115 protein-coding genes and 1 pseudogene (2 of these 116 only partly in view) are annotated in these 112,784 nt (G+C 70.1%); 28 read left to right on the top strand and 88 right to left on the bottom strand.

Features of this window, described 5'->3' with window-relative positions:
* Positions 1-3,338, top strand: partial view of a phage tail protein gene (locus BLT23_RS18205; RefSeq protein WP_090050966.1) — the 3' portion only. It extends 463 nt beyond the left edge of the window; the window shows 3,338 of its 3,801 coding nt (coding positions 464-3,801); its start codon lies beyond the left edge, outside the window; its stop codon occupies positions 3,336-3,338.
* A gap of 36 nt (positions 3,339-3,374) precedes the next feature.
* On the opposite strand, the gene BLT23_RS18210 is transcribed toward BLT23_RS18205, so the two are convergent.
* Entirely contained in the window at positions 3,375-4,271 is an 897-nt protein-coding gene (locus BLT23_RS18210) for a LysR family transcriptional regulator (RefSeq protein WP_090050967.1), read from the bottom strand.
* 72 nt (positions 4,272-4,343) lie between these two features.
* Between BLT23_RS18210 and BLT23_RS18215 the strand changes: the two genes are divergently transcribed.
* Positions 4,344-5,237, top strand: a complete 894-nt coding sequence (locus tag BLT23_RS18215; RefSeq protein ID WP_090050968.1) for an EamA family transporter — start codon at positions 4,344-4,346, stop codon at positions 5,235-5,237.
* On the opposite strand, the gene BLT23_RS18220 is transcribed toward BLT23_RS18215, so the two are convergent.
* Positions 5,173-6,678, bottom strand: a complete 1,506-nt coding sequence (locus BLT23_RS18220) for a cobyric acid synthase (RefSeq protein WP_090051205.1) — start codon at positions 6,676-6,678, stop codon at positions 5,173-5,175. The genes BLT23_RS18215 and BLT23_RS18220 overlap by 65 nt on opposite strands.
* Before the next feature lie 10 nt (positions 6,679-6,688).
* Here BLT23_RS18220 and BLT23_RS18225 point away from each other — a divergent pair, with 10 nt between their 5' ends.
* Positions 6,689-7,363 (top strand): hypothetical protein, encoded by a 675-nt coding sequence (locus BLT23_RS18225; protein WP_090050969.1) that lies wholly within the window; start codon positions 6,689-6,691, stop codon positions 7,361-7,363.
* Between the two features lie 4 nt (positions 7,364-7,367).
* On the opposite strand, the gene map is transcribed toward BLT23_RS18225, so the two are convergent.
* The 7 genes from map to dxr all read right to left on the bottom strand — a co-directional run bounded on the left by map (position 7,368) and on the right by dxr (position 14,746).
* Positions 7,368-8,225: a type I methionyl aminopeptidase gene (gene map / locus BLT23_RS18230; protein ID WP_090050970.1), complete on the bottom strand. Its 858-nt coding sequence runs from the start codon at positions 8,223-8,225 to the stop codon at positions 7,368-7,370.
* Positions 8,226-8,251: 26 nt separating this feature from the next.
* The gene (locus BLT23_RS42055) at positions 8,252-8,377 is read right to left on the bottom strand and encodes a hypothetical protein (protein ID WP_281248858.1); all 126 of its coding nucleotides are present in this window, start codon (positions 8,375-8,377) and stop codon (positions 8,252-8,254) included.
* Entirely contained in the window at positions 8,377-10,167 is a 1,791-nt protein-coding gene (locus BLT23_RS18235) for a penicillin-binding transpeptidase domain-containing protein (protein ID WP_342713672.1), read from the bottom strand. Before BLT23_RS18235 ends, BLT23_RS42055 begins: the two co-directional genes overlap by 1 nt.
* Before the next feature lie 18 nt (positions 10,168-10,185).
* Positions 10,186-11,037: a GNAT family N-acetyltransferase gene (locus tag BLT23_RS18240; protein ID WP_176946802.1), complete on the bottom strand. Its 852-nt coding sequence runs from the start codon at positions 11,035-11,037 to the stop codon at positions 10,186-10,188.
* 179 nt (positions 11,038-11,216) lie between these two features.
* Positions 11,217-12,347: a flavodoxin-dependent (E)-4-hydroxy-3-methylbut-2-enyl-diphosphate synthase gene (ispG, locus tag BLT23_RS18245; RefSeq protein WP_176946822.1), complete on the bottom strand. Its 1,131-nt coding sequence runs from the start codon at positions 12,345-12,347 to the stop codon at positions 11,217-11,219.
* A 49-nt stretch (positions 12,348-12,396) separates the two neighbouring features.
* Positions 12,397-13,608, bottom strand: a complete 1,212-nt coding sequence (locus tag BLT23_RS18250; RefSeq protein WP_090050973.1) for a M50 family metallopeptidase — start codon at positions 13,606-13,608, stop codon at positions 12,397-12,399.
* A gap of 7 nt (positions 13,609-13,615) precedes the next feature.
* Complete coding sequence (dxr, locus tag BLT23_RS18255; protein WP_090050974.1) at positions 13,616-14,746, bottom strand: 1-deoxy-D-xylulose-5-phosphate reductoisomerase; 1,131 nt, start codon at positions 14,744-14,746, stop codon at positions 13,616-13,618.
* A 136-nt stretch (positions 14,747-14,882) separates the two neighbouring features.
* Between dxr and BLT23_RS18260 the strand changes: the two genes are divergently transcribed.
* Positions 14,883-15,149: a GlsB/YeaQ/YmgE family stress response membrane protein gene (locus tag BLT23_RS18260; protein WP_090050975.1), complete on the top strand. Its 267-nt coding sequence runs from the start codon at positions 14,883-14,885 to the stop codon at positions 15,147-15,149.
* Between the two features lie 199 nt (positions 15,150-15,348).
* Here BLT23_RS18260 and BLT23_RS18265 read toward each other — a convergent pair whose 3' ends face one another.
* The 6 genes from BLT23_RS18265 to BLT23_RS18290 all read right to left on the bottom strand — a co-directional run bounded on the left by BLT23_RS18265 (position 15,349) and on the right by BLT23_RS18290 (position 21,591).
* Positions 15,349-15,999 carry a response regulator gene (locus BLT23_RS18265; RefSeq protein WP_090050976.1) on the bottom strand — a complete coding sequence of 217 codons (651 nt, stop codon included), beginning with the start codon at positions 15,997-15,999 and terminating at the stop codon, positions 15,349-15,351.
* The gene (locus BLT23_RS18270; protein ID WP_143035969.1) at positions 15,996-17,600 is read right to left on the bottom strand and encodes a sensor histidine kinase; all 1,605 of its coding nucleotides are present in this window, start codon (positions 17,598-17,600) and stop codon (positions 15,996-15,998) included. Before BLT23_RS18270 ends, BLT23_RS18265 begins: the two co-directional genes overlap by 4 nt.
* Before the next feature lie 80 nt (positions 17,601-17,680).
* The gene (locus BLT23_RS18275; protein ID WP_090050978.1) at positions 17,681-18,487 is read right to left on the bottom strand and encodes an ABC transporter permease; all 807 of its coding nucleotides are present in this window, start codon (positions 18,485-18,487) and stop codon (positions 17,681-17,683) included.
* A complete protein-coding gene (locus tag BLT23_RS18280; protein ID WP_090051207.1) occupies positions 18,484-19,323 on the bottom strand; it encodes an ABC transporter permease in 840 nt (279 codons plus the stop codon). The genes BLT23_RS18275 and BLT23_RS18280 overlap by 4 nt, the downstream gene beginning before the upstream one ends.
* Positions 19,323-20,459 (bottom strand): ABC transporter substrate-binding protein, encoded by a 1,137-nt coding sequence (locus BLT23_RS18285; RefSeq protein WP_090050979.1) that lies wholly within the window; start codon positions 20,457-20,459, stop codon positions 19,323-19,325. The genes BLT23_RS18280 and BLT23_RS18285 overlap by 1 nt, the downstream gene beginning before the upstream one ends.
* Positions 20,452-21,591: an ABC transporter ATP-binding protein gene (locus BLT23_RS18290; RefSeq protein WP_090050980.1), complete on the bottom strand. Its 1,140-nt coding sequence runs from the start codon at positions 21,589-21,591 to the stop codon at positions 20,452-20,454. The genes BLT23_RS18285 and BLT23_RS18290 overlap by 8 nt, the downstream gene beginning before the upstream one ends.
* A 157-nt stretch (positions 21,592-21,748) precedes the next feature.
* On the opposite strand from BLT23_RS18290, the gene BLT23_RS18295 reads away from it, so the two are divergent.
* Positions 21,749-22,006, top strand: a complete 258-nt coding sequence (locus tag BLT23_RS18295; protein ID WP_090051208.1) for a DUF2631 domain-containing protein — start codon at positions 21,749-21,751, stop codon at positions 22,004-22,006.
* Positions 22,007-22,191: 185 nt separating this feature from the next.
* Positions 22,192-22,683 carry a beta-class carbonic anhydrase gene (locus tag BLT23_RS18300; RefSeq protein WP_090050981.1) on the top strand — a complete coding sequence of 164 codons (492 nt, stop codon included), beginning with the start codon at positions 22,192-22,194 and terminating at the stop codon, positions 22,681-22,683.
* Here the strand turns inward: BLT23_RS18300 and BLT23_RS40785 are convergent.
* Together BLT23_RS40785 and rlmN are read right to left on the bottom strand one after the other, a co-directional pair.
* Positions 22,673-22,819 carry a hypothetical protein gene (locus BLT23_RS40785; protein ID WP_176946803.1) on the bottom strand — a complete coding sequence of 49 codons (147 nt, stop codon included), beginning with the start codon at positions 22,817-22,819 and terminating at the stop codon, positions 22,673-22,675. The genes BLT23_RS18300 and BLT23_RS40785 overlap by 11 nt on opposite strands.
* A 320-nt stretch (positions 22,820-23,139) precedes the next feature.
* Positions 23,140-24,246 (bottom strand): dual-specificity RNA methyltransferase RlmN, encoded by a 1,107-nt coding sequence (gene rlmN / locus BLT23_RS18305; protein WP_090050982.1) that lies wholly within the window; start codon positions 24,244-24,246, stop codon positions 23,140-23,142.
* A gap of 182 nt (positions 24,247-24,428) precedes the next feature.
* Between rlmN and BLT23_RS18310 the strand changes: the two genes are divergently transcribed.
* Positions 24,429-24,824, top strand: a complete 396-nt coding sequence (locus tag BLT23_RS18310; protein ID WP_245744021.1) for a PadR family transcriptional regulator — start codon at positions 24,429-24,431, stop codon at positions 24,822-24,824.
* Between the two features lies 1 nt (position 24,825).
* Here BLT23_RS18310 and BLT23_RS18315 read toward each other — a convergent pair whose 3' ends face one another.
* Together BLT23_RS18315 and BLT23_RS18320 are read right to left on the bottom strand one after the other, a co-directional pair.
* On the bottom strand, positions 24,826-25,803 hold the full coding sequence (locus BLT23_RS18315; RefSeq protein WP_090050984.1) for an aldo/keto reductase: 978 nt from the start codon (positions 25,801-25,803) through the stop codon (positions 24,826-24,828).
* Positions 25,804-25,881: 78 nt separating this feature from the next.
* Positions 25,882-26,625, bottom strand: coding sequence for a class I SAM-dependent methyltransferase (locus BLT23_RS18320; RefSeq protein WP_245744022.1), 744 nt, complete (start codon positions 26,623-26,625; stop codon positions 25,882-25,884).
* A gap of 96 nt (positions 26,626-26,721) precedes the next feature.
* Between BLT23_RS18320 and BLT23_RS18325 the strand changes: the two genes are divergently transcribed.
* A complete protein-coding gene (locus BLT23_RS18325; RefSeq protein WP_090050986.1) occupies positions 26,722-27,540 on the top strand; it encodes a VOC family protein in 819 nt (272 codons plus the stop codon).
* A 10-nt stretch (positions 27,541-27,550) separates the two neighbouring features.
* On the opposite strand, the gene BLT23_RS18330 is transcribed toward BLT23_RS18325, so the two are convergent.
* The 5 genes from BLT23_RS18330 to rpsB all read right to left on the bottom strand — a co-directional run bounded on the left by BLT23_RS18330 (position 27,551) and on the right by rpsB (position 31,660).
* Positions 27,551-28,414 carry a phosphatidate cytidylyltransferase gene (locus tag BLT23_RS18330; RefSeq protein WP_090050987.1) on the bottom strand — a complete coding sequence of 288 codons (864 nt, stop codon included), beginning with the start codon at positions 28,412-28,414 and terminating at the stop codon, positions 27,551-27,553.
* Positions 28,415-28,484: 70 nt separating this feature from the next.
* Positions 28,485-29,042 carry a ribosome recycling factor gene (gene frr / locus BLT23_RS18335; RefSeq protein ID WP_090050988.1) on the bottom strand — a complete coding sequence of 186 codons (558 nt, stop codon included), beginning with the start codon at positions 29,040-29,042 and terminating at the stop codon, positions 28,485-28,487.
* A gap of 61 nt (positions 29,043-29,103) precedes the next feature.
* Positions 29,104-29,814 (bottom strand): UMP kinase, encoded by a 711-nt coding sequence (pyrH, locus tag BLT23_RS18340; RefSeq protein WP_090096004.1) that lies wholly within the window; start codon positions 29,812-29,814, stop codon positions 29,104-29,106.
* A gap of 126 nt (positions 29,815-29,940) precedes the next feature.
* Positions 29,941-30,756 (bottom strand): translation elongation factor Ts, encoded by an 816-nt coding sequence (gene tsf, locus BLT23_RS18345; protein ID WP_090050990.1) that lies wholly within the window; start codon positions 30,754-30,756, stop codon positions 29,941-29,943.
* A 70-nt stretch (positions 30,757-30,826) separates the two neighbouring features.
* Positions 30,827-31,660 (bottom strand): 30S ribosomal protein S2, encoded by an 834-nt coding sequence (gene rpsB / locus BLT23_RS18350; RefSeq protein WP_090050991.1) that lies wholly within the window; start codon positions 31,658-31,660, stop codon positions 30,827-30,829.
* Between the two features lie 369 nt (positions 31,661-32,029).
* Here rpsB and BLT23_RS18355 point away from each other — a divergent pair, with 369 nt between their 5' ends.
* Positions 32,030-32,515 (top strand): M23 family metallopeptidase, encoded by a 486-nt coding sequence (locus BLT23_RS18355; protein ID WP_090050992.1) that lies wholly within the window; start codon positions 32,030-32,032, stop codon positions 32,513-32,515.
* A 1,063-nt stretch (positions 32,516-33,578) separates the two neighbouring features.
* On the opposite strand, the pseudogene BLT23_RS18360 reads toward BLT23_RS18355, so the two are convergent.
* The 18 genes and pseudogenes from BLT23_RS18360 to BLT23_RS18445 all read right to left on the bottom strand — a co-directional run.
* A pseudogene (locus BLT23_RS18360) lies at positions 33,579-34,361 on the bottom strand (FliA/WhiG family RNA polymerase sigma factor); the annotation flags it as partial.
* Between the two features lie 187 nt (positions 34,362-34,548).
* Positions 34,549-35,526, bottom strand: coding sequence for a tyrosine recombinase XerC (locus tag BLT23_RS18365; RefSeq protein WP_090050993.1), 978 nt, complete (start codon positions 35,524-35,526; stop codon positions 34,549-34,551).
* Positions 35,527-36,177: 651 nt separating this feature from the next.
* The gene (gene dprA / locus BLT23_RS18370) at positions 36,178-37,344 is read right to left on the bottom strand and encodes a DNA-processing protein DprA (RefSeq protein ID WP_090050994.1); all 1,167 of its coding nucleotides are present in this window, start codon (positions 37,342-37,344) and stop codon (positions 36,178-36,180) included.
* Between the two features lie 479 nt (positions 37,345-37,823).
* The gene (locus BLT23_RS40790) at positions 37,824-37,973 is read right to left on the bottom strand and encodes a hypothetical protein (protein ID WP_176946804.1); all 150 of its coding nucleotides are present in this window, start codon (positions 37,971-37,973) and stop codon (positions 37,824-37,826) included.
* A gap of 428 nt (positions 37,974-38,401) precedes the next feature.
* A complete protein-coding gene (locus BLT23_RS18380) occupies positions 38,402-39,925 on the bottom strand; it encodes a YifB family Mg chelatase-like AAA ATPase (RefSeq protein WP_090050996.1) in 1,524 nt (507 codons plus the stop codon).
* Between the two features lies 1 nt (position 39,926).
* Positions 39,927-40,388, bottom strand: coding sequence for a YraN family protein (locus BLT23_RS18385; protein ID WP_090051209.1), 462 nt, complete (start codon positions 40,386-40,388; stop codon positions 39,927-39,929).
* 162 nt (positions 40,389-40,550) lie between these two features.
* Positions 40,551-40,874 carry a DUF2469 domain-containing protein gene (locus tag BLT23_RS18390; protein WP_090050997.1) on the bottom strand — a complete coding sequence of 108 codons (324 nt, stop codon included), beginning with the start codon at positions 40,872-40,874 and terminating at the stop codon, positions 40,551-40,553.
* Positions 40,874-41,668 (bottom strand): ribonuclease HII, encoded by a 795-nt coding sequence (locus BLT23_RS18395; RefSeq protein WP_090050998.1) that lies wholly within the window; start codon positions 41,666-41,668, stop codon positions 40,874-40,876. The genes BLT23_RS18390 and BLT23_RS18395 overlap by 1 nt, the downstream gene beginning before the upstream one ends.
* A complete protein-coding gene (gene lepB, locus BLT23_RS18400) occupies positions 41,665-42,528 on the bottom strand; it encodes a signal peptidase I (protein WP_090050999.1) in 864 nt (287 codons plus the stop codon). The genes BLT23_RS18395 and lepB (BLT23_RS18400) overlap by 4 nt, the downstream gene beginning before the upstream one ends.
* 4 nt (positions 42,529-42,532) lie before the next feature.
* The gene (gene lepB, locus BLT23_RS18405) at positions 42,533-43,273 is read right to left on the bottom strand and encodes a signal peptidase I (protein WP_090051000.1); all 741 of its coding nucleotides are present in this window, start codon (positions 43,271-43,273) and stop codon (positions 42,533-42,535) included.
* A 3-nt stretch (positions 43,274-43,276) separates the two neighbouring features.
* On the bottom strand, positions 43,277-43,636 hold the full coding sequence (gene rplS, locus BLT23_RS18410; protein WP_090051001.1) for a 50S ribosomal protein L19: 360 nt from the start codon (positions 43,634-43,636) through the stop codon (positions 43,277-43,279).
* 153 nt (positions 43,637-43,789) lie between these two features.
* Complete coding sequence (trmD, locus tag BLT23_RS18415; protein WP_090051002.1) at positions 43,790-44,536, bottom strand: tRNA (guanosine(37)-N1)-methyltransferase TrmD; 747 nt, start codon at positions 44,534-44,536, stop codon at positions 43,790-43,792.
* Entirely contained in the window at positions 44,526-45,041 is a 516-nt protein-coding gene (rimM, locus tag BLT23_RS18420; protein ID WP_090051003.1) for a ribosome maturation factor RimM, read from the bottom strand. Before rimM ends, trmD begins: the two co-directional genes overlap by 11 nt.
* Before the next feature lie 19 nt (positions 45,042-45,060).
* Positions 45,061-45,300 (bottom strand): RNA-binding protein, encoded by a 240-nt coding sequence (locus tag BLT23_RS18425; protein WP_030468017.1) that lies wholly within the window; start codon positions 45,298-45,300, stop codon positions 45,061-45,063.
* On the bottom strand, positions 45,297-45,734 hold the full coding sequence (gene rpsP / locus BLT23_RS18430; RefSeq protein WP_090051004.1) for a 30S ribosomal protein S16: 438 nt from the start codon (positions 45,732-45,734) through the stop codon (positions 45,297-45,299). The genes BLT23_RS18425 and rpsP overlap by 4 nt, the downstream gene beginning before the upstream one ends.
* A 123-nt stretch (positions 45,735-45,857) precedes the next feature.
* Positions 45,858-46,589, bottom strand: coding sequence for a LamB/YcsF family protein (locus BLT23_RS18435; protein WP_090051005.1), 732 nt, complete (start codon positions 46,587-46,589; stop codon positions 45,858-45,860).
* A complete protein-coding gene (locus BLT23_RS18440) occupies positions 46,589-47,365 on the bottom strand; it encodes a CPBP family intramembrane glutamic endopeptidase (protein ID WP_090051006.1) in 777 nt (258 codons plus the stop codon). The genes BLT23_RS18435 and BLT23_RS18440 overlap by 1 nt, the downstream gene beginning before the upstream one ends.
* A gap of 431 nt (positions 47,366-47,796) precedes the next feature.
* Positions 47,797-48,741, bottom strand: a complete 945-nt coding sequence (locus BLT23_RS18445; protein WP_176946805.1) for an RNA polymerase sigma-70 factor — start codon at positions 48,739-48,741, stop codon at positions 47,797-47,799.
* An 80-nt stretch (positions 48,742-48,821) separates the two neighbouring features.
* Between BLT23_RS18445 and BLT23_RS18450 the strand changes: the two genes are divergently transcribed.
* Entirely contained in the window at positions 48,822-49,298 is a 477-nt protein-coding gene (locus BLT23_RS18450; RefSeq protein ID WP_090051008.1) for a carboxymuconolactone decarboxylase family protein, read from the top strand.
* A gap of 6 nt (positions 49,299-49,304) precedes the next feature.
* On the opposite strand, the gene BLT23_RS18455 is transcribed toward BLT23_RS18450, so the two are convergent.
* From BLT23_RS18455 to BLT23_RS18525, 15 genes are all read right to left on the bottom strand, one after another.
* Complete coding sequence (locus BLT23_RS18455) at positions 49,305-50,360, bottom strand: amidohydrolase family protein (protein ID WP_090051009.1); 1,056 nt, start codon at positions 50,358-50,360, stop codon at positions 49,305-49,307.
* Between the two features lie 2 nt (positions 50,361-50,362).
* Positions 50,363-51,922: a signal recognition particle protein gene (ffh, locus tag BLT23_RS18460; RefSeq protein WP_090051010.1), complete on the bottom strand. Its 1,560-nt coding sequence runs from the start codon at positions 51,920-51,922 to the stop codon at positions 50,363-50,365.
* 26 nt (positions 51,923-51,948) lie between these two features.
* Positions 51,949-52,563, bottom strand: coding sequence for an HAD family hydrolase (locus BLT23_RS18465; protein WP_090051011.1), 615 nt, complete (start codon positions 52,561-52,563; stop codon positions 51,949-51,951).
* On the bottom strand, positions 52,560-53,120 hold the full coding sequence (locus BLT23_RS18470; RefSeq protein ID WP_090051012.1) for an AAA family ATPase: 561 nt from the start codon (positions 53,118-53,120) through the stop codon (positions 52,560-52,562). The genes BLT23_RS18465 and BLT23_RS18470 overlap by 4 nt, the downstream gene beginning before the upstream one ends.
* Before the next feature lie 62 nt (positions 53,121-53,182).
* A complete protein-coding gene (locus BLT23_RS18475; RefSeq protein WP_090051013.1) occupies positions 53,183-54,199 on the bottom strand; it encodes a hypothetical protein in 1,017 nt (338 codons plus the stop codon).
* A gap of 296 nt (positions 54,200-54,495) precedes the next feature.
* Entirely contained in the window at positions 54,496-56,820 is a 2,325-nt protein-coding gene (locus tag BLT23_RS18480; protein ID WP_090051014.1) for a [protein-PII] uridylyltransferase, read from the bottom strand.
* 17 nt (positions 56,821-56,837) lie between these two features.
* Positions 56,838-57,176 (bottom strand): P-II family nitrogen regulator, encoded by a 339-nt coding sequence (locus BLT23_RS18485; RefSeq protein WP_090051015.1) that lies wholly within the window; start codon positions 57,174-57,176, stop codon positions 56,838-56,840.
* Positions 57,173-58,516 carry an ammonium transporter gene (locus BLT23_RS18490; protein WP_090051210.1) on the bottom strand — a complete coding sequence of 448 codons (1,344 nt, stop codon included), beginning with the start codon at positions 58,514-58,516 and terminating at the stop codon, positions 57,173-57,175. Before BLT23_RS18490 ends, BLT23_RS18485 begins: the two co-directional genes overlap by 4 nt.
* Positions 58,517-58,759: 243 nt before the next feature.
* The gene (locus tag BLT23_RS18495; RefSeq protein WP_090051016.1) at positions 58,760-60,301 is read right to left on the bottom strand and encodes an alpha/beta hydrolase; all 1,542 of its coding nucleotides are present in this window, start codon (positions 60,299-60,301) and stop codon (positions 58,760-58,762) included.
* A 114-nt stretch (positions 60,302-60,415) separates the two neighbouring features.
* Complete coding sequence (gene alc, locus BLT23_RS18500) at positions 60,416-61,408, bottom strand: allantoicase (protein ID WP_090051017.1); 993 nt, start codon at positions 61,406-61,408, stop codon at positions 60,416-60,418.
* Positions 61,405-62,694 carry an allantoinase AllB gene (gene allB, locus BLT23_RS18505; protein WP_090051211.1) on the bottom strand — a complete coding sequence of 430 codons (1,290 nt, stop codon included), beginning with the start codon at positions 62,692-62,694 and terminating at the stop codon, positions 61,405-61,407. Before allB ends, alc begins: the two co-directional genes overlap by 4 nt.
* A gap of 5 nt (positions 62,695-62,699) precedes the next feature.
* Positions 62,700-63,710 (bottom strand): glycerate kinase family protein, encoded by a 1,011-nt coding sequence (locus BLT23_RS18510; protein WP_218133790.1) that lies wholly within the window; start codon positions 63,708-63,710, stop codon positions 62,700-62,702.
* Between the two features lie 89 nt (positions 63,711-63,799).
* On the bottom strand, positions 63,800-65,512 hold the full coding sequence (gene gcl / locus BLT23_RS18515; protein WP_090051019.1) for a glyoxylate carboligase: 1,713 nt from the start codon (positions 65,510-65,512) through the stop codon (positions 63,800-63,802).
* A gap of 2 nt (positions 65,513-65,514) precedes the next feature.
* Positions 65,515-66,372: an NAD(P)-dependent oxidoreductase gene (locus BLT23_RS18520; RefSeq protein ID WP_090051020.1), complete on the bottom strand. Its 858-nt coding sequence runs from the start codon at positions 66,370-66,372 to the stop codon at positions 65,515-65,517.
* Positions 66,369-67,115, bottom strand: coding sequence for a hydroxypyruvate isomerase family protein (locus BLT23_RS18525; RefSeq protein ID WP_090051021.1), 747 nt, complete (start codon positions 67,113-67,115; stop codon positions 66,369-66,371). Before BLT23_RS18525 ends, BLT23_RS18520 begins: the two co-directional genes overlap by 4 nt.
* Positions 67,116-67,209: 94 nt before the next feature.
* Between BLT23_RS18525 and uraD the strand changes: the two genes are divergently transcribed.
* Both uraD and pucL read left to right on the top strand, forming a co-directional pair.
* Complete coding sequence (gene uraD, locus BLT23_RS18530) at positions 67,210-67,731, top strand: 2-oxo-4-hydroxy-4-carboxy-5-ureidoimidazoline decarboxylase (protein WP_281248859.1); 522 nt, start codon at positions 67,210-67,212, stop codon at positions 67,729-67,731.
* A gap of 5 nt (positions 67,732-67,736) precedes the next feature.
* Positions 67,737-68,615: a factor-independent urate hydroxylase gene (gene pucL / locus BLT23_RS18535; protein ID WP_090051023.1), complete on the top strand. Its 879-nt coding sequence runs from the start codon at positions 67,737-67,739 to the stop codon at positions 68,613-68,615.
* A gap of 36 nt (positions 68,616-68,651) precedes the next feature.
* Here the strand turns inward: pucL and BLT23_RS18540 are convergent, their stop codons facing one another.
* The 3 genes from BLT23_RS18540 to aceB form a co-directional block, all read right to left on the bottom strand.
* Positions 68,652-69,119, bottom strand: coding sequence for an Imm1 family immunity protein (locus BLT23_RS18540; RefSeq protein WP_090051024.1), 468 nt, complete (start codon positions 69,117-69,119; stop codon positions 68,652-68,654).
* A gap of 74 nt (positions 69,120-69,193) precedes the next feature.
* Positions 69,194-70,363 carry a DUF6986 family protein gene (locus tag BLT23_RS18545; RefSeq protein WP_090051025.1) on the bottom strand — a complete coding sequence of 390 codons (1,170 nt, stop codon included), beginning with the start codon at positions 70,361-70,363 and terminating at the stop codon, positions 69,194-69,196.
* Entirely contained in the window at positions 70,363-71,847 is a 1,485-nt protein-coding gene (gene aceB, locus BLT23_RS18550) for a malate synthase A (RefSeq protein ID WP_245744023.1), read from the bottom strand. Before aceB ends, BLT23_RS18545 begins: the two co-directional genes overlap by 1 nt.
* Positions 71,848-71,924: 77 nt before the next feature.
* Here aceB and BLT23_RS18555 point away from each other — a divergent pair, with 77 nt between their 5' ends.
* The gene (locus BLT23_RS18555; RefSeq protein ID WP_090051027.1) at positions 71,925-72,668 is read left to right on the top strand and encodes an IclR family transcriptional regulator; all 744 of its coding nucleotides are present in this window, start codon (positions 71,925-71,927) and stop codon (positions 72,666-72,668) included.
* A gap of 127 nt (positions 72,669-72,795) precedes the next feature.
* On the opposite strand, the gene ftsY is transcribed toward BLT23_RS18555, so the two are convergent.
* Complete coding sequence (gene ftsY / locus BLT23_RS18560) at positions 72,796-74,124, bottom strand: signal recognition particle-docking protein FtsY (RefSeq protein WP_090051028.1); 1,329 nt, start codon at positions 74,122-74,124, stop codon at positions 72,796-72,798.
* Between the two features lie 112 nt (positions 74,125-74,236).
* Here ftsY and BLT23_RS18565 point away from each other — a divergent pair, with 112 nt between their 5' ends.
* The gene (locus tag BLT23_RS18565; RefSeq protein WP_176946823.1) at positions 74,237-75,358 is read left to right on the top strand and encodes an anhydro-N-acetylmuramic acid kinase; all 1,122 of its coding nucleotides are present in this window, start codon (positions 74,237-74,239) and stop codon (positions 75,356-75,358) included.
* Positions 75,346-76,905, top strand: a complete 1,560-nt coding sequence (locus BLT23_RS18570; RefSeq protein WP_090051030.1) for a sodium:solute symporter — start codon at positions 75,346-75,348, stop codon at positions 76,903-76,905. Before BLT23_RS18565 ends, BLT23_RS18570 begins: the two co-directional genes overlap by 13 nt.
* Here BLT23_RS18570 and BLT23_RS18575 read toward each other — a convergent pair.
* A complete protein-coding gene (locus BLT23_RS18575) occupies positions 76,855-77,778 on the bottom strand; it encodes a GNAT family N-acetyltransferase (RefSeq protein ID WP_176946807.1) in 924 nt (307 codons plus the stop codon). The genes BLT23_RS18570 and BLT23_RS18575 overlap by 51 nt on opposite strands.
* Positions 77,779-77,878: 100 nt before the next feature.
* On the opposite strand from BLT23_RS18575, the gene BLT23_RS40795 reads away from it, so the two are divergent.
* The 3 genes from BLT23_RS40795 to BLT23_RS18590 all read left to right on the top strand — a co-directional run bounded on the left by BLT23_RS40795 (position 77,879) and on the right by BLT23_RS18590 (position 79,516).
* Positions 77,879-78,319: a tetratricopeptide repeat protein gene (locus tag BLT23_RS40795; protein ID WP_176946808.1), complete on the top strand. Its 441-nt coding sequence runs from the start codon at positions 77,879-77,881 to the stop codon at positions 78,317-78,319.
* A gap of 119 nt (positions 78,320-78,438) precedes the next feature.
* Positions 78,439-78,777 (top strand): hypothetical protein, encoded by a 339-nt coding sequence (locus BLT23_RS18585; RefSeq protein ID WP_090051033.1) that lies wholly within the window; start codon positions 78,439-78,441, stop codon positions 78,775-78,777.
* Between the two features lie 25 nt (positions 78,778-78,802).
* A complete protein-coding gene (locus tag BLT23_RS18590; protein WP_090051034.1) occupies positions 78,803-79,516 on the top strand; it encodes a lysophospholipid acyltransferase family protein in 714 nt (237 codons plus the stop codon).
* On the opposite strand, the gene smc is transcribed toward BLT23_RS18590, so the two are convergent.
* The 4 genes from smc to BLT23_RS18610 form a co-directional block, all read right to left on the bottom strand.
* Entirely contained in the window at positions 79,513-83,175 is a 3,663-nt protein-coding gene (gene smc / locus BLT23_RS18595; RefSeq protein ID WP_090051035.1) for a chromosome segregation protein SMC, read from the bottom strand. The genes BLT23_RS18590 and smc overlap by 4 nt on opposite strands.
* A gap of 85 nt (positions 83,176-83,260) precedes the next feature.
* A complete protein-coding gene (locus BLT23_RS18600; RefSeq protein WP_090051036.1) occupies positions 83,261-83,851 on the bottom strand; it encodes an anti-sigma factor family protein in 591 nt (196 codons plus the stop codon).
* A complete protein-coding gene (locus BLT23_RS18605; protein ID WP_090051037.1) occupies positions 83,848-84,354 on the bottom strand; it encodes a sigma-70 family RNA polymerase sigma factor in 507 nt (168 codons plus the stop codon). The genes BLT23_RS18600 and BLT23_RS18605 overlap by 4 nt, the downstream gene beginning before the upstream one ends.
* Positions 84,355-84,385: 31 nt before the next feature.
* Positions 84,386-84,658, bottom strand: coding sequence for an acylphosphatase (locus BLT23_RS18610; RefSeq protein WP_090051038.1), 273 nt, complete (start codon positions 84,656-84,658; stop codon positions 84,386-84,388).
* 81 nt (positions 84,659-84,739) lie between these two features.
* Between BLT23_RS18610 and BLT23_RS18615 the strand changes: the two genes are divergently transcribed.
* From BLT23_RS18615 to BLT23_RS18630, 4 genes are all read left to right on the top strand, one after another.
* Positions 84,740-85,462: a CAP domain-containing protein gene (locus tag BLT23_RS18615; protein ID WP_245744024.1), complete on the top strand. Its 723-nt coding sequence runs from the start codon at positions 84,740-84,742 to the stop codon at positions 85,460-85,462.
* A gap of 22 nt (positions 85,463-85,484) precedes the next feature.
* The gene (locus BLT23_RS18620) at positions 85,485-85,967 is read left to right on the top strand and encodes a hypothetical protein (RefSeq protein ID WP_090051040.1); all 483 of its coding nucleotides are present in this window, start codon (positions 85,485-85,487) and stop codon (positions 85,965-85,967) included.
* A 128-nt stretch (positions 85,968-86,095) separates the two neighbouring features.
* Positions 86,096-86,602, top strand: a complete 507-nt coding sequence (locus tag BLT23_RS18625; protein ID WP_143035970.1) for a hypothetical protein — start codon at positions 86,096-86,098, stop codon at positions 86,600-86,602.
* Between the two features lie 506 nt (positions 86,603-87,108).
* Entirely contained in the window at positions 87,109-87,549 is a 441-nt protein-coding gene (locus BLT23_RS18630; protein WP_090051042.1) for a MarR family winged helix-turn-helix transcriptional regulator, read from the top strand.
* A 35-nt stretch (positions 87,550-87,584) separates the two neighbouring features.
* Here the strand turns inward: BLT23_RS18630 and BLT23_RS18635 are convergent, their stop codons facing one another.
* The 8 genes from BLT23_RS18635 to BLT23_RS18670 all read right to left on the bottom strand — a co-directional run bounded on the left by BLT23_RS18635 (position 87,585) and on the right by BLT23_RS18670 (position 92,799).
* Entirely contained in the window at positions 87,585-88,700 is a 1,116-nt protein-coding gene (locus tag BLT23_RS18635) for a DUF1700 domain-containing protein (RefSeq protein ID WP_090051043.1), read from the bottom strand.
* Positions 88,697-89,023, bottom strand: coding sequence for a PadR family transcriptional regulator (locus BLT23_RS18640; protein WP_090051044.1), 327 nt, complete (start codon positions 89,021-89,023; stop codon positions 88,697-88,699). The genes BLT23_RS18635 and BLT23_RS18640 overlap by 4 nt, the downstream gene beginning before the upstream one ends.
* 174 nt (positions 89,024-89,197) lie before the next feature.
* Positions 89,198-90,055 carry a bifunctional DNA-formamidopyrimidine glycosylase/DNA-(apurinic or apyrimidinic site) lyase gene (gene mutM / locus BLT23_RS18645; protein ID WP_090051045.1) on the bottom strand — a complete coding sequence of 286 codons (858 nt, stop codon included), beginning with the start codon at positions 90,053-90,055 and terminating at the stop codon, positions 89,198-89,200.
* A 1-nt stretch (position 90,056) separates the two neighbouring features.
* On the bottom strand, positions 90,057-90,257 hold the full coding sequence (locus BLT23_RS18650) for a hypothetical protein (RefSeq protein WP_030467960.1): 201 nt from the start codon (positions 90,255-90,257) through the stop codon (positions 90,057-90,059).
* A 9-nt stretch (positions 90,258-90,266) separates the two neighbouring features.
* The gene (rnc, locus tag BLT23_RS18655; protein WP_090051046.1) at positions 90,267-91,070 is read right to left on the bottom strand and encodes a ribonuclease III; all 804 of its coding nucleotides are present in this window, start codon (positions 91,068-91,070) and stop codon (positions 90,267-90,269) included.
* 18 nt (positions 91,071-91,088) lie between these two features.
* Positions 91,089-91,271 carry a 50S ribosomal protein L32 gene (rpmF, locus tag BLT23_RS18660; protein ID WP_065916643.1) on the bottom strand — a complete coding sequence of 61 codons (183 nt, stop codon included), beginning with the start codon at positions 91,269-91,271 and terminating at the stop codon, positions 91,089-91,091.
* Positions 91,272-91,273: 2 nt separating this feature from the next.
* Positions 91,274-91,855 carry a YceD family protein gene (locus BLT23_RS18665; protein WP_090051212.1) on the bottom strand — a complete coding sequence of 194 codons (582 nt, stop codon included), beginning with the start codon at positions 91,853-91,855 and terminating at the stop codon, positions 91,274-91,276.
* A gap of 227 nt (positions 91,856-92,082) precedes the next feature.
* The gene (locus BLT23_RS18670; RefSeq protein WP_090051047.1) at positions 92,083-92,799 is read right to left on the bottom strand and encodes a DivIVA domain-containing protein; all 717 of its coding nucleotides are present in this window, start codon (positions 92,797-92,799) and stop codon (positions 92,083-92,085) included.
* Between the two features lie 115 nt (positions 92,800-92,914).
* Between BLT23_RS18670 and BLT23_RS18675 the strand changes: the two genes are divergently transcribed.
* The gene (locus BLT23_RS18675) at positions 92,915-93,358 is read left to right on the top strand and encodes a GNAT family N-acetyltransferase (RefSeq protein ID WP_090051048.1); all 444 of its coding nucleotides are present in this window, start codon (positions 92,915-92,917) and stop codon (positions 93,356-93,358) included.
* Here the strand turns inward: BLT23_RS18675 and coaD are convergent.
* From coaD to BLT23_RS18695, 4 genes are all read right to left on the bottom strand, one after another.
* The gene (coaD, locus tag BLT23_RS18680; RefSeq protein WP_090051049.1) at positions 93,355-93,837 is read right to left on the bottom strand and encodes a pantetheine-phosphate adenylyltransferase; all 483 of its coding nucleotides are present in this window, start codon (positions 93,835-93,837) and stop codon (positions 93,355-93,357) included. The two genes, BLT23_RS18675 and coaD, sit on opposite strands and share 4 nt — an antisense overlap.
* 52 nt (positions 93,838-93,889) lie before the next feature.
* Entirely contained in the window at positions 93,890-94,444 is a 555-nt protein-coding gene (gene rsmD / locus BLT23_RS18685; protein WP_090051050.1) for a 16S rRNA (guanine(966)-N(2))-methyltransferase RsmD, read from the bottom strand.
* Positions 94,445-94,552: 108 nt separating this feature from the next.
* Positions 94,553-95,626: an MBL fold metallo-hydrolase gene (locus BLT23_RS18690; protein ID WP_090051051.1), complete on the bottom strand. Its 1,074-nt coding sequence runs from the start codon at positions 95,624-95,626 to the stop codon at positions 94,553-94,555.
* A gap of 122 nt (positions 95,627-95,748) precedes the next feature.
* Positions 95,749-99,126: a pyruvate carboxylase gene (locus BLT23_RS18695; protein ID WP_090051052.1), complete on the bottom strand. Its 3,378-nt coding sequence runs from the start codon at positions 99,124-99,126 to the stop codon at positions 95,749-95,751.
* A 317-nt stretch (positions 99,127-99,443) separates the two neighbouring features.
* Here BLT23_RS18695 and BLT23_RS40800 point away from each other — a divergent pair, with 317 nt between their 5' ends.
* A complete protein-coding gene (locus tag BLT23_RS40800; RefSeq protein WP_176946809.1) occupies positions 99,444-100,727 on the top strand; it encodes an SPFH domain-containing protein in 1,284 nt (427 codons plus the stop codon).
* 117 nt (positions 100,728-100,844) lie between these two features.
* Here the strand turns inward: BLT23_RS40800 and recG are convergent, their stop codons facing one another.
* Together recG and BLT23_RS18710 are read right to left on the bottom strand one after the other, a co-directional pair.
* Complete coding sequence (recG, locus tag BLT23_RS18705) at positions 100,845-103,001, bottom strand: ATP-dependent DNA helicase RecG (RefSeq protein WP_090051054.1); 2,157 nt, start codon at positions 102,999-103,001, stop codon at positions 100,845-100,847.
* A gap of 14 nt (positions 103,002-103,015) precedes the next feature.
* A complete protein-coding gene (locus tag BLT23_RS18710) occupies positions 103,016-104,629 on the bottom strand; it encodes a DAK2 domain-containing protein (protein ID WP_090051055.1) in 1,614 nt (537 codons plus the stop codon).
* Positions 104,630-104,777: 148 nt separating this feature from the next.
* Here BLT23_RS18710 and rpmB point away from each other — a divergent pair, with 148 nt between their 5' ends.
* On the top strand, positions 104,778-104,969 hold the full coding sequence (gene rpmB / locus BLT23_RS18715; protein ID WP_090051213.1) for a 50S ribosomal protein L28: 192 nt from the start codon (positions 104,778-104,780) through the stop codon (positions 104,967-104,969).
* A 208-nt stretch (positions 104,970-105,177) separates the two neighbouring features.
* On the opposite strand, the gene BLT23_RS18720 is transcribed toward rpmB, so the two are convergent.
* Genes BLT23_RS18720 through BLT23_RS18735 form a run of 4 tightly spaced genes read right to left on the bottom strand, consistent with a single transcriptional unit; the run spans position 105,178 to position 107,839 of the window.
* Entirely contained in the window at positions 105,178-105,852 is a 675-nt protein-coding gene (locus BLT23_RS18720; protein WP_090051056.1) for a uracil-DNA glycosylase, read from the bottom strand.
* A gap of 20 nt (positions 105,853-105,872) precedes the next feature.
* Entirely contained in the window at positions 105,873-106,394 is a 522-nt protein-coding gene (locus tag BLT23_RS18725; RefSeq protein WP_090051057.1) for a gamma carbonic anhydrase family protein, read from the bottom strand.
* Between the two features lie 10 nt (positions 106,395-106,404).
* A complete protein-coding gene (locus tag BLT23_RS18730) occupies positions 106,405-106,815 on the bottom strand; it encodes a GNAT family N-acetyltransferase (protein WP_176946810.1) in 411 nt (136 codons plus the stop codon).
* A gap of 55 nt (positions 106,816-106,870) precedes the next feature.
* A complete protein-coding gene (locus tag BLT23_RS18735; protein WP_090051059.1) occupies positions 106,871-107,839 on the bottom strand; it encodes a thiamine-phosphate kinase in 969 nt (322 codons plus the stop codon).
* Positions 107,840-107,936: 97 nt separating this feature from the next.
* Between BLT23_RS18735 and BLT23_RS18740 the strand changes: the two genes are divergently transcribed.
* Both BLT23_RS18740 and BLT23_RS18745 read left to right on the top strand, forming a co-directional pair.
* Complete coding sequence (locus tag BLT23_RS18740; RefSeq protein ID WP_053736927.1) at positions 107,937-108,170, top strand: Lrp/AsnC ligand binding domain-containing protein; 234 nt, start codon at positions 107,937-107,939, stop codon at positions 108,168-108,170.
* Positions 108,171-108,193: 23 nt separating this feature from the next.
* The gene (locus BLT23_RS18745) at positions 108,194-108,757 is read left to right on the top strand and encodes a DUF3515 domain-containing protein (protein ID WP_245744025.1); all 564 of its coding nucleotides are present in this window, start codon (positions 108,194-108,196) and stop codon (positions 108,755-108,757) included.
* A gap of 107 nt (positions 108,758-108,864) precedes the next feature.
* Here the strand turns inward: BLT23_RS18745 and BLT23_RS18750 are convergent, their stop codons facing one another.
* Both BLT23_RS18750 and pdxR read right to left on the bottom strand, forming a co-directional pair.
* Positions 108,865-109,914 (bottom strand): D-alanine--D-alanine ligase family protein, encoded by a 1,050-nt coding sequence (locus BLT23_RS18750; protein WP_090051060.1) that lies wholly within the window; start codon positions 109,912-109,914, stop codon positions 108,865-108,867.
* A 10-nt stretch (positions 109,915-109,924) separates the two neighbouring features.
* Positions 109,925-111,316, bottom strand: coding sequence for a MocR-like pyridoxine biosynthesis transcription factor PdxR (pdxR, locus tag BLT23_RS18755; RefSeq protein ID WP_090051061.1), 1,392 nt, complete (start codon positions 111,314-111,316; stop codon positions 109,925-109,927).
* 68 nt (positions 111,317-111,384) lie between these two features.
* Here pdxR and BLT23_RS18760 point away from each other — a divergent pair, with 68 nt between their 5' ends.
* Complete coding sequence (locus BLT23_RS18760; RefSeq protein ID WP_090051062.1) at positions 111,385-112,029, top strand: pyridoxamine 5'-phosphate oxidase family protein; 645 nt, start codon at positions 111,385-111,387, stop codon at positions 112,027-112,029.
* Here BLT23_RS18760 and BLT23_RS18765 read toward each other — a convergent pair.
* Together BLT23_RS18765 and BLT23_RS18770 are read right to left on the bottom strand one after the other, a co-directional pair.
* Positions 112,010-112,468: a cysteine dioxygenase gene (locus BLT23_RS18765; RefSeq protein ID WP_090051063.1), complete on the bottom strand. Its 459-nt coding sequence runs from the start codon at positions 112,466-112,468 to the stop codon at positions 112,010-112,012. The two genes, BLT23_RS18760 and BLT23_RS18765, sit on opposite strands and share 20 nt — an antisense overlap.
* A 117-nt stretch (positions 112,469-112,585) precedes the next feature.
* Positions 112,586-112,784, bottom strand: the 3' portion of a protein-coding gene (locus tag BLT23_RS18770; protein ID WP_090051064.1) for a cystathionine gamma-lyase. Its footprint extends 869 nt past the window's final position; 199 of the gene's 1,068 nt are visible here — the last part of the coding sequence; its start codon lies off the right edge, out of view; it ends in the stop codon at positions 112,586-112,588.

Raw genomic sequence — 112,784 nt, forward strand, 5'->3', positions numbered from 1 at the left:
CGGCCGACCCGGCGTTCGTCCAGATGGCCGAGAAGATCAAGGGCGTGGCGGCGGCCACGAAGGCGCACCCTCCCGCTTCGGCGAAGGCCAAGGAGGCGCAGGACGCGGCCCGGGCGCCGAGCGACGACCTGGCGGGGCAGGCGAACGCGGCCAAGGTCGACTCGATGGACGCGCAGCAGGCCGGGTCGTTCGACAAGCAGGCGTTCATCGCGGCCGTGAAGACCGCGATCGAGGCGAAGGCGCCGAGGTCGCTGGAGGAGGCCGGTTCGCCGCAGGGCTCGGCCGACGGGGTCGCCGCCGAGGTCGGCGGCATGGTTTCCGCCGGCAAGGAGGGCCAGGCCAGGGACGTCGAGCAGGCCACCGAAGCACCGCCGGACCAGTCGAAGGCCGTGCCGAAGCCCGTCACGCCGATGGCCCAGGAGAACCCCGGCGCCGCACCGGCGGTTCCGGCGGAGGGCGCCGCCCCCAAACCCGCGCCGCCCGCGAGGACCGACCTGTCCGCGGGCAAGCAGCAGGTGGAGCAGGAACAGGGCGACGTCACCGACGAGCAGTTGCGGGAGTCGAACGAGCCGCAGTTCGAGCAGGCGCTGGGAGCCAAGCAGGCCGCCGCAGCACACGCCGACACGGCACCGGGCCAGGTCCGCGCGCAGGAACAGCAGGTGATCGGGCAGGCCAAGGCCGACGCGACGGCCGAGACCGCCGCGGGCGTCGCCGGGATGCAGGGCGCGAAGGGCGCCGCACTCGCGAAGCTGGTGGGCGACAAGGGGAAGGCCAAGGGCGAGGACGAGGCGAAACGCGCCGAGGTCACCACGCGCGTCCAGGGCATCTTCACCGCCACCGAGTCCGAGGTGAAGAAGATCCTCGAAGGCATCGACCCCAAGGTCGAGGCGGCGTTCGCGCAAGGGGAGGCGCAGGCGCGCAAGGCGTTCGAGTCGTTCGTGGCGGCGAAGGTCGACGCCTACAAGCAGGACCGCTACAGCGGCTGGCTCGGCGGGTTCCGCTGGGCCAGGGACAAGCTGCTCGGCCTGCCGGACAAGGTCAACCAGTTCTACACCGCGGGCCGCGAGCTGTACCTCAAGCAGATGGACGGCGTGATCTCGCGCGTCGCCGACATCGTGGGCGGCGACCTCTCCGCGGCCAAACGGCGGATCGCGGCGGGCAAGGCCGAGATCGCCGCGTACGTCAAGACGCTCTCCCCCGAGCTGCGCAAGATCGGCGCGGAGGCGTCCGCGGAGATCGGCGACAGGTTCGAGCAGCTCGAAAGCGACGTCAACGACAAGCAGAACGAGGTCGTCGACACCCTCGCCACCAAGTACACCGAGGCGCGACAAGGCATCGACGACCGCATCGAGGCGATGCGGGCGGAGAACAAGGGCCTCGTCGACGCCGCGATCGACGCCGTCAAGGGCGTCGTCAACACCATCCGCGAGCTCGCCGCGATGCTGCGCGACGTGCTGTCCCGCGCCGCCGGGGTCGTCGGCGACATCATCAGGAAACCGGTGGAGTTCCTCGGCAACCTGATCGCCGGGGTGAAGGGCGGCATCCTCAAGTTCAAGGACAACATCCTCGACCACCTGCGCAAGGGAGTCACCGGCTGGCTGTTCGGGGCGCTGGCGGAGGCGGGCGTCGAGCTGCCGGACAAGTTCGACGTGCGCGGCATCCTCAAGCTGCTGGCGTCGATCTTCGGACTGACGTGGGCGAACATCCGCAACCGCCTGGTGCGCCAGATCGGCGAGAGGGCCATGTCGGCGGCCGAGCGCGGCGTGGAGATCTTCCAGGTCCTGACCTCGCAGGGCGTCGCGGGCCTGTGGCAGATGCTGGTGGAGAAGCTCGGCGACCTCAAGGAGACGATCCTCGCGCAGGTGAAGGACTTCGTCGTCACGAAGATCATCACCGCCGGGATCACCTGGCTCATCGGCCTGCTCAACCCCGCCGCCGCGTTCATCAAGGCGTGCAAGCTGATCTACGACGTCGTGATGTTCTTCGTCAACAACGGCAGCCGCATCATGAAGTTCGTCAACACCGTGATCGACTCGGTGGCGGACATCGTGCGCGGCAACGTCGGCGGCGTCGTCGACAAGATCAACGACGTGCTCGGCCAGATGGTCCCGATCATCATCGGCTTCCTCGCGAGCGCCATCGGGCTGGGCGGCATCGGCGCGAAGATCCGGCAGATCCTCGAAAGCCTGCAACGACCGGTGAACAAGGCGCTGGACTGGGTGATCAAGAAGGGCCTGACGCTGGCCGGGCCGATCATCCGCGGCGTCCGCAACGCCGGTGCCAGGGTGCGGGAGAGGGTGGACGCGGGCAGGGCCTGGGTGCGGGGCAGGGCCGACGCCGCCGCGGCACGGGTGCGGGGCTGGGCCGCCGCCGTTCCCGAGCTGGCCGGCTTCCAGGGCGGTGGCGAGTCGCACCGCGTGTGGATCGAGAAGACCGCCGCCCGCCGCGTGATGGTCGCGAGCACGCCGACCGAGGCGGGCGTGCTGCTCGCCCATTACGCCTCGCAGGTCAACGACTTCCCCGCCGGAACGGCCGCGCAACGGGCGAAACGCACCGAACTCCAGGGCCACGTCAGCAGTGCGCGCACACGGCTGCAGAGCCTGGAGACCGACGTGAAGATGCCCTACGACGAACGCGACACGTTCAACCACAAGAACCGCCTGGCCCGCAAGCAGTCCGCGCTCGCGGCAAACCTCAAGACCGTCTTCGACGCCGTGCACCGGCACCGCATGCAGCTCGCCGGCCAGGTGCCCGCCTACACCACGGGGTCGGGCAAGACGGCCGCCGGAAGTGTTCGCTGCGTCGCGACGTTCCTCGTCGACTGCCCGGCCGGAACGGGGCCGTACCCGTCGCGCGGCGGCAGACCGGCGGGCACCGAGGCCGACACCAGGAGGGTCCGCGGGCCGGGAGACCGCTCGGCGCATCCCATGGACCGCTCGGACAGCACGGCGACCGGCCAGACCGGCGGGTTCGTCATCGGCGCCGACGCCGCGACCCAGCACGCCGAGAGACCGCTCGAACTGGTCACCCGTGCCACGGGTGACGCGACGCCGGACACCCACGCCGAGGCACGGGTGCTGTCCCAGATCACCTCGTTCGTAGCGGCCGACCCGAACTGGGCGAGCCGCGTGCGGACGATCCAGGTCAACATCTCGCACAGCCCGTGCCCGAGCTGCACCGGCCTGTTGCTGCGGCTGCACTCCCTGCTGGCCAACCCCGGCCTGCGGCTCGCCGTCGTCCAGTGGGGCGCGCCCTACGACTGGGGACCCACCCCGACGACGTCCCAGTCGATCAGCGCGCTGCGCGGCGGCTACCGGACGCTGGGACCGCTTCCCTGACCGGACCCGCTCGGCGCGGCACCACCAGGTGAGCGGCTACACCGAAGCGACCTGCCTGATCACGTCGAGCGTCGCGGTGATGGCGGGCCTGCGCGACGCCTGGGTCCGCCACACCGCGTACAGCCGGCGCGTCGGTGTGGGCCGCAGCGGCACCGCCACGACCCCCTCCGGCACCTCCCCCCTGCCGAGCCGCGGGATCAGCGCCACCCCGATCCCCTTGGCCAGCAACGCCATCTGCGTCCGGTACTCGCTGATCCGGTACGCCACCACCGGTTCGATGCCCGCGGCGTGGAACGTCCGTTCGAGCCAGTCGAAGCAGATCGACCCCTCGATCTGGCAGATCCACCGCTCCCCGGCGAGGTCGGCCGGGTCGAGGACCTCCTTGTTCGACAACGGGTTCGTGACCGGGATGAGCACCTCGGCGACGTCGTCGGCGATGTGCACGCGCGACAGCGACTGCGGCACCGGCAGCGGCGTGTTGGCCCAGTCGTGCACGATCGCCAGGTCGAGCTCGCCGCGGGCGACGGCCTCGGTGGCGTACGGCGGGTCGATCTCGGTCAGACGCACGTCGAGCGCGGGGTGCCGTTCGATCAGCACGGCCAGCACGTCCGGCAGCAGGCCGCGCGCGGCCGTGGCGAAGGAGCCGACGCACAGGCGGCCGATCGCGGTGCCGCGTTGCTCCTCCAGCGCCACCTCGGCCTCCTCGACGAGCTTGAGGACCTGGTCCGCGGTCTCGGCGAGCAGCAGCGCCGCGTCGGTGAGGCGGACGCCCCGGCCGCTGCGTTCCAGCAGCGTGGTGCGGGTCTCGCGTTCGAGCTTCGTGATCTGCTGCGAGACGGCGGACGGCGTGTAGCCGAGCACCTCCGCCGCCGCGCCGACCGTTCCGTACGTGGCGACCGCGTGCAGCGCCTTCAACCGCCCCAGATCCAGCATGTAGCGATGCTAAACCCATCAGCTAAGCAACCGGAACTGGTGCTTAACAGTTAGCGAGCGCAAGCTTGCCGCATGTCCTCGCGTCACGTCCTGCTCGCCGTGCTCGTCGCCGCCATCTGGGGCTTCAACTTCGTCGTGCTCAAGGTGGGCCTCGACGAGTTCCCGCCGATCCTGTTCTCCGCCCTGCGGTTCCTCGCGGCCGCGGTGCCCGCGATCTTCTTCGTCGGACGGCCTTCGGTGGCGTGGCGCTGGGTCATCGCGGTCGGGCTGGTGCTGGGCGTCGCGAAGTTCAGCTTCCTGTTCATCGGCCTCACCGCGGGCATGCCCGCCGGACTGTCGAGCCTCGTGCTGCAGAGCCAGGTCATCTTCACGGCGGTGTTCGCCGCCGTCGTGCTGCGCGAACGGCCGAAGCCCGTGCAGATCGGCGGCATCGCGCTGGCCGTGGCCGGGATCGGGCTGATCGCGTGGGACTACGGCCTGTCGTCGCCGCTGGCGGGGTTCCTGCTGGTGATCGCGGCGGCCGTGTGCTGGGGAGTGTCGAACGTGCTGATGCGCTACGCGCGGCCCGCGGACACACTGCGGTTCATGGTGTGGGTGAGCGCGGTGGCGGTGCTGCCGCTGTTCGCGCTGTCGTTCCTGACCGAGGACGTGTCGGCGCTGGGCCGCCTCGACTGGGCGGGGCTCGGCGCGGTCGGGTACGTCTCGTGGATCTCCACGCTGCTCGGGTTCGGCGTCTGGGGGTTCCTGCTGCGCCGGTACGAGTCGTCCGTCGTGGCGCCGTTCTCGCTGCTGGTGCCGGTGTTCGGGATGTTCTCGGCCTGGGCGCTGCTCGGCGAGGACCTGACCGTGCTGCGGGCGGCCGCGGGCGGGATCGTGCTGCTCGGGCTCGCCCTCCCGCAGTTCACGGGGCGCCGGGCGGCACGAACCGAAGTCCGGGAGGAGCCCCTCGTTCCAGCAGGCCGATGACGGCTTTCGTGTCGAGGTGGTCGGCGACCAGGTCGCCCAGCAGGTCGAGCTGGGCCTCGCGGGCGGCGGAGAAGCTCACCTCGCCGGGCTCGAAGTCGCGTCCCGCGCGGTCCGCCGCCCAGCGCAGGAACCGGCGCCGGAACGCGTCGTTCTCCAGCAGGCCGTGCCAGTGCGTGCCGAGCACCCGGTCGGTCTCGGCACCCTCGTCGCCGATCAGCGGCCGTTCGGCGGTGCGGACGACCTGGCCGTGGTGGATCTCGTAGCCGCGCACCTCCTCGCCCCACGCCCGTCCTGACGGCGTGGCCAGCGTCTTGCGCGCCTGGAACCGGATGTCGACGTCGAGCAGGCCGAGGCCGTCGACCGTGCCGCCGCCGGACTCCACGTCGTCCTCGATCGTCCTCGACAACATCTGGAAACCACCGCAGATGCCGAGCACCGGACCGCCGAACCGGCTGATCGCCTCAGCCAGACCGGTCTCCCGCAGCCAGGCGAGGTCGCTCACGGTGGCCTTGGAACCGGGCAGCACGACCAGGTCCGCGTCCGCCAGCCGGGACGGCTCGGTCACGAACCGCACGGAGACACCCGGCTCGCAGGCCAGCGCCTCCACGTCCGTCGCGTTCGAGATGCGCGGCAACCGGATCACCGCGACCCGCAGCCAGTCGCGCTTCGGCGGCAGCGGACGGCCGATCACGCCGTCGGCGGTGTAGGACAGCGAGTCCTCGGCGTCGAGCCACAGCTCCTCGCGCCACGGCAGCACCCCCAGCACGTCCCGGCCGGTGAGCGCCCTGAGCTGGCGCAGGCCCGGTTCGAGCAGCCGCGGGTCGCCGCGGAACTTGTTGATGACGAACCCGGCGACCAGCGCCTGGTCGGCCGCGTCCAGCACCGCGAGCGTGCCGAAGAGGTGCGCGAGCACACCGCCCCGGTCGATGTCGCCGACGACGAGCACCGGCAGGTTCGCCCGTGTCGCCAGGCCCATGTTCGCGATGTCGTCGGCGCGCAGGTTGATCTCGGCGGGAGAGCCGGCACCCTCGCAGACGACGACCTCGTGGTCCCGCCGCAGTCCATCCAAAGTGGACAGAACGGTGTCCAGGAGGTGCCGCTTGCGGTCGCGGTAGCTCAACGCCGACACCTCGCCGACCACCTGACCGAGCACCACCACCTGGGACGAGCGGTCGCCACCCGGCTTCAGCAGCACCGGGTTGAAGCGCACGCTGGGCTCCTTGAACGCCGCCCGCGCCTGCACCGCCTGCGCCCTGCCGATCTCACCGCCGTCGAGCGTGACGAACGAGTTGTTCGACATGTTCTGCGCCTTGAACGGCACGACGTCGACGCCCTGGCGGGCCAGGAACCGGCACAGACCGGCCACGAGGACGCTCTTGCCCGCGTCGGACGTCGTCCCACAGATCAACATCGCACCCCGCACGGACACCAATGCTGCCATCATCACGGGCATGGTCACCGTCGTCCTGATGCACAGCCCGTTCCTCGGCCCGTCGAGCATGCGCCCGCTCGCCGACGAACTGGCCTCCGACGGGGTGGCCTCCCTGCTCGTCGACCTGCAGATGACGGTCAACGAGGCCCCCGTCCACCAGCGCCTGATCGGCGCCTTCGCGGACGCGCTGGACGACGCGGGAGACGAGCTGGTCCTCGTCGGGCACAGCGGCGCCGGCCCGTTGCTGCCCGGCTTCGCCGACGCCCTCGAACTGGCCGTCGCGGGCCTCGTGTTCCTCGACTCCGACCTGCCCACCCCCGGCCGGTCGTGGCGCGAGACCGTCGACCCGGACCTGGTCCGCCAGGTCAAGGCGTCCGTGCGCGACGGCAAGCTGCCGCGCTGGGACCGCTGGTTCCCCGAGGACCCGCTGAAGCTGGTGCCCGCCGGGCTGCGCGAGGAGATGCGCGACGAGGCGCCCGAGGTGCCGTGGGAGTTCCTGAAGGAACAGCGCCCGGTCGTCGAGTGGGCGGGGCCGTGCGGCTACGTGCTGCTGTCCCCCGCCTACGAGGAGGCGGCGGACGAGGCCGAGAAGCGCGGCTGGCCCGTCGAACGCCTCGAGTCGCACCACCTGGCGGCCGCGACGTCGCCCTCGGCGGTCGCGGCCGCGCTGAAGTCGGTGATCGACCGGCTCTGACCGGTCAGCAGACCGTGAGGATCTCCGCACCGGTGTCGGTGACGACGATCGTGTGCTCGAACTGGGCGGTCCAGCTCTTGTCCCTGGTGGTGACGGTCCAGCCGTCGTCCCACATCTCGCCCTCGAAGTCGCCGAGGGTGATCATCGGCTCGATCGTGAACGTCATGCCCGGTTCGAGCACCGTCTTCACCGACGGCTCGTCGTAGTGCAGGACGACGAGTCCGCTGTGGAACGTCCGACCGATGCCGTGCCCGGTGAAGTCGCGCACCACGCCGTAGCCGAACCGCTTCGCGTACGCCTCGATGACCCGCCCGACGACGTTCAGCTCACGGCCGGGCTTCACGGCCTTGATGGCGCGCATGGTGGCCTCGTGCGTGCGCTCGACGAGCAGCCGGTTCTCCTCGGAGACGTTGCCCGCGAGGAAGGTGGCGTTCGTGTCGCCGTGCACGCCGCCGATGAACGCCGTCACGTCGATGTTCACGATGTCGCCGTCCTCGACCACCGTCGAGTCCGGGATGCCGTGGCAGATGACCTCGTTGAGCGAGGTGCAGCACGACTTCGGGAAGCCCCGGTAGCCCAGCGTCGACGGGTACGCGCCGTTGTCGCACAGGAACTCATGCGCCACCGCGTCGATCTCGTCCGTCGTCACGCCGGGCACGACGACCTTGCCCGCCTCCTGCAACGCCTGGGCGGCGAGCCGGCCGGCGACGCGCATGGCCTCGATGACCTCGGGCGGCTGCACCCACGGGTCGGTGCTCTTCTGCGGGGCGGGCTTGTCGACGTACTCGGGACGCACGATGCGCGACGGCACCTGACGTCGCGGGGATTGCACACCGGGTTGCAGCACAGCACGAACAGCCATGCCTTCCACATTAGCCGTGCGCGCGACTAGCCCTGTGCGCGCCGCCCACCTGCCTGGTCCTCGCTCCTGGGTTCGGGCACCTGAGGCGCCGGAAGCAGGATCCCGGCACGCATCAGGCGTTCCCGCATCGTCATGTCCCTGTTCTTGCTCATCACGGCACCGCCTTGAGGAACCTCGCCGCCACCTCCACCGCCGGTGTCGAGGTCTCGCCGCTCAGCACGAGCGTCGCGAACGCCACGTCACCGCGATACCCCATGAACCAGCCGTGGGAGTGCACTCCGTCACCGAACTGCGCGGTACCAGTCTTGCCGCGCACGTCTCCGTACGGCTTGAGCTGTGGTGCAGTGCCGTAGTCGACGACCTCGCGCATCATCTGGCGCACCGGGTCGAGCGCGGCGGCGGACGGCGCGGCGGGCTGCTTGTCCGCTTTGGTCTCCTTGCCGCGCACCAGCTGCGGCACCGGCATCGAGCCCTTGGCGATGGACGCCGAGACGAGGGCCATGCCGAACGGCGACGCGAGCACCTTGCCCTGGCCGAACGCGTCCTCCGCCCGTTCCACGACGTCGTCGGCGGGTGGCACGGACCCGGTGATCGTCGTGATGCCGGGGACGTCGAAGTCGACGCCCAGGCCGAGCGACGTCGAGGAGCTCGTCAGCAGGTCCGCCGGCATGTCCACGGCGAGCTGGGCGAACGTGGTGTTGCAGGAGAAGGCGAACGCCGAGCGCAACGGGATGGTGCCCTTGTCGAACTCGCCGGAGTTCGGCACGATCCGCCGCCCGGCGATGGTCGCCTTGCCGGGGCACGGCAGCGGGGTGTCGGCGGTGACCTTGCCCGACTCGATCGCCGCCAGCGCGGTCACGGCCTTCATCGTCGACCCCGGCGGGAACTGCCCGGTCAGCGCGAGCGCGCCCTGGGCGTCGGCGGGCCCGTTCTGCGCCACGGCCAGGATGTCGCCGGTCGACGGCTGGATCGCGACCAGGATCGCGGGCTGCTGCTCGGGCTCGACCGCGTCCTCGGCGGCGTCCTGCAGTGCGCGCGACAGCGCGGTGGTCACGGCCTTCGCCGGTTCCGGGGCCTTCGAGTGCAGCTCGTCGACCTCGATGCCCTGAGCGTCCACCGTGGCGATGCGGAAGCCCGCGTCACCCGCGATGTCCTCCTCGATCAGCTTGCGCACCGCGGGCAGCACCTGGGAGCCGTAGTCGCGGCTCGGCGCCAGCAGCGACGTCTGCGAGCTGAACCGCACGCCGGGCAGCTCGTAGATCTGCGGCTTCACCGACTGGTAGGTGGCTTCGCGCAGCGCCGCCACCTGGTACGCCTGGCCCTCGGGGGTCTTCGCGACCCCGTCGGTGATCGACTGCTGCGTGATGGCCTTGTCGATCGGGTTCAGCGCGTCGGCGAGAGCCTTCGTCACGGCGCCGACGTCACCGGCCTCCTTCGCCACGAGCAGGACCGACACGACCCGGTCCGGCGCGAGCAACGGCGTGCCGTCGCGGTCGAGCACCGGCGCCGGGTCCGGCTTGAGCTCCGTCAGCTTCACCGACTGCTGCGGCGAGAGCTTCGGGTGGGCCAGGGACGACTGCCAGTGCACCTTCCAGGTGTCACCCTCGCGGCGGACGTCGAACTTCGTCGGGTACGTCCAGTGACGGTTCTTGCCGAGGTCCCAGTCGAACGTCACGCTGGCCTCGGAGGCCGTCTCCCCGTTCTCGCGGATCTGCTCGACCTTGCTGCTCAGCCCCTCCGGTTTCAGCGCACCCCGGAACTTGTCGAGGGTCTCCTTGGCCGCCGCCGGGTTGTCGGTCATGTCGGCGGCACCCTGCACGTCACCGGACGCGAGCTTCGCCAGGAAGCCGTCGGTGATCTCCGGGGGCCCCGGCTCCGACTCGAACAGCCCGCAGCCGCTCACCGTCACCAGTACAGCCGTGATCATCGCGAGAAGGCGCACGGCCGCGAGTATGCCCGTTCAGAAGAGGACGGTGGCGTATTGTCCGACTTGTTCGAACCCGATCTTGCGGTACGCGGCCTGCGCGACGTGGTTGTACCCGTTCACGTAGAGGCTCGCTGTGCGGTGCAACACCCTGGTCAGCCGGTCGGCCACCGCCGCCGTGCCCGCCGTGCCGATCCCCGCGCCACGCTGGTCGGGACGCACCCACACGCCCTGGATCTGGCCGACCTTGCTCGACATGGCCCCGATCTCGGCCTTGAAGACGACCTCGCCGTCCTCGAACCGCGCGAACGCCCTGCCCGCCGCGATCAGCTCGCTGACCCGCGCCCGGTAGCCCGCGCCACCGTCCTCGGCGCACGGGTCGATGCCGACCTCCTCGATGAACATGCTGACCGCCGCCGGGAGGTACCGGCTCAGCTCGCTCGGACGGACCTGCCTGACCAGCGGGTCCGGCGTCACCTGCGGCGGGCCGCCGATGGCCATCAGCGGCTGGTCGGCCCGGACCTCCCTGGCAGGGCCCCAGTCCGGCCGGAGCTCCTCCCACAGCGTCAGGACCTGCTCGGCGGGGCCCACCAGGCTGGAGCAGAGACGGCCTCTCCTGCGCGCACGATCGGCGAACATGCGCATCGCCGCGGGAGAGCCCTGGAGCGGGATCAGGTTCGGACCGGAGAAGCACAGGCCGTCGACCTTGCCCCGGATCGGCTTCGAGTCGCTGCCCCACATCTCGCCGCCCAGGCGCCACGGGTCCAGACCGGCCACCTCGACGCGTGCGGCGACCATGCACGCGGCCACGGGGTCCCGGTCGAAGACCTCGCGTACGTCGATCAGGTCGCGCTCGTCCAGCACGCGCGCTCCGGCCAGCCTCAGCACGTGGTCCAGCGTGCCAGATTTGGGCGGTCTGCGGGATCAGCCAACCGTGCGGCACGGTGTGTGACGGTCGTTGCGTTTGGACTGCTCGGGGCGTGGGTCTCCGGCCCGGACCCACCAGCTGATCAAGAAAAGACGAGGGCGCGCCCCCTGCGGGAGCGCGCCCTCTCTTGCGTCTGTTGCTAGCCGACGGTCACGGCCGGGACGCCGCCCTCCACCGGCTCCATCTCCTCGGCGATGCGCATCGCCTCTTCGATGAGGGTCTCCACGATCGCGTGTTCCGGGACGGTCTTGATGACCTTGCCCTTCACGAAGATCTGGCCCTTGCCGTTGCCGCTCGCGACGCCCAGGTCGGCCTCGCGGGCCTCGCCGGGGCCGTTCACGACGCAGCCCATGACCGCCACGCGCAGCGGCACCTCCATGCCCTCCAGACCGGCCGTGACCTGCTCCGCGAGCGTGTACACGTCGACCTGGGCGCGGCCGCACGACGGGCAGGAGACGATCTCCAGCTTGCGCGGGCGCAGGTTCAGGGACTGGAGGATCTGGTGACCCACCTTGATCTCCTCCACCGGCGGGGCGCTCAGCGACACGCGGATCGTGTCGCCGATGCCCTGGCGGAGGAGGGCGCCGAAGGCCACCGCCGACTTGATCGTGCCCTGGAAGGCCGGGCCCGCCTCCGTCACGCCGAGGTGCAGGGGGTAGTCGCACTGCTCGGCCAAGAGCTCGTAGGCGCGGACCATCACGACCGGGTCGTTGTGCTTGACCGAGATCTTGATGTCGTGGAAGTCGTGCTCCGCGAAGAGCGAGGCTTCCCACAGCGCCGACTCGGCGAGGGCCTCCGGGGTGGCCTTGCCGTACTTCGCCATCAGGCGCGGGTCCAGGGAGCCCGCGTTGACGCCGATGCGGATCGGGGTGTTGTGGTCGCGGGCCGCCTGGGCGATCTCCTTGACCTTGTCGTCGAACTTCTTGATGTTGCCGGGGTTCACGCGGACCGCCGCGCAGCCCGCCTCGATGGCCGCGAACACGTACTTCGGCTGGAAGTGGATGTCCGCGATGACCGGGATCTGGGACTTCTTGGCGATCGCCGGCAGCGCGTCCGCGTCGTCCTGCGAGGGGCAGGCCACGCGCACGATGTCGCAGCCGGCGGCCGTGAGCTCCGCGATCTGCTGCAGCGTCGCGTTGACGTCCGCCGTGAGGGTGGTCGTCATCGACTGGACGGAGACGGGGAACTCGCTGCCGACACCGACGTTGCCGACCATCAGCTGCCTGGTCTTGCGACGTTCCGACAGCACCGGCGGCGGCAGTGCCGGCATTCCGAGCATCACGCCGTCACTCATGGGGTGTGCACCTTTCCGTAATTCACTACTGCAACCTGATCGGGTTGACGATGTCGGCGGTCACGGTCAGCAGCGTGATGGCGCCACCGATGAAGATGACCACGTACGTGAGGGGCAGCAGGCGCATGTAGTTGACCGGGGCGCCGGCGGGTTTCCCGCGCAGCTTCCTCAACCAGTCTCGCACCCGTTCGTAGAGGTTGACGGCGATGTGACCACCGTCAAGCGGGAGCAACGGCAGGAGGTTGAACACACCGACGAAGAAGTTCAGGCCCGCGAGCATCAGCATGAAGAACGCCCACAGGCCGCGCTCGGCCGCGTCGCCGCCCAGGCGGGAGGCGCCGACGACGGAGATCGGGGTGTCGAGGTCGCGCTCGCCGCCGCCGATGGCCTTCACCACGGCCGGGATGCGCTCGGGGAAGCGCATGAGGCCCTGCCAGGTGTTCACGAACATCGTGCCGGTGAAGCTCACCGCGGCCGGGACCGCCTCGACGGGGCCGTAGGTGAACGACTGCTGCACGATGACGCCGATCGCGCCGACTTCCTTGATCTCGGTGCCGCCCTTGCCGTCGGTGACCTGGCGGCTCACCTTCGGCACGTCGACGGTCAGCGCGACCTCCTTGCCGTCGCGCAGCACCTTGAACTCGTTCGGGCCGCTCAGGTCGCGCGTGACCTTCTGCATGTCCGACCACGTGGCGATCGGCTGGCCCGAGATGGCCAGGATGCGGTCGCCCGGCTGCAGGCCCGCGCTCTTGGCCGGGGACGGGGCACCCGCCGGGCACGGCGCGTCGTAGGGGACGGTGTGGTCCTGCACGCAGTCGGCGATGGTCGCGAGGACGGGCTCGTCCTTGTTGTTGGGCAGGCCCAGCGACATCGCGAGGATCAGCAGGATGATGAAGCCGAGGATGAAGTGCGTGATCGACCCCGCGGACAGCACGACGACGCGCTTCCACACCTTCTGGTTGTAGAAGGCGCGCTTGCGGTCGTCCGGGTGCACCTCGTCCAGGGCCGTCATGCCGGTGATCTCGCAGAAGCCGCCGGCCGGGATGGCCTTCAGGCCGTACTCGGTCTCACCCTTGCGGAAGGAGAAGAGCTTCGGGCCGAAGCCGATGAAGTACCGGGTGACCTTCATGCCGAAGGCTTTCGCGGTCAGCAGGTGCCCGAACTCGTGCAGCGCGATGGACACCGCGATGCCGAACGCGAACAGCAGCACCCCGAGGATGTTGACGACAGTGTTCACGGAAAGCTCAGTTCCTTCCAACCAGCTCGCGGGCACGTGCGCGCGCCCAGTCCTCGGCGGCCAGGACCTCCGCGACGTCCGCGGGGTCCTTCTGCCAGTCTTTCGCCTCGCCGAGAACCTGGCCGATGGTGTCCACGATCGACAGGAACGACGTCTTGCCCGCCACGAAGGAGGCGAGTGCCTCCTCGTTCGCGGCGTTGTAGATCGCGGGCAGGCACCCCGCGGCCCGGCCCGCCCGCCGCGCGAGCTCGACCGCCGGGAACGTGACGCTGTCCACGGGTTCGAACGTCCACGAGGTGGCGGTGTCAAAGGTACAGGCGGGAGCGGCGCCCGCGACGCGCTCGGGCCAGCTGAGACCGAGCGAGATGGGCAGGCGCATGTCCGGAGGCGATGCCTGGGCCAGCGTCGAGCCGTCCGTGAAGGTCACCATCGAGTGAATGATGGACTGGGGGTGCACCACGACGTCGATGCGGTCGTACGGCACCCCGAACAGCAGGTGCGCCTCGATGAGCTCCAGGCCCTTGTTCACCAGGTTCGCCGAGTTGATCGTGACGACCTGCCCCATCGACCACGTCGGGTGCGCCATCGCCTGCTGCACCGTGATGCCCTCGAGCTCACCGCGGGTCTTCCCGCGAAACGGCCCGCCGGACGCCGTCAGCACCAGCTTGTGCACCTCGTTCGCGGTGCCACCGCGCAGGCACTGCGCGAGCGCCGAGTGCTCGGAGTCGACCGGCACGATCTGGTCCGGCTTCGCCGCCTTCAGCACGAGCGGCCCGCCCGCGATGAGCGACTCCTTGTTCGCGAGCGCCAGCGTGGCACCCGTCTCCAGGGCCTTCAGCGAGGGCTCGAGGCCGCGCGACCCGTCCATGCCGTTCAGCACGACGTCCGCCGGAGCCGCCTCGATCAGGTCGACCATGCTGGTCAGCGTCCTGACGCCGGGGACGTCGGCACCGTTCGCCACCGCCACCACGGGCACGTCGAACTCTTGCGCCTGCTCCTTGAGCAGGTCCAGCTGACGCCCGCCCGCGCCGAGCCCGACGACGCGGAAGCGATCGCGGTTGCGCCGGATGACGTCGAGCGCCTGGGTCCCGATGGAACCGGTCGAACCCAGGATCAGCACAGTGCGTGGAGTACTCATCGCCCCTCATTGTTCCGGAGAGTGCCTGAGAGCACCGGCACAGCCCGATACTTTGATAACGAAGTGGTTTTGGAGGTGTGAAGTCACCGGTTCGAGGGCATTCCTTCCGCGTCAAGCAGATGGAAGGAGACTCTCGGTGGGCATCCTCGGATGGATCGTGCTCGGCCTGCTGGCCGGAGCAATCGCCAAGGCGATCATGCCGGGTCGCGACCCGGGCGGAATCATCATCACGATGCTGATCGGCATCGTCGGCGCGATCCTGGGCGGATTCATCGGATCCGCGCTCTTCGGGACCGATCTGGGTTCGTTCTTCGAGATCCGGACCTGGCTTCTCGCGATCGTCGGGTCGCTGATCCTGCTGGGCATCTACCGCCTCGTGACGGGTCGGCGAAGCCGGGTGTAACTGCTTCGCGGAAAGACGTCGGAGACCGTCCGGGTGACACCCGGACGGTCTCTGTGTTTGTTGGCCGTCGCTTCGCGACGGCGGCGAGTTCGTCGGGAAGCACGAACTCGCGATCCCCCCGCCCGGATCGACAGCTGCCGCACCAGGCAAGGCCGAGCCCCCGCGCCAGGTGCGCGTTGGGCACCTGGCGCGGGGTTTTCTAGTTCGCCAGGCCCGCGTCCCTGGCCAGCAGGGCCGCCTGGACGCGGTTGGTCAGGCCCAGCTTGGCCAGGAGGCGGGAGACGTACGTCTTCACCGTGGCCTCCGACATGTGCAGCTTGGCGCCCACGTCGGCGTTCGACATGCCCTGGCCGAGCAGCGCCAGCACCTCCACCTCGCGCTCGGTGAGGCCCGCCACGGCCCGTTGCGCCTCCTGGCGCTTCGGCTGGCCCGAGGTCGCCACCATGCCGACCACGCGGGACGTGACCATCGGCGAGAGGTACGCCTCGCCGTTGTGCACCGCCCGCACGGCCCTGAGCAGCTCTTCCGGAGCCGAGTCCTTCAGCAGGAAGCCCGCGGCGCCGTCGGACAGGGCACGCACGATGTTCTCGTCCTCGCCGAACGTCGTCAGCATCACGACCCGCACGGACGGGGCGAGCGTCTTCAGCTCGCGGGCGCACGCCAGGCCGTCCATGCGCGGCATCCGGATGTCGAGCACCGCCACGTCCACCCTGCGCTCGCGGACTGCCTGCAGCGCCTCGTGGCCGTCGCCCGCCTCCGCGACCAGCTCGATGTCGTCGGCGGTGCCGAGGATCGCCTTGATGCCTGCTCGCATCAGCGGTTCGTCGTCGGCGATGAGCACCCGGATCATTGACCGTTCCTCTGCACGTGGATCTTCTTCTCGACCAGCTTGCCGTCCCGGAAGCAGAAACGCACCACCCTGGTGCCCTTCGCGAGGTACGACTGCTCGTCGGTGAGGTGGTAGACGCAGGTCGCGTCCGGCGGCTCCGGGGACGCCTGCGACCGCAGCTCGCCGTCGGCCACCAGCGGTTCGTCGCCGGACGGGAGCAGCTCGCGCACCTCGTCCTCCGGCTGGCCCACCTGGATGCGGTCGAGGTTCTCCTGCGAGACGACCTCTGTCACCGGCTGGGCGCCGAGGACGGAGAAGCCGCCGATGATCACCGCCAGGACCAGGGTCGCGCCCGCGATCGAGCCGACGCCCGCCCACTTGCGGATGCCCTGCGGCGCCTCTGTCTCGTCCTGCTCGTCCTCCGGCTCGTCCGGCAGCGCGGTCTCCTCGTACGGGAGCACCGCGGCGATCCGGAAACCGCCGGTCGGCAACGCTCCGACGTGCAGGATTCCGCCCGCGACGCGGACGCGTTCGGTCAGGCCGATCAGGCCCACCCCCGGCGAACCGGCCGGTGTGCCGTTGCGGGGCGGGTTGTTGCGCACCTCGACGACGAGCGCGTCCGGCTCGTACTTCACCGACACCTGCACGGCGGCGCCGGGTGCGTGCTTCGACGCGTTGGTCAGGCCCTCCTGCGCGACACGATACGCGGCGTGGGAGACGCGTGACGGCAACGGGTGCGCCTGCCCGCCTCGGACCAGGCTGACGAGCACCCCGGCCTTGCGCGCGTCGGCCACCAACGAGTCGATGGATTCCACTGTTCGCGTGGCGGGGTCGTCGTCGGGACCGTCCTCGGCGCGGAGGACGCCGATGATCGCCCGCAGCTCCTCCATGCCGGTCAACGCCGCCGAGCGCAGCACCCCGATCGCCTCGCGCTGCTTCTCCCCCAGCGACGGGTCCATCGCGAGCGCTCCGGCGTGCACGGAGATCAGCGAGAGCCGGTGCCCCAGGCTGTCGTGCATGTCCTGGGCGATGCGGCTGCGTTCGCGCAGGCGCACCTGCCGGGCCATCAGCTTGTTCTCGCCGCGCATGCGCAGCTCGCGGTCCCGCATCGCCTGCACGAGCGCCTCGCGCTGCGCCAGGTACCGGCCGACCAGGAACGGCAGCGCCACGCCCACGCCGAAGAGCGTGATCAGGATCAGCATCGCGTAGACGGGATCGAGGTCGATCGGCCGCGCCGCCCAGTCCCAGAAGACCACCACGACGGCGAACGTCGCCGCGGTCGACACGACGCCCTTCACCCACGACTCGATCCGGCGCCCGGCGGTGTAGCTCAGCACGACCATGAACGCGGGGCCGCCGAACGGGACCGCCGCCCCCGCGATCATCAACGTCGCCGGCAGCACGTGCCGCAGCGGCAGCAGCACCGCGTACCCGGCTACGTACGCGACGAGCGTCAGGCCGGACGCCTGCCCGTCCCCCCACGGTCCCGGCCACAGGTCCAGCAGGATCGCCCCCACCAGGACGACCAGGTCGCCGACGAGCCGCACCCAGGTCAGCGTCCGGAAGCGGGCCAGGACGTCGGCGAGGAACGCCTCGCCCCTCTCCCGCACAGCAGTAGTCACGCCCTCAAGCTAACGAGACGTCCCACGTCCGCGCGGCACGCTGGAGTATCGACTCCGCACGACGAAAGTTGACGCGGCGGTCAGACCAGCCGGGCGGCCGCACCGGCCCTGCGCGCTCGCCACGACGCGATGACCACGCCGATGACCAGCAACAACGCCGTCGCCGCGACCATCAGCGTCGACAACGCCACGATCTCCGGCGAGATGCCGCGCTTGGACGCCTGCGCGTAGACGAACACCGGCAGCGTCGTCGACCCGACACCGGTCAGGTACGACGAGATCACCACGTCGTCGAACGACAGCAGGAAGGCGAACGCCGCGCCCGCCGCCACCGCGGGCGCCACCAGCGGCAGCGTGACGGTCCGGAACGCGGTGAACGGCGAGGCGCCCAGGTCGGCCGCCGCCTCCTCCATCCGCACGTCCATCCCGGACACCCGCGACCGCACCACCACGACGACGAAGCTCAGCGAGAACGCCACGTGGGCGAACAGCAGCGCGCCGAACCCGAGCGGGACGCCGGCGAGCTTCACGAAGAACCCCAGCATCGCCACGCCCATGACGACCTCGGGCACCACCAGCGGCAACGACAGCAGCACCGTCCACAGGCCGCGGCCGGGGAACGCCCTGCGCAGCCCGAACGCCGCCAGCGTGCCGATGACCGTCGCGATCGCCGCCGACGCGAGCGCCAGTTCCAGGGTGAGCCGCAGCGAGGCGAAGACCCGCGTGTCGTCGGCCAGCTCGGCGTACCACTGCAAGGAGAAGCCGCTGATCCGCGACAGCGACCGCGACGAGTTGAACGACGCGACCGCCAGCCACGCGATCGGCGCGTAGAGGAACAGGAAGACCAGGACGGCCACGGTGCCGAGCACCCACGGACGACGGTTCACAGCACGTCCTCCCCACGCCGCCCGCGCAGCACGAGCACCACGACCACCAGCACGAGCAGCAGCACGGCCATCGCCGAGCCCAGCGGCCAGTTGTTGCCGCCGCGGAACTGGTCGTCGATGACCGACCCGAACGTCGACTGGTCGACCCCGCCGAGCAGCTTCGGCGTCACGAAGTCACCGGCCGCGGGCACCAGGACCAGCAACGACCCGGCCAGCACCCCGCTCATCACGCCCGGCAGCACGATCCGGAAGAACGTCGACACGCGCCCGTGGCCGAGGTCGTAGGACGCCTCCACCAGCCGGAAGTCGAACCGTTCGCACGCCACGTACAGCGGCAGCACCATGAACGGCAGGAACCCGTACGTGAGGCCGAGCACGACCGCCCCGTGCGTGAGCAGGAACCCGCCGTCGCGGTCCAGCCCCACCCAGCCGAGCACCGTGTTGACCAGGCCCTCCCCGTCGAGCAGCGCCTTCCACGCGTAGATCCGGGCGAGGTAGCTCGACCAGAACGGAATCAGCACCGCCGCGAGCAGCACCGTCCGGTACCTGCCGCCGTGGCGCGAGATGAACCAGGCCAGCGGGAAGCCGAGCAGCAGGCACGCGACGGTCGTCGCCCCCGCGTACGCCAAGGTGCGCCCGAAGATCGGCAGGAACGCCGGGTCCAGCGCCGTCAGGTACGCCTGCGTCGTCCACGGCAGCACGGCGCGCGCCACGCCGGTGTCGCGCGTCGCGAAGCTGAACTCGACGACCACGACGAGCGGCGCGATCAGGAAGAGCCCGAGCCAGATCCCGGTCGGAGCGAGCAGGCCGTTGGCCTTCAGCCAGCGTCGGAGCATCACCCGGTCTTCACCTTCGTCCAGGCGTCCGCGTAGAGCGCCTCGACGTCGCCGCCGAGGTCCTTCGTGAACGGGAGCTTCGCCAGCTGCTCCGCGGGCGGGTAGACCGCCGGGTCGTTCAGCAGGTCCTTGTCGATCAGCGGCTTCGCGGCGGCGTTCGGGCTGCCGTACCGGACGGCGTTGGACAGCGCCGCGCCCGTCTCCGCGCCCAGCACGTGGTCGATGAACCGGTGCGCGTTGCCCGCGTGCGGCGCGTCCTTCGGGATGACCAGCAGGTCCACGTAGGACAGCCCGCCCTCCTCCGGGATGACGTAGCCGACGTCGTCGTTGGCGTCGCTCGCCTGGAAGGCGTCGCCGGAGTACGCCTGCGCGAGCCGGACCTGGCCGGAGGTCAGCGGCTCGATCACGTCGGAGTTGATCTGGCCGAGCTTCTTCTTCAGCGACAGCAGGAAGTTCGCCGCGTCGTCGATCTGCCGCGCGTCGGTCGTGTTCGGGTCGTGGCCGAGCTTGAGCAGGCCGATCGCCATGCCGTCGCGGGCCTCGTCGAGGATCGAGCTGCGGCCGCGGGCGGCGGGCAGGTCGAACGCGTCGAAGCCGGTGACCTCGTCGCCCAGCTGCGACTTCGAGTAGGCCAGACCGGTCGTGCCCCACGCCCACGGCACGGAGTACCGGTTGCCGGGGTCGTACTCGGCCTCGACGAACCGCTGCTCCAGGTTGGCCAGGTTCGGGATCGCGTCGTGGTCGAGCGGCTGGAGCAGACCGGAGCGCAGGAACCGGCGCAGGAAGTTGTCGCTCGGCACCACCAGGTCGTAGCCGGCCTGGCCGGAGGCGATCTTCGCCTCCATCTCGTCGTTGGTGGAGAAGTTGTCGTAGGTGACCTCGATGCCGGTCACCGCCGTGAAGCCGGGCAGCGTCTCCGGCGCGATGTAGTCGGTCCAGTTGTAGAAGTTGAGCCGCGGCTCGTCGACCAGGTTCGCCGCCTTGCCAGCCCCGTCCGTGCCGCCGCTGTTCGTGGGCGCCGGCCCGACCGCGCACGCGGCGAGCGCGAAGAACGCCATCGAGCCCAGCATCGTGCGCCGGGTCACCCGCGGGCTGTCGACGTCCCACAGCCGGGCGATCCGCACCTGGTCAGCCATCGGACTGCTCCAGCAGCACGGTGAACTCCGGGTCCCACGCCATGCGCACCCGCTGGCCGGGCGCACCCGCGTCGTCGATGCGCTGCGCGTTCTGCACGAACGCCGAGAGCACGCCGTCGGGCGTGTCCACGACGAACTGCGTGGAGACGCCCGTGTAGACGACGTCGTGCACCACCCCGGTCAGCACGCACCAGCCCGTGGGCGGCTCGGAAGTCTCGTCGAACAGGTGCACCTTCTCAGGCCGGACGGTCGCGGCGACCTTCTGGCCGTGGCGGACACCTCCGGTGAACCGGGCCCGCAGGTTCGTGGCGCCGGGAGCCGTCAGCGACACCAGCCCGTCGTCCACACCGGACACCTCGGCGTCGAGGATGTTCGACGTGCCGATGAAGCCGGCGACGAACCGGGTGGCGGGCCGCTCGTAGACGTCCTCGGGGTAGCCGACCTGCTCGATCCTGCCCGCGTTCATCACCGCGATGCGGTGCGAGAGGACCAGCGCCTCCTCCTGGTCGTGCGTGACGTAGAGGAACGTCGTGCCGACCTCGCGCTGAATGCGCATCAGCTCGATCTGCAGCTCCTTGCGGAGCTTGGCGTCGAGAGCACCGAGCGGTTCGTCGAGCAGCAGCAACTGCGGGTCCGCGGCGAGCGCACGCGCGATGGCGACGCGCTGCTGCTGACCGCCGGACAGCTGCGCGGGCCTGCGCTTCGCGAACTGCGAGAGCCGGACCAGCTCCAGGTGCTCGCCGACGCGCTTCTTCAGCTCCTCACCGCGGATCTTCTTGCGCTTGAGGCCGTAGGCGACGTTGTCCCACACCGACATGTGCGGGAACAGCGCGTACGACTGGAACACCGTGTTGACGTCCCGCCGGTACGGAGGCACGCCCACCATGTCGTTGCCGTCGAGCTCGATGCGGCCCTCGTCGGGGTCGACGAACCCGGCGATCATCCGCAGGACGGTGGTCTTGCCGCAGCCCGACGGACCGAGCACGGAGAAGAACTCGCCCTCGTGGACGTCGAGCGAGATGCCGTCGACCGCCACCTGGTCGGCAAAACGTTTGCGCACACCGTGGAGACCGATCTCGACGGGAGCGAACGTGTCCGGGGTGGAGACCTCGGCGGGAGAGAAGCCGGTCAAGTCGAGATGCCTTCGCGAGGTCGTGCGGGAGGGGGTCGCGCCGAGCGTAGACCCGCTCCACCTCGCTCGTAAGCCGTGCGCGCGCGACCTCACACCACCGTGCTCGTCCTCGTGTGCGACGATGACCAAGTAATCCGGATGAGCAGTGGAGGAAACCGTGGCTTCGTCCTCGGAACTGGACAAGCGTCCTGCCGTCGACCCTCACGAGGAGCCGTCGCACGAGTGGGGCTGGCACGGCACGCTGCCCAAGGGCACCCGCATCGCCGGCTGGCTGTCCGCGGTCTTCTGCTTCCTGATGCTGATCGGCAACCACCACGGTCAGACCGAGAACATCTGGCTGATCGCGTCCGGCATCACGATCATCGCCCTGCTGCTGTGGGACGCCGCACGCCGCAGGACGTCCTGGCGCCGCTGACCCGCGAACTCTCCTTGCCCCGGTGCGGCCTCGCACCGGGGCAAGCGTGTTTCTGCCCCGCGCGGCAGATGCGTCGGTCACCGCACATGTCGGAGTGAGGGCGGTTCTCACCAGCCGGGCACTGTTGCGGCCGTGCACACCGGACAGTTTGCTCACCGATACATCCAGGTGAGAGGACTCGACCGATGACGGTGACCGACGAACTGCTCGTCAACAACGCCACCTACGCCGCCCAGTTCAGCGGCCCGCTCCCCCTGCCGCCCGCGAAGCACGTGGCCGTCGTGGCCTGCATGGACGCCCGTCTGGACGTCTACCGCGCGCTCGGCCTCCAGGAGGGCGAGGCGCACGTCATCCGCAACGCCGGCGGCGTGGTGACCGAGGACGAGATCCGGTCGCTCGCCATCAGCCAGCGCCTGCTCGGCACCCGCGAGATCATCCTGATCCACCACACCGACTGCGGCATGCTGACGTTCACCGACGACGACTTCAAGCGCTCCATCCAGGACGAGGTCGGTGTGAAGCCCTCGTGGGCCGCCGAGGCGTTCGGCGACGTCGAGGAGGACGTGCGCCAGTCGCTCGCGCGAATCCTCGCCAACCCGTTCGTCCCGGTGAAGGACTCGGTGCGCGGCTTCGTGTTCGACGTGGCCACTGGCCTGCTCACCGAGGTCAAGCCCTAGAAGGGCTCGCCACGCGGTGGTCGTCGGAGTAGGTGACGTGCAGCCGCTCCCAGGACCACCGGTACTCGGTGATCTCCGCGCAACAGTGCGTGCCGGGGTTCTCGTGCATGTACTGCGGACCGTCCTCGACAACCACCGCAACGCGTGCCCCTCGTTCCGGAACGCGAGCCTGCTGCCGACGACGAACACCGCGCCCGCTACGACGTCGCTGTGCAGCAGGTCCCGGTACTCGCGGTGGTAGAGCCGCGAGTAGTCGGGTTCTTCCAGTCCCTGGCACCGCACAGTGAGCGGTACAGCGGCGCGTGCTTCAACGGCCGGGCAGGCCGCATCACGCGGTACTCGTCACTGCCCAGCCGGACCGTGCTGACGAGCGCGCCAGCGTTCCCCCTGGCGTTTCATCGCGGGGGTTTCGCGCCGCTCACCCCAGCGATTTCCGCCCGAACTCTCGCTCCGTCTTCAGCCCTCGGCGGCGAGCTGACCGCAGGCCGCCGCGATCTCCTGACCGCGGGTGTCGCGCACGGTGCACTCCACGCCCTGCTCCCGGACCCGCCGCACGAACTCGCGCTCCACCGGCTTCGGCGAGGCGTCCCACTTCGAGCCAGGGGTCGGGTTCAGCGGGATGAGGTTCACGTGCACGAGCTGCCCGAGGTGCTTGCGCAGCTTCTTGCCGAGCAGGTCGGCGCGCCAGCCCTGGTCGTTGATGTCGCGGATCAGCGCGTACTCGATCGACACGCGGCGCCCGGTCTGGTCGGCGTAGCCGCGCGCGGCCTCCAGCACCTCGGCCACGTCCCAGCGCGTGTTCACCGGCACCAGCGTGTTGCGCAGCTCGTCGTCCGGCGTGTGCAGCGACACCGCGAGCCTGACCTGGAGCTTCTCCTCGGTCAGCTTGCGGATCGCCGGCACGAGGCCGACCGTCGACACGGTGACCGTGCGCTGGGAGATGCCCAGGCCGTCCGGCGCGGGCGCGGTGATGCGGTGGACGGCCTCGATCACGCGCTTGTAGTTCGCGAGCGGCTCGCCCATGCCCATGAAGACGATGTTCGACAGGCGGCCGGGGCCGCCGGGCAGCTCGCCGTCGCGCATCGCTGCGGCGCCGAGGCGCACCTGGTCCACGATCTCCGCGGTCGACAGGTTGCGCTGCAGGCCGCCCTGGCCGGTGGCGCAGAACGGGCACGCCATGCCGCAGCCCGCCTGCGACGAGATGCACAGGGTCGCGCGGTCCGGGTAGCGCATCAGCACGGACTCGATGAGCGTGCCGTCGTGCGCGCGCAGCAGCGTCTTCGCCGTCGTGCCCTCGTCGGTGGTGACCTTGCGCACGACCGTGAACAGCGGCGGCATCAGGTCGGCGACGAGCTTGTCGCGGGCGGCGGCCGGGATGTCGGTCATCTCGGCCGGGTCCACGGTCAGGCGGCTGAAGTAGTGGTTCGACAGCTGCTTGGCGCGGAACGGCTTCTCGCCGAGAGCGGCGACGGCTTCGGCACGTTCGGCAGGCGACAGGTCGACGAGGTGGCGCGGCGGCAGGCCGCGCTTGGGCGCGTCGAAGACGAGGGGAAGGGAAGTCATAGCACATCTAGTGTCCCACGAACTTCACCAACACAAGACCGTTGTATCGCGATAGCTTCCGATATATCGTTAACGACATGATGAACCGACACCACCGAGAGCACCACCACAGGCATCGCCACGGACCCTTCGGGGGCGGTGGCAGGGGCGGCCGCCAGAGGCGCGGCAACGTCCGGGCAGCCGTGCTGTCCCTGCTGGCCGAACGGCCCATGCACGGCTACGAGATCATCCAGGAGATCGCCCGGCGCACCGGAGGCGTGTGGAGCCCAAGCCCCGGCTCGGTCTACCCGACGCTGCAGATGCTCGCCGACGAGGGCCTGGTCTCCTCCCAGGAGGAGGGAGGCAAGAAGCTGTTCGACCTGACCGAGCACGGCAGGACGGAGCACACGGCCCCGCCCTGGCGCGACATCGACATCCAGCTCGACCCGGTCGACGGCGAGCTGCGCACGGCCGTCCGGCTGCTCGGCGCCGCGATGGAGCAGATCTCCCACGCGGGCTCACCCGAGCAGAAGGCACGCGCGGCCGAGCTCTACAACGAGATGCGGCGCAAGCTCTACGCCATCCTCGCCGAGGAGTGAGCTACCAGCGGTCGTGCACGTGCGGGCGGATGAGCTCGTCGTACACGGCCTCGACGGCCTTGGAGTCCACCGGCTCCAGAGCGGCGGCACCCACGTTGGCGGCGGCCTGCTCCACGTTGCGCGCGCCGGGGATCACGACCGTCACCCCGGGCTGGTCGATGATCCAGCGCAGCGCGAACTGCGCCATCGTGGCGCCTTCCGGCACCAGCGGCCGCAGCCGTTCGACGGCCTCCAGGCCCACCTCGAAGGGCACGCCGGAGAAGGTCTCGCCGACGTCGAACGCCTCGCCGTTGCGGTTGAAGTTGCGGTGGTCGTCCGCGCCGAACGTCGTGTCCGCCGTGTACCTGCCGCTGAGCAGCCCGGACGCGAGAGGCACGCGCGCGATGATCGCGATCCCCGCCTCCGCCGCGGCCGGCAGCACCGTATCGAGGGGCTTCAGCCGGAACGCGTTCAGGATGATCTGCACGCTGGCCACGTTCGGGCGCTTGATCGCCTCCAGCGCCTCCTCGACCTTCTCCACCGACACGCCGTAGGCAGCGATCCGCTGCTGCTCCACCATCTCGTCCAGCGTGTCGTACACCTCGTCACGGCTGTACACGGCCGTGGGCGGGCAGTGCAGCTGCACGAGGTCCAACGTGTCCACGCCGAGGTTTCGGCGGCTCCGGTCGTTCCACGCGAGGAAGTTCTCTCGCGTGTAGCCCTCCGGCGTCTGCTCCGGGAGCCGCCGGCCCATCTTCGTGGCGACGAAAATGCCGTCGTCCTTGCGTTCCTTCAGGAACCTGCCCACGAGCGTCTCGCTGCGGCCGTCGCCGTACACGTCGGCGGTGTCGAAGAAGTCGACACCGTTGTCAGCGGCGGCGTGCAGCAGCGAGAGCGCGTCGTTCTCGTCCACCTCGCCCCAGTCGGCGCCGAGCTGCCAGCACCCGAGCCCGACGACACCGACCTCGCGGTTCAACCTGCCTGCGTTTCGCTTCTCCACGAAAGCCGAGCCTAGTCCGTTACCGCAGGTAGTTCAGCGTGTGCACTTTTCAGGCGGACACAGGGCTTCTCCCCCGGATCACACGATCAGCCCCTTCGGCTTTCGCCGCACGTGCACCCGGTAACCGACGGGAAAGCTCAGCCCCGTGACCGACGCGATCGCGCGCTCCGCGACCTTGGCGGAGAACTCGATGCGCAACACAGCCTCCAGGTCTTCCCGCTTCTCGAAGCGCCACTCCGCGGTGACGCGCCGGAGCGTGAAACCGTTGTCCGCGAAGAACTTCTCGACTGCCGCCGGGTCATAACGCGGTTCGTCGGCGCACAGCCACGGCCCGTACGGCTCGGCGGCGCCGTCGAGATCGACGACCACGAACGCGCCCCCGGGACGCAGCACCCGGTCCGCCTCGCGCATCCCCGGCTCACAGCCCGGCCCGAAGAAGTAAGCGGTACGGGCGTGCACGAGGTCCGCGGACGCGTCGTCGAGCGGGAGCCGTTGTGCGGGACCGGAAACGACGCGGGCGTTCGTCAGCCCGTCGACCCTGTTCCTGGCGCGCGCGACGAGCGGAGGGTGCGGCTCGACCCCCGTGACGGACCCGGCGGTGCGGGCGAAGATCGGCAGGTGGAAACCGTCGCCACAACCGACGTCCACGACGTCCAAGCCGTCAAACGGACATTCTTCGCCAATTGCCGCCCAAATGGCCCCGTTCACGTCCTGCGCGCGATTTTCCACCTCGTAGACGTCGGGCCAGTGCCAGATGTTCGGGCTGGGCACCACGTCTGCCGGGCGCACCGCGTTCAACGCCGCCCGCACGAATCCCCTCACGGAGCCACTGTAAGACCTGGATTTGCCCGGGACCGTACGAATTCGTCGAGTTGCGGCGTAGCGTGACCGCATCTCTCTTCCCTGCAGGAGGCGGCAGTGTCGATCGCGCCCAACTCGCCCCAGCTCGCGCCGTTGCTCAGCGGAAGTCCCTGCTGGGTGGAGAGATCCGTCGACGATCTCAGAGGCGCGATCGAGTTCTACACCGGCCTCTTCGGCTGGCACTACGCCGACGACGGCGGCTACACGGTCGCGATGGTCGACGGTGTCCCGGTCGCCGGGTTACCCCAGGGCGAGCCGGAGCCGTGGCGGTTGTACCTGGTCACACCGCACGCCCGCGCCACCGCCGAGAAGGTCTTCCACCTGGGAGGGTCCGTCCTGCGCAACCCCGAGGACGGCCCGGACCACACGCAGAGCACGGTGATCGCCGACCCGACCGGCGCCGTCGTCGGCTTCCGGCACGTGCCGCCGGACTGGCGGTTCGGCATCGCGGGTCACGGCGCGTACGCGTGGGCCGAGCTGAACACCCGCGACGGAGCGGCGGCGGACGAGTTCTTCGGCGAGCTGTGCTCCTACGACATCACCCAGATCGGCGACGGGCACAGACTCGACTACGCGTCCTACTCCCTCGAAGGAACCGAGGTCATCGGACGCCAGAAGATGGGCCGCGAGTTCCCCTACGGGGAGCGGTCGCACTGGATGGTGTACTTCAACGCAGCGCCCGAGATCGGCACCGACTCGGTGGCGTACCGGGTCCTGGAGCTCGGCGGCCGGGTCACCGTCGAGCCCTACGACACCCCGTTCGGACGCATCACCGTGGTCGAGGACCACGCGGGAATGGCCTTCTCGGTCATCGACCCGTCGCGCAAGATCGAAGCCGGGCCGCGGGCCGAGGTCGACGACCCGTTCGACGACTAGCGCACCGGCGTCACAGCACCGGCGGCACGAAGAGGTGCAGCAGCAGCCACGACGCGACGGCGGACGGCAGGAGCGAGTCCATCCGGTCCATCAGGCCGCCGTGGCCGGGCAGCAGCGTGCCCATGTCCTTGATGCCGAGGTCGCGCTTGATCAGCGACTCGACCAGGTCACCCGCCGTGGCCGTGACGACGAGAGCAGCGCCGAACAGCGCGCCCTGCCACCACTGGCCGTCGAGCAGCGTCGTCACCGTGATCGCGCCACCGACCACGCCTGCGGTCAGCGACCCGCCGAAGCCCTCCCAGGACTTCTTCGGGCTGATCTTCGGCGCCATCGGGTGCTTGCCGAGGAAGACACCGGCCGCGTAGCCGCCGACGTCGGAGAGCACGACCCCGAGGATGAACGCGATGACACGGCCCACGCCGTCCTCGGGAACGACGAGCATGGCCGCGAACGCCGCGAACAGCGGCACGTACGCGACGGTGAACACCGACGCGCTGAGGTCGCGCAGGTAGCCGTCCGAGCCGCCCCGGAACCGCCAGATCATGCACACCAGCACGGTGACCACGAACGCGGTCATCATGCCGGAGCGCTCCAGCGGCCAGGACAGCCAGATGATCGCCTGGCCGCCGATGAGCGCGGGCCACAGGGCGACGTTGATGCCGCCCTTGCGCAGCGCCGTCCCCAGCTCCCACGTCGCCACCGCGGCGGCGGCCGCGACGACGCCGATGAAGGTCTGCCGGACGACCAGCAGCGACAGGACGACCAGCGCGCCGAGCCCGACACCGACCAGGATCGCCGCTCGCAGGTCACGTCCCGCGCGTGACGGCTTGGACGCGGGCACCTCCGCGGGACTGCCTGCCACTGGTGCTCCCATCACGACCTCCGCCCGGCCTGGGCTGTAACGACGCCTGCGGCGAGGAGGCCGGGCGAAACGAACGGGGACATCAGACCTCGAGGAGCTCTGCTTCCTTGTGCTTCACGAGCTCGTCGATCTGGGCGGTGTACTTGTGGGTGAGAGCGTCGAGCTCCTTCTCACCGCGGGAACCGTCGTCCTCACCGACCTCGCCGTCCTTGACGAGCCGGTCGATCTCTTCCTTCGCCTTGCGGCGGACACCGCGGACGGAGACGCGCGCGTCCTCGCCCTTCTGCTTCGCGACCTTCACCATGTCCCGGCGGCGCTCCTCGGAGAGCTGCGGGATCACGATGCGGATCAGGGTGCCGTCGTTGCTCGGGTTGACGCCCAGGTCGGAGTCCCTGATCGCCTTCTCGATCGCGGTCAGCTGGCTCGCGTCGTAGGGCTTGACGACCGCCATGCGCGCCTCGGGAACCGTGATGCTCGCCATCTGGTTCAGCGGCGTGGGCGAGCCGTAGTAGTCGATCTGGATCCGGTTGAACATCGAGGGAGTCGCACGACCGGTACGAACGGAGGCGAGGTTCTCCTTCGCCACCGAAACCGCCTTCTCCATCTTCTCCTCGGCGTCGAGGAGGGTCTCGTCGATCACGACTGCTCCTTGCTCTGCGTGTTCGTGCCCAATACCCGGTCCTGGGGAGATCCCACCAGGTCTAGAAGGCCGGACGGCCACCGGGGGTGCTCACCAGGGTTCCGATCTTCTCACCACGGACGGCGCGCGCGATGTTCCCCTCGGTGAGGAGGTTGAAGACGAGGATCGGCATGTTGTTGTCCATGCAGAGGCTGAACGCCGTGGCGTCGGCGACGTTGAGGCCGCGCTCCAGCACCTCGCGGTGGGTGATGTTGTCGAACATCAGCGCGTCCGGGTCGATCTTGGGGTCGGCCGTGTAGACGCCGTCGACGGCCTTCGCCATCAGGACGATCTCGCAGCCGATCTCCAGCGCGCGCTGGGCGGCCGTGGTGTCGGTGGAGAAGTACGGCAGGCCCGCGCCGCCACCGAAGATCACGACGCGGCCCTTGTCGAGGTGGCGCATCGCGCGGCGGGGGATGTAGGACTCGGCGACCTGCGTCATCTGGATCGAGGTCTGCACGCGGGTGTCGATGCCGTGCTCGCGCTCGAGGAAGTCCTGCAGCGCCAAGCAGTTCATGACCGTGCCGAGCATGCCCATGTAGTCGGCGCGCGACCGGTCCATGCCGCGCTGCTGGAGCTCGGACCCGCGGAAGAAGTTGCCACCACCGATCACGACGGCCACCTGCACGCCGGACTTGTGGACGGCCGCGATCTGCTTGGCGACCGTCTGCACGACGTCGGGATCCACACCGACGCCACCGCCGCCGAACATCTCACCACCGAGCTTGAGCATCACCCGGTTGTAGCCGTGGCTACCTTCTTCGCTCACAGGTCCTCTCCTCGTGGCTTGCTTTGAGCAGTCGTGTGGACATGCCGAGGGCGGGGTCGCTGGTGTGCCGCAACCCCGCCCTCGTCGCAATCAGCTCTGGCCGACCTCGAACCGAGCGAAACGGACAACCGTCACGCCGGCCTCGTCCAGGAGAGCCTTGACCGTCTTCTTGCTGTCCGTCACGGAAGCCTGCTCGAGGAGCACGACGTCCTTGAAGAAGCCGTTGACGCGACCCTCGACGATCTTGGGGAGCGCACCCTCGGGCTTGCCCTCCTCGCGAGCGGTCTCCTCGGCGATGCGGCGCTCGTTGGCCACCAGCTCCTCGGGGACGTCCTCACGGGTGACGTACTTCGGGCGCATCGCCGCGATCTGCATCGCGGCGCCCTTCGCGACCTCGGCGTTGTCACCGGTGTACTCGACGAGCACGCCGACGGCCGGCGGCAGGTCCGCGGCACGGCGGTGCAGGTAGGTCGCGACGGTGCCGTCGAAGTCGACGGCCTTCGCCAGCTCGAGCTTCTCGCCGATCTTGGCGGAGAACTCCTGGACCAGCGCGTCGACCGTCTTGCCGTCGACCTCGACGGCCTTGAGGGCCTCGACGTCGGCGACCTTGTTGGCCTTGGCGATCGCGGCGATCTCGTCGGCCAGCGCGACGAAGTCCGCGTTCTTGGCCACGAAGTCGGTCTCGCACCGCAGCTCGACCATCGCGCCGTCCTTGACGGCGACGAGGCCGTTGGACGTGGTGCGCTCGGCGCGCTTGCCGACGTCCTTGGCGCCCTTGATGCGCAGGATCTCGACGGCCTTGTCGAAGTCGCCGTCAGCCTCGTCGAGCGCCTTCTTGCAGTCCATCATGCCGGCGGCGGTCAGCTCGCGGAGCTTCTTGACGTCCGCGGTGGTGTAGTTCGCCATCGTTTTCCTTCTGCGATGTACGCGCGTGAGTCACGCGGCGCCCGAGGTGCCGGGCGCCGCGTGGGGGAGATCAGGACTGGACGGGCTGCTCGGCCGGAGCCTCGGCGGGGGCCTCGGCCGACGAGTTGGTCAGGAGCTCCTGCTCCCACTCCGCCAGCGGCTCGTCGCTCGCGACCTCGGGCTTGTCCTGACCCTCGGCGGCGTCGCGGCGGCCACCGGAGCGCTGCATGAGACCGGCGGCAGCGGCCTCGGCCACGACCTTGGTCAGCAGGGCGGCGGAACGGATCGCGTCGTCGTTGCCCGGGATCGGGTAGTCGACCTCGTCCGGGTCGCAGTTCGTGTCGAGGATCGCCACGATCGGGATGTTCAGCTTGCGAGCCTCACCGACCGCGATGTGCTCCTTCTTGGTGTCCACGATCCACACGGCGCTGGGCACCTTGGACATGTCGCGGATACCGCCGAGCGTGCGCTCCAGCTTGTCCTTCTCGCGGTTCATCATCAGGATTTCCTTCTTGGTGAAACCCTGGAAGCCGCCGGTCTGCTCCATCGACTCCAGCTCCTTGAGCCGCTGGAGCCTCTTGTGGACCGTCGAGAAGTTGGTGAGCATGCCGCCCAGCCAGCGCTGGTTCACGAAGGGCATGCCGACGCGGAGCGCCTCGTTGGCGATGGCCTCCTGCGCCTGCTTCTTGGTGCCGATGAACAGGATCGACCCGCCGTGCGCGACCGTCTCCTTGACGAACTCGTAAGCCCGGTCGATGTAGGTCAGCGTCTGCTGCAGGTCGATGATGTAGATGCCGTTGCGCTCGGTGAAGATGTAGCGCTTCATCTTCGGGTTCCAGCGCCGCGTCTGGTGCCCGAAGTGCACGCCGCTGTCGAGCAGCTGCTTCATGGTTACGACGGCCATGGCCGGTTCGCACCTCATCTGTCGGACGCGCCAGGTCTCGCCTTTGCGCGTCGGTCGGTTGACGCCTCGGACCAGGTCGGCCCTCAGCCCTGGTACCTCCGCCGCCGCCCGCACCAGCGGTGCATCCCTGCACCGTCAGGACCGTCGGACGTCGTGACTCGACCAGACTGGAACCAGCAGGCCGGATCTGCGTTGGTACGCGAAGTCGCCCCGCGCACAGACGGGACGCGCCCGAAAGTCTACTCCTCATCCCCGACAAACTTCGAATCGCCCCCGCCGCACCCAGGGCACTTGTCCACAACCGGCGAGTAATCCACAGCTTCCAGATCCCCCGTGGCCCCTACCCCTCCCATCCACCACCGTTGACCCATGCCCCTCCTCCCCACCGCCCTGCTCCTGGCGACACTCCTGACCCAGCCGCCACCCACGCCCCAGCCCCGCTTCACCTGGCCCCTGCCCCCACCCCACCCGGTGGTGCGCGCCTTCGAAGCCCCCACCACCCCGTACGGCCCAGGCCACCGCGGCGCGGACCTGGCCGCCCCCGCCGGCACACCGGTACTGGCCACAGCCGACGCCCTGGTCGTCCACGCCGGCCCAGTCGCCACCCGCACCCTCGTCTCCCTGCAACACCGAGGCGGCCTCCGCACCACCTACGAACCCATCACCCCAACCGTGCAACGCGGCCACCGCGTGCGCCAAGGCGAGGTCATCGGCCACCTGCAGGAGGGCCACTGCTCCACCCCGTGCCTGCACTGGGGCGCCCGCCGAGGCCAGACCTACCTGGACCCGCTCCGCCTAGTGACAGCCCCGCGAGTCCGCCTGCTCCCCCTGCCTGCTGGGCCGCGAGGCCCCTGAGCCCCCCAGGCCATGCCCACCAGCCCGCGCCACGCCCCGCGGCCACGTGCGCACCTCGCCAGCCCTGCCATCCCACGAGCCACGTGCCCACCCGTCAGCCCTGCCATCCCACGAGCCACTACGACAAGAACTCCCGCCGACCGGAGAGCCCCTACGGCGCGGGTTTCCACAAGCTCATGCACAGCCGCCGTGCGACATCTCCACCATGACCACCACCCTGCGACACCTCCCACCCACGACCACCGCCGCGCAGCACCCCTCCCAGCCCGCGCGGCGCTCCGAAAGGGCGCTCCGCCGCCAAGCGGCGGCAGTAACCGGCGCGACCCCCGTTGCGCGCCGCAAGCGCCCGCCAGGCGGCCGGGAGGCTCACGGACTCCCCTCCCGGCCGCCTGTTCCCCCACCTCCCGAACCGTTCACGGCACCAGCGCCCACCCGCACCAGCACTGCCCCTTTATGCGCCCGCCCTCTACCCATCCGCCTCTAACCATCCGCCCTGCTCCCCCACCCACGCTTGCTGCCCATCCGCACCATTAGTCGCCAGACCCCGCCAGCCGCCCCGCCGCGCTGGCCGCCCGCTCCTATCGCCGTCCGCCGTGATTCGCCGTCCTGGCCTTTAACCCGTGCTGACTCCGCCGCCCCAAACCCCAGCGCTGCACTCACCAGCCGGCCCTCACTCCCCGGCGCCACGCCCATGTCCTGTTCAGTCGATTCCCATTTGCGCCGAATTCCCGTTCCACCGAATCGCCAGCGCTGCGCTCGCATCACCGCCCGACCCGCCCGCTGCCACGCCATTTCCGCTCAGCACGCGGCGAGTTCCCGAATCTCATCCACCACATCACGGCTCATCAGGTCACTCATCAACAACTCGCCCGGCAATACCGGGCAATGCCCGAATGGGCACGGCGAGTACGGGCGGCAATTCTGGCGCCACCCTTTCGAGTGAATTAGCCCCGACCGGGGCGCGAGAGGAGGTCTGCGACCACAGAAGTGAGGCACGCACGGTTTCCCGGTACGGCTTTCCGGCAGCCCGGCACCCGCCGCGTTGCGGTGGGAGGAGGCGCGGTCAGGCTTCGGACTGCTCGTTGAGCTTGGTGCGCAGGCGCAGGACGGCGCGGGTGTGCAGCTGGCAGACCCTGGACTCGGTGACGCCGAGGACCTTGCCGATCTCGGCAAGTGTCAAGTTCTCGAAGTAGTAGAGCGTCACGACCACGCGGTCGCGTTCAGCGAGCTGAGCGATGGCGTCGGCCAGCTAGCGGCGGCTGTCCTGGTCGACGAGGCTGGCCACCGGGTCTTCGGCGGCGTCGTCGGGCAGCGACTCGGCCAGGGAGGAGCCGCCCTTGTTCGGTGCGATCAGCTCGTCGAGGGCGACGACGCTGGTGAGCTGGAGCTGGCCGTACAGCTCGCGCAGCTCCGCCAGGCCGATCTTGAGCTCTGCGGCGAGCTCGCGGTCGGTGGGCGTGCGCTGCAGCTTGGCGCCGAGGCGCTCCAGGGCTCGTTCGACGTCGCGGGCGCGGCTGCGGACCGAGCGCGGCACCCAGTCCTGGGAGCGCAGGTCGTCGAGGATCGCGCCGCGGATGCGCTGCATGGCGTAGGTCTCGAACTTGAGGCCGCGTTCCGGCTCGAACTTCTCGATCGCGTCGACCAGGCCGAAGATGCCGGACTGGATCAGGTCGGCCACGTCGACGTGTGCGGGCAGGCCGGTGCCGACGCGGCCCGCGACGTACTTGACCAGCGGCGCGTAGTGCAGCACGAGGCGGTCGCGCTGGCTCTGGTCACGGGACTGGCCGTAGCTGCGCCACAGCGCGACGATGCCGGCCTCGACGTCGTCACCGGACCGGACGTCCGCACGCGTCACCGCCGTCTGGGCGGCCACGGGCGCGCCGTTGACGTGCGTGTTCGCACCGGGCTCCGTGCTCGCCTCGGTGCGCGGCGCTCCGTTCTGACGGTGCCCGTTGCTCGCCTGCTTCGAAGCCGGTGCGGGCAGCACGGGGTCAGGGGGCACGGTCGCCGTACGCGATCCTCCCCCTGCGGCGTCAGGAACGGGGGTGGGTTCGGTCATGGATCGCCTTCAGCCGTTCGACAGTGACGTGTGTGTAAAGCTGAGTCGTTGCGAGCGTAGCGTGACCAAGCAGTTCTTGGACGGTGCGCAGGTCCGCTCCTCCTTCCAGCAAATGGGTCGCAGCGGAGTGGCGCAACCCGTGCGGCCCGATGTCCGGCGCGCCGGGCACCGCGGCCATCACCTCGTGGACAAGAGTCCTGACCGCCCGCTGGTTCAGCCGGCCACCACGAGCACCGAGGAACAGAGCCGGCGGCGAATCCGGAGCTACCAGCGCGTTTCGCCCCTCGTCCAGCCACCGCCGCAGCGCACGCTCGGCCGGCACGCCGAACGGCGTGCTGCGTTCGCGTCCACCTTTGCCCAGAACTCGAATCACCCTTAGGGAGTAGTCCACGTCGTCGAGGTCGAGACCGCACAGCTCGGCCACACGGATACCTGTGGCGTACAGCAACTCCACCACGGCCTGATCACGCAGCGCAACCGGGTCGCCCTCGGACGCGCCGGAGGATACGGCCGCCATCGCGTCCTTCGCCTGATCTTCGCGCAGCACCGACGGCAACGTCCGGTGCGGCCTCGGCGCGGCGAGCCGTGGCCCCGGATCGGTCGTGAGGTGCCCCACGCGGTGCGCCCACGCGGTGAACGCACGCGCGGCAGCGGCCCGCCGCGCAAGCGTCGTGCGACTGGCGCCCGCAGTGCGCTGCGCAGCAAGCCAGGACCGCAGACCCGCCAGGTCGATTCGACCGATCTCGGCCTCATCAGGGCTATTCCCGGCGACATGTCCCAGCAACGCCACAGCGTCGCCGATGTAAGCGCGCACCGTGTGCGGAGAGAGATCCCGCTCCAACGTCAAATGCCTCTCGTACTGCCGCAACGCCTCCCCCACGCCTTCGGGCAGCTTTTCGCGCAGGCGAACGAGATCGACACGGCGTGTCCGACCATGCGGCGGCGGGGACATAGGCCAAGACGCTGCGCCAGTCGGGGCGATTGGTCAAGTAGCGCCACACCCCCGCGGCATTTGGGAGCGCTCTCATAGTCCGCTGACAGATAACGTTTCAACGCGCTGTGACGACCAAAAGCGGTAGCGGCATGCACAGATCACCTTTCGGAGTAGTGAGGACAGCCACAACTACCGCCAAACAGCCCATCGCCACCCCCGCAGGCCCGTCGCCACTACCCCCGTAGGAGGGTTCCGCGCACAACGTCGCCGCTGTCTCATACCGGACAGCCGACCGCGGCGATCCCGACGCGGCTTTCGCACACGATGAGAAGCAGGAGGTAACGAGGCAGGTAGGCAGGAGCACCGATGTACAGCGTCCGGAGCGGACTGACGACAGCGTTCAGAAAGCTGACAGCAGCGCCCGGAGCCGTTCGACCGCGGCTTTCAGGGAAGTCCAATGGCGGCATTCAGGGCGGTCCGACGGCGGCGTTCAGGGCGGCTCGCCGGAAGAAGCGAGGCGGCAGGTGATGGTTCCTCCACGGGAAACAGTTCGCCTGAAGGCAGAACCCCACCGCCTACATCGGCCTCACCCGCCCGCCAGGTCGCGCGCGCACCCGGCAGCGATCACGATCCACCTCTGTCCACAGTGGACTTATCTGCGTCAGATGGTCAACTCACCTCCAGCTTCTGCCAGCCGCCGTCGACGCGCAGCGCCAGCCTGGCCAGCTCCAGTTCGGGCAGCAGGGCGCGGACCCGGTCCAAGGGCACTCCGGACTCGACCGACACGACCTCGTCGCTGACGCCGCACCGCTTTCCCAGTGCCTCGTAGACCCGCATGGCGTCACCGTGAGGTGCGCCCAGCGAGCTCTCCTTCTCGGCAGGCTCGGTCGCGAGGTCGTCCCCGAACCGCCCGACGGACTCGACGATCTCGGCCACCGAGCTGACCGACACCGCCTGCCCGTCGCGCAACAGCTCGTGGCACCCGGCTGAACTGGCCGACGTCACCGGGCCGGGCACGACCATCAGCGGCCGTCCCAACGCGAGCGTGATGGCGGCGGTGTTCTTGGCGCCGCTGCGCCTGCCGGCCTCGACGACCACCGTGCCGCCGCCCAGCGCCGCGATGATCCGGTTGCGGGTGAGGAACCGGTGCCGCGCGGGCGTCACGCCGGGCGGGTACTCGCTGACGACCAGACCTTCCCGCGCGATCTTCGCGAGCAGCCCCTGGTGCCCGGCGGGATAGGCGAAGTCGACGCCGCACGCCAGCACCGCGACCGTCAGTCCGCCGGCGCCGAGCGCACCGCGATGAGCAGCGCCGTCGATCCCGTAGGCAGCACCCGACACGACCGTCACACCGGCCTGCGCCAGCCCGAACGCGAACTCGCCCGCGACGTGCTCGCCGTACCCGCTGGCAGCGCGGGACCCGACGACGGCGACGGCCTTGTCCGTCACCTCGCCGAGGTCGTGCGGACCCCGCACCCACAAGGCGAGCGGCTCACCCCCACACCGCTGCGCCGCCACACCGAGCGCGACGAACGGCCACCGAGGCCATTCGTCGTCCTCCGGCACGACCAGCCGACCTCCGATCTTGGTGATCCGCTCGATGTCCTCACGGGCTCGTTCCTCGGCTCGCCGGGCCGAGGTCTGGCTGGCCACCGACGACGACACCGCGCCTTCGCGCACCCGCTCCGCGGCCTCGACCGGGCCGACCCGGTCGACGAGCGCGGCCAGTGCCGCCGGGTAGGGCTCGGCGACCCGGGACAGGTAGGCCCTGGCCAGGCGAACAGCATCGGCACGTGAAGCGGGTGAAGCAGGTGATGCGGGCGCCGTGGGAGGCATGGGAGGTGGCTGCGGTCCGGGCGATGCGCGCGATGTCGGAAGCGAGGGAGGTGGCGGTGGTCCCGGCGATGCGGACGATGCGGGAAGCGAGGGAGGTAGCGGCGCTCCTGGCGATGCGGGCGATGCGGGAGGTGGCGGCGGCTCGGACGCAGGCGGCGGCTCGGAGAGGGGTGGCGAGGCCGATGAGAGAGACATAGAGGGAGCGGGCGATGTGGCCGGACCAGGGGATGTAACCGGACGAGGCGGTGTGGGCGGACGAGGCGGTGTGGGTGAAGCGAACTGCGGCGGTGCCAGGGGCGGCGTGGGCGTAGGTGGCACGGCGGGCCGGGTCGAGGGAGGGGGCGGGCCCGGCGGAGTGGTCAGCTCGGACGCGGTCGACGTGTCGGGTGGAACGGAGCGCTTCACCGAGGTGGGCGGGGCTGTTGAGGCTGATGCGGTCGGCTGAGGGGCCGGTAGGTCTGCTGGAGGGGGCGGGGTCGTCACTGGAACCACCACCAGGGCACCCAGCGGTGCCACGGGGCCGGGTGCCAGGGAGTTGGTGGGCTGGTGTCCGGGCGTCGTCTGCGGATCGTGAACGGCTGCGAGTGAGCGGTCGTGGCCAGTGCGGCTTTGGTGAGGAGTGCGGTCATCGGTGACTCCGTGTTCTCGGGGTTGAGGGGGCTTGTTCGGGCGAACCGGCGTCCGGTTGTGAGCGGGACCCGTGGCTGGTGGCCGAGACAACGGCTGTGGGAGGTGCCGGGCGCGGAGTGGGAGTGGGCTCCGCGCCCGGCTGCTTGGGAAGGCGGCCACGGGCTGTGGTGGAGACGGGCGTGTGGTGAAGGCGGGCGTGTGGTGAAGGCGGGCGTGTGGTGAAGGCGGGCGTGTGGTGAAGGCGGGCGTGTGGTGAAGGCGGGCGTGTGGTGCCGACTGGCGTGGGGGTTGGGTGAGCGGGCGCTTGTCAGGGGGAGGGCAAGCGCCCGCTCGGCTTGCACCGGGCGAGGAGTCGGGGTGTTGGGCTCCGGGCCTGGCTGTCAGGAGGGTGGGACCGGGCGAATCGGCAGGTAGGTGGTGAGGGCCGTTAGGTGGGGACTCGGCGTTCTCGGAAGTTCAGGGCTGCTGCCACGTGGTCGGCTGTGGGGCGGTCGGACTCGGCCAGGTCGGCCAGGGTCCAGGCGACTCTGAGACAGCGGTCGGCTCCTCTGCCCGTCAGGGCTCCTGTGGCGAGGGCTCGGTCCAGAAGGGTTGTGGTGGTGCGGGGCAGGGCGAACTCGCGGCGCAGGGCTGGGCCTGGGACCTGGGCGTTCGTCGGCCAGTGGTGGCCGTGGGCCGACCAGCGGGTGGCTGCTCGGGAACGGGCCTTCAGGACTCGTTCGCGGACGACCTCGGTGGGTTCTGGTGGGGTGGCGTCGGCGTTCGCCATCGCTGTGGTGGCTCGCATGTGGACTCGGAGGTCTACTCGGTCCAGCAGGGGGCCGGAGAGGCGGGACTGGTAGCGGCGGCGGACTGTTGCCGTGCAGGTGCAGTCGATCTCCTTGGGCGGGGCGCACGGGCACGGGTTGGTGGCCAGGATCAGCTGGAAGCGGGCGGGGTAGCGGGCTATGCCGTCGCGGCGCGGGATGCGGATCTCGCCTTCCTCCAGGGCCGTGCGGAGGGTGTCGATCGTCTTCTGGCCGAACTCGCACGCCTCGTCGAGGAACAGGACGCCGCGGTGGGCCCGGGAGGCGGCGCCCGGTTTGGCCATGCCGCTGCCGCCGCCGATCAGGGCCGCCATCGACGTCGTGTGGTGCACGTTCACGAACGGCGGGAGGGCCACCAGCGGGTAGTCGGACGACAGGACGCCCGCCACCGAGTGGACCGCGGTGACCTCCAGGGCCTCCTGGCGGGTCAGGGGTGGGAGCAGGCCCGGCAGGCGTTCGGCGAGCATCGTCTTGCCGGTGCCCGGCGGGCCGGACAGGAGCAGGTGGTGGGCGCCCGCCGCGGCCACCTCCAGCGCCCAGCGCGCCTCGGGCTGGCCCACCACGTCGGCCAGGTCCGGGGTCGGCTGGTGCGGCGGGCCGGTGGCGGGCGGGGGTGGCTGGAGCGTCGTCTGTTCGCCGCGCAGCCACGCCAGGACCTCGGAGAGCGTGAGCGCGCCGAGGACCTCGACGTCGTCGACGAGCGACGCCTCCGGCAGCGAGTCGGCCGGGACGACCGCGGTCTTCAGGCCCGCGCGCCTGGCCGCCAGCAGGGACGGCAGGACGCCCCGGATCGCGCGGACGCGGCCGTCCAGGGCCAGCTCGCCCAGCAGGGCTGTGGTCGTGAGGCGTTCGAGCGGGACCGAGCCCGCGGCGGCCAGGGTGGCGCAGGCGATGGCCAGGTCGTAGCCGCTGCCGACCTTGGGCAGGTTGGCGGGCGACAGGCCGAGCACGATGCGCTGCTTCGGCCACTCCTCCGCGCTGTTGCGGACGGCGGCCTTCACCCGCTCCTTCGACTCGTGCAGGGAGGCGTCGGGAAGCCCGAGGAGGTGGGTGCGGGGCTGGCCCACACCCACGTCGGCCTCGATCTCGACGGGCAGGCCGTCGACGCCGTAGAGGGCGACCGACCACGCCTGCGCCAGAGCCATCTCAGGCTCCCCGCAGGTGCTGCAGCCGCGCTTCGCCGTCCGGTGGCCAGGTGACCGAGATCAGGTCGACGCGGACGTTGCACCAGCCGACGCCGTGAGCCGCCAGCCAGCGCAGCGCCGTCCGGCGCAGACGGGACAGCTTGTCCGCGTCCACGGCCTCGTCCGGACGGCCCCAGACCGGGCCTGACCTGGTCTTGACCTCGCAGACGACCAGGCGGCCGTCCTCCACCGCGACGACGTCGAGCTCGCCGTCACGGCACGTCCAGTTGCGGGACAGGACCGCGAGGCCCTGCTCCTCCAGGTACCTGCACGCCAAGTCCTCGCCCCGGCGCCCGAGGTCCTGCTGCCCTGACTTGTGCCGCCCGAGCTCCCGTCGCCCGGACTTCTGCCGTCCGGGCTCCTGCTTCCCGGGGTCCTGCTGCCCGAGCTCCTGCTTCCTGGTCTCCGCCGGTGCCTGTGCCACCACTGCCTCGCCTTCGTGCGGGTCGTTGGGTACGACCTTGCAGGGCGGGACGGGGTGGGTGGGCGGGGCGGCGGGAATCTGTGGACAACTCGGGAGCTGTGGACAACCCGGCCGTTGTCGATCTTGAAACGCCGGTTTTGTCGGTGGGGTGTGCTATGTGGCTCAGCCCGGGAACGGCCCGCTCTCCGGCAAGCGGAGCTCCGGCTTGTCCAGTTCCTCCACGTTCACGTCCTTGAACGTGATGACGCGGACGTTCTTGACGAACCTCGCGGGGCGGTACATGTCCCACACCCACGCGTCCGACATGCGCACCTCGAAGTACACCTCGCCGTCGGCGTTGCGCACCTGCACGTCCACCGAGTTGGCCAGGTAGAAACGACGTTCGGTCTCCACGACGAACGAGAACTGGCTGACTATGTCGCGGTACTCCTTGTACAGCGACAGCTCCATCTCGGTCTCGTACTTCTCGAGATCCTCTGCACTCATTACGCCTCCGCGCGGGTCATCATCTGCTCCGCGCCCTCCCTCGTCGCGAGCTCCCCGGCATCAGCCGGGGCTGCATCATTCTGGACCACGGCCGCCGCGGTCGTGGCGCGCGCCACCCTGTGCGGCGCGGCGAGACCGTGCTTGGCAGCCGCCGCTGCCACATTTACATACGACCACCGATGCTCCGCACACGGGCCGTGCTCCATCAACGCCGCCGTGTGGTCCGGCGTGCAGTAGCCCTTGTGCACGTTGAAGCCGTACTGCGGGTACTGGTTGTGCAGGTCGGCCATGATCCGGTCGCGCGTGACCTTGGCCAGCACCGATGCCGCCGCCACGCACGCCGCGGCCTGGTCTCCCTTGAGCACCGCCACGTTCGGCGCGGGCATGCCCGGCACCTTGAAGCCGTCCGTCAGCACGTACCCGGGGTGCGTCGACAGCTGCGCGACCGCGCGCCGCATCCCCTCGATGTTCATCACGTGGATGCCCAGCCAGTCGATGTCGGCGGGCGGCACGACGATCACCGAGTGGGCCACCGCGCGCTTCAGGACCAGGTCGTACATCCGCTCGCGGGCCGACGCCGTCATCAGCTTCGAGTCGTTGAGGCCCTCGAACCGCGCCGCGTCGCCCGGCCGCAGCACGCACGCCGCGATGACCAGCGGACCCGCGCACGGGCCACGTCCCGCCTCGTCGACGCCGGCGACGGGCCCCAGGCCCCGGCGCTCCAGCGTGCTCTGCAGCGCCCAGTTCCCCGACGAGCCCCGCACGACGGCACGGGGCGGTAGAAGCATGGTCATCGGCGGAATCGGTCTCGCACTCGACGTCCGAGCAGCAGGAGCGGCCACGCAGCGACGATACCCAGGCCCATCGGGGCGGCGTCCTGCCAGCCCGGCGCACCCATCGCGACGGCCTGCGGGTTGTGGTCGGAGACCCCGCCCCACCTCGACGGCGGCAGCACGATGACGCGCGCCTTGCCGATCACGTTGTCCACCGGCACGAGCCCGTTGAGCCCGCCCTGTCCCTGGCAGCGGGAGTCGCACGAGTGGTTGCGGTTGTCGCCGAGCACGAACAGCATCCCGTCCGGGATCTTCAGCTCTTCGAAGGACTCCTGCTCGGCCGGCACGCCCTCGTCGAAGTGCTTGTACGGCTCGTCCAGCGGCTTGCCGTCCACCGTCACGCGGTTCTGGTCGTCGCAGCACTTCACGGTCTGCCCACCGACGGCGATCACGCGCTTGACGAAGTCCTCCTCGTTCGCCGAGGGCAGGCCGACCAGCGACCCGAGCCACGACAGCCCCTGCGAGATCGGGTTGCCCGCCTCCTGGGAGATGAAGTCGTTCTGCCACGACGGCGGCCCGCGGAACACGACCACGTCGCCGGGCGCCGGTTCGGTGAAGCGGTAGGTGACCTTGTCGACCAGGACGCGGTCGCCGTAGCAGTCCGTGCACCCGTGCAGCGTCGTCTCCATGGACTCCGACGGGATCATGTAGACGCGGCCGAGGAAGATCTGGATGCCGATCGCGAGGCCGAACGCGACCAGGATGAGGACGGGCAGCTCTTTCCAGAAGTTGCCCTTTTTCTTCTTCTTCGAAGCTTTATCCGAAGCGTCCGAACTCGGCTCGTCGCTGGACGGGGTGTGCTCTGGATCGACGTCAACCACGAGATCAGCCTAGGGGCTGGGGGTTGTGATCCGACACAACACTCCAGCGATCTTTCGGGAACACGACCCACCGGGCCTTGCCGATGACGTTCTCGACGGGCACCGTGCCCGCGACTCCCCCGCCGCCCTGCTTGCGCGAGTCGGTGGAGTTCATCCGGTTGTCGCCCATGACGAACAACCGTCCGTCCGGCACCAGGACCGGCTCGAACGGCTCGTGGTCGGCCCGCGAGCTGCCCTCCTGCCAGTGCACGTAGGGCTCGTCGAGCGGTTCGCCGTCCACGACGACACGGTGCTGCTCGTCGCAGCACATCACCGTCTGTCCGGGGAGCGCGATGACGCGCTTGACGAAGTCACGCTCGCTGGCGGGCGCGAGTCCGAGCAACGAACCGACGTTCTGCACGACACGGGCGACGGGGTTCGCCGACGGCGGGTTGCGGAACTCGCTGGACGTCCACGCCTCGGGGCCGCGGAACACGACGACCTCACCCGGTTCGACGTCGCCGAACCGGTAGGCGAGCTTGTCGACCAGCACCCTGTCGTTCTCGCAGCCGGTGCAGCCGTGCAGCGTGCGCTCCATCGATGCCGAGGGGATCACGTAGACCCGCGCCACGAACGCCTGGATCAGCACCGTCAGCACGACGGCCGTCACGACGACGTAGAGAACATCTCTCCAAACAGGAGTACGCCCCCGCTCCGGTTCGTCCGGTGCGGAGGCGTCCTCGAAGTCGTCCGTGCTCGAAGCCAACGGTCAGGAGACCGGACGGGCCTCGCGCTTCTCCTTGATCTTGGCGGCCTTGCCGCGCAGCTCGCGCAGGTAGTACAGCTTCGCGCGACGCACGTCACCGCGGGTGACGACCTCGATCTCGGAGATGTTCGGGGAGTGCACCGGGAAGGTGCGCTCGACGCCGACACCGAAGGAGACCTTGCGGACGGTGAAGGTCTCGCGGATGCCGCCGCCCTGGCGGCGGATCACGACGCCCTGGAACACCTGGACGCGCTCGCGCGAGCCCTCGATGACGCGGACGTGAACCTTCAGCGTGTCGCCGGCGCGGAAGGCCGGGACGTCGGAGCGCAGCGACTGGGCGTCAAGTGCGTCCAGGATGTTCATCGGTGGTCCTCACGTGTGTCTTGAACTCCCCAGAGCATGTTCCATGGCTGTGCACGACATGATGGGGGTCGGCTTGGAGCGCATGCCGGTACGACCACCGGCTGCGGCAACTGTTCCAGTGTGCCAGACCAGGCACTCCGGAATGAAATCGGGCTACTCGCCGCCCTCTCGCAGGCGGGCGAGCAACGCCCTGTCGTGCTTGTCGAGCGCGTCCTCGGACAACGATTCCAGCAGGTCAGGACGTCGTTCGAAGGTGCGGGCGAGCGACTGGTCACGCCGCCACCTGTTGATCAGCCGGTGGTTGCCCGACCGCAGCACGTCCGGCACGGCGAGCTCACGCCACACCTCCGGGCGCGTGTAGCTCGGGCCTTCGAGCAGGCCGTCCTGGAACGAGTCCTCGGCGTGCGACTTCGGGTTGCCGAGCACACCGGGCAGCAGCCGTGCGACCGCCTCCACGATGGCGAGCACGGCCACCTCTCCGCCGACCAGCACGTAGTCGCCGATGGACACCTCGTCGACACGCACGCGCCGTGCGGCGTCATCGACCACACGCTGGTCGATGCCCTCGTAACGACCGCACGCGAACACGAGGTGCGACTCGCTCGCGTACTCGTGTGCGAGCGCCTGCGTGAACGGGCGTCCGGCGGGCGTCGGCACGATGAGACGCGTCTCGTCCGTGCACACGTCGTCGAGCGCGGGACCCCAGATGTCGGCCTTCATGACCATGCCGGGGCCACCGCCGTACGGGCTGTCGTCGACGGCCTTGTGCACGTCCTGCGTCCAGTCACGCAGGTCGTGCACGCCGACGCTGATCAGGCCCTTGTCGATCGCCTTGCCGAGCAACGCGGCACGCAGCGGCGCCAGGTACTCGGGGAAGATCGTGACGACGTCAATCTGCATCGAGCAGGCCCTCTGGCGGGTCGAGCACGACCCGTCCACCGCGGACGTCCACGGTGGGCACGATCTCGCGCACGAACGGGACCAGCACCTCGCGTCCGTCCATCACGACGACCAGCAGCTCGCCGCCGGGCCCGTGGACGACCTCCTTGACCGTGCCGACCTTCGTGCCGTCGGCGAGCTCGGCCGCGAGACCTTCGAGCTCGTGGTCGTAGAACTCGTCGGGGTCGCCGGTCGGCGGGAGGTCGTCCGTGCTGCCCAGCAGCACCGTGCCGCGCAACGTCTCGGCGACGTCGCGGGTGACGACTTCCTCGAAACGCACGAGCAGCCGCCCGGCATGAGGCCGGGCGGCTGACACGGTGAGGCTTCGAGACGTGCCGTCGCGGAGCTTGGCCCGCATCGTCGCCCCGATCGCGAAACGCATCTCGGGGGAGTCGGTGCGCACGTCGACGGCGAGTTCGCCGGTGATCCCGTGCGCCTTGGCCACACGGCCGACAACTACGTCCATTTGCCCTGGGAACTCGTTCTCAGCGGTCGGTGTCGACGACGTCGACCCGCACGCCGCGACCGCCGATGCCGGCCATCACGGTGCGCAGAGCCGTCGCGGTGCGACCGCCACGACCGATCACCTTGCCGAGGTCGTCCGGGTGGACGTGGACCTCGAGGGTGCGGCCGCGGCGGGTCGTGACGAGGTTCACCCGGACGTCGTCCGGGTGGTCGACGATGCCGCGAACGAGGTGTTCGAGGGCGTCAGCCAACAAACTCACGCCTCGTCCTTGGTCGCCTCATCGGCCTTCGGGGCGTCGTCCTTCTTGGCCGACTTCTTCTTCGGCGTGGTGGCCTCGGTCATCGGCTCCTCGTTCGCGGCGGCGAGCGCGGCGGCGAACAGGTCGGCCTTCGACGTCTTCGGCTCCTTGACCTTCAGGGTGCCCTCGGCGCCCGGCAGGCCCTTGAACTTCTGCCAGTCACCGGTGATCTCGAGGAGGCGCTGGACCGACTCGGTCGGCTGCGCGCCGACACCCAGCCAGTACTGCGCGCGCTCGGAGTCGACCGCGATGAACGACGGCTCTTCCTTCGGGTGGTACTTGCCGATCGTCTCGATGGCCTTGCCGTCGCGACGGGTGCGCGCGTCGGCGACCACGATGCGGTAGTACGGCTGGCGGATCTTGCCGAGACGCTGAAGCTTGATCTTGACGGCCATTGGCCTGGTACTCCTCGAGACTCTGTGTTGGTGGTTCGCACAGCCGCGGCCCGGGCAGAGGGGGCCGACCGCGACGGACAGCGGTGAATTCTGCCAGACGGGGGTGGGTGATTCCGAATCGGGCTAGGCGAACGGCGTCACGTCGCCCAGCGCCTCCCGCACGGCGCGGGCGTGTTCCACCGCTCCGGGCGTGTCGCCGTGCACGCACAGCGACTCCGCGTTGGTCTTGATGACCGTGCCGTCCACGGCGACCAGCTCGCCGTCTTGGAGCCGTTTGGCGCGTTCGACGATCTGCTCCGTGTCCGTGAGCAGGGCGTCCGGCCGTCCGCGCGGGACCAGCGTGCCCTCGGGCGTGTAGCCGCGGTCGGCGAACGCCTCCTGCACGGCGCGGAGTCCCGCCTTCTCGGCCTTGGCGAGCAACTGCGAACCCGGCAGACCGAGGATCGGCAGGTCCTTGAACGCCTTCGCGCCGTTGACGACCGCCTCGGCCTGCTTCTCGTGGTGCACCGTCGCGTTGTAGAGCGCGCCGTGCGGCTTCACGTACACGACCTCGGTGCCTGCTGCTCGCGCACACGCATCGAGCGCACCGATCTGATAGAGCACCTCGTCCGCGAGTTCACCGGGGTCGGCGTCGATGAACCGGCGCCCGAACCCCGCGAGGTCGCGATAGGACACCTGCGCACCGATCCGCACGCCGTTGCGCGCGGCCTCCTCGCACACCTTGCGCATGGTCGACGGATCGCCCGCGTGGAAGCCGCACGCGACGTTCGCGCTGGTGATGACGCCGAGGAGCGCCGCGTCGTCGCCGAGCCGCCAGATGCCGAAGCCCTCGCCGAGGTCGCTGTTCAGGTCCATCACATGACTCCGGCGGAGACGAGCAGGAGGGTGAGTCCGGGCAGGAAGTTGTTCATCACGTGCGCCACGATGCTCGCGCCGAGCCGGCGGGTGAGCAGGCGCGCGATGCCGATCGGGATGGCGATGACGAGCAGCAGCGACGTGCGCAGCGGTTCGAAGTGGCCGATCGCGAAGATCATGGTGGTGAGCCCGAACGCGGCCCAGCGGCTCCAGCCCTGGCGTTCGACGGCGCCCCACAGCAGGCCGCGGTAGATGATCTCCTCGCAGACCGGGCCGATGAGGCTCACGTAGAGGAACATCGTGATCGCGGCGGAGAGCGGCAGGTTCGCGCCGCTCAGCAGGTCGCCGACGGCGCTCGTCGCGTTCTGCTCGCCGACGACCTTCGCCCAGACCGTGGCGGCGGTGTAGGTGAGGACGAGACCGAGGATGCCGAGCTTGAGCCCGATCGCCAGGTCCTCCCTGGTCATGCTGAACCGCAGGTCGATCTTCGGGCCGTTGCCGCGCACGTAGGTGATGACGATCGCGGTGCCCGCGGCCAGCACGGTCGGCACGATCGATCCGATCAGGACCAGCGGGATCGAGTCGAGGAGGCTCACCCCGAACTGCTTCGCCACGGCCGTGATGAACACGGCGCTGAGGATGAAGATCGCCTCGACGAGGAGGAAAGCGCCGAACCCCCAGCGCTGGCCGACCCGTTCGGGCTCCGGGTTGCGGCTGATGTCCCGCACGCTTTCGAGGAAGCCGCGCTTGGGCTTCAGGGACTCCGGCTCACTCACGCTCTGCAATCTAGTCACGCCGCGGCTACCTGCCGGTGAAGCTCCGGCTGCGACACCCACATGATCGGCTCACCTCGCGCTCGACGGTGTGTGAGGCGCCGAGAAGTGTCGGTACCTCGCGATACGCTTGGAGTGGGGACCTCGGTCCCCCCTTGGGGGACGCTGCCGCCCCCGAATCCGAGGCTACTTTGCGGCACCGACAGAACCGGGCCAAGCGCCTGGCCAAAAGATGGTCAGATCGGGTCGCCGCCGGATGTCCCGTCTCCTCTTCACGGATCGCCTTCGACGCGCGGGATAAACACGTTTGAGTGGATTTGTGATGAAACGGGCTTGGGGTGTCCGGGCGGTTTCGGGCAGGCGGGCCGGGGCACGGGCGGGCCGGGAACGTAAGCGGGACGGGCTGGCCTGAGTCCGCCCCGCCCAGCACCCGATCACCGGCGCAGCGGCGTCTCCCGGCACATGTGCGAGAGCTTCTCCGGGTTGCGCACCGCGTACAGCCCGGAGATGAGCCCGCCCTCCACGCGCAGCGCGACGACGGTGTCCACCTCGCCGCCGAACCGGAAGACGAGGGCCGGGTAGCCGTTCACCGGGGCGGACTCGACGGACCAGCCGGACGCCTTGCCCAGGCCGCCGAGCAGCATTCGCGCCACCTTCGACGCGCCGACCACGGGGCGGGGCACGGCCTGCTTCACGCCGCCGCCGTCGCCGAGGAACACGACGTCGGGCGCGAGCAGGTCGAGCAGGGCTTGGAGGTCGCCCGTTTCGGTGGCGCGCTGGAAGGCTGCCAGTGCCTCGCGGGACTCCTGCTGGGTCACGACCTCGCGGGGGCGGCGGGCCGCTACGTGGGAGCGGGCCCGGTGGGCTATCTGGCGGACGGCCGCGGGGGTCTTGTCCACGGCTGAGGCGATCTCGTCGTAGTCGAGGGCGAAGACCTCCCTGAGGACGAACACCGCTCGTTCGGCCGGGGTCAGGGTTTCGAGGACCAGCATCATCGCCATCGAGACGCTGTCGGCCAGTTCCACGTCCTCGGCCACGTCCGGGGCGGTCAGGAGGGGTTCGGGGAGCCACGGGCCGACGTAGGACTCCTTGCGGCGGCCGAGGGTGCGCAGTCTCGTCAGGGACTGGCGGGTGGTGATCCTGACGAGGTAGGCGCGGTGGTTCTCGACTTCGGCGTGGTCGACGCCCGCCCACTTGAGCCACGTCTCCTGCAGCACGTCCTCGGCGTCGGCGGCGGAGCCGAGCATCTCGTAGGCGATCGTGAAGAGCAGGTTGCGATGGCTCACGAACGAGTCGGTCGCGGTGTCCGGCATCGGGTCCCCCTCGTGAACGAGTCTCTCCACGAGACGCCGCTCCACAGAGGAGTGTGACAGTGGCATGGGTCACAACGAAGGTGTGTCACGGGCGTGGGGCGCACGGCATCTCGTGGTCGTAGTGCAACGACGAACGAGGAGAACCGATGGAACCGCGTTTCGACATCTTCGGCACCGAGACCGGCGGCAAGCTCGCGAAGCGGTTCGCCGCGCTTGGTCAGGCGGTGCACCAGTCGTCGCTGCCGGTGACGACGGCCGAGCTCGTCAACCTGCGCGCCAGCCAGCTCAACGGTTGCGGCTTCTGCCTGGACATGCACGTCAAGGAGGCCGTGGCGGCGGGTGAGGACCCGCTGCGGCTGCACCTGGTCGCGGGGTGGCGGGAGACGACGGTGTTCACCGAGGCCGAGCAGGCGGCGCTGGCGTTCACCGAGGAGGCCACGGTGCTCGCGCGGGAGGGCGTGAGCGACGAGACGTGGGCCGGTGTGCGCAAGCACTTCGACGACGAGCAGGTGGCCGCGCTGGTGGTCCTGGTGGGACTCATCAACGCGGCCAACCGGATGGCCGTCAGCACCGGGCAGAAGGGTGGCTCGTACCAGGTGGGGGCACTCGCGGCCGCCCAGTAGGGAGCGTCAGTAGACGCGACCCCTGAGCATGATCATGCGCGGCGAGCGGAGGACCTCCAGGTCCTCGCGGGGGTCGGCGTCGTAGACCACGATGTCCGCGGCGGCGCCCTCGGTGAGCGAGGGGAAGCCCAGCCAGGAGCGGGCGTTCCACGACGCGGCGCCGATGGCGTCCGAGGCGCTCATGCCCACGCGGTGCAGCGCGACGATCTCGTCGACGATGCGGCCGTGCCGGATGCCGCCGCCCGCGTCGGTGCCCGCGAAGACGGGGACGCCTGCCTCGATCGCGGACGCGACCGTGGTGGCGACGCGGGCGTGCAGGTCGCGCATGTGGTTCGCGTATACCGGGTACTTGCCGGCTTTGTCGGCGATGCCGGGGAACGTCTCGATGTTGATCAGCGTGGGCACCAGCGCGGTGCCCCGCTCGGCCATCAGCGAGATCGTGTCGTCGGTGAGGCCGGTGCCGTGCTCGATGCAGTCGATGCCCGCGTTGATGAGGCCGGGCAGGGCGTCCTCGCCGAACACGTGGGCAGTGACGCGGGCTCCGGCGGCGTGGGCGACCTTGACCGCCTCCGCCAGCTCGTCATCGGTCCACAGTGGAGCGAGGTCGCCCTCGCCGCGGTCGATCCAGTCGCCGACGAGCTTGACCCAGCCGTCGCCGCGCGCGGCCTGCTCGGCCACGGCGGCAGGCAGGTCGGTCTCGATCTCGACGCCGATGTGCGGGAGGTACCGCTTCGGCTTGGCGATGTGCCTGCCCGCGCGGATGATCCGCGGCAGGTCGAGGCGCTCCTGCAACGGCGTGGTGTCGACCGGCGAGCCGCAGTCGCGGATCAGCAGCGTGCCCGCGGCGCGGTCGGTCAGCGCCTGTTCGACGGCCTCCGGCAGCTCGACGCCGCCCTGCGGGCCGAGGCCGACGTGGCAGTGCGCGTCGACCAGGCCCGGGACGAGGAAGCCCCCGTCGACGACGGTGTCCGCTCCCGGCACGGGCTGGGTGCGGACGCGGCCGTTGACGACCCACAGGTCTCGCGGCTCGCCGTCCGGCAGGACGACGCCGCGCAGGTGCATGGTCACTTCTTCTTCTTGCCGTCGCCGTCGTCGAACTTGAACTTCGTCGGGTCGAAGCCGGGCGGCAGCTCGTTCAGGCTGCCGCCGAGGTCGGGAAGGCCGCCGGGGGGCATGCCGGGGAAGCCACCGGGGAGCCCGCCGGGCATGCCGCCGAACATGCCGGGCATGCCGCCCTTGACCTTCGGCGGGGTCGGGCCGCGCCCGCCCTTGCCCTTCTTCCCCTTCTTGCCCTTGCGGCTCTTGCTGGGGCCGTAGCCACCCATCCGGCCGGCCATCGACGCCATCATCTTGCGGGCGTCGAAGAAGCGGTTGACCAGGTCGTTGACGTCGCTGACCTTGACGCCGGAGCCGTTGGCGATGCGCAGCCTGCGGGACGCGTTGATGATCTTCGGGTCGTCCCGCTCGGCCGGGGTCATGCCGCGGATGATCGCCTGGATGCGGTCGAGATGCTTCTCGTCCAGCATCGCGAGCTGGTCCTTCATCTGACCGGCGCCGGGCAGCATGCCGAGCAGGTTCGCGATCGGGCCCATCTTGCGGATCGCGAGCATCTGCTCCAGGAAGTCCTCGAGCGTGAGCTGGCCGGTGTGCAGCTTCTGCGCGGCCTTCTCGGCCTGCTCCTGGTCGAAGTGCTGCTCGGCCTGCTCGATCAGGGTGAGGACGTCGCCCATGCCGAGGATGCGCGAGGCCATCCGGTCGGGGTGGAAGACGTCGAAGTCCTCGAGCTTCTCGCCGTTGGACGCGAAGAGGATCGGCTGGCCGGTGATCTCGCGGACCGACAGCGCGGCACCACCGCGGGCGTCGCCGTCGAGCTTGGTGAGCACGACACCGGTGAAGCCGACGCCGTCGCGGAACGCCGTGGCCGTGTTGACCGCGTCCTGACCGACCATCGCGTCGACGACGAACAGGACCTCGTCCGGGTTCACCGCCGCCCGGATGTCGATGGCCTGCTGCATCATCTCCTCGTCGACACCGAGCCGGCCGGCCGTGTCGACGAGGACGATGTCGTGCTGCTTGGCCTTGGCCTCCTCGATGCCGCGGCGCGACACCTCGACGGGGTTGCCGACGCCGTTGCCGGGCTCGGGGGCGAACACGGGCACGCCCGCGCGCTCACCGACGACCTGCAGCTGCGTCACGGCGTTCGGGCGCTGCAGGTCGGCCGCGACGAGCAGCGGCGTGTGCCCCTGGCCCTTCAGCCACTTGGCGAGCTTGCCCGCGAGCGTCGTCTTGCCCGCACCCTGCAGACCCGCCAGCATGATCACCGACGGCGGGTTCTTCGCGAGGTTCAGCCGCCGCGTCTCGCCGCCGAGGACGTTGACGAGCTCCTCGTTGACGATCTTCACGACCTGCTGCGCCGGGTTCAGCGCCTGGTGGACCTCCGCGCCCTTGGCGCGCTCCTTCACCTTGGCGATGAAGCCGCGCACAACGGGCAGCGCGACGTCGGCCTCGAGCAGGGCGACCCTGATCTCGCGGGCGGTCGCGTCGATGTCGGCGTCGCTGAGCCGGCCCTTGCCGCGAAGGCCCTGGAGAACCGTGGTCAGCCGGTCGGAAAGCGTGGAGAACACGCCCTCCAGACTAGCCAACGGCGCGCTCACCCGATCCCGTGGCTCGCCAGGGCGCTCAGCAGGACCGGCTCACGGCGTCCGACCGGAGCAGTGGAGATCCGCGCGAAGCGCAGCCCCGCCCGCACGGCGGCCCCGTCCGACGCCGGGTCGTGGCCGACGTACAGGGTCTCGTGCGGCTCGGCGTCGAGCCGCACGCAGGCCGCCTCGAACGCGCGGACGCTCGGCTTGGCGACCCCGATCTCGTAGGACAGCGCGAACCCGTCCACCGACAACGACTCGCGCGCGAAGACCTGGCGGATGTCCCACGAGATGTTGGCGAGCACCCCGACCTTCAACGGCCGCACGGCGGCCAGCGCCTCCGCGGTGTCCGGGTAGGGCCCCCAGAACGCCGGGTTCCGCAGGCGCTGGAACACGTCGTCGGACATCGGGAGACCGGCCAGCCGGAACAGCGTCCGGTACGCCGACCGGCTCGCCAGCGCTGTCAGGTCGCGCGCCTCCCACACGGCGCGTTCGGCGGCGTTCATCCGCGCGAGGTGGGGAGCGGGGTCGCGCAGCACCGAGAGGTGTTGCGGTGACAGCCATCGGTAGGTGGGGCGCCCGAACAGGGTGCCTGCGAAGTCGAAGACGACAGCCTTGATCACGACACCATGATGCGCAGACCACCCGACGTTCCCGCACGGGTGAGCAGCGTCACGCCGGCGAACCCGAAGGGCACCCAGCCCGCCTCGAACCTGTCGCGCATGGACTCGCCGCGGCGGACGTGGCGCTCGAACGCGTGCGTGCGGACGACGCGGCGGCGGGCGATCTGGCCGTCGAGGGCCTGGGCCGCCGAGGCGTCCAGCCACAGGAAGTGCCGGGAGCGGCCGGACAGCAGTCCGGCGAGCACCAGCATGAACCGCGTTCCCGGCCGGGTGGACGGTTCGTGCACGACCAGCAGGCCCGGACTGAACAGCGCCGCACCGAACACCCGCAGGCGGTGTGTCAGGTGTACGAAGACGCGCCAGTAGCGGTACGGCAGGCGCACCCGCGGTTCGAGCCACGTGCGCACCTGGTCGGAGTCGAGCACGGTGACCGGCTCCTCCGCGTCCAGGCGGGTGAGCAACGTCGTCTTGCCCGCGCCGGGAATCCCTCCGAGCACGACGAGCGAGCGCGGCTTCACCCGGACGGCGGTGGTCTGCGTGTGCAACACGGCGGTCATGTCCTAGAAGACGTCTTGGCCTTCCCTCTCGTTCAGTTCGGCCTGATTTCCGGCGAAACGCACTAACGCCAGACGATGGCGCGGTAGGTGCCATCGGGGAGGTTCGCGACGCCGATGACCTGCCCGGCCTCGCTCAGTCCCGTCACCCGGTGCCGGGTCGCACCGGACAGCGCGGGCAGGAGCTTCTGCGTGCCGGTCATGTCCCAGGTCGCGGCCGAGGTGCCGACGGTGCCCGCGACGACGCCGGAGTTGTTGACCTCGGCGGCGCTGGACGGCGCGGGGGCGAGCGGGGCGCCGGTGCCGGAGAACGAGTCCCAGCGGTACGCCTGCGACGAGACCTCGCCGACGGTCCAGCCGTTGTCGCTGAGGTCGAACGGACGGGCGTTCGTGCCCAGGTCGGTCCGGCTGCCGTCGCGCGACCACCGGACTCCGCCGGTGCCGACGGTGCCCACCGCGTCGGCGAGCTGGTTGGACCCGAGCAGGACGCCCGAGCCGAGGACGGTCCGGACGCCGGACGCGTTCCAGCGCACGACGTCGCCGCCGTCGGTGCCGACGACCCAGTTGGCGCCGGTGACGCGCGACCCGCTGCCGGGGCCGAGGACCGTCGCGTCACCGATCGAGTCCCACAGCACGGCCTGGCTGACGCCGTCGATCACCGCGGTGCCGGTGACGAAGCCGGAGTCGTTGACGTCGTAGGCGACGGAACCGGTCGACCCCTGAACGGTGAGCTGCACCAGGGCACCGGACGGCAGCCACTTCACGGCCTGGGTCCGGTTGGCGGCCGTCACGGCGTAGCCGACGACGACGCTGTCACGGTTGATGGCGCCGGCCCACGTGTCGAACCCGAGGTCGGCGAGCTTCTTGATGCCGTCGAACCGGTCCCAGCGGACGGCGTGCTGCGTGGTGCCCGAGCCGTAGGAGACACCGGCGATCGTGCCGGAGTCGTTGACGTCCAGCGCCGCGCTGCGCAGGTCACCCGGCAACGTGCCGAGGTCCTCCACGGTCACCGCGTGCGCGGGCGGAGTGATGAGAACGGCCGCCACGAGAGCGACCGGCAACAAGGACAGCGTCTTCTTCACGATGCGTTCCCCCAGCTTCGCGAAACTTCCCTGCTTCCCACCTTGGCCCCGGCGGCGCCGCGCTGTCCAGGAGTTGTCACGGCGGGAGGAACACCCGCAGAGCTCACCGGCGGTGTCACCGCGAAGCCTCCCCCGCCTCACCGATGATCACCGCCGGCTCTGCTCGTCCGGGAGGCGGTCCACCCCTCGAGGACGCTTCCCGGACCCCACGAAGACTGCCGGGTTCCGCATCCACGCAGGAGCGTGAGCACCCGGAGAGGTTGTGCGTAGTGCTACTCAACCTCTCCGGGCGGCCGCTACCTGGCCGCGTCGAGCACCGCCCGTTCGACGCGCTTCCGGTCGAGGCCCGTGCCGGAGATGCTGAACGAGTCGACGACCGTCGCGCCCAGCGTCGACACGCGCGCCCACTGCACGTCCACACCGCACTGCTCCAGCGCGGCGGCGACCCGGTGCAGCAGCCCGATCCGGTCCGCCGCGCGCAGCTCCAGCACCACCGCCCCGGTCGCCTCGTCGTCGAACCACAGCACCTTCGCGGGAGGCGGGTCGACCGGCGGGCCGCCGTAGTCGCGTTCCTTCGCGGCGAGCTTGTCCGCCAACGGCAGTGAGCCCTCCATCGCCCTGGACAGCTGTTCGCGCAGCAGCGACGCGTCCGGCAGCGAGCCGAACCGCGGTGACACCGTGAACGCGTCCACGGTCGCACCGGCGTGGGAGCGCAACGTGGCCGCGTGCACCTCCAGCGAGTTCAGCGCGAGCACACCGGCCGCCTTGGACAGGATGCCGGGACGGTCCGGCGCGAGCACCGTCACGACCGCCGCGTGGTCCTGCTTCTCCAGCAGCACGTCCGGCTTCCCCGACGTCGCGATCCGTTCGGCCATCTCGACGTGCACCGGGTCGAGCGGTTCCGGTTTGGGCAGCGCCTCGCCCGCCATCGCCGTGCGGCAGCGCTTGACCAGATCGGCCATCAGCGCGGCCTTCCAGTCCGTCCACACGCCCGGTCCCGTCGCGAGGGAGTCGGCTTCCGCCAGCGCGTACAGCAGTTCGAGCAGCACGGGGTCGCCGCCGAGCGTCTCGACCACGCGGTGCACGGTCGCCTCGTCCTCGACGTCGCGCCGGGTCGCGGTGTGCGGCAGCAGGAGGTGGTGCCGGACCATCATCGACAACGTCTCGACGTCCTGCGGCCACAGCCCGACCCGCTCGCCGATCTGCGTCGCCAGCGCGGCGCCGACCTCGGAGTGGTCCTGCTGCCGTCCCTTGCCGATGTCGTGGATCAACGCGCCGAGCAGCAGCAGGTCGGGCCGTGCCACCGTCGTCGCGAGACGGGCGGCGTGCGCGACCGTCTGCACCAGGTGCCGGTCGACCGTCCACACGTGCGCCGCGTCGCGTGGCGGCAGGTCCCGCACCGCGCCCCACTCGGGGAACAGCCGGCCCCACAACCCCGTGCGGTCCAACGCCTCCACGACGTCCACGAGCCCGTTCCCGCTGCCCAGCAACGCGAGCAGCTCCTCACGGGCCTCGCGCGGCCACGGCTGGCGCAGCTCCGGTGCCGAGTCCGCGAGCCTGCTCAGCGTTCCCGCCGCGATCGGGTGCTTGCTGCGTGCAGCCGCCGTCGCGACACGCAACAACAACGCCGGGTCACGGCTCGGGATCGCGTCACGGGCGAGAGACACCTCGGACCCGTGCAGCACGACACCTTCGTCCAACGGCCTGCGCTGCGGTTGTCCTCTGAGGAACGCGCCGAGGCCGCGTTTCGGTGCGGCGGCACGAGCCGTGCGCATCCCCACGTCGAACGCGTACACGACCGTTCGTGCGGCGGACGACAGCGAACGGGCCATCGCGAACCTGTCCGCGAGTCCGAGCGCGGAGGCGACCTCGTCACCGTCCTGCGCGCGCAGCACGTCACGCGGTTTACGTGCCACACGGCGAAGTTCGGTCCGCACGTCCAGCAGGAACTTCCTGGCCTCCGCCACGTCGGCGGACGGCCGGTCCACCACCTGCGCGACGGACAGCGCGTCCAGGATCGTGATGTCCCGCAACCCGCCGCGGCCGTGCTTGAGGTCGGGCTCGACGCGGTGGGCGATCTCGCCGCTGCGGGCCCACCGCTTCTGCGACGACTCCGCGATCTCGTCCAGCCGGTTGCGGACGTTGCCGCGCCACGCCTGCCGCGCGCCGTCCGCGAGCTTCTGCGACACCTCGGGGTCGCCCGCGATGTGCCGGATGTCCAGCAGCCCCAGCGCGGTCCGCAGGTCGCCGGCCGCGACCCGGAGGGCTTCCCCGACCGTGCGGACCGAGTGGTCGAGGCCGATGCCGGAGTTCCACAGCGGGTACCAGAGCTTCTCCGCGACGGCGTCGATGTTCTTCACGCCGTTGTGCACCAGGACCAGGTCCAGGTCGGAGTAGGGCACGAGCTCACGCCGCCCCAGCCCGCCGACCGCCACGAGCGCGATACCCGGTCCGGATATCCCCGCTCCCCCCGCGTGTTTGGTCAACCAGAACTCGTGCAGGTCCACGAGTGCCTCGCGCAGAGGTTCGGCGGCCAAGCGACGACGACCTGGCACGAGCAGCTGTTCGCGCGCTCGCACCAGGTCGTCAGCCGTGACGACGGCCGTTTCGTTGTTCTCCACGGACCGTCTCCTATTGCTTAAAGGGCATCCGTTCCACGTTCGCCCGTGCGCACCCGCACGACCGTGTCGACCGGGGTGACCCACACCTTGCCGTCACCGATCTTGCCGGTGCGGGCGGCCTCGACGACCGCCTCCAGCACCTTCTCGACGGCGGCGTCGTCGATGACGACCTCGATCTTGATCTTCGGGACGAAGTCCACCGAGTACTCGGCGCCGCGGTAGACCTCGGTGTGGCCCTTCTGGCGGCCGTAGCCCTGCACCTCGCTGACGGTCATGCCCAGCACCCCGAGCTGTTCCAGGGCGCCCTTCACGTCGTCGAGGGTGAACGGCTTGATGATCGCGGTGACCAGCTTCATGACTTGTTGCTCCCCTCGAGGACCGCGGTCGCACCCGCGGCCACGCTCGCCTTGCCGGTGCCCCGCGCGCTGGTGAGGCTGCCGTACTCGTACGCGCGCTCGGCGTGCTCAGCCTCGTCGATGCTGCTGACCTCGGCCTCCTCCGACGCGCGGAACCCGACGGTGAACTTCACCAGGTAGCCGAGGGCGAGGCTCAGGACGAACGAGTAGCCGAGGACGGCGAACGCACCGACGGCCTGGCGCCACAGCTGGTCGACACCGCCGCCGTAGAAGAGGCCGTTGACCGCGGCCGGGGCCTTGTCGCTCGCGAAGAGACCGATGAGCAGCGTGCCGACCAGACCACCGACGAGGTGAACGCCGACGACGTCGAGCGAGTCGTCGTAGCCGAAGCGGTACTTGAGCGACACCGCGAGGGCGCAGAGGACACCGGCGATCGCGCCGACCGCGATGGCGCCGAGCGGGGTGACCGAGGAGCACGCCGGGGTGATGGCGACGAGACCCGCGACGATGCCGGACGCGGCGCCGAGCGTGGTGGCCTTGCCGTCGCGGACGCGCTCGACGATCAGCCAGCCGAGCAGGGCCGCGCAGGTCGCGACGATCGTGTTGACGAACGTGACACCGGCGGTGACGTTGGCGCCCAGGGCCGAACCGGCGTTGAAGCCGAACCAGCCGAACCACAGCAGACCGGCACCCAGCACGACCAGCGGGAGGCTGTGCGGCTTCATGGGCTCCTTGGGCCAGCCGACGCGCTTGCCGAGGACGATCGCGAGGGCCAGTGCCGCCGCACCGGCGTTGATGTGGACCGCGGTGCCACCGGCGAAGTCGATCGCGGCGAGCTTGTTGGCGATCCAGCCGCCGGCCTCGGTGACGTTGCCGTCGGCGTCCTTGGCGTCGAAGTCGAAGACCCAGTGCGCGACCGGGAAGTACACGATCGTCGCCCAGAGACCCGCGAACAGCAGCCACGGGCCGAAGCGGGCGCGGTCCGCGATGGCGCCGGAGATCAGCGCGACGGTGATGATCGCGAACACCGCTTGGAAGGACACGAACACGATGGTCGGGATCGTGCCGGACAGCTGGTCGGCCGCGAGCAGGCCGTCGAGACCGAAGAACTCGAACGGCTTGCCGAGCAGGCCGCCGCCGAGGTCCGTCGCGAAGACCGTCGAGTACCCGTACAGCGCCCACAGGACACCGACAACGGCCATCGCGCCCAAGCTCATCATCATCATGTTGAGCACGCTCTTCGAACGGACCATGCCTCCGTAGAAGAAGGCAAGGCCCGGCGTCATCAGCAGCACCAATGCGGCGCTGGTGAGCACCCAGGCGGTGTCCCCTGTATCCACTTCGACCTCCACTGCACGTCGGTTGCAGGGAGCATCGGTATGTCCTGTTTCACGAACCCGCGCCCAACGTTTCGCGGAGATGAACTGTCGGACGAAGCTTGTTACGTCCGCGTTTCACGCGGTTCACGGGCCCGATTCGGCAACCTCACCGCAGCGGACCGGTGACGATTTGTAGCCGAACGCGGTCCCCCGAAGAGGTGAGCGCCGTGCCCCGCTGAGACGGGACACGGCGCTCGGACGGCGTCAGCGGACCGCGTACGGACCGGCCGGCCTCGGCTTCGCCGACAGCACCGACGGGCTTTCGACCGACGGCTCGACGGCGGCGCACCGGGTGCCGTCGCGCGGCAGCTTCAGCGAGACCAGGTACTCGTCGTTGATCTTCAGCGTGCACTCGCTGCGGTCGTACACGCCGTGGCCCCAGCCCTCGTAGGTCACGAAGACGGTGGTGTCACGGGACTGCTCGTGCGCGGCGACCGCCCACTCGTACGCCGTCGCCGGGTCGTACTTGGCATTCGTGAGCAGGATCTTCGGCGAGTTCTTGATCTTCAGCGGGCGCTGCGGGTTCGTCGCCTCCGGGAACCCGGCGCAGCCCATCAGGGCGGAGTGGCCGAGCGACGACCCTCGGGTGTTCGGCGCGACGCTCTGCTCCATCCGCCACAGCGACTGGTACTCGCCCCACGAACGGACGCGCAGGTTGTAGTCGTTGCAGAAGATGCCGGGGAACGGGTTGCGCACGGTCTCGTCGGCCTTCAGCTGCGAGGCCAGGGACGAACCGGTCGCCAGGCCCGCGTTGGCGTCCAGGATCTGCTGGACGTACTCACCGAGGTACTGCCAGTTCGGGCCGTAGGACAGGCCGAACACCGCGGAGCCGAGGTCCTCCGGCGTCAGCTTGTAGTCCGGCAGCCCCGGCTCGTGCAGCTCTCCTCGTTCGGCCCTGGCCAGCAGGTCCTTCCAGATGCCGCGCAGGTCCCGGCCGTGGAACACCGCTCCCGGCGTGCGTTCGTTCCACTTGACCCACTCGTGGAACAGGTCCTCCGACGCCCGCGCCTCGGACGCGACGAACCCCCGCGTGCCGATGCTGTGGTCCATGTTCGAGTCGATGATCATGGCGCGGATGTTCTTCCCGAACCGCTCCGCGTAGTGCTGGCCCATGATCGTGCCGTACGAGACGCCGTAGTAGTTGATCTTCTTCTCGCCCAGCGCGCGGCGGATGGCGTCGATGTCCTGCGCCACCTCCGCGGTCGAGGCGTGGTCGAAGATCGCGCCGGTGCGGGCACGGCAGTCCGCGCGCAGCGTCTTGTTGTGCGCGACCAGCGCGTCGAACTCGGCCTTGGTCTTCGGGTAGTTCGACGGCCGCTGCCCCAGCAGGTCCGCCGAGCACACGATCGGCGCGGTGCGCGCGACCCCGCGCGGGTCGAACCCGATGATGTCGAACTTGTCGTAGACCTCCTTGCTGAAGACGTCGTCGGCGAACGAGTAGCTGACGCCGGAGCCACCGGGGCCACCGGGGTTGATCACCATCGCGCCGATGCGCTTGGCGGGGTCCGCCGCCTTGCGCCGCGACACGGCCAGCTGAAACTTCTCCCCCTTGGGCTTGGCGTAGTCGACCGGCAGCTCCAGGAAGCCGCAGTCGACCACCGGCATCTCCTCGCACGGCTTCCAGTCGATCGAGCCGACCTTGAACTCCGGTTGTCCCTCCGGAGCCGCGAACGCCGTCTGCCCCGCCCCCAGCACCAATGCGGAACTCGCGAGCACGGCCCCGAAGGCGCGCACTATCGGTTGCATGGTTGTCCTCCCGTAGATCCCCGACCTTGTGGGAGGAACGCTTCCACCGTTCGTGTGACGCAAACAACCAACGAGGGTATTGGCTCGAATCAGCCTGTGGTCGGACAACCACGTTCAGTTAGTCGTTTTGGCCCACATCTCCTGGAGGTGTGACATACCATCGTCCGTCGGTGAACCGATCACCCGCAGCCGTGCCATGCCGCCGTCCGGGTGGATGTCGAGCCGCACGGCCGTCGCCTCCTTCGGGTCCACCACGAACCGGTGCCGCGTGTCGGGCTGCAGCCGGGTGCGCGGGAGCAGGTCGAACCAGGTGTCCGGATCGGTGCGCTCGTCGCACGCCGAGACCGTCGCCCAGCCCGGCGCGTTGCCCTTGAAGTGGCTCGTGTCGAGCTCGACCAGCCGCACGACACCGGCCGTGGCCAGCCGCAGCGCCACCCAGTCGTTGCCGTCGTCGCGCCGCCGCGCGGTCTCCCAGCCCTCGCCCATGACCGCGGCCTGGCCGGGGGCGATCAGGTTGTTGGGCGAGCTGTAGAACATGTTGCTGCACCCCGTGACGACCGCGCCGTTCTCCAGGGCGGCCAGGTCGATGCCGGGGACGAGCAGCCGCGGGTCCGGCAGCGGTTCGCCGTGCACGCGCAGCCGTGCGACGCCGCCGTCCGGGTCGATCGTCAGGCGGACGTGCGTGACGCGACGGCCCTCCTGCACGTCGAAGAAGTGCTTCTCGTCGCCCTTGAGCGCGGAACGTTCGACCAGCGGGAACCACTCGGTGATCTCGCCGGCCGACGGGTAGCCGTCGACGTGCGCGCCCTCGACCCAGCAGAACGGCGGGAAGTTGCCCTTGAAGAACGCCGTGTCCACGACGACGCCGCGCACCACACCGGGCATCCCGAGCCGGACCACGGCCTGGTCGACGCCGGGCTCACGCCGGCGGCGCGTCTCCCAGCCGTCGTAGATCTGGCCTTTGTGACCGAAGGTGTAGGTCTGGTAGACCGGCTCGGCGGGCTTGATCAGGTTCTCCCGCTCGGCGAACAGCTCGTCGTTCGCCCACAGCACACCACCACCGACCGCGCGTGAGGCGAGATCGGGCAGCCGGGTCCACTCCGTCATGCTTCTCCTCTGCGTAGCAGCTTGCCCTGTGCCGTACCGGTTTCCTTGCCGCGCAACCAGGTCTGCCGCACGACGCCGTGCAGCGTGCGGCCGTGGTACGGCGTCACGGGGTTGCGGTGGTGCAGCTTCTCCCTGTCCACCACGAAGGTCTCGTCCGGCGCGAACACCACGAGGTCGGCGTCCTTGCCCGTCTCGATCGCGCCCTTGCCGCGCAACCCGACCTGGCGGGCCGGGTGCGTGGACATCCAGCGGACGACGTCGGTGAGCTGGAAACCGCGGTCGCGCGCGCCCGTCCACACCGCGGGCAGGCCGAGCTGCAGCGACGCGATGCCGCCCCACGCCGTCGCGAAGTCGCCCTGCTTCAGCTCGGCGGTGCTCGGCGAGTGGTCGCTCACGACCAGGTCGATCACGCCGTCGCGCAGGCCCCGCCACAGCGCCTCGCGGTTGTCCGCCTCGCGGATCGGCGGGCAGCACTTGAACTCCGTCTGCCCGTCGCGGATCTCCTCCGCCGAGAACGTGAGGTAGTGCGGGCACGTCTCGGCGGTGATCGGCAGGCTTTCCCGCTTGGCCGCTTCCAGGATCGCGAGCGCGTCCGACGACGACAGGTGCAGGACGTGGGTGCGCGCACCGGTCTTGCGGGTCAACGCCACGACGTCGCTGATCGCCTTGTTCTCGGCCTCGCGCGGCCGTGACGCCAGGAAGCCCGCGTAGTCCGGTTCGGAGTCGCGGACCGTGTGCGCGTCCTCGGCGTGCACGATCGTCAACGCGTCGAGCGTGGCCAGCTCGCGCAGCGCCGCCTCCAGCTCGGCGGTGGTGACGGCCGGGAACTCGTCGACGCCCGAGTGCAGCAGGAAGCACTTGAAGCCGAAGACGCCCGCCTCGTGCAACGGTTTCAGGTCGGCGAGGTTGCCGGGGACGATGCCGCCCCAGAACCCGACGTCCACCGACACCCGCGCCGCGGCCTTGCGCTTGACCTCCAGCGCGGCGGCCTCGACCGTCGGCGGGATGCTGTTGAGCGGCATGTCGATGATCGTCGTGACGCCACCGGCCGCCGCCGCGCGGGTCGCCGTCTCGAAGCCCTCCCACTCGCTGCGGCCGGGGTCGTTGACGTGGACGTGGGTGTCCACGAGACCGGGCAGCAGCACCTCGTCGTCCGCGAGGTGCACGACGTTCGGCGAGTCGATGCGCGGCTCGACGGCCACGATCCGGCCGCCGGCCACGCCGACGTCGCACGCGATCTCGCCCTGCGGGGTGATGACCCTGCGGGCGCGGAAGACCAGGTCCATGCCGCTCACTCTGACATCCACTCGCGGGCGATGCGACCGCCGATGACGTGCAACAGCGGTTCGGGCCGTGCCAGGCAGCGCGTCACGTCCGGTTCGACGTCGAGCAGCGCGTAGACGGCCTTCAGGCCCAGGTCACCGGGTTCGACCGAGCACTGCCCGGCCACCGCGACCACCGGCACGTCACCCGAGGCGCGCACCACCCCGTACGGCGCCTTGCCGTGCCGGGTCTGGGCGTCGAGCGAGCCCTCTCCGGTGACGACGAGCGACGCACCGGCGACGGCCTCGGCGAACCCGGTCAGTTCCAGCACGACGTCGATGCCGGGGCGGAACCGCGCACCCAGCACCGCGAGCGCGGCGAACCCGATCCCGCCCGCCGCGCCGGCACCGGGCCGTGCGGCGTGTTCCGGTCCGACGCGCTGCGCGAACGCGGCGAGCCGGGCCTCCAGCACCTCGACCTGCTCCGGCGTGGCGCCCTTCTGCGGCCCGTAGACGGCCGCCGCGCCGGACGGGCCGAGCAACGGGTTGTCCACGTCCGAGGCCAGCACCAGGTCGACGCCCTCGAACGACGTCGTGCCCAGGGCTTCGAGCATCCCCGCGCCGCCATCGGTGCACGCGCTGCCGCCGAGCCCGAGCACGATCGTGGTGCAGCCGCTGTCCAGCGCGGCTTTCAGCAGCTCACCGACGCCGTGGCTGGTGGCGTCCAGCGGCGCGGGCCGCTCCAGCAACGCGAGCCCGGCCGCCGAGGCCACCTCCACCACGGCGGTCGTGCCCCTGACCGCGAACGACGCGGGCACCGGCTTGCCCAGCGGCCCGGTGACCCACCGCCCGGCCTTCACGAACCCGGCGGCGACGGCGGCGTCGACCGTGCCGTCGCCGCCGTCCGCGACCGGGTGGAGGCGCACGTCCAGGTCCGGGACCGCCTCCCGCAGGCCGCGCGCGACAGCGGCGGCGACCCGCGGGGCGGTCAGCGACCCCTTGAACTTGTCCGGCGCGACGACCACTTTCGGGTGAGCCACGCGGGGGCCCCACGTTTCCTCCGGGAGTACGCGGGGACCCCGCGTACTGGTCACGCGTACGAAAGGTCCCCGCGTGTCGTCACGGTCGGTCACGGGAGGGGCTCGTACTCGCGCATGGCGGCGATCGAGGTGCCGTTCGCGGTGTTGCCCTCGCGTTCGATCATGATCTCGACGAGGACGGGGCGGGAAGTGCGGTCGGCCTCCTTGCGCGCCCACTCCAGCGCACCGCGGATCTCGCCGGGATCGGCGACGCGGACGCCCGAGCAGCCGTACGCCTCCATGATCTTGACGTTGTCCGAGCCGGTCGTGTCGTAGTGGATGTCGACCTCGTACTTCATGTCGTAGCCGCCGTGGTCCTCGGCCATCCTGATCAGGCCCAGGTACTCGTTGTTCAGCATGACCAGCACGAACGGCACGTCGTACTGCGCGCCGACGGCCAGCTCCTCCACCAGGAACTGGAACGAGTAGTCGCCGACGATCCCGACGACCTCGGCGTCCGGCCGGGACGTCTTGAGGGCCTTCTTCACACCGATCGCCGCCGGGATCTCCCAGCCGAGCGGGCCCGCCTGGCCGCACACCTGGTAGTGCCGCGGCAGGTGCGACTTCTGGTGCTGGCCCGACCAGATCTGGTAGAGCCCGATCGCCGTGACGAAGTACGTGTCCGGGCCGTAGAAGTCGTTGATCTCCTTGAACACCCGCGGCGCCTTGACCGGCACGGTGTCGAAGTCCTCGCGGCGCGGCAGGGTCCGCTTGAGCTCCTGGCAGCGTTCGACCCAGGCGCTCTTCGCACGTGGTCCGCGCGCACGGGCCTTCTCCAGCAACGCCCGCAGGAACAGCTTGGTGTCCGCGACGATCCCGAGGTCGGGCCCGAACACCTTGCCGATCTGCGTCGGCTCGACGTCGACGTGGATGAACTTGCGGTCACCGCGGTAGGTCGCGAGGTCACCGGTGTGCCGGTCGCCGAACCGCGCGCCCAGCGCCAGCACCAGGTCCGACTCCAGGAACGACGCGTTGCCGTAGCGCTGCGAGGTCTGGATGCCGGTCATGCCCGCGTAGAGCGGGTGGTCCTCGTCGACCGCGCCCTTGCCCATCAACGTGGCCTGGACCGGGACCTGCAGCAGCTCGGCCAGCTCCAGCAGCTCGCCGGACGCCTCGCCGAGGATGACACCGCCGCCCGCGAGCAGCAGCGGCCGTTCGGCGGCCAGCAGCATCTCCAGCGCGCGCCCGACCCGTGCGTCCGAGGGCGCGGCCTTCTGCACGGGCAGCGGTTCGTCGATCGAGGAGTCCCACTCGATCTCCTGCTTCTGCACGTCGATCGGCAGGTCGATGAGGACCGGTCCCGGGCGGCCGGAGCGGGCGACGCGGAACGCCTCGCGGAAGATCCACGGCATCTGCGCGGCTTCCTTCACCTGCACCGCCCACTTCGTGACGGGTGCGGCGATCGAGACGATGTCGACGGCCTGGAACGCCTCCTGGTGCAGCTTCGACACCGCGGCCTGGCCGGTGACGCACAGGATCGGCACGGAGTCGGCCTGCGCGGTGTAGAGGCCGGTGATCATGTTCGTGCCGGCGGGACCGGACGTGCCGATCGCGACGCCGACGTTGCCGGTCGTGCGCGACCAGCCGTCGGCCATGTGCGTGGCGCCCTCCTCGTGCCGGACGATGAGGTGCTCGATCGAGCCGTCCTGCTCCATCGCCTTGTAGAGAGGCAGGATCGCGGCGCCGGGGCAGCCGAACACGGTGTCGATCCCCTCGGACTTGAGGATCTCGACGACCGCCTGCATGACGGGGATCTTCGGCATGGTCAGGCCCTTCCCGCGAAGTTCTCGACGACCTTGAGCAGCGCGGAGTGGTCGAGCGAGCCGTACCCCTGCGCGCGGGCGGCCGCGACGAGCGCGGCGATCTGGTTGGTGACCGGAAGTGCGACGTCGGCGGACCGCGCCGCGTCCAGTGCGATGCCCATGTCCTTGTGATGCAGGTCGATCCGGAAGCCGGGCTGGAACTCGCGCGCGATCATCGACTCGCGCTTCAGGTCGAGGATCCGGTTCGCCGCGAGGCCGCCCGCGAGCACGTCCAGGCCCGCCTTGGGGTCGACCCCGGACGCCTCCAGCAGCACGATCGCCTCGGCGACGAGGGCGTAGATGCCGCCGACCACCAGCTGGTTCGCCGCCTTCACGACCTGGCCCGCGCCGTGCGGGCCGACGTGGACGACCGTCTTCCCGACGACCTCCAGGAACGGCCGGGCGGCGGCGAAGTCGGCCTCCTCACCCCCGGCCATGATGCTCAGCGACGCCTGGACGGCACCCGTCTGACCGCCGCTGACCGGGGCGTCGAGCACCCGGACGTGCGTGAGCCTGCGCGCGATCTCGATCGACGTGGACGGACGGATCGTGCTCATGTCGATCAGCAGCGTGCCGTCGTCGAACGCGACCTCGTCGACCACAGCCTCCACCTGCGGGTGGTTCGGCAGCATCGTGATGACGACCTCGGCGCCGCTCACCGCCTCCTGCGCGCTCGACGCCGCCTTGCCCCCGTCGGCGACGAGCTTCCGCAGCGCCGCCGGGTCGAGGTCGAACCCCGTCACGTCGTGCCCGGCGTTCACGAGGTGGGCCGCCATCGGCGAGCCCATGATGCCGAGCCCGATGAAACCGATGCTGGTCATGTGTTGTCCCTCCAGGAGAAGGAGTGGGTGACGGGCTTGTACTCGGCGCCCACGAAGCCCGTGTAGCCGTGGGCGCGGAGCGCGGCGAGGTGCCCGAAGAGGTCGAGCTCGCCGGTGCCGGGCTCACCGCGTCCGGGAGCGTCGGCGATCTGCACGTGACCGATCCGGTCCACGTGGCCGGTGAGGGAGCCGAGGTCGTCGCCGTTCGTGGCGAGGTGGTAGAGGTCAGCGAGCAGCTTCACGTTGCCGCGGCCGACCGCGTCGATCAGGTCGAACCCCTGCCGGGCGGTCTTGATCGGGTAGTCCGGCGCGCCGCTCAGCGGTTCGACGACGATCTGGATGCCCGCCCCTGCCGCGACGTCGGCGGCGAAACGGTAGTTCTCGATCGTCTGCGCGGTGGTCGGGAAGTTGCCGTGCAGCGCGTTGATCGTGCGGCAGCCGAGCCTGCTCGCGAGGGCCGTGGTGACCTCGGCGTTCGCCCGGAACTCCGCCTCCCTGCCCGGCCAGCTCGCCAGTCCCCGGTCGCCGGCGGGCAGGTCGCCGCCGAAGAGGTTGATCCCGACCAGCTGGACCCCCGCGTCCACGACCGCGTTCTCGAACGCCTCGACCTCACGCGTCTGCGGTACGGCGTCGGTGAACGGCCACCAGATCTCGACCGCCTCGAACCCGGCGGCCCGTGCCGCCGCCGGCCGGTCCAGCAACGGCAGTTCGGTGAAGAGCATGGACAGGTTTGCGTCGAACATCGCGTGGCGCCTTCCACCCAAAGATTTCGCAATGCGGAAGTTAGTTTTCGTACTACGGAGACACTAGACATCGCGGCGGAGCCAGGTCAAGAATGTGGAAACTAGATTCCGCGATACAGAAACTTGGAGAGCCGTGGACAGCTTCAACCACGCCCCGGAGGCCGAGCTCCGACCGCTGCTCGCCGAGTGCCTCGCGGTGCCCCGCTGGGTCGACGCGGTCGTGGCCGGACGGCCCTACCCGTCGCTCGACGCCCTCCTCGCGGCTTCTTCCGCTGCCGCACAAGGGCTTTCCGACGCGGAGGTGCTCGGCGCCATCGCCGGTCACCCGCGCATCGGCGAGCGGCAGCGGACCGGCGGGGTGTCGGCGAGCTGGTCGCGCTCGGAACAGTCCGGTGTGGACAGCTCCCAGGCCGACCGCCTGGCGGCTGCGAACGCCGCGTACGAGGACCGGTTCGGCCACATCTACCTGGTGTGCGCGACCGGCCTGAGCGGCGCGCAGATGCTCGACGACCTGGCCTCCCGCCTGCACAACCCGCCGGAGACCGAGCTGCGCGTCGTCAACGAGGAACTCGCGAAGATCGCCGCCTTGCGGCTGCAGAAGCTGATCGGGAGCTGAACAACATGGCCATCGTCCTGGGTCCCAACCAGTACGGCAAGGCGGAGAACCGCCTCGTCACGGTGTCGCGCAACGGTTCCGTGCACACGATCAGGGACCTGACCGTCAGCACGTCGCTGCGCGGCGACCTCGCCGACACCCACCTGACCGGCGACAACGCCAAGGTGCTCGCGACCGACACGCAGAAGAACACCGTCTACGCCTTCGCCAAGCAGGCCGCGGTCGGCGAGATCGAGGACTTCGCGCTGCGCCTGGGCCGCCACTTCGTCCGCTCGCAGGAACCGATCAGCGGCGCGCGCATCCTCGTCGACGAGCACTCGTGGGACCGCATCGACGGCCACGACCACGCGTTCGCGCAGGGCTCGAACGAGAAGCGCACCACCGCCGTGACGATCGACGGCGAGCAGGCGTGGGTGGTATCCGGCCTGCGAGACCTGGTGGTGCTCAAGTCGACGGGCTCGGAGTTCCACGGCTTCCCCAAGGACCCGTACACGACGTTGAAGGAGACCGACGACCGCATCCTGGCGACGTCGGTGACGGCCCGCTGGCGCTACACCGGCACCGACGTGGACTGGGCGAAGTCGTTCGCAGACATCCGCTCGGTGCTGCTGAAGACGTTCGCGGACAAGCATTCCCTGTCGTTGCAGCAGACGCTGTACGCGATGGGCGAGGCCGTGCTCCAGTCGCACGCCGAGGTCGCCGAGGTACGGCTCTCCATGCCGAACAAGCACCACTTCCTGGTGGACCTCAGCCCGTTCGGCCTGGAGAACGACAACGAGGTCTTCTACGCGGCGGACCGCCCGTACGGCCTCATCGAGGGCTCGGTGCTCCGCGACGACGCGCCCGGCGCTGGTCTCGCCTGGAGCACCCTCCCGGCGTTCTGACCGGCGAGACGACGCCGGGGCCGCGCTCGGCCCCGGCTACCGGTTCTCCGTGCCGCGCAACGACATCTGCTGGTCGCGCCACGAGTGGAACAGGTCGGCCTCGCTGTACCAGTCCACGCCGGTCGGCCGTTCGCCCGTCGTCATGAACTCGATCAGCAGCCGCCGGTACAGCTCCAGCGGAACGCCGACTCCCGGCGGGAAGTCCGTGTACTTCTCGTTGACGTACGGCGCGTCCGCGGAGCCCTTCGGCCAGCCCATGAAGGTGTTGTCGACGTAGTACAGGTAGCCCCACTCACCGCGCACGGCGAGGACGACGTTGTGGTCGGGATCGCCCTCGGCGGTGAGCGGCCTGCCGAAGTGGTCGAGCGACCCGTCGTTGCACTCGGGCCTCGCGAGCAGCCTGATCAGCGTGTCCACGTCCGCTTCACACGCGACGACCTGGTACTTGTGCTCCGCGGAGTCGAGGTCGGGTAGCCCGGTCCAGAGACCGGCTCGCATGCTCATGCGAGCCACCCTGCACCCATCGCCCGCGACATTCGACCGCCGAAGGCAGAACCACCTGAACGGGTGAGGCCCGATCAGCCCGACCGTGTGGCGAGACTGCGCAACGCCGACTCGTCGAGTCCGGTGGCGGCCTGCACTTCCACCGGATCGAGCGCACCGCAGTCCACCGCACGAAGAAAAAATGACGACAACGCCTGGGCCGTGGCTGGTTCGTCGAGCACGCCACCGGAAACGTTGTGCACGTACGCCTTCAGCCGCGCCGCATCGGCTTCCAGTCCCTCGCGGTAGAACGCGTAGACCGCCGCGTAACGCGTCACCAGTTGCGCCGGGTGCAGGTCCCAGCCCTGGTAGAAACCGTTCTCCAGCGAACGCCGCACGAGCCGGTAGTGCGTTTCCCACCCGTGCCGCTTCTGGTCGCCGACCGGCAGCACGTTCGTCGAACCGTCGGACAGCCGCACGCCCGTCCCGGCCGCGGACACCTGCATGACGTGCCGCGCGAAGTCGCACGCGCCGTGCGCAAGGTGTTGCTGCGCAGCGGAAAGCCCGCACCCGGCCGTGTAGTCGTAGGTGCCGAAGTGCAGCCCCGACACCTTGCCGCCGCCGGCCTCGATGAACCGCGGGATCGCGAGCCGTCCCTGCGAGTCCACCACCGACTGCGTCGTCTCGACCTGGATCTCGAACTTCAGGTCACCGCCGAAGAGGTCGAGGACCTCGGCGAACACCTCGACCTGGTCCGCCGACGTCACCTTCGGGAAGGTGATCACGAACCCCTGCGGCACCTCCTCCAGCGCCGTCAGGAAGATGTCGAGCGTCCGGAGCCCGCGTTCGCGCAGCTCCGGCGTGTCGAAAGACTTGATGCGCAAGCCGAACGACAGCGGCGCGACGCCCTCCTCGACCCAGCGCGACACGAGGTGCGCCGTGCTCTCGGCGTCCATGTCCTCGACGTCGTCCTCGGGCGCGCCGTAGCCGTCCTCGAAGTCGATCCGCAGGTCCTCCACCGGCTCGCGGCGCAGCTTGGCCCGCACGCGGTCCAGCACACCGCCGGGCAACGGCGGCAGCAGGTCCGGTTCGATCGACTCCAGCGCCTCGCGGCCCCAGTCCTCGACCGTGGAGGCGATGATCCGGCCGGCGGGCACGTAGCACGTGTGCACGGGCTGACGCCCCACCGGCCAGACGCGCTCCACAGTGGACAAACGCGCCGTCACGCGCGCGATGTCCTCGGGCGACAGCGATGTCTGGTACATCAGATCCGCTCGTAGGCCGGCAGTGTCAGGAAGTCGACGAAGTCCTCGGACAACGCGACCTGCTCGAACAGCTCCACGGCCGCCGCGACGTGCGGCCCCTCCAGCTCGCCGCCGACCCGCGCCAGCACCTCGCGGACCAGGTCCGCGGTCACCTGCGTGCCGTCGTCGAGCACGACGCCGTTGTGGACCCACTGCCACAGCTGCGACCGGCTGATCTCCGCGGTGGCGGCGTCCTCCATCAGGTTGTGGATCGCCGCGGCGCCGTTGCCGCCCAGCCACGACGCGATGTACCGCACGCCGACGTCGACGGCGCTCTCCAGCCCGGCCCGCGTCGCGGCGCCACCGGCGGACTTGAAGTCCAGCAGCTGCTCGGCCGTCACGGACACGTCCGGCCGCTGCTTGTCCACCTGGTTGGGCCGGTCGCCCAGCACCCCGTCGAAGATCTCCCGGCAAATCGGCACGAGGTCAGGGTGCGCCACCCACGAGCCGTCGAAACCATCGTTCGCCTCGCGCGTCTTGTCCTCACGAACCTTGCGCAACGCGTTCTCCGTGACCTCCGGGTCACGCCGGTTCGGGATGAACGCCGCCATGCCACCCATCGCGAACGCACCGCGCTTGTGGCACGTCTTCACCAGCAACTCGGTGTACGCGCGCATGAACGGCGCCGTCATCGTCACGCTGTTGCGGTCCGGCAGCACGTAGTCCGCGCCCGCGTCACGGAAGTACTTGATGACGCTGAACAGGTAGTCCCACCGACCGGCGTTGAGCCCCGACGCGTGGTCCCGCAGCTCGTAGAGGATCTCCTCCATCTCGAACGCGGCCGGAATGGTCTCGATGAGCACCGTCGCGCGGATCGTGCCGTGCGGCACGTTCAGCAGCTTCTGCGCCGTGGTGAAGACGTCGTTCCACAGCCGTGCCTCGAGATGCGACTCCATCTTCGGCAGGTAGTAGTAGGGCTTGCCCAGCTCGGCGTTGTGGAAGAAGTGCAGCCCGAAGTCGACCAGCGCCCCCACCGCCTTGCGCCCACCGAACTCCAGGTTCCGCTCGTCGAGGTGCCACCCGCGCGGCCGCACGACGATCGTCGGGTACGGCCCGCCCCCCAGCCGGTACTCCTTGCCCTCCGGCGAGGTGAACTCGATCGTCTCCCGCGCCGCCTCGTACAGGTTGACCTGCCCCTGCACGACGTTGTCCCAGTGCGGCGTGTTCGCGTCCTCGAGATCCGCGAGCCACACCTTGGCCCCGGAGTTGAGCGCGTTGATCGTCATCTTCCGCTCGGTCGGCCCGGTGATCTCCACCCGCCGGTCCCGCAACGCCTCGGGCGCGGGCGCCACCCGCCAGTCGCCCTCCCGCACGTGCTTCGTCTCGTCGAGGAACCCGAGAGGCCGCCGCTCCGCGCGCAGTGCGAGCAGCTCGTCCCGCCGCGCGGCGTGCGCCTCGTGCAGCTTGGCGACGAACTCAAGAGCTTCTCCGCTGAGGACCTGCACCTGCATCCACCTCTCTCGGTTCTGCTGTGTGGACTATAGTTTTTGCATTGCGGAACTGCAATGAGAGGAGCCCGCACGTGTCCACAGGTGGCGTGCAGTCCCTGCAACGGGCTTTCGACCTGCTGGAACGCCTGGCAGACGCAGGCGGCGAGGCATCGCTCTCCGAACTGGCGGCAACGTCGGGTCTCCCCCTCCCGACGATCCACCGCCTGATCCGCACCCTCGTCACGCTGGGCTACGTCCGCCAGAACAGCAACCGCCGCTACACCCTCGGCTCCCGCCTGATCCGCCTGGGCGAAACCGCCTCCCGCCAGTACGGCACCTGGGCAAGACCGTTCCTGTCCCAGCTGGTCGACTCGGTGGAGGAAACGGCGAACCTGGCCGTCCTGGACGGCGACGAGGTCGTCTACGTCGCCCAGGTCCCCTCGAAGCACTCGATGAGGATGTTCACCGAGGTAGGCCGCCGCCTGCTGCCCCACGGCACAGGCGTGGGCAAGGCGATGCTGTCGCAGCTCCCCCGCGACGAGGTGAAAGCCCTCCTGGACCGCACCGGCCTACCGGCCTACACCTCGAACACGATCACGGACCCCGCCGAGCTGCTCGCCTCACTGGACGAGATCACCCGACGCGGCTATGCACTGGACGAGTCGGAACAGGAGCTGGGCGTGCGCTGCATCGCCGTCCCGGTACTGGGCGGCCCCACCCTCGCAGCTGTGTCGGTGTCAGGTCCGGAGGGCCGCCTGACCAAGGAGGCGGTGGCCAAGATCCTCCCGGAGGTCCAAGCAGTCGCACAGCGACTGGCAGACCGACAACAGGCATGAGGCCACCGCGAAGGCGAGCAGCAAGACCCCGCGGAACGCGAGCGGTCAAGCGGTGGGGGCCTGCGTCCCCCCGACCTCAGGACCCCCGCGGCTCACCCTGCCCAGCACCCCCGGCAAGATCGGAAACTCACCCGAGCAGGGCGTCCACGAAGGCCCCTGGCTCGAACGGCGCCAGGTGATCGGCCCCTTCCCCCAGCCCGACCAGCTTCACCGGAACCCCCAGCTCCCGCTGCACCTGGAACACGATCCCGCCCTTGGCGGTCCCGTCCAGCTTGGTGAGCACGATCCCGGTGATGGCCACCTGCTCAGCGAAAACCCGAGCCTGCGTCAGCCCGTTCTGCCCGGTGGTCGCGTCCAGGACGAGCAGCACCTCATCCACCACGGCCTGCTTCTCGACCACCCGCTTCACCTTGCCGAGCTCGTCCATCAGCCCGACCTTGGTGTGCAGCCGCCCGGCGGTGTCGATCAGCACCGTGTCGACCCCGGCGTCCATCCCCCGCTTCACGGCCTCGAAGGCGACCGAAGCCGGGTCTCCGCCCTCAGGTCCGCGAACGGTCTCGGCCCCGACCCGCTTGCCCCAGGTCTCCAGCTGGTCCGCGGCGGCGGCGCGGAACGTGTCCGCGGCGCCGAGGAGCACGGTCCGGCCGTCGGCCACCAGGACGCGGGCGAGCTTGCCGGTGGTGGTCGTCTTGCCGACGCCGTTGACGCCGACCACGAGCAGCACGGCGGGCTTTCCTGCGTGCGGGAGGGCCTTCAGGGAGCGGTCCATCTTCGGGGCGAGCGCGTCGACGAGCACCGAGCGCAGCAGGGCGTGGGCCTCGGCTTCGGTGCGCACGCCGGCGGCGACGATCCGGGACCGGAGGGTCTCCACGATCTCCATCGTCAGGGTGGCGCCGAGGTCGGCGATCAGCAGCGTGTCCTCGACGTCCTGCCACGAGTCCTCGTCGAGGTCGCCGGCGCCGAGCAGGCCGAGCAGGGAGGTGCCGAACGCGTTGCGCGACTTCGACAGCTTTCCGCGCAGGCGCTCCAGGCGGCCTTCCGTCGGTTCGATCTCCTCGACCTCGGAGGCTTCCACCGGGAGGTCGACCTCGACGAAGCCGCGCTTCACGGAGTCGCGCGGCACGGAGGCGTCGTCGCCCACGCCCGGCTGGCCGTCGACCTCGGTGCGGTCGGCGACCGGGTGCTCGACGGGAGCGGGGGCGGAGGTCACGACCTCCTCGGTCACCGCCGCGTCGGTCACCGCCTCGGTCACCGTCGCCTCGGGGGCGGCGGGCGTCAGCGAGATGCCGGACGAAGCCTGGTAGCCGGTCGGGCGGGCACCCTGCTCCCTCTGCTTCTGGGTCAGGCTGATGCGACGGCGACGCGTCAGCACCACACCGGTCACCAGCGCGGCGATCAGCACGACCACCACGACGACGAGGATCAGGACAAGGGAAGACGTTGACACGGGGACCATGGTTCCACAGGCGCGCATGTGATCCGCCAACCATGTAGCGATCAATTAGGCGAAATTTTCACCAAACCTCTTGCGCCCGGCTGTGGTGTGGAATAGACCACACGTCGTGAGGGTGATCGGACTGATCTCCGGCACGTCGATGGACGGCATCGACGTGGCCGTCGCCGACCTGTCGATCCACGGCGATGTGGTCGAGCTGGTGCCGGTGCAGTGCGCCGAGCACCCCTTCCCCGAGGACCTGCTGGCGATGCCGGGGAACCTCGCGGAAGTGTGCGCCTTCGACACGTCGCTCGGGCAGGCTTTCGGCGAAGTTGCCGCCGGATACCTACCTGCGGACCTGGTCGCCTCCCTCGGACAGACGGTCCACCACGAGGTGCAGGACGGCGAGTGCCTCGGCACGCTGCAGCTCGGCCAGCCCGCGTGGATCGCCGAGCGGACCGGCCTGCCCGTCGTCGCCGACCTGCGCGTGCGCGACGTCGCCGCCGGTGGTCACGGCGCGCCGCTCGCCTCGACGCTGGACGCGTTGTGGCTGGCCGGGGACGCGCCCGCGGTCGCGCTGAACATCGGCGGCATCGCGAACATCACCGTCGTGCGGCCCGGCAGCGCCCCGGTCGCCTACGACACCGGACCCGGCAACGCGCTGCTGGACGCCGTGGTGGACCGCGTCACGGACGGGCGCAAGCGCCAGGACACCGGCGGCGAGCTCGCCCGCAGGGGCCGCGTCCGCGAGGACGTGCTCAAGAAGCTCCTCGCCGACCCCTACTACGCCAGGCCGTGGCCGAAGTCGACGGGCAAGGAGGTCTACAACGCGCGCTATCTCGACGCGTTCGCGGCCGTCGAGCCCGAGGACCTGCTCAGAACGCTCGTCGAGCTGACCGCCCGCACCATCGCGGACGCGTGCCGGGCCCACGACGCGAATGTCGTCGTCGCGTCCGGCGGCGGTATGCGCAACCCGGTGCTGGTGGCCGCGCTGGAGCAGGCGCTCGGCCCGATCCCGCTGACGACCAGCGACACGCAGGGCCTGCCGCGCGACGGCAAGGAGGCGTATCTCGCCGCCCTGCTCGGGTTCCTCACCTGGAACGGGATCGCGGGCAACACGCCGTCCGCGACCGGCGCGTCCGGCCCGCGGCTGCTCGGCGCGATCACGCCGGGCGCGGGACCGTTGCGGCTGCCCGAGCCCGTCACCACCGCCGTGTCCAAGCTGAAAGTGGGGGAACCGAAGTGCGCGCACTAGACCTCGCGATCATCGGCCTGTTCCTCGTCGGCATGCCGTTGATCGGCATGGCGATCGGCGGCAGGCAGAAGTCGTCGACCGACTACTTCGTCAGCGAGAAGCGCATCTCCTGGTGGGTCGTCTGCCTGTCGGTGGTGTCCGCGGAGACGTCGACGCTCACGGTGCTGAGCGTGCCGGTGATCGCGTACATGGCGACGCCCGCGCAAGGCGGCATGACGTACCTGACGCTCGCGCTGGGCTACATCGTCGGCCGGATCATCGTCAGCTTCGTGCTGCTCCCCCGCTACATCGCAGGCGACCTGGTGACGGCGTACGCGTTCCTGGGCAAGCGGTACGGCAACGGGATGCGCGCCACGGCGTCGGTGACGTTCCTCTTCACCCGCCTGCTCGCCGACGGCATCCGGCTCTTCGCGACCGCGATCCCGATCAAGGTCGTGCTCGCCGAGTACGGCGTCGACGCGTCCTACTGGACGATCGTGGTGGCACTGGGCATCGCGATGGTGTTCTACAGCTTCTTCGGCGGCGCCCGCGCGGTCGTGTGGGTCGACGCGATCCAGATGCTCTGGTACGTCCTGGGCGGCATCGCGATCATCTGGGTGCTGGCGGGAAAGCTGCCGGACGGCTGGTTCTCGGACGCGGCCGACGCCAACAAGTTCCAGCTCTTCGACTTCACGTCGTCGCCGCTGACCGGCGCCTACCCGTTCGTGGCCGCGTTCTTCGGCGGTGCGCTGCTGTCGATGGCCTCGCACGGCGCCGACCAGCTGATCGTGCAGCGGCTCATGGCCACGCGGGACGTGAAGTCCGCGCAGAAGGCGTTGATCGCCTCCGGGTTCGTGGTGTTCCTGCAGTTCGCGTTCTTCCTGTTCATCGGCGTGATGATGTGGGTCTTCTACGCGGGCGTCGACCCGGTGAAGGACCTGGGGCTCACCAACAAGGACGAGCTGTTCGCCCACTTCATCGTCAACGACCTGCCGAGCGGCCTGTCCGGGTTCGTGATCGCCGGCATCCTCGCCGCCGCGCTCTCGTCGTCGCTGGGCGCCTTGGCCTCCAGCACGGTCACCGACGTCTACGAACGCGTCCGCAAGACCCCGATGACCGACGACGAGCGCCTGCGCCACGGCCGGATCTGGACGTTGGTGTGGGCGGGCCTGCTCATCGTCTGCGCGGGCCTGTTCGCCTCCTCGAACAAGACGACCGCGGACCCGATCGTGGTGCAGGCGCTCGGCATCGCGGGCTACACCTACGGCGCGCTGCTCGGGGCCTTCCTCCTCGGCCTGATCTTCAAGCGCGTCACGCAGGCGGACGCGGTCGTCGCGTTCGTGACGACCGTGCTGGTCGTCGGTTTCGTGATCCTCGGGGTCAAGTTCGTCGGCAGCACGCCGACGATCGACTTCGCGAAGGCGGACGCCACCAGGAAGTCCCTGACCGGCTGGTGGAACACGCCGCTCGGGGTGGCGGTCACCCTCCTGGTGGGCGGGTTGCTGTCACTGCGGCACTCACGCGGTGTGGCGGTAGGCGACGAGCTCGACGTGGAGACGAAAGCCTAGGCGGGCGAACATCTTCTGCGACGAGTCGTTGCCCGCGTGGATGGAGGCGGCGGCCTGCGGTCTCGCACCGTGGTCCGCCGCGAGTTTCCACAGCAGCTCGGTGATGAGCGCGGCACCGACGCCCTGACCGCGAACCTCGGGTTCGACGGCCACGAAGTCGACGTAGTACTCCTCGGGTTGCGCCTTGCCCGCTGCGTACCCGAGCACGCGTTGGCCGTCCATGGCGACGACGACCGTGCGTGTCGCCGGGTCGGACTCCACGAGCTGTTTGCCGGACAAGTACGTCCGCGGGAAACATCGCTCGTGCAGCACGGCCACGGCCTCGTGCACGAACTTGTCGGTCGGCAGGACGCGCATCTCGCGTTCGCTGGGGCACTTGGCGTCCCGCAGCAGCAACGTGCGCAGGTCCCCGTTGTCGAGGACGTGGATGGCGCTCGCCTTGCCGGCGGCGAAGCCGTGCCGTTCGGCGAACGCGGCCAGCCGCCGGTGGGCGGTGTGGCCGTAGAGCTCGAGGTCGGTGACGTCGGCGAGGAGCTCGGCGGCGCGGCGGAACAGCGCGTCGGCGGTCTGGTCCCAGATGCGGCTGCCCGCCGGGTGGTTGACCGGGACGTCGACGAACGGGCCGTGCAGCCAGGCGCGGCCCAGCTCGGCGTCGACCTCCACGCTGAGCATGCCGGTGATGTTGTCGTCGGCGTCGACGGCGACCACGGTGCAGTCGGCCCAGGTGGGCTCGAACTCGCCGAGCTCTGCCCGGAGCTCGTCGACTGTCTCACCGAGGTACCCGATGTGGTGCGCCTTGTCGGCCTGGAGCCGGACCAGCAGCGCCATCGTGGCGCCGAGGTCGCCAGGTTCGGCGAAACGGATGTCGTACATGAAGGGAATGGTTGCTCGCACAGCCGTACGAAGCGAGGGAGTTTTCCACTCGTACCGAGACGCGCGGGTGCGGGCACCCGGCTGGCGTAAAATGGCGCGGATGTCCACCGGCGCAGAGCACTCCGGCACGCCGTCCACCAGGGCCGAGTCCCTGGCCCACGCGGGTGACTTCCGAGGGGCGGTCACCGAGTTCCGCGCTCTCGTGAAACAGCGCACAGCGGCCGCGGGGGCGGACGACCCCGAGACCCTCGACGCCCGGCTGAACCTCGCGCGGGTGCTCGGCACCGCCGCGCAGTTCGGCAAGGCCATCGGCGTCTGCGAGCCGCTGCTGCGCGACCAGGTGCGCGTCCTCGGCGCCGAGCACGCCGACACGCTGGAGACCCGTCAGCTGCTCGCCAACCTGCGGTACCGGGCCGGTGACGCCCAGGGAGCGGCCGAGGAGCTGGAGCGGCTGGTGGCGGCGCTGTCGCACGTCCTGCTGCCCACGCACGACCGGATCGTGAAGCTCAGGCGCGACATCGCGTTCCTGCGCCGTCCCTGACGAGGCGGGAGAGAACACTCACACCGCCGGGCCTGCTCAGCCTGGTATGCGCCCCTCGTTCGCGGGCGCAACCGAGATTCGGGCTTGCAGGGCTGGTGAGGGTGGGGGACTCTTTTACAGTGAGTGAGGAAACGATCCAACTCGATCTCAACGAATCCGGGGTGGCTGTCGACCTGCCCTTGCCGTCGAACAACCGGGACGGTGTCCAGGGAGTTCCGTACCGGCCGGTCGAATTCCGAGACGATGATCTGCCCACCGCACTGGAGCGCGCCGCCATCTGGTTGCGGCAGACCCAGGAGTGGCTGGGCGAGCCCGTTGACGTGATCGCGGTCCACCTGGACTACGACGACACGCACGGCAACCCGTACTACGACCTCAAGCTGCTCTGCAACGACGAGGACCTGGCGGGAGTGCCGAAGGTCATCCGAGAACACGAGGGTTCCCCTACCGGCCAGTAGCTTTCCTAGGCTACCGTTCGGAAGCATGTCGGATCGCGTATATCCCCCGGTGATCGCCGCAGCGAAGCTCATGTTCAAGGTGCTGGACCTGCGGATCACCGTGGAAGGGGCGCACAACGTCCCCCGCACGGGTGCAGCGGTGCTGGCGTCCAACCACGTCAGCTACCTCGACTTCATCTTCGCGGGTTACGGGGCGCACCCGTCGGGGCGTCTCACGCGGTTCATGGCGAAGCACGAGATCTTCGCCAACAAGATCGCAGGCCCGCTCATGCGCGGCATGCACCACATCCCCGTCGACCGGAGCGCGGGCCAGGCTTCCTACCAGCAGGCCCTGTCCGCGCTCCGCACCGGCGAGGTGGTCGGGATCTTCCCCGAGGCGACCATCAGCCGCTCGTTCACGGTCAAGGACATCAAGTCCGGCGCGAACCGGCTGGCGCACGAGGCAGGGGTCCCGCTGATCCCCGTGGCCCTGTGGGGCACCCAGCGGCTCTGGACCAAGGGCCGCCCCAAGAACCTCACGCAGCGGCACGTGCCCATCACGATCCTCGTCGGCGAGCCGTTCGAGGCCGCTCCCGGCGACTCCGGTGACGCGCAGCTGCACAAGCGCCTGACCGAGCTGCTGGACAAGGCGCAGGCGGACTACCCGAACGAGCCGGGCGCCTGGTGGGTTCCCGCGCACCTCGGCGGCACCGCGCCGACCCCGGAAGAGGCCGCGAAGCTCGACGCCAGGGGCCGCTAGTCCTCTTCGGGACCGGCCGTCGTCCCAGCGGCCGGCTCCACAACGGACTCCGCGGCGGGTTCGGCGGCGGGTTCGGCCGCACGCGCCGGACCCTCCCCGTTCTGCCGCAGCCGCTGCGAGATCACCTGCGAGATGCCGTCACCGCGCATCGAGACGCCGTAGAGCGCGTCCGCGATCTCCATCGTCGGCTTCTGGTGCGTGATGATCAGCAGCTGCGACCGTTCCCGCAGCTGCTCGAACAGGCTGATCAGCCGGTGCAGGTTCGTGTCGTCCAGCGCCGCCTCGACCTCGTCCATCACGTAGAAGGGCGAGGGGCGGGCGCGGAAGATCGCGACCAGCATGGCGACGGCGGCCAGCGACTTCTCGCCGCCGGAGAGCAGCGACAGACGCTTGACCTTCTTGCCCGGCGGGCGGGCCTCCAGCTCGATGCCGGTGGTCAGCATGTCCTCGGGCTCGGTCAGCACCAGCCGGCCCTCGCCGCCGGGGAACAGCACCTTGAACACGACCTCGAACTCGCGCGCCACGTCGTGGTAGGCCGACGTGAAGACCTCCAGGATCTTGTCGTCGACCTCCTTCACGACGGTCAGCAGGTCGCGGCGGGTGTCCTTGATGTCCTCCAGCTGCGTCGAGAGGAACTTGTAGCGCTCCTCCAGCGCGGCGAACTCCTCCAGCGCGAGCGGGTTCACCTTGCCCAGCAACGACAGGTCGCGCTCGGCGCGCTTGGCGCGGCGGGCCTGGGTGTCGCGGTCGTACGGCATCGGCTGCGGCTCGGAGACCTGCTCGCCGCGGTCCTTGGCGGCCTGGTACTCGGCCATCTCCTGGGCCGACGGCGGCACAGGGCAGTCCGGGCCGTACTCGGTCACCAGGTCGTCGAGACCGATGCCGAAGTCCTCGGAGATCTTGGTCTCCAGCTGCTCGATGCGCATCCGCTGCTCGGCGCGGAGCACCTCGTCGCGGTGCACGGCGTCGACGAGCTTCTCCAGCTCGCCGGACATCTCGCGGACCAGGTTGCGGACCTGGGTGAGCAGCAGCTCGTGCTGCGCGCGGCGTTCCTGCGCCTGGTCTCGTTCGCGGGCGGCGCGGGCCAGCGAGACCTCGATGCGTTCCAGGGCCTGTTCACCGCCGCGGACGACGGCCTGCGCGACCTTCGCGCCACGAGCGCGGTGGGCGGTGGCACGGGCGTGGCGTTCGCGCGCCTCACGTTCGGCGCGTGCGGCCCGGCGCAACGCGTCCGCCTTGCCCTGCACCGCACGCGCGCGCTCCTCGGCGGTGCGCTGCACGAGCCGTGCGTCCATCTCGGCCTGACGGGCGGAGGCGAGCTCGGCCGCCAGCGCGTCGCGCTGCTCGGTGTCCGGCTCGTCCTCGAGCGTCTGCTCCTCCTCGGCCATGAGCAGCCGTTCCTCGAGCTCGCCCAGCTTCAGCAGGGCCTCCTCGCGGGACCGCTCGACCTTGGCGCGCTGCTCGCTGATCCGGTTGACCTCGGCCTCGGCGGACCGCACGGCGGCGGCCATCCGGTTCAGGCGCTCGCCGGAGCGGGCCTGGCGGACCTTGGCCTCCTGCACGGCCTCCTTGACGGCGTCGAGCACCTTGCGGCGGGCCTGCTGCTCGGCGCGGGCACCCTCCAGCGCCGCCGACGCGTGCTCCAGCGCGCGTTCCGCGGTGGCGAGCTGTTCTTGGGCCTCGTCGACCGCGGCCTGCACCTCGATCACGCTCTGGCCCTGCGACCCCGAACCGCCGACGGCCCAGTCCGTTCCGAACAGGTCTCCGTCGCGCGTCACCGCACGGACGTTCAGACGAGCGGCGGTGTCCAGGTCCTCCACGACGGCGAGGCGGTCCAACGCGCGTGCCAGCGCGGGACGCAACGCCTCGGGCGCGTGCACGACGTCGACCGCCCACCGCGCTCCGTGCGGGAGGGGACCCCACTGGCTCGTGTCCACACTGGAACCCGGCGAGCCGATGAGGACGCCCGCACGGCCGAGGTCCTTCTCCTTCAACAACTTCAGCGCCGCGAGCGCACCCTCTCCGGACGCGACCGCGACGGCGTCGGCGATCGGGCCGAGCGCGGCGGCCAGCGCGACCTCGTAGCCGGGTTCGACCGTCAGCAGCGCGGCCACGGACCCCAGCAGCCCCGGCACGTCGGACGCGAGCAGCGCCCCCGCACCGTCCTTGCGGGTCAGTCCCAGCGAGAGCGCGTCCACCCGCGCACGCCACGACGCGATGTCGCGTTCCGCGGTGCGTTCGGCCTTGACCAGCTCCTCGACGCGCTGCCGGGCCGCGTCGTTCGACTGCACGGCCTGACGGAGACGTTCGTCGAGGTCGTGGTCGTCCTCGTCCTCGGTGCCGGTGATCTCACGCGCCTCGGCCAGCTCCATCGAGGCGAGCTCGACGCGTTCGGTGGCCTCCGACAGCGTGACGGTGAGACGTTCGATCTCCTCGGCGGTGGCGTTCGTCTTGCTGCGCAACGCCTCCACCTGGCCGGACAGCCGCGCCAGGCCCTCCCGGCGGTCGGCGATGGCGCGGACGGCGGCGAGGTGCGCCTTCTCCGCCTGCGACACCATGCGCTCCAGCTCCGACCGCGTCTCCACGGCCTCGGCGAGCGCGATGCGCGCCTCGGTCACGCCCTCCTGGAGCTCCAGCTCCATCTCGGCCGTCTCCTCGGCCTCGCGTTCGAGGTCGTCGGGGTCACGGCCGCGGCTCGGCGCGTCCACGTCGGCGGACAGGTGCCGGGCGCGTTCGGCGGCGAGACGGACCGTGCCGCGCAGCCGTTCCTCCAAAGCGGACAGCCGGTACCAGGTGTCCTGCGCGGCCTGCAGCTTCGGCGAGTCGGCCGCGACGCGTTCCTCCAGCTCGTTCTGCTGGTACTGCGCGGCCTGCAACGACTTCTCGACCTCGGCGCGGCGCTCACGGGCCTTCGCCTCGTCGTGCTCCTCCTGCGCGATGGCCGCCCGCTGCGTCACGAGGTCGTCGGCGAGCAGGCGCAGCTTCGAGTCGCGCAGCTCGGACTGGACGACCTGGGCGCGGCGGGCGATCTCCGCCTGCTTGCCGAGCGGCTTGAGCTGGCGGCGCAGCTCGGCGGTGAGGTCCGTCAGGCGCGTCAGGTTCGCCTGCATCGCCTCCAGCTTCCGCAGCGCCTTCTCCTTGCGCTTGCGGTGCTTGAGGACGCCCGCTGCCTCCTCGACGAACGCTCGCCGTTCCTCCGGCTTGGACTCGAGGATCGCGGCGAGCTGGCCCTGACCGACGATCACGTGCATCTCGCGGCCGATGCCGGAGTCCGACAGCAGCTCCTGGATGTCCATCAGGCGGCACGAGCTGCCGTTGATCTCGTACTCGGTGGCGCCCTCGCGGAACATGCGGCGGGTGATCGACACCTCGGTGTAGTCGATCGGCAGCACGCCGTCGGAGTTGTCGATCGTCAGCGTCACCTCGGCGCGGCCGAGCGGCGCGCGGCCGGACGTGCCGGCGAAGATGACGTCCTCCATCTTGCCGCCGCGCAGGTCCTTGGCACCCTGCGTGCCCATCACCCAGCGCAGTGCGTCGAGCACGTTCGACTTGCCGGACCCGTTGGGGCCGACCACACAGGTGATGCCGGGCTCGAAGCGCAGCGTGGTAGCCGAGGCGAAGGACTTGAAGCCCTTCAGCGTCAGGCTCTTGAGGTGCACGCCGGGCAGACTACCCAAGCGCTTGCGGCGGCTGCGGGAGGCGGGCCCTGACCTGCGTTTCCGGCCACCTCCACGCCTGGCGGGGTCACGGGCGGAGGGTGACCAGGAGCCCCGTCTCGTCCGACACCTCCAGCCGGTCGATCTCGTCCACCCGGAACGACGTCGCGCCGGGAACCCGCTCGCCGGAGCCGTGCGGGGTGCCCCACCAGCCACCGGTCTCGCGCTGCCCCCTCCGGTCGAAGACGACGACCTTGCACCGCGCGCCCGGTGTGACGTCGCCGAGCTCGAACCACATCTCCGTGCCCCAGGACCTGGACACCAGCGAGACCTCGCCGCCCACCCCGGTGCCGGGGTCCCTGGCCGCCCAGGTCGGTCCCGGTGGCGGCTGCAGGAACAGGACGCCGCCGACCACGGCACCCACGACGAGCACCGCCGCGGCCACGAGCGCCACCCTGCCGCGGCGCCGCGGCTTCGGCGGGACGGCGGGGAGGTCGTCGAGGTTCTCGACGTCGTCCAGGGTCAGCCTGCCGAGCAGGCCCGGCAGCGGGGCGAGGCGCAGCAGCTCGGCCTGGCAGCCGGCGCAGTCGCCGAGATGGCGTTCGAACACGGCTCGTTCGGCGAGGTCGAGCGAGCCGAAGAGGTAGGCGCCGACCTCGACGGTGTGCGGGCAGCTCACGCTCCGGTCACCCCTCTCTCCTCCAGTGCGTCGCGCAGCGCCCTCAGCGCGTAGAAGCTGCGCGACTTGACCGTGCCCGGCGGGACGCCGAGCGTCTTGGCAGCCTCCGCGATGGTGCGGCGGCGGTAGTAGAGCTCGATGACGACCGCCCGGTGCTCCGGCGTGAGCGCCTTGAGCGCCGCGGCGATCTGCCACGACTGCAGCACGTGGTCGATCTGGTCGCCGACCGCCGGCAGGTCGACCGGTTCGAGCGGCACCTCGGCGGCACGCGCGTTGCGGCGCCGGTAGCCGGAGATCACCAGATTCCTGGCGACCGTGTAGAGCCACGGTGCCGCGTCGTCCGGTTCCAGCTCGGTGTGGTGCCGCCACGCGCGCAGCAACGTCTCCTGCACGACGTCCTCCGCCAGCTGGTAGTCGCCCTCGACCAGCCGCAGCACGTAGTGCAGCAGCGGTGCCCTCCAGCGCTCGTAGAGCTGGACGAGGACGTCTTCCGAGGAGTCCACGCCCCTACTACGCCGCTGCGCCCGGAAAGGTTCAGCGCTCCACGAAGCCGGTCAGGTCGCCCCGCGCGTCGGACCACTGCTCACCGACCGACTCGACATCACCCGGTGTTTCACCCGAACGGAGAGCCTGGAGCAGTAGTTCGCACTTCTCGCGGGAACCCTCGGCAACGACCTCGACCCGTCCGTCCGGCCGGTTCGACGCGCTTCCCACCAGGCCCAGCTCCAACGCCCTGGCCCGCGTCCACCAGCGGAAACCGACACCCTGCACCCGTCCGCGCACCCATGCGTTCAGTCGTACGTCCACCTCCGCATGGTGGCGCAGTGACCGAAGGTGACGGACAACGCACTCTGGGGTTGTCACCCATTAGTGGTACCGTCCCGAGCCGTGAGTGCCCGCAGCCTCTTACTCGGCCTGCTGATCGGTGCAACCGGTGTCGGCGGTCTCGCTTTCAGCGGTACCGCGCCTCTCGGCATCGACATCACGAGCACCGCCCAGCAGGAGAACCCCGACGCGGCGAACCAGCTCGGGACCGGCGGTGGCGCGGCTCCCGGAACACGGCAGCCCACGCCGAACGGCAGCACCGGCACCCCCACCTCGTCGTCGGACTCTTCCGCTCCCACCACCACGACGACGACGGAGCCCACCTCCACCACGTCCGAGACTCCCACCACGACGACGGCGCCTCCCGAACCGCCCGAGTCCCCGGAGAACCCGGCCCCGCCGCCCCCGCCCGCGGGCCAGACGCCCGAACAGGCCGTGCTCTCGCTCGTGAACGACGCCCGCGCCGCGAAGGGCTGCAAGGCCCTGGTGATCGACGACCGCATCACGACCGCCGCCCAGGCGCACAGCACGGACATGGCCAGCAAGAACTACTTCTCGCACACGTCGCAGGACGGCAGGACCTTCGACGTGCGGATGAAGGCGGCGGGCTACCCCAGGCCGGGCGGGGAGAACATCGCGATGGGCTACCGCACGGCCGCGCAGGTCGTGGACGGCTGGATGAAGAGCCAGGGCCACCGGGAGAACATCGAGAACTGCAGCTTCACCACCATGGGCGTGGGCCTGGACACCCGCGGCTTCTACTGGACCCAGAACTTCGGCCGCTGACCTTCTGAGCAGGGGAAACTTCGTGTACGAGAGCCCGGAACCGGACTCGCGCCCGCGCTTGCGCCGCGGTGCACCCCAGGTCGTCCTCGCCGCCTCCGGCGTGGTGCTGGCCACCCTCTTCGCCACCGTCGCCTCGCTGGCGGCGGGTTCGGACTCCGCCTCCGAGACGCCGGCGACCCAGCCTCCGCGCAGGGAGGCCGTGAAGGACGCGCTCAGCGTGGTGCCGACGTTCTCACCGTCGTCGACCCCCGAGGAGACCTCGGAGACCACCACCGAGACGACGACGGCGACCACCACGACGACGACGAAGCGGCAGACGCGCGTCACGACCATCACGCGCCCCGACGGCACGACGACCACCGTCACGACCGACGACCCGCCGCCGGCGAACACGTCGACCTCGACGACCACGGTGCCGCCGGTCATCACGACGACCACGACGCCGCCCCCGGTCATCACGACCACCACGCCGGCCAACCCCACTACAACGACTTCGGCGCCGTAGGGTTACGCCAGTCACCACGCCGTGACGGAGAGCTACACGAAGGTGTGGCGTAACTGAGGCGACGGTGCGTTTCCGCCGATAACTCGAACGCAAGTCCATCCGACCGGGTTTCCCACGAGGAGATGGGTGTGTTCGAGGTAGAACATCCGCAGTCACCTGCCACCGAGCAGGAGCCCCGGAAGAAGCGCGTGGGCACGGCGGTGCTGCTGGCCGCGGGCGGTGTGGTGGTCGCGACCCTGTTCGCCACCGTGGCGTCCATGCTCGCCGCATCCGGCAGGGAGGCGGCCACGCAGGAGCAGCCGGCCGCCGAGGTCGTCCAGACGATCACCAGCGTGGCGCCCGACGGCAGCACGAGCACGGTCGTCGTGACCGTGTCGTCCACCGCGGTGAAGTCCGCCGTGGCGCCGGCGAACCGCCCGGCCCCGAGGTCCCAGGAGCAGCACCAGCCGGAGGCGGTCGCTCCCGGCCGGCCGCAGCTGACGACGAACCCGGCCGAGCCGACGCCCTCGCAGACGCACAGCAACCCGCCCACGTCGTGGACGGAACCGCCCGCGTCGAGCTCGACGGCCCCTCCGGAGACCGAGCCGCCGGAGACCTCGTCGGCGACCTCCCCGTCACCGGAGCCGCAGCAGTAGCGGGTCCGCAGCGCTTCCTCCCCAGGCCGACGAGACCACGTCTCGTCGGCCTGTTCGTTCCGCGCGCCCCGGTGACGTCAATGCCGCTCGCATTCGCGTCACCATTTCCGGGCCGTGAGCATGGCGAACGTTTCTCGCGTCTTGATAGCGCCGTTGAGACACCACGACGCCGATTTCCGCACTTCCCGTCACACGCCGCGCTTGGACCGTTCGGGGGCACGCGGTAGGCCACCCAGCGTCTCAAGTGTGCCTTCCCACAGTTCTGACCGGACAACTGTCCCGCTGAATCCCGCTGCGCCGCGCGGCCTCTTCGAGTGCGTCCGCGCGCGCTTTTTACGCTGTTTACCAGCGCATTCATGAGCGCCGGGCGAGTGCCGTGGCATCCCGCGTCACCACAACGGCCGAATGGGTTATCGGCAGTTGGCGGATAGCGCGCGGAGCGTGAATGAGGGAAAGTTCCAGGGTTCGTGTCCGAATTCGGACAATCACATGCGCGCGGAGAAACGATGCCCACCACCGTCACCAACCACGAGGCACTTCAACTCGTGGTGGCCGTGCACCGGCTGGTGCGAAGTCTTCGGCAGGCCGCTCCGGCCCGTCGTTTGCAACCCACCCAGTTATTGGTGCTGTCAGAACTGAGCGCCCACGGCCCGATGCGGATCGGCGAGATCGCCGTGCGCGCGCTGTGTTCGCAGCCGACCGCGACAACCGTCGTGACCAGCCTGGAGTCCACCGGACTCGTCCGCAGGGAACCCGACGCCGCCGACGGCAGGGCGACCATAGTCGTGCTCACGGAAGTCGGCCGCGACACCATCGCGTCGCTCGCTCACGGCGAGGCCGAACTATTGAGTGAAAGAATGTCGGAGCTTTCGCCGGAAGACCGGGAACACCTGCGCTCGGCCATGCCCATATTGCGCCACCTGGCCGAACCGCAGGAGAACAAGTAGGAGCGGGACCCCCCGACGTGGTCCCGCTCCAGGATTTACTTGCTGGGTGACACAGAAGTGGGTGGCACCGGGCTGGAAGGTTCACTTCCAGAACTCGGCGGTGCCGAACCGGACGGTTCCGCGGCCGAGGAAGTTGACGGAGCGGACACGCTCGGTGCCACCGTGTAACAAACGCCGTTCTGGTACTCGATCTGCGGCCGCGGATACCGGTTCGCCGGAATCACCGGTTCCGGTCCCGCGTTCGCGGCGCAACGGCTGTAGTACCGCGGCGCATTGATCGGTTCGCCGTCCTGGTCGTACAGCAGCACGTTCGTGAGCATCTTGCCGTTCTCGTCGTAGACGTAGATGTTCTCGTACTGCTGCATCACGGGACCCGAGTACGACGACCGCTCCGGGGTGTAGCCGAGCTGCGTCGCCGTCATGTCGATCACCTGGAACAGCACCCCGACCGCCAGCGCGGAGGCGGGCAGGCTGAACCACAGCCACCGCCGGTCGAGCTTGGCCCGCGGCCCCGCGTACACCGACACGACGGCGACGGCGGCGATCGCGAGGAACCCGAGCAGGTTGCGGCTCGCCAGCAGCACGGCCCCGAGCCCGAGCAGCGCGGCCCGCACCAGCCACCAGGCGGGCTGCAACGTCCGCAGGTAGGTGATCGTGCGCTCGGCCGGCGTGCCCTGCTCCGGCGTCAGCCACTTCTTGAGGCGGACGGTCTCCGGCAGGTGCCGGACGTCCTGCTGGACGGGTCCCCTGTCGTGCACGAGCGCGAGGCTCAGCACCAGGATCACCGCGGGCAGGAGCAGCACCGCGGGGTCCCGCAGCGCGACCGTCCCGGCGAGCAGCGTGATGCCGGTGGCCCCCGCGAGCCCCCACGCGGCGGCACGGGGCCTGGTCAGCCACTGCCGCTTCGTCGTGACGGGCAGCCGCTCGGTCCGCGGCGGGTAGCCGGCGGCCTGCCGCAGCTCCCGCGCGTACCGCTCGGCCGGTCCGAGCCGCTGTTCGAGGGTCTCGCCGGGCCCCAGCTCGGCCGAGAGCTCCGCGACGTGGGCGCGGACGTCCTCCATGATCTCGGCGACCTCGTTGGGCGGCAGGTCGTCGAGCGCGACACGCAGCTCCGCCAGGTAGTGCTCGATGCCGAGCTCTTGCGTGTTCATGCCGCGACCTCCTCGAGCAGGCCGTCCAGCGTGCTGGCGAACGACCTCCACATCTCCGCCGACTCGGCCAGGCGACCTCGCCCGGTCTCGTTGATGCTGTAGTACTTCCGGTGGGGCCCCTCTTCGCTGGGCACCACGTACGAGGTCAGCATCCCCGCGTTGTAGAGCCTGCGCAGCGTCCCGTAGACCGACGCGTCCCCCACGTCGTTCAATCCCCCGGCGCGCAGTCTGCGCACCACGTCGTACCCGTACCCGTCGTCCTTGCGCAGAACCGCAAGGACGGCCAGGTCGAGCACTCCCTTGAGCAGCTGACTGGTGTCCATGGTCCCTCCGACCCCCGCGCCGAGCCCCTCCTCCAGGAGCACGCGCTGTTGCGCCGTGGACAGTACTACGCATCGCGCAGTACTGTCCATCCCGTTGGTCCACGGACGGTGAGCGAGGGACTGCGGCGCGAAACGCGCTGGTGGGCGACGAGCCTCACCCGGAAGGGGAAGACCTCAGGACCGCGGCCGGGGCTGGCAGCGAGGGCACGAGAACGAGGAGCGGTTCATGAACGGCTCCCGGACGATGGCCGTCCCGCACCGCTTGCACGGCCGGTTCTCCTGGCCGTAGGCGTTCAGCGAGCGGTCGAAGTACCCGGACTGACCGTTGATGTTGACGTACAGCGCGTCGAACGACGTGCCGCCCTGCCCCAGCGCCTCACGCATCACGTCGGTGGCGTGGTCGAGGACCTCGGCGGCCTTCGCGCGGGTGAGCTTGTCCGTCATCCGCCTGCCGTGCAGGCGGGCGCGCCACAGCGCCTCGTCGGCGTAGATGTTGCCGATGCCCGAGACGAGGGTCTGGTCCAGCAGGGCGCGTTTGATCTCCGTGTGACGCAGGCGCAACGCGCGCACGGCAGCCTCACGGGAGAAGAGGGGGTCCAACGGGTCGCGGGCGATGTGCGCGACCGCGTCGGGCACGAGCGTGCCGTCCACCTCGACGAGCTCGGCCAAGGCGAGACCGCCGAAGGTGCGCTGGTCGACGAAGCGCAGCTCAGGACCGCCGTCGGCGAACCGGAAGCGGACGCGCAGGTGCTTCTCGTCGGGAGCCGACGAAGGTTGCACGAGCATCTGACCGCTCATGCCCAGGTGCGCGAGCATGGCGGCTTTGTCGGCCAGTTCGACCCAGAGGTACTTGCCGCGGCGCCTGGCGGCGGCCATGGGCTGGCCTGCCAGGCGCGCGCAGAAGTCCGTGGAGCCCAGGTCGTGGCGGCGGATCGCCCTCGGGTGGAGAACCTCCACCGAGGAGATGACCCGGCCGGCGACGTGGGCTTCGAGGCCGAGGCGTACTACCTCGACCTCTGGGAGTTCGGGCACGTCAGGCTTCGGACTTGCCCTCGTCGACGGGCTGCGCCTCGATCACGGCGGCCTGCGGCTTGGTGGGCTTGAGCACCCACACACCTGCCCGGCTCGTGTCCCTGACCAGCACAAGTCCCTGGATGCCTCCGCTGCGGGAGGTGTTCACCGGTCCGCGGACGGTGCGGGTGCGGCGGTTCGTGCGGTTCCTGGTCGCATACATTTGCGTGTCTCAGTCTTCCTCGGATGGGAGGGTCCCTGGCGTCGCCGAGGCGCCGTTCTGTCCGTGGGCGGGCTTGGCCTGCTCCTGCTCGGCCTTGACCCGTTCCGACAGAACATGATAAGCCGCTTCAGCGGCTTTCTGCTCGGCTTCCTTCTTGGTGCGCCCATCACCCATGCCGTGAGGCTGGCCACCGACGAGCACCGTCGCGGTGAACTCCTTGCGGTGGTCCGGCCCCTGGTCGTCCACGCGGTACTCCGGGACGCCGAGACTGGCTTGAGCGGTGAGCTCCTGCAGGCTTGTCTTCCAGTCCAGTCCAGCACCGAGAAGCGGAGCTTTGGCCAAGAGTGGATCGAACAGCCGATGAACGAACGTTCGTGCGGTATCGATACCGAACTGCAGGTACACCGCACCGATGACGGCCTCGAGACCGTCGGCGAGGATGCTCGCCTTGTCCCTGCCCCCGGTCAGCTCTTCCCCTCGGCCGAGCAGCAGGTGTGCGCCCAGCCCGCCCGGCCCCAGGTCACGTGCCACACCCGCGAGGGCGTGCATGTTCACGACGCTGGCGCGCAGCTTCGCGAGCTGACCTTCCGGCAGGTCGGGGTGGGTGCGGTAGAGGTGGTCGGTGACGACCAGCCCCAGCACGGCGTCTCCCAGGAACTCGAGACGCTCGTTCGGCGGTAGCCCGCCGTTCTCGTACGCGTAGGACCTGTGGGTGAGCGCAAGCCCGAGCAGCTCGGCGTCCAACTCGACGCCGAGCGCTTCGGTCAAGGTCGCGCGGTCAGCTTGCGGAGCGCGCGGCGGCTTTCCCCCCACTTACGTAGCCGAGGGAGGTCAGGCCGGCTGAGCGACCTGGCGGCCAGCGTACTGACCACAGGCCGGGCAGGCGACGTGCTGCGGCTTCGGCTGACGGCACGCCTTGTTCTGGCACGCCACCAGGTGCACGGCAGACGTCTTCCACTGGGAACGGCGCGCACGGGTGTTCGAGCGCGACATCTTCCGCTTCGGGACGGCCACGACTACTTCTCCTCGTTGTTGTCATCGCTGAACCGCTCTTGCAACGCGGCCCAACGAGGGTCGATCGTCTCATGCCCGTGGTCGGGCCCGAGCTCCGCCCACCTGCCACCACACTCGGAGCAAAGCCCCTTGCAGTCCGGCTCGCAGAGCGGCGCCTGCGGCAGCGCGAGGACGATGGCGTCCCGCACCACAGGCTCGAGGTCGATCAGATCGTTCTCGATCCGGCTGACCTCGTCTTCTTCGGTGGTCTCGTCCGTGGTGCTGTCCGGCCACGCGTAGAGCTCCGTGATCCGGACCTCGACCTCATCGGCGATGGGCTCGAGGCACCGCGCGCACTCACCTTCGACCTTGGCGAACGCTGTCCCCGACACGAGCACGCCCTCCACGACCGACTCGGTCAGGAGATCGAGCTCAACCTCTCCGCCCTCCGGCACCGCGATCACGCCGAGGAGCCCCACACCTGCCGCGGGGACGGACCGGACGAAGGGTCGGCTCGACCCGGCGCGACGGCCGAGGTCCCTGGTGTCGAAGACCCAGGGTCCTGATGCTGTGGGACGCGTGGACGCGTGACGATGCTCAGTCATGATCAGATTGGTTTGCCGGCGGGGACCTACCACGTCCAGCCGCTCCAGGGTACGGGACGACCGCCTCACGCGTGAAATCGGCAGGTGATCGCACCTGTCCGACGTAGCGTGAATCACACGTTCAGGCGCCCGGGAGACAGGCTGGTTCGCCGCGGAACATACCAGGACGTGCGCCGGGGCCCGCACCCGGGAGGCGTTGCCCCGGACGCGGACCCCGGCGCGGTCGTCTAGGCGCCGTAGTCGAACGGTGCCGCGGCCCCCGCGACGGCCGGGCCGCGCAGGTGCGAACGGCCCTTGCCGACCGAGCGGAGCGTGTGCGCGAGGAGGTCCTCGAAGTCCGCGAGCTTGCTGTCCACGTACGCGTCGCACTCCGACCGCAGCCGGATGGCCTCGTTCTGGGCCGCGTCGAGGATGCGGGCCGCCTCGGCCTGCGCCGCGCGGACGACCTCCTGCTCGGCGACGAGCCTGGCCTGCTCGGCCCGCCCGTCCTCGACGGCGCGCTCGTAGGTGGCGCGGCCTGCCTGGATCATCCGCTCGGCCTCGGCGTGGGAACGGCCGACCAGCTCGTCGTACTCCTGCCGACCGGCGGCGACGGCGCGTTGCGCCTGGTCCTCGGCCTCCGAGACCATCCGCTCCGCGCGGGCGCGGGCGTCGGACAGCATCGCCTCGGCCTCGGCCTGCGCCTCCGCGAGCATGCGGTCGGCGTCGGCGCGGGCCTTCGAAATCCCCGTCTCGGCCTCGTGCTTGGCCTTGCCGACGACCTCGTCGCGGTGGTCCAGCACGTCCTGCGCGTCGTCGAGCTCAGGCGGGATGGCGTCGCGCACGTCGTCGAGCAGTTCGAGCACGTCGCCGCGCGGCACCACACAACCCGAGGTCATCGGTACTCCGCGCGCTTCCTCGACGATCGTGACGAGCTCGTCGAGTGCCTCGAACACCCGGTACACGTCTCACTCCCTAACCCTGTGGATCCCGCTCCCCAGTGTGCCCTGCCGATCTCCCCGAAAGAGGGAGCCGGGCAGGGCGTGTCAGGATTTCCCCCTCAGCCACCCGGGGGAACAGATGAAGATCAGGAAGGCCACCGCGGCCGACGTGGACGCGATCGTGGCGATGCTGGCCGACGACCCGCTGGGCGCGAAGCGCGAGCAGCCGGGCGACCCGGCCTACGCGAAGGCGTTCGGCACCATCGACGCCGACCCCCACCAGTACCTGGCGGTGGCCGTGGACGACGCGGACGAGGTCGTGGGCACGTTGCAGCTCACGTTCACGACGGGCCTGTCCAGGAAGGGCATGACCAGGGCGACCGTGGAGGCCGTGCGCGTGCGCTCGGACCAGCGCGGCAACGGTCTCGGCGAGCACCTGCTCACCTGGGCCGTCGACGAGGCCCGCGCCCGAGGCTGCGGCCTGGTCCAGCTCACCACCGACGCCTCCCGGACCGACGCCCACCGCTTCTACGAACGGCTGGGCTTCGTCGCCTCGCACGTGGGGATGAAGCTGGCGCCCTAACGCGTGTCGGCGAGCCGCTGCTGCAACCGCTGCTCGACCAGCCCCGGCAGCAACGTCGACACGTCGCCCCCGTACGTCGCGACCTCCTTGACCAGCGAAGACGCCAGGAAGGAGTACTGCGGGCTGGCCTGCATGAACAGCGTGTCCACCCCGGTGAGCTGGTGGTTCATCTGCGCCATCTGCAGCTCGTAGTCGTAGTCGCTGACAGCGCGAAGACCCTTGACGATGGCCTTGATGTTGTTCTCGCGGCAGTAGTCGACCAGCAGCCCGTGCCACGAGTCGACTCGCACGTTGTCCCACTGCGAGGTGACCTCGCGCAGCATCTCCTGACGCTCTTCAACGGAGAACAAGGTGCGCTTGTTCTTGTTGATGAGCACAGCGACGACAACCTCGTCGAACAGGTGCGCGGCTCTCCCGATGATGTCCAGGTGACCGTTCGTTACCGGGTCGTAGGAGCCGGGGTACACGGCACGAGTCATGGAGCGGACGCTAGCACCCGATCGGACGCCACCAGGCGTGTCGTGGTTCTCGTCACCCATCGGAACGCACCTGCCCCCAATACACGGCGGTGTCCCCGTAACGCTTGGCGCGCAGCGGTTCCACCACCTCCGGCCAGCCCGGTTCGGCACTTCGCGAAGCACGTTCCACGATCAAGAGGGCCTCCGGCGCCAACCGGCCGGCGACACCTCGTAACACCTTCGCAAGGTCGTCGTCCCCCACCGAGTACGGCGGATCGGCGAAGACGACGTCGAACGCCTCCCCCTCGGCAGCGACAAACGCCTCGGCCGCCCGGTTGACGACGAGAACGTCCCCCATCCCCAGCTCCCGCGCGTTGGCCTTGATCACCTCGGCCGCCCGCCGATCAGCCTCGACGAACGTCGCATGAGCGGCCCCCCGGCTCAACGCCTCGAACCCCAGCGCCCCGGACCCGGCGTACAGGTCCAGCACCCGAGCGCCGTCAAGGTCGGCGAACGACTCCAGCGAACTGAACAACGCCTCCCGAACCCGCTCGGACGTGGGCCGAGTGCCCTTGGGCGGCACCTTGAGCCGACGACCACCAGCGACCCCGGCAACGATTCGTGTCACCCCACCATCGTCCCAGCACACACGGGCAACGGCGAAGCCGAGCAGTCCCTGCCAAAGCGAGGCGCGGTGGTGGCTCCCTCAGGAGTGCCGGGAGCCTTCGGAACCCGCTCAAGCGATCGACTGCCACCACCCGTCGACGTCCCCGGGAGCGTCCACGTCCACCCGCTCCCCTGGCCGGGGCACGGCCATGGTCATCCCCCGGGCCTTGACCTCCCGCCACACCCGGTCGATCGGCTCCCCCCAGGGATGCAACGACAGGTTGAACGTCGCCCAGTGGACAGGGATCAACAACCCACCCCCGAGATCCTCGAACGCCCGAACCCCGTCCTCGGGCGTCATGTGGATGTCAGGCCAAGCATCCGCATAAGCCCCGACCTGCATCAGGACAGCGTCGAACGGCCCATACGAAGCCCCGATCTCCTTGTAGCCGGAGAAATACCCGGTGTCCCCGCTGTAGAACACAGACCGATCCCCACGAGCGATCACCCACGAAGCCCACAACGTGACGTCACGAGCCACAGACCGCCCGGAAAAGTGTTGTGCCGCAGTACAAGTGAGCGTGAACCCGTCCACCTCGTACGACTCGTCCCAGTCGAGCTCGACCACCCGCGAAGCAGGCACGTCCCACCGCTCCAAATGCGCCCCGATCCCCAACGGGACGACGAACACGGCGGAAGTGGACCGAGTCAGCTCCTGCACGGTGGCCATGTCGAGGTGGTCGTAGTGGTCGTGCGAGATCACCACGGCGCTGACGGTCGGCAAATCGGACAACTCGTGCGGCACCGGGTGCAGCCTCTTGGGCCCGAGATGGGCGGAAGGCGACACCCGGTCACTCCACACGGGATCGATCAGCACAGCCGCGCCGTCGATCTCGACGAGCGACGAGGCGTGTCCGAACCAGGTGATGTGCAGCCCCGACGTCACCGGCTCCGCGGGTCCCACCAGCGGCACGGCACCGGACGGCTTGCGGTCGGCGCCGCCGAGGACGAACTCGCGCATCGGGATCGCGTCGCGGTCCGGCGTGCTGCGGATCTTCGCGCGGTTGCGGAACTTCCCGTCGCGGTACTGCGGTGAGCGCGCCATCTTGACCGGGTCCGGCGTGCCGCCCAGCTGTTTCGGAACGTCCCTCAGTGCCCACGCCACGCCCGCCAGTCCGAGCAGGCCGGCCAACGCCTTCTTCATGCGAATCCCTTTCCCCTGACCCCGTGCCCGGTGCAACGCACGGAATCGTCGTGGAGTTCCTCGCTCCGCGCACAACGAAACGGGCCCGGCACGCGTGTGCCGGGCCCGTTTCGCGACTCAGGTCACTCCAGGACGATCAGGAGGTCCCCGCCCTCCACCTGCTGGGCTCCGCGCACCGCGAGGCGCTGCACGACACCCGCCTTGGGCGCGGTGATCGCGGCCTCCATCTTCATGGCCTCGATGGTCGCGACGGTCTGGCCCGCCTCGACCCGGTCGCCCTCCTCCACGGACGCCGTCACGACGCCGGCGAACGGTGCCGCCACGTGGTTCTGGTTGCCGCGGTCGGCCTTCTCGGCCACCGGGACGTCGGCGGCCACCGAGCGGTCGCGGACCTGGATCGGGCGCAGCTGCCCGTTCAGGGTCGCCATGACGGTGCGGATGCCGCGCTCGTCGGCCTCGGAGATGGCCTCCAGGCCGATCAGCAGCCGGACGCCGGGCTCCAGGTCGACGGAGTACTCCTCGCCGGGGCGCAGCCCGTAGAAGAAGTCCTTGGAGCGCAACACGGACGTGTCGCCGTACGCCTCGCGGTGGACGGTGAACTCCTTGGTGGGCGCCGGGAACAGCAGCCTGTTCAGCGTCGCCCGCCGGTCCTCGGCGAGACCGGTCTCGTCCTCCGCCGACAGCTCCTCGACCCGCTTCGGGGCCGCGCGGCCCTCCAGCGCCTTGCTGCGGAACGGCTCCGGCCAGCCGCCGGGCGGGTCACCCAGCTCGCCGTGCAGGAAGCCGATCACCGACGCGGGGATGTCGTACTTGCCGGGGTTCTGCTCGAACTCCTCCGGCGCGACGCCCGCGCCCACGAGGTGCAGCGCGAGGTCGCCGACGACCTTGGACGACGGCGTCACCTTCACGAGGTGGCCGAGCATCCGGTCGGCCGCCGCGTACATCGACTCGATCTCCTCGAACTTGTCGCCCAGGCCCAGTGCCACGGCCTGGGTGCGCAGGTTCGAGAGCTGACCACCGGGGATCTCGTGGTGGTAGACGCGGCCGGTCGGGCCGGGGATGCCGGACTCGAACGGCGCGTAGATCTTGCGCACGGCCTCCCAGTAGGGCTCCAGGTCGCACACGTTCTGCAGGTCGAGGCCCGTGGCGCGCTCGGTGTGGTCGGTCAGCGCCACGATCGACGACAGCGGCGGCTGCGACGTCGTGCCCGCCATCGACGCGGTGGCGCCGTCGATCGCGTCGACACCGGCCTGGATCGCCGCGAGGTAGGTGGCCAGCTGGCCGCCCGCCGTGTCGTGGGTGTGCAGGTGGACCGGGAGGTCGAACTCCTTGCGCAACGCCGTGATCAGGCGGGACGCGGCCGGTGCCCGCAGCAGGCCCGCCATGTCCTTGACGCAGAGCACGTGCGCTCCCGCGCCCACGATCTGCTCGGCGAGCTTGAGGTAGTAGTCCAGTGTGTACAGCCGCTCGTCCGGGTTGGACAGGTCGCTGGTGTAGCAGAGCGCGACCTCGGCGACCGCGGTCCCGGTCTCGCGCACGGCCTCGATGGCCGGGCGCATCTGCTCGACGTCGTTCAGCGCGTCGAAGATCCGGAAGATGTCGATGCCGGTGCTGGTGGCCTCCTCGACGAACGCCTTGGTGACCGCCTCCGGGTACGGCGTGTAGCCGACCGTGTTGCGGCCGCGCAGCAGCATCTGGAGGTTGATGTTCGGCACGGCCTCGCGCAGTGCCGCGAGCCGCTCCCACGGGTCCTCCGCGAGGAACCGCAGCGCCACGTCGTAGGTCGCGCCGCCCCAGGCTTCCAGCGACAGCAGCTGCGGCGTCATGCGCGCGACGTGCGGCGCGACGGCGAGCAGGTCCTTGGTGCGCACTCGGGTGGCGAGCAGCGACTGGTGCGCGTCGCGGAACGTCGTGTCCGTGACGCCGACGGCCTTGCTCTCCCGCAGCCAGCGCGCGAAGCCCTCGGGGCCGAGCTCGACCAGCTTCTGCTTCGAGCCGGCCGGGGCGTCGGTGCCGAGGTCGACCTCCGGCAGCTTCTCCCGCGGGTCGACCGCGGTCGGACGGGCGCCGTTGGGGTGGTTGACCGTGACGTCGGCCAGGTAGGTGAGCAGGCGCGTGCCGCGGTCGGCCGAGTGGCGGGCCGTCAGCAGGTGCGGGCGCTTCTCGATGAACGACGTGGTGACGCGGCCCTCGTAGAAGTCCGGGTCGTCGAGCACCGCCTGGATGAACGGGATGTTCGTGGACACGCCGCGGATGCGGAACTCCGCGATCGCGCGCCGCGCACGGGCGACGGCGAGGCCGAAGTTGCGGCCGCGGCACGTCAGCTTCACGAGCATCGAGTCGAAGTGCGGGCTGACCGCCATGCCCGCGCCGGCCGTGCCGCCGTCGAGGCGGATGCCGGAGCCACCGGGCGAGCGGTAGGCGCTGATCGTGCCGGTGTCCGGGCGGAAGCCGTTGGCCGGGTCCTCCGTGGTGATGCGGCACTGGAGGGCGGCGCCGCGCAGCTGCACCGTCTCCTGGGACAGGCCCAGGTCCTCCAGCGTCTCGCCGGACGCGATGCGCATCTGCGACTGCACCAGGTCGACGTCGGTCACCTCCTCGGTGACCGTGTGCTCGACCTGGATGCGCGGGTTCATCTCGATGAAGACGTAGTTGCCCTGGGGGTCGAGCAGGAACTCGACGGTGCCCGCGTTGCGGTAGCCGATGTGCCGGGCGAACTTGACGGCGTCGTTGCAGATCCGCTCGCGCAGCTCGGGGTCGAGGTTCGGCGCGGGCGCGATCTCGATGACCTTCTGGTGGCGCCGCTGCACGGAGCAGTCGCGCTCGAAGAGGTGGATCACGTTGCCCTGGCCGTCGGCGAGGATCTGCACCTCGATGTGGCGCGGCTCGACGACGGCCTGCTCGAGGAACACGGTCGGGTCGCCGAACGCCGACTCCGCCTCGCGTGACGCCGCCTCCAGCGCCTCGCGCAGCGCGGCCGGGTCGTCGACCTTGCGCATGCCGCGGCCACCACCACCGGCGACCGCCTTCACGAACACGGGGAAGCGCATCGACTTCGACGCTTCGAGCAACGCGTCGATGTCCGACGACGGCGCGCTCGACTCCAGCACCGGCAGCCCGGCCTCGCGGGCGGCGGCGATGGCACGCGCCTTGTTGCCGGTGAGCTCCAGCACCTCCGCCACCGGGCCGATGAACGTCAGGCCCGCCTCGCGGCAGGCCATCGCCAGCTCGGGGTTCTCGGAGAGGAAGCCGTAGCCGGGGTAGATCGCGTCGGCCCCCGCCTTGCGCGCCGCCTTGATGATCTCCTCGACGGAGAGGTAGGCGCGGACGGGGTGCCCCGGCTCACCGATCTCGTAGGCTTCGTCCGCCTTCAGGCGGTGCAACGAGTTCCGGTCCTCGTGGGGGAACACCGCGACCGTTCCCGCGCCCAGTTCGTAGGCGGCCCGGAACGCGCGAATCGCGATCTCGCCGCGGTTGGCGACAAGAACCTTGCGGAACATCCGAAGCCCTCCCGGAGTTACTCGACGGTCAGTTCAGGCACGTTACCGTGCGACTCTTGCCTGTTGGGAGAACCGTCCCACGTGATGGGTGTCATCCTGATCGGTCTTGCCGCCGGTGATTCTCGCGTGGTGGGCGCCCCACCGGCACCCGCCACCCGGTCAGACTGCGGCCGGTAGTGGGTTTCACCGGATCGTGTGACGATCTTGGTCACAGGCTCGGTAGGGTGAGCCATATGGCCGGGGCTGATGGAGCCGGGCAGCCTACTGCCCGCACACCGCATTTCGACGTTGTCCTCCGTGGTTACAACCAGCGGCAGGTGAATGAGAGAGTCACGCGCCTCGAGTTCGACCTCAAGAACGCGAGCCGGGCCCGTGACGCGGCATCGGCCCAGGTCGGCGAGCTGACGAAGCTGCTGAACGCCATGCGCGCCGACCTCGACAAGACCAAGATGCAGCTCCACAACCTGGCCAACAGCCCGTTGAGCGCGTCGAACGTCACAGAGCGCGTGCGCGTGATGATGAGCCTGGCCGAGGAAGAGATCGCGGACATCCGCAAGGACGCCCTCGACAAGGCCGCCGCGACCCGCGCGGAGGCGGAGAAGTGGGCGGCGGACCAGCGCGAGTCCCACCAGCGCCTGCTCGCCGAGACCGAGGCCCGCCGCAAGCAGCTGGAGCACACCTACCAGCAGCGCAACGCCGACCTCGACAAGCAGTTCGCCGGCCGCCGCGCCGAGCTGGAGGCCGAGTTCGAGGCGATGCGCGCCAAGCTCGCCGCCGAGCACGAGTCGCTCACCGCCGAGGTCCGCGAGGAGGGTGAGCGCGTCGCCGCCGAGTTCGAGAAGAAGTCGGCCGACCTCGACGCCCGCCGCACCGAGCTCGACCAGAAGTACAAGGCGTACCACGACGACCTCGACAAGGAGTACGACGGCCTCAAGGGGAAGCTGACCGCCGAGCACCAGAAGGTGCTGGCCGACGCGCGGGCCGAAGCCGGCAAGATCGTCGCCGACGCCGAGGCCAAGCGCACCGAGGCGCTCGGCAAGCTCGACAGCGAGCTGGCCGCCAAGAAGGCGGAGGCCGAGAAGGTCCTGTCCGAGCTCGAGGCCGAGTCGCTCGCCAAGGCCGAGAAGACCACCGCCGACGCGTCCGCGCAGGCCACCACCCTGGTCAGCGCCGCGGAGGAGAAGGCCGCGAGGACCCTGCGCGAGGCGGAGGAGAAGGCGCAGACCACCGTCGCCGAGGCCGACGAGAAGGCCACCACGCTCGTCCGCGACGCGGAGGCCCGCACGTCCGCCCTGGTCCGCGAGGCGGAGGAACGCTCAGCCGCCGCCGTCGCCGAGGCGGACCGGCGCGCCGCGGCCGCCGCCGAGAAGGAAGCCGCCCTGCGCGCCGCGCACGACAACCTGGCCACGCAGTTCCACGCCGCCCAGGCCGCGGTGGAGGCGGCGATGTCGGTGCTCAAGCCGCTGGAAGACGGGACCGCGGAGGACGACGACCCCGCCCCGTCCGGTGCCGACGCCGCGGCCAACGCTGCCGGGTCGAACGGATCCGGCGCGGGTGGCGAGGAGAAGACGGAGCAGCTGCCGAAGCCCCGGCAGAACTGACCTCCCGGTTCGCGAGAACGGCGGCGGCGCGCTTCGGCGCACCGCCGCCGTTCTGCTGTCGTGAACCGGACCGGCCCGGGCCAGCCCTGCACCGGGTCGCGGTGAGCCGGGCCGCGGCTACGCCTTCTCCAGGAACTCCGCCCGTTCCTCCGTCAGCAACGTCGCCACCATCCCCGCCAGACCGGGATGCCGCTCCAGGTCCGGGTCGGCGTCCACGAACCCCTGGGCGGCCACCCGTGCGTCGGCGATGATGTCCTCGTCGCGCAGCAGCGAGAGCATCTTGAGCGCCGAGCGGCGGCCCGACTGCGCGGCGCCGAGGATGTCGCCCTCCCGGCGCAGCTCCAGGTCGAGCTGGGCCAGCTCGAACCCGTCGAGCGTCGACTCGACGGCCCGCAGCCGTTCCATCGTCGCCGTCATCTCCGGCATCTCGGTGACCAGCAGGCACAGGCCCGGCGCGCTGCCGCGACCGACCCGGCCGCGCAGCTGGTGGAGCTGCGAGACGCCGAAGCGGTCGGCGTCCATGATCGCCATGACCGTCGCGTTGGGGACGTTGACGCCCACCTCGATGACGGTGGTGGCGACGAGGACCTGCACCTCGTTGGCGGCGAAGGCGCGCATGACCGCGTCCTTCTCGTCGGGTGGCATGCGGCCGTGCAGGATCTCGACGCGCAGCCCCTTCAACGGGCCCCGGGCCAGCATGGTCGCCACGTCGATCACGGACAGGGCCGGGCGCTTGTCCTCGTCGTCGGACTTCGCGGGCTCCTCGTCGCCGATCCGCGGGCACACGAAGTACGCCTGGTGCCCCGCGGCGACCTCCTCACGCACCCTGGCGAACGCGCGGTCGAGCCACGCGGGCTTCTCGCGCACCGGCACGACCGACGTCTTGATCGGCGACCGGCCACCCGGCAGCTCGCGCAGCGCCGAGACCTCCAGGTCCCCGTAGACGGTCATGGCGACCGTGCGCGGGATCGGCGTGGCCGTCATGACCAGCACGTGCGGGTTCTCCCGCTCACCGCGCGCACTCAGCGCCGCTCGCTGCTCGACGCCGAAGCGGTGCTGCTCGTCGACGACCACCAGACCGAGCGAGTGGAACTCGACCTTCTCCTGGATGATCGCGTGCGTGCCGACGACGATGCCCGCCTCGCCGGTCACGATGTCCAGCAACGCCTGCCGCCGCTGCGCCGTGTTCATCGAACCCGTCAGCAGCGTCACGCGCGTCGCGTTCTCCGCACCGCCCAGCTGACCCGCCTGGGCGAGGTCGCCGAGCATCTCCGTGAGGGAACGGGCGTGTTGTGCGGCAAGGACTTCGGTGGGGGCGAGCATCGCCGACTGACGGCCCGCGTCGACGGCCTGCAACATGGCCCGCAACGCGACCATCGTCTTGCCGGAGCCGACCTCGCCCTGCAGCAGGCGGTTCATCGGCACGGTCGACTCCAGGTCGGTGGCGATCTGCTCGCCCACCTCCACCTGACCGGCCGTGAGCGTGAACGGCAGCCGCGCGTCGAACGCGTCGAGGATGCCGCCGGACTTGCGGGCGCACGAGGGCGCGGGGCGGGCGGTGGACGCCTTGCGGCGCTGGGCGAGGGTGAGCTGGACGGCGAGCGCCTCGTCCCACTTCAGCCGTTGCTGCGCCACGGTGATCTCCGCCCAGCTGTCCGGCCGGTGGATCGAGCGCAGCGCCTGTTCCAGGCCGACGAGGCCGTGCTCCTCGCGGAACGCGGCGGGCAGCGGGTCCTCCGGCACGCCGTCCCAGATCTCCAGCAGCTGCTTGACGCAGTTGGCGATGTTCCACGTGTTGATGTGCTGCGAGGCCGGGTAGACCGGCAGGAACGCCTGAAGGAACGACGAGCCGTCGCGCTCGTCGGTGAGCACCTCGAACGCCGGGTGGACCAGCTGCAGGTTCTGCCGGTAGCGGCCGACCTTGCCGGCGAACAGGGCGCGCGTGCCCGGCAGGAGCTGCTGCTCGGCGACGAACGCCGGTTTGCCGAAGAACACCAGGTGCAGCTCCGAGGTGCCGTCGGTGATCACGGCCTCGGTCATCTGGCCGCGGCGCGCCTTCATCTGGCGCTTCTGGCACTTGCGGACCTCGGCCTGCACCGTGACGTGCTCGTCGATCTCGAGCGACCTGATGTCCGTCAGCTTCCCGCGCTCGTCGTAACGGCGCGGGTAGTGGCGCAGCAGGTCACCGACCGTCGTGAGGCCGAGGCCGGTCTCCAGTGCGTCGGCGGTCTTCTTGCCGAGCAGCGGCTGCAGCTTGTCGTCGAAGGAGATCATCGCGTCCCATTCAACTACTCGACACCGACAAAGATGAGCGCGTCCGGCTGCCCGCCCGGATACGCGGTCACCTCGACCTCCGGATGGGTGACCCGGACGTGGTCCTCCACCGCGTCCACCAGGCCGTCCGGACTGCCGGCGCCCAGGAGCAGGGTCACCAGCTCACCGCCGCCCGCCAGCATGCGGTCGACCAGCCGGCACGCCAGCGCCGTCACCGAGTCCGCGGACGCGGGACCGGGCTCGATCAGCACGACCTCGCCGTCCAGCATCCCCAGCAGGTCCCCCGGCTGGCAGCGGCCCACCCACGTCATCGCCTCGGCGGCCGCGAGCGAGACCTCGCCGCGGCGGGTGGCCGCGGCGGCCTCGGCCATCGCGACGACGTCGTCGCCGGCACGGCGAGAGGCGTCGTGCACCGCCAACGCGGCGAGAGCCTGCACGGGTGACAACGTCGGCACCACCACCACGTCCTGCCCTGCGGCCTGTGCGTAGGCCACGGCTTCCTCCAGCACCTCACGGATGTCCGGATCGCCGGGCAGCACGGCGACGTGACGCGCGCGCGTCGACACGATGGCGGCCACCAGGTCCGTGGGCGTGGCCGAAGAAGAAGCGAGGTCGAACACCGTGGCGCCTTCCGCGCGGAACAGGTCCACGGCGCCGCTGACGACCACCACGATCGCCCTGTCACGCACGAACCGGGACGCCTGCGCCGCGATCTGGTCCGCGAACCGCGCCACCGTGATGCGGTGCGGACGTCCGGCGCGCACACCTGCCTCTATGGCCGCGCCGATGTCGTTGCAGTGCACGTGCACCGTCCACAACGACGCGCCGTCACCCACGACGGACACGCAGTCGCCCAGCAGGTGCAACGACGCGCGCAGCTCGCCGACGGCCTCATCCGAGGTCTCGTCGAGCAGGTACATCACCTCGTACTCGAACTCCGCGGAGCCGCCCTCGCGCTCGGTCGTGAGCGACTCGGGCGTGCGCGGCAGGGGCAGCGGCGCGTCCACCCGCGTCTCCACGGCCTGACCGGTGATCACCGCGGCCAGTGTGTCCAACAACACAACCAGCCCGCGTCCGCCCGCGTCCACGACACCGGCCTTGGCCAGGACCGCGAGCTGGCGAGGCGTGTCCGCCAGCGCCGTGGCGCCCGCGCGCGAGGCCGCCACGACCACCGCGTCGAGCTCGTCGGACGTGCAGTCGCGGGCCGCCTCCGCCGCCGCGTGCAGCACCGACAGCACCGTGCCCGGCACCGGCTTCGACACGGCGGCCGTGGCCAGCTCGTCGGCCCGGTGCAGCCCCTTGCGCAGCGCGGAGCCGGTGACCAGCGAGACCTCCTGCACGGTCTCCGCGAGTCCCCTGAGCACCTGCGACAGGATCACGCCCGAGTTGCCGCGGGCCCCGGCCAGCGCGCCGCGGGCCATCGCCGACAGCGCGTCGCCGACCGACGACATGGGCGAGCGCAGCAACGCGTCGAGGGCGGACTGCATGGTGTGCAGGAGGTTGGTGCCCGTGTCACCATCGGGCACCGGGAAGACGTTGATCTGGTCGATCGACTCACGGTGGGCGTCCAGCGACCGCACGCAGGCGTCCGCCCACCTGCGGACCGCGACCGCATCCATGACCTGCATGGCGGCGAGAGTATCCACCCGGTTTGGTCGCTGGTGAGGCCACCGGCTACCCTGACTGGGTTGCCGTGCCCGGTTGAGGCTTGTGCACGCTTGCGCGCCCACCGGGACGCGAGACTTAACGCTTGAGGAACCTGAAGGAGTGGCTGACGTGGCTGCCGTGTGCGACGTCTGTGGCAAGGGGCCGGGCTTCGGCCATTCGGTTTCACACTCCCAGCGGAAGACGAACCGCCGCTGGAACCCGAACATCCAGTCCGTGCGCGCCAAGGTCGCGAGCTCTCAGCGCCAGCGCATGAACGTGTGCACCTCGTGCCTGAAGGCCGGCAAGGTCGTGCGCGGCTGACAACGCCACAGTTCGTTCAGTTCGAGAAGGGCCCGGCTCCGGCCGGGCCCTTCTCGCATGCCCGGACCTTCCACGACGGCCCGTCCGATACGCACGCGGGGCCCTTTCGTACTGTCTGACAGTACGAAAGGGCCCCGCGTGCGTATCAGGGCCCCGCGTGCGTATCAGGGCCCCGCGTGCGTATCAGGGCCCCGCGTGCGTATCGGAGTTAGGGGAGCTTCCAGTCGACGGGCTCCGCGCCCTGCTTCTCCAGCAGCTCGTTGGCGCGGCTGAACGGCCGCGAGCCGAAGAACCCGGAGTGCGCCGACAGCGGCGACGGGTGCGCGGACTCGATGGCGGGCAGCGGTTGCAGCAGCGGACGCAGGTTGCGCGCGTTGCGGCCCCACAGGATCGAGACGAGCGGTGCGTCGCGGGCGGCGAGCGCCTTGATGGCCTGCTCGGTCACGGCCTCCCAGCCCTTGCCCTGGTGGGAGTTCGCCTTGCCGGGCTGGACGGTGAGCGCCCTGTTGAGCAGCAGCACACCCTGCTCGGCCCACGGGGTGAGGTCGCCGGTGGACGGCATCGGGTGCCCGAGGTCCTCGACGTACTCCTTGTAGATGTTGACGAGCGACTTGGGGATGGGCCGCACGTCGGGGGCCACCGAGAAGGACAGGCCGACCGCGTGCCCCGGCGTGGGGTACGGGTCCTGGCCGACGATCAGCACCTTCACCTGGTGGAACGGCTGCTGGAACGCGCGCAGCACGTTCTCACCCGCGGGCAGGTAGGTGCGACCGGCGGCGACCTCCGCGCGCAGGAACTCACCCATGGCGGCGATCTGGTCGGCAACGGGGGCGAGAGCTTCAGCCCAGCCGGCTTCGACAACTTCGTTGAGGGGACGAGCCACGGCTGTGAACCCTATCTCACTCAGTCGAGGCGCCTGAGCTTCTCCCGGTACAGCGCGATGTTCTGCACGTACTTCTCGACGATGAAGGCCCAAGCCTGTTCCGGCACAACGTATCCGGCACGCTCGCGGGCCGGGACGCCGAGCATCATCGTGCGCTCGCGGACGTGGCCGTCGAACGAGACGACCGCTCCGGCGCCGACGATCGCGCCCTTCTCCACGATGGATCCGTTGAGCACCACCGAACCCGAGGCGATCAGGCACTCGTCGGCGATGGTGGCGCCTTCGATGTGGACGTTGTGCCCGATGACGCACGACGAGCCGATGTGCACCGGGTGGACCTCGGTGCAGTGGATCACCGTGCCGTCCTGGATCGACGTGCGCTCGTCGATGACGATGCGGCCGTAGTCGCCGCGCAGCACGGCCTGCGGCCACACCGACGACTGCGCGCCGATCCGGACGTCGCCGATCACGGTCGCATCCGGGTGCACGTACGCGTCCGGGTGGATCTGCGGCGTGTACTCCCCCAACGCATAGATGGCCATGCGCCCGAACCTACAACGACTTCCCGAAGCAGCGGCTGTCCGGGTGGTCGCTGTAGACGCCGAAGTTCGCGATCCGCTCGTAGCCGCTGGAGGTGTAGAGGCTGATCGCCTCGGGCTGGCGGGTGCCGGTCTCCAGCACGATGCGCGCCAGGCCGGCCTCGCGCGCGGTCTGTTCGAGGTGGGCCAGCACGCGCCGGGAGAGGCCCTGCCCGCGCGCGGACTCGACGACGTACATCCGCTTGATCTCGGCGGCGCCCTCGACCTCGTCGTTGACCCGCCAGCCGCCGCACGCGACGGGCACGCCGCCGAGGTAGCCGATGACGAAGTAGCCGAGCGGCGGCGCGAACTGCTCCGGGTCGACCGGCGTGATGTCCTCGTCGCCGTAGCGCTCGACGTAGACCTGCTGGAGGTCGTCGATCATCTTCACCGAGTCTGGATGGTCATACGCGCGCGTGCATAGTTCCACGCCCTTGAGTCTACGCCCGCCAGTGCTCCCAGCCAGGAGGTTTCTCGTACGCCCTGCCGTCCACCGTCACGCCCTCCCCCGCGCGGACGGTGCCGATGGTCGTCCAGTTCGGCGGGACGGCCTTGGGACCGGGGAACGTCGCCGCGAGCGCGTGGTCCTCGCCGCCGGTCAGCGCCCAGTGCCGGGCGTCGCCGCCGAGCGCGGACGCGACGTCGAGCAGGCGGGAGTGCAACGGCAGCAGGTCCGTGCGGACGTCGATCGCCACCCCGCTCGAGTCCGCGATGTGCGCGAGGTCCTGCAGCAGCCCGTCCGAGACGTCGATCATCGACGTGGCCCCCGCCTCCGCGGCCCTGGGGCCCTCCTCGTACGGCGGCTCCGGCGAGCGCTGGGCGTTGACGATGCCGACCGGCGAGCGGAACCCGCGGCCGAGCACGGCCAGTCCCGCGGCGGCCCAGCCGAGCCGTCCGGTGACCGCCACGACGTCGCCGACGAGCGCCCCGGACCTCGTGACCGGCTCGAGCCCGTTCATGTCGCCGAGCGCGGTGATCGAGATCACCAGTGTGGCGGAGCTGACCATGTCGCCGCCGACGATGCCGGCGCCGGCGGTCGCCGCCTCGTCCCACAGGCCCGACATGATCCCCTCCACGACCGCCGCGGGGGTGTCCGGCGGGCAGGCGAAACCGACCAGCAGCGCGGACGGCAGTGCGCCCATCGCCACGACGTCCGCGAGGTTCACCGCGGCCGCTTTTCGGCCCACCTGTTCAGGTGTGGACCAGTCCAGTCTGAAGTGGACACCCTCGACCAGCAGGTCCTTGGAGGCGACGACCCGTCCGTCGGGGACGGCGACGACGGCCCCGTCGTCGCCGGGACCGAGAACGGTCGTCTCCGGCTGCGCGCGACCTGTGGTCACCCTGTGGATGAGGTTGAACTCACCCACGTCGGCGACCGTCTCCGCGTCGCGCGGCGGCTCCGGACGCAAAGTTGCCTCCCGATCTGAGCATTCGGAACCCCGACTGGGGTACGTTGCGTGACACGTTCCTACCCCGACCCAACCTGTCGCGACGAAGGGGCACGCCGTGGTGCATGCATACATCCTCATCCAGACCGAGGTCGGCAAGGCCGCCGCAGTCGCCTCCGAGATCTCCGGGATCACCGGGGTGGCGACCGCGGAGGACGTCACCGGTCCCTACGACGTGATCGTCCGCGCGGAGGCCGACACCGTCGACCAGCTGGGCCAGCTCGTCGTCGCGCGCATCCAGAACGTCGAAGGCATCACCCGGACCTTGACCTGCCCGGTGGTCCATCTTTAGCTCGCCCGTGTTGTCATAACCGGGTGACTGCGCAGGAATCCACCTCGGCGCTGTCCCGGCCGCTGATCGCGGCGGTCGGGCTGGCAGTGCTGCTCGCCATCGGTGTCGCCGGGCTCGGTCTGTGGCTGGGCACCGGGAACCAGACCGAGGAGAACGTGCCTGGTCGCACGGGCCCTCTCGCGCTGGTCCCCGTCGACGCGCCGGGGGCGGGCTCACCGGAGTGCGCTTCTCTCGTCGAGAAGGTCCCGGTCGGGCTGCCGTCCGGGAAGGACATGCTGCCGCGCAGGGAGATCGCCACTCCCGCGCCCCCCGCCACGGTCGCGTGGGGTGACGCCAAACACGATCCGGTGGTCCTGCGGTGTGGTCTGCCGCGGCCGGCGGAACTCAGCGCAACCTCCCAGCTGCGGGTGATCTCCGACGTCCAGTGGCTGGAGCAGCCCGGCGCGGGCAGCTCGACGTGGATGATCGTGGACCGCGGCGTGTACGTGGCGCTCACGGTGCCCGACGAGGCGGGCACCGGTCCGTTGCAGGACATCTCGACGACGGTGCGCGACCTGCTGCCGAAGCAGCAGGTGCAGACCTCCTGACCTCCCCCTGACGTTACGCGGGGCCCTTTCGTACTGTCTGACAGTACGAAAGGGCCCCGCGTAACAGCGTGGAGGCACGGCGGCGGGTGGGTGGGCCGGAGAGGCGGTCAGCGCAGGCCCGAGCCTCGCGCCACGGCCGTCTCGACCAGCGTGGTCAGCAGCGTCGCGAAGTCGATGCCCGTCGCCTCCCACGCCTTGGGGTACATGGAGATCGGCGTGAACCCGGGCATCGTGTTGAGCTCGTTGATGATCAGCTCGTTGTCCTCGGTGAGGAAGAAGTCCACCCTGGACAGGCCCTGGCAGTCGAGCGCCTTGAACGCCCTGACCGCGACCTCGCGCAGCTGCGCGGTGGTGGCGTCGTCGAGCTTGGCCGGGATGTCGGCCTCGTAGGAGTCGTCCAGGTACTTGGCGTTGAAGTCGTACCACTCGACGCCCTCGCCGACCGGGCGCAGCTCGGCGGGCAGCGACGCCTCGACGCGGCCGTCCGGGAACTCCAGGACGGCGAGCTCGATCTCGCGGACGTTCGGCACGGCGGCCTCGACGATGACCTTCGGGTCGTGCTGCCGGGCCTGGAAGATGGCCGCGTCCAGGTCGTCCCAGTCGCTCACCTTCGAGATGCCGACGGACGAGCCGGCGCGCGACGGCTTCACGAACACCGGCAGGCCGAGGTGCTCGCGCTCGTCGAGGGTCAGCGTGGTGGCGGCGCGGTCGAGCGAGACGTACCGGCCGACGTTCAGGCCCTCCGCCTCCAGCAGCTTCTTGGCGAAGACCTTGTCCATGGCCGCGGCGCTCGCGAACACGCCGGGACCGACGTACGGGAGCCCGCCGAGCTCGAGCAGGCCCTGGATGGTGCCGTCCTCGCCCCAGGCCCCGTGCAGCAACGGGAAGACGACGTCGACGTCCTTCAGGGCCTGTCCGGGTTCGACGGCCACGACGGACGTGTCGCGCAGCGTGGGGAGGGTGCCGGGAGCCGCTTCGAGCACGCGCGGGTCCGTGCCGAGGGTCCACTGGCCCTGCGGGGTGATGCCGACGGGCACGATCTCGAACCGGTCCGGGTCCAGGTAGGGCAGGACGCTCTTGGCGGACTGGCAGGAGACCTCGTGCTCGGAGCTGCGGCCGCCGAACACCACGGCCACCCTCGTCTTGCGCTGCGTCATGCCGGGGACCCTACCCGTTTGGGCGATTGTGCCCGCCGGCCACTTCGAGCAGCTCCGTCAGCACGGGCAGGGCGCTCACCAGCTGTTCACGCGAGCACGCGCTGTACCCGATCGCCAGGCCGTGGAACTTCGCCCGGTGCACGTAGTGCCGCGCCAGCCCGTCGACCCGCAGGCCGCGTTCGAGTGCCTTGCGCATGACCTCGCGCTCCTGTTCGGCGGTGGGCAGCAGCACGACGACGTGGGCGCCCGCGTCGTCACCGATCATCCTGATGCCCGCCGCCGCGAAGGTCTCCACGATCAACGCCCTGCGCTCGGACAGCTCCCGCCTGAGCTTGCGGAGGTGCCGGCCAAGATCACCGCTTCGGGCGAACGCGACGACGACCCGCTGGCCCGCCGCGGCCGGGCTGGTGCCGGTGAGGTCGCGGTGCTCCAGCACGGCCGTGGCGATGTGCTCCGGCGCGACCATCCAGCCCGCGCCGAGCGTCGGCGTGAGGATCTTGCTCGTGGTGCCGAGGTGGACGACGACGTCCGGGGCGAGCGCCGCGAGCGACGGCAGCGGGGCGACGTCGTAGCGCAGCTCGCCGTCGTAGTCGTCCTCGATGACGAGCCAGCCGTCCCGCCGGGCGCGTTCGACCAGCGCGACCCGGCGGGCCGCGGACATGCGCCCGCCCACCAGGAACCGCTGGGCGGGCGAGCAGTAGACGGCCTTCACGCCCGCGGGGACGGCGTCCGGGAGGAGCCCCTCCTCGTCGACCGCCGCCTGCACGACCTTGAGCCCGTTGGCCTTGAACACGCCGACGGCGCGCTGGTAGCCGGGTTCCTCGACGGCCACGGCGTCACCGCGGTCCAGCACCGCGACCGCGATCTCGGTGAGCACGGCCGTGGTGCCGCCGGTGGCGATCACCGGGTCGGCGTTGACGGCGAGCCCGCGGTGGCGCAGCAGGTGCTCGGCGATGACCTCGCGGTACTCGGGCAGGCCCGCGCGTTCGGGGCGGGACAGCGGCGGCGCGTAGGCCGCGGCCCGCCACGCCCTGCGCCACGCGGCGCGGTCGAGCCCGCTCGCCCACGGCGCCCCGGTGCCGAGGTCGACGAAGTCGGTGATCACGGGCGCCACGGGCTTGCGCGAACGTTTGCGCAGCGGGCCGGGCGGAGTTGTGGTGACGTAGGTGCCGGAACCGTGCCGTCCGGCGATCCACCCTTCCGCGTGCAGCTGCTCGTAGGCCGCCGCGGTGACGGTGCGGGAGACGCCGAGGCTGTCGGCGAGCGCGCGGGTGGACGGGAGGCGGTCACCCGCGCGCAGCCGGCCCTCGGAGGCGGCGGAGCGCAGGGCGTCGGCGAGCTGCACGGCGAGCGGTTCGGCCGACTCGCGGTCCAGGGCGACGGGCAGTGCGGTCTCAGCCAAAGTGGCCTTCTCAAATCGGCGGTTAATGGCGCTTCAATGATGCCACTTGGCCCGTCAGAGTGGTGCGCATGACCTCTGACGTGCAGCTCTCCCCCACCGACCGCAGCACCGTCGTGCGCGGCAAGACACGGGCCGTCCTCGACCGCCAGGTGCTCTACGACATCCTCGACGCGGGCCTGGTCTGCCACCTCGCCGTGGAGGTCGACGGGGCGCCGTTCCTCATCCCCACCGCGTACGGCCGCGACGGCAACCGCATCTTCCTGCACGGCTCGACGGGGTCACGCTCCATCAGGACCATGATCGAGGGCAAGCCGGTGTGCGTCTCCGTCACCCTCGTCGACGGGGTCGTCTACTCGCGGTCGGTGTTCCACCACTCGATGAACTACCGCTCGGCGGTCATCCACGCCACGGCGAAGGTCGCCGACGACCCCGAGCACGCGTTGAAGGTCATCGTCGAGCACGTCACGCCCGGCAGCTGGGACTACGCCCGCGGCCCGTCCAAGAAGGAGCTCGCGGCCACCGTCGCGCTGGAGATCGACCTCACCGAGGCGAGCGTCAAGGTGCGGCAGGGCGGTCCCGGCGAGGAGCAGGAGGACCTGGACGCCGACCTCGTGTGGGCCGGGCACCTGCCGCTCGTGCAGACGTGGGGCGCGCCCGTGCCGCACGAGACGGACAAGGACGTGCCGCCGCACGTCAGCGCACGGGGCCGTTGACCGGGTCGAAGCGGTACGGGGTCATGGAACGCGTGCCGTGGCGGTACACGTGGATCGACACGGCCGGGTCCGCGCCGTCGTTGCGCACCTGGTGCACGTAGCCGGGGCCCCACACGCGCGACTGACCGGCGTGCAGCGAGTGCACGACCTGGATCTTCGTCGTCACGACCTCCGTCAGCGCACCGCTGACCACGGTGAACGCGCCGGAGGTCATGTCGTGGTCGTGCAGCGAGGCGGTCTGGCCGGGCAGCCAGCTCATCAGCCAGATCTCCTGGTCGTCGGTGTGCTCGACCAACGCCGAGAAGCGCTCCTCCGGGTCGTACCGGAGCAGGTGCTTCCAGCGGTCGCGGTCGGCCGCCCACGACAGTGCCACCCGGGCGGGGTGCAGCAGTGCGGAGTTCTCGGGCAGTACGACGGTGTTCTCGGGAACGGCGAACATCGGAAGAACAGTCCTTACCGTGGCGAGTGCGCGAAAAGAGGACGCGGGACTATCGCCAGGTACAACACAGTGTGAAGAAGGACATGTGGCAGAGGGTCCCGAACTCGGGACCCTCCGTCAATCCAGTCCCAAAGCGTGGGACACGTCCGCGACCAGGTCACGAGTGTCCTCACAGCCGCACGAGAGGCGCACCAGACCCTCGTGCACCGGGTCGCCGAACTGCGCGCGCCGGTCCGCCGTCGTGTGCAGCCCGCCGAACGACGTCGCCGCCGACACGAGCTTCGAACGCGACAGGAACTTCTCCACGGCCGCCACG

Origin of the sequence: Lentzea fradiae (assembly GCF_900100955.1) — a bacterium.
Lineage (GTDB): Bacteria > Actinomycetota > Actinomycetes > Mycobacteriales > Pseudonocardiaceae > Lentzea > Lentzea fradiae.

Excerpts from the sequence above, each read along its gene's own strand:
- BLT23_RS18210 (WP_090050967.1), bottom strand. The coding sequence starts at position 4,271 with ATGCTGGATCTGGGGCGGTTGAAGGCGCTGCACGCGGTCGCCACGTAC.
- BLT23_RS18215 (WP_090050968.1), top strand. The coding sequence starts at position 4,344 with ATGTCCTCGCGTCACGTCCTGCTCGCCGTGCTCGTCGCCGCCATCTGG.
- BLT23_RS18220 (WP_090051205.1), bottom strand. The coding sequence starts at position 6,678 with ATGGCAGCATTGGTGTCCGTGCGGGGTGCGATGTTGATCTGTGGGACG.
- BLT23_RS18225 (WP_090050969.1), top strand. The coding sequence starts at position 6,689 with ATGGTCACCGTCGTCCTGATGCACAGCCCGTTCCTCGGCCCGTCGAGC.
- map (WP_090050970.1), bottom strand. The coding sequence starts at position 8,225 with ATGGCTGTTCGTGCTGTGCTGCAACCCGGTGTGCAATCCCCGCGACGT.
- BLT23_RS42055 (WP_281248858.1), bottom strand. The coding sequence starts at position 8,377 with ATGAGCAAGAACAGGGACATGACGATGCGGGAACGCCTGATGCGTGCC.
- ispG (WP_176946822.1), bottom strand. The coding sequence starts at position 12,347 with ATGCCGGCACTGCCGCCGCCGGTGCTGTCGGAACGTCGCAAGACCAGG.
- dxr (WP_090050974.1), bottom strand. The coding sequence starts at position 14,746 with ATGAGTACTCCACGCACTGTGCTGATCCTGGGTTCGACCGGTTCCATC.
- BLT23_RS18265 (WP_090050976.1), bottom strand. The coding sequence starts at position 15,999 with ATGATCCGGGTGCTCATCGCCGACGACGAACCGCTGATGCGAGCAGGC.
- BLT23_RS18280 (WP_090051207.1), bottom strand. The coding sequence starts at position 19,323 with ATGCTCCGACGCTGGCTGAAGGCCAACGGCCTGCTCGCTCCGACCGGG.
- BLT23_RS18285 (WP_090050979.1), bottom strand. The coding sequence starts at position 20,459 with ATGGCTGACCAGGTGCGGATCGCCCGGCTGTGGGACGTCGACAGCCCG.
- BLT23_RS18300 (WP_090050981.1), top strand. The coding sequence starts at position 22,192 with ATGACGGTGACCGACGAACTGCTCGTCAACAACGCCACCTACGCCGCC.
- rlmN (WP_090050982.1), bottom strand. The coding sequence starts at position 24,246 with ATGACTTCCCTTCCCCTCGTCTTCGACGCGCCCAAGCGCGGCCTGCCG.
- BLT23_RS18330 (WP_090050987.1), bottom strand. The coding sequence starts at position 28,414 with ATGGGAGCACCAGTGGCAGGCAGTCCCGCGGAGGTGCCCGCGTCCAAG.
- pyrH (WP_090096004.1), bottom strand. The coding sequence starts at position 29,814 with ATGCTCAAGCTCGGTGGTGAGATGTTCGGCGGCGGTGGCGTCGGTGTG.
- tsf (WP_090050990.1), bottom strand. The coding sequence starts at position 30,756 with ATGGCGAACTACACCACCGCGGACGTCAAGAAGCTCCGCGAGCTGACC.
- rpsB (WP_090050991.1), bottom strand. The coding sequence starts at position 31,660 with ATGGCCGTCGTAACCATGAAGCAGCTGCTCGACAGCGGCGTGCACTTC.
- BLT23_RS18355 (WP_090050992.1), top strand. The coding sequence starts at position 32,030 with ATGCCCCTCCTCCCCACCGCCCTGCTCCTGGCGACACTCCTGACCCAG.
- BLT23_RS18365 (WP_090050993.1), bottom strand. The coding sequence starts at position 35,526 with ATGTCCCCGCCGCCGCATGGTCGGACACGCCGTGTCGATCTCGTTCGC.
- dprA (WP_090050994.1), bottom strand. The coding sequence starts at position 37,344 with ATGCCTCCCACGGCGCCCGCATCACCTGCTTCACCCGCTTCACGTGCC.
- BLT23_RS40790 (WP_176946804.1), bottom strand. The coding sequence starts at position 37,973 with ATGACCGCACTCCTCACCAAAGCCGCACTGGCCACGACCGCTCACTCG.
- BLT23_RS18380 (WP_090050996.1), bottom strand. The coding sequence starts at position 39,925 with ATGGCTCTGGCGCAGGCGTGGTCGGTCGCCCTCTACGGCGTCGACGGC.
- BLT23_RS18390 (WP_090050997.1), bottom strand. The coding sequence starts at position 40,874 with ATGAGTGCAGAGGATCTCGAGAAGTACGAGACCGAGATGGAGCTGTCG.
- BLT23_RS18395 (WP_090050998.1), bottom strand. The coding sequence starts at position 41,668 with ATGACCATGCTTCTACCGCCCCGTGCCGTCGTGCGGGGCTCGTCGGGG.
- rplS (WP_090051001.1), bottom strand. The coding sequence starts at position 43,636 with ATGAACATCCTGGACGCACTTGACGCCCAGTCGCTGCGCTCCGACGTC.
- trmD (WP_090051002.1), bottom strand. The coding sequence starts at position 44,536 with ATGCAGATTGACGTCGTCACGATCTTCCCCGAGTACCTGGCGCCGCTG.
- rimM (WP_090051003.1), bottom strand. The coding sequence starts at position 45,041 with ATGGACGTAGTTGTCGGCCGTGTGGCCAAGGCGCACGGGATCACCGGC.
- rpsP (WP_090051004.1), bottom strand. The coding sequence starts at position 45,734 with ATGGCCGTCAAGATCAAGCTTCAGCGTCTCGGCAAGATCCGCCAGCCG.
- BLT23_RS18435 (WP_090051005.1), bottom strand. The coding sequence starts at position 46,589 with ATGGACCTGAACAGCGACCTCGGCGAGGGCTTCGGCATCTGGCGGCTC.
- BLT23_RS18445 (WP_176946805.1), bottom strand. The coding sequence starts at position 48,741 with ATGCCACTGTCACACTCCTCTGTGGAGCGGCGTCTCGTGGAGAGACTC.
- BLT23_RS18450 (WP_090051008.1), top strand. The coding sequence starts at position 48,822 with ATGGAACCGCGTTTCGACATCTTCGGCACCGAGACCGGCGGCAAGCTC.
- BLT23_RS18455 (WP_090051009.1), bottom strand. The coding sequence starts at position 50,360 with ATGCACCTGCGCGGCGTCGTCCTGCCGGACGGCGAGCCGCGAGACCTG.
- BLT23_RS18470 (WP_090051012.1), bottom strand. The coding sequence starts at position 53,120 with ATGACCGCCGTGTTGCACACGCAGACCACCGCCGTCCGGGTGAAGCCG.
- BLT23_RS18485 (WP_090051015.1), bottom strand. The coding sequence starts at position 57,176 with ATGAAGCTGGTCACCGCGATCATCAAGCCGTTCACCCTCGACGACGTG.
- BLT23_RS18495 (WP_090051016.1), bottom strand. The coding sequence starts at position 60,301 with ATGCAACCGATAGTGCGCGCCTTCGGGGCCGTGCTCGCGAGTTCCGCA.
- alc (WP_090051017.1), bottom strand. The coding sequence starts at position 61,408 with ATGACGGAGTGGACCCGGCTGCCCGATCTCGCCTCACGCGCGGTCGGT.
- allB (WP_090051211.1), bottom strand. The coding sequence starts at position 62,694 with ATGGACCTGGTCTTCCGCGCCCGCAGGGTCATCACCCCGCAGGGCGAG.
- gcl (WP_090051019.1), bottom strand. The coding sequence starts at position 65,512 with ATGCCGAAGATCCCCGTCATGCAGGCGGTCGTCGAGATCCTCAAGTCC.
- BLT23_RS18520 (WP_090051020.1), bottom strand. The coding sequence starts at position 66,372 with ATGACCAGCATCGGTTTCATCGGGCTCGGCATCATGGGCTCGCCGATG.
- BLT23_RS18525 (WP_090051021.1), bottom strand. The coding sequence starts at position 67,115 with ATGTTCGACGCAAACCTGTCCATGCTCTTCACCGAACTGCCGTTGCTG.
- pucL (WP_090051023.1), top strand. The coding sequence starts at position 67,737 with ATGGCCATCGTCCTGGGTCCCAACCAGTACGGCAAGGCGGAGAACCGC.
- BLT23_RS18540 (WP_090051024.1), bottom strand. The coding sequence starts at position 69,119 with ATGAGCATGCGAGCCGGTCTCTGGACCGGGCTACCCGACCTCGACTCC.
- BLT23_RS18545 (WP_090051025.1), bottom strand. The coding sequence starts at position 70,363 with ATGTACCAGACATCGCTGTCGCCCGAGGACATCGCGCGCGTGACGGCG.
- ftsY (WP_090051028.1), bottom strand. The coding sequence starts at position 74,124 with ATGGTCCCCGTGTCAACGTCTTCCCTTGTCCTGATCCTCGTCGTCGTG.
- BLT23_RS18575 (WP_176946807.1), bottom strand. The coding sequence starts at position 77,778 with ATGTACGACATCCGTTTCGCCGAACCTGGCGACCTCGGCGCCACGATG.
- BLT23_RS40795 (WP_176946808.1), top strand. The coding sequence starts at position 77,879 with ATGTCCACCGGCGCAGAGCACTCCGGCACGCCGTCCACCAGGGCCGAG.
- BLT23_RS18590 (WP_090051034.1), top strand. The coding sequence starts at position 78,803 with ATGTCGGATCGCGTATATCCCCCGGTGATCGCCGCAGCGAAGCTCATG.
- BLT23_RS18630 (WP_090051042.1), top strand. The coding sequence starts at position 87,109 with ATGCCCACCACCGTCACCAACCACGAGGCACTTCAACTCGTGGTGGCC.
- BLT23_RS18635 (WP_090051043.1), bottom strand. The coding sequence starts at position 88,700 with ATGAACACGCAAGAGCTCGGCATCGAGCACTACCTGGCGGAGCTGCGT.
- BLT23_RS18640 (WP_090051044.1), bottom strand. The coding sequence starts at position 89,023 with ATGGACACCAGTCAGCTGCTCAAGGGAGTGCTCGACCTGGCCGTCCTT.
- BLT23_RS18650 (WP_030467960.1), bottom strand. The coding sequence starts at position 90,257 with ATGTATGCGACCAGGAACCGCACGAACCGCCGCACCCGCACCGTCCGC.
- BLT23_RS18665 (WP_090051212.1), bottom strand. The coding sequence starts at position 91,855 with ATGACTGAGCATCGTCACGCGTCCACGCGTCCCACAGCATCAGGACCC.
- BLT23_RS18675 (WP_090051048.1), top strand. The coding sequence starts at position 92,915 with ATGAAGATCAGGAAGGCCACCGCGGCCGACGTGGACGCGATCGTGGCG.
- coaD (WP_090051049.1), bottom strand. The coding sequence starts at position 93,837 with ATGACTCGTGCCGTGTACCCCGGCTCCTACGACCCGGTAACGAACGGT.
- BLT23_RS18690 (WP_090051051.1), bottom strand. The coding sequence starts at position 95,626 with ATGAAGAAGGCGTTGGCCGGCCTGCTCGGACTGGCGGGCGTGGCGTGG.
- BLT23_RS18695 (WP_090051052.1), bottom strand. The coding sequence starts at position 99,126 with ATGTTCCGCAAGGTTCTTGTCGCCAACCGCGGCGAGATCGCGATTCGC.
- recG (WP_090051054.1), bottom strand. The coding sequence starts at position 103,001 with ATGATCTCCTTCGACGACAAGCTGCAGCCGCTGCTCGGCAAGAAGACC.
- BLT23_RS18710 (WP_090051055.1), bottom strand. The coding sequence starts at position 104,629 with ATGCAGGTCATGGATGCGGTCGCGGTCCGCAGGTGGGCGGACGCCTGC.
- BLT23_RS18725 (WP_090051057.1), bottom strand. The coding sequence starts at position 106,394 with ATGGCCATCTATGCGTTGGGGGAGTACACGCCGCAGATCCACCCGGAC.
- BLT23_RS18730 (WP_176946810.1), bottom strand. The coding sequence starts at position 106,815 with ATGATCGACGACCTCCAGCAGGTCTACGTCGAGCGCTACGGCGACGAG.
- BLT23_RS18750 (WP_090051060.1), bottom strand. The coding sequence starts at position 109,914 with ATGACGCAGCGCAAGACGAGGGTGGCCGTGGTGTTCGGCGGCCGCAGC.
- BLT23_RS18760 (WP_090051062.1), top strand. The coding sequence starts at position 111,385 with ATGACCTCTGACGTGCAGCTCTCCCCCACCGACCGCAGCACCGTCGTG.
- BLT23_RS18765 (WP_090051063.1), bottom strand. The coding sequence starts at position 112,468 with ATGTTCGCCGTTCCCGAGAACACCGTCGTACTGCCCGAGAACTCCGCA.